Below are 103,914 nucleotides of genomic sequence, written 5' to 3'. Positions count from 1 at the left end.
GTACACAAGCAAGGCTTACAAGAAGGTTCTTGGACAGCTGCATATTGTCCAGAGCATGAGCGATGTCGGAAAGTGCTACGACAACTGCAGAATGGAAAGTTTTTTCGCTACCCTTAAAAAGGAAAAAATCTATCAGATGGACACGACAAAAATGACAGCCGAAGAAGTAAAAAAAGAAGTCTGGAGATACATTTTTGCTTACTACAACACTGTAAGAATCAGCACTGTAAACGGAGGTTTTCCTCCAACTAAATACAGGCTGTCAAAAACAGCTATGTTAATAGCAGCTTAATTTAAGGGGTATTTGGGACTGCACTTTTCTTGACTATTTCAGCAAGTATTTTTCAAACAAATCATCGTAAGTGTACTTTGTGCCATTTAAGGAATTTACAGCATCTGTTATTGAATCGTTATCTACAAGAGAATTTTTACTGATTTTTTGAACAAGTTCCGCTCCGCCAAAATTTCTGGCAATAAACGAACCAAACGAAAATGCAGTTGCATACGAACAAATTTGATTTTTTGAATTGTATTCGCTAATTCCAGAATAGTAGTAATATTCGTTAAAAACTTTTGTCCTTGCTTTAGGAGAATCTTCGTCTTTAATTCCCAAATGCTCCTGCATCATATCTTCACAGAGCATGCTGAGCATTTCGTTGTACCATTGACCGCTGGTCAGATCGTGCGAGACCTTTTTCTGGTTATAATTTACCATGTGCTGAAATTCGTGCGCCAAAGTAGAAATCGTAGTGTCAAAATTCGAATTTGCATATCCGGAATCTATATAAAAATATTTTCCGTTATTTGAAGTTACGCCCTTTTCTGAATAATTATAAATATAGTCTTTTGCATAAAAATATCCGACAATTCCGCATTGTTGATTTTCGGAAAGGGAATAATCGTTTCCAATGTCGTAAACAACAATATTTATTTTTGTACCAGTGCTGCTGTAATCTTCCATATTGCGCCACCCATAATAATAAAAAATTACATCAGATTCCTTTCCAAAAACATTTGTTATCATAGGATACATCTTGTCAAAGGCGTCCGCATATTCTTGGGCAATTGCAGAATCAACTTTGTTTTCGCCGGCAGTTGAAGAATAAAAATCGTCTACAACCCAGACATAGCAGTAAGTTCCAACTGCGCGGAGAGTTGCGGATTTTTGGACGAAAGTTGAAATATTGGTGTTATTGTCCACGTAAATTTCTTTTGTTTCACCTGTTTTTCCGCTGATTGCAGTTCCGGACGGGACAGAAACAGAGCGTGCAGAAGAAGCATAATTTTTTAAATCAATTTGCTCAGGAATAAAGCAGCCGGCAAAACCTTTTTGAAGATTTGGAATTTCTTCATCGAATTCTAAAAAATCTTCTGAAACATCAGAATCGGCCTGTCTCTGGCTTGCAGCTGTAAGAGTTCTTATATTTTTTGAACTGATAGTTTCTGAACCGGTGTTTCTCCTTACAAAGTAAAGTGTTTTTCCGGAAGTTGCATTTGAAATATTTACGGTTGTTACATCTGCCGAAAGCTCAAAAATATCGCTCTGAGAAGCATCCCAGGAAACAGTTGAAGCCGTTGTGGAAGAAGTTGTAGAAGAATCTGCTTCCGTAGTTAAACTTAAATCAAGATCGCAAGAAGCGAGAAAGAGCGTTGCAAAAACTGCAAAGAACAAATTCTTTTTATAAAGCATTACTACCTCCCGCTCGATTTTTTGATAGTTTTTAAGAAAAAAAACAACTTGTTTTATTATAAATTTCTTTTCGTTGTAAAATCTATAAAAAAAATCTAAAATTAGGTCATTCTAAGAGATTTCTTAGACAACAGGAATTTTTATGAATATTTGTCTTTTTACGAGTGAAGAAATTTTAAAACCGTTAAATAAAAACGATGAACGGGCACAGCATATTATAAAAGTTTTGCACAAAACGCCTGGCGACACTTTTGATGCAGGAATTATTGGCGGTGCGGCAGGAATTGCCCAAATTACAGAAATTTCCGGCGAAGGACAAATCAGTTTTTCTTTTGTGCCAAAAACACGCGGCAAACCTCTTTATCCTCTCACTTTGATTATTGGTTTTCCGCGTCCAATTCAGCTGCGAAGGCTTTTGCGCGATGTTGCAGGTCTTGGCTGCTGCAAGGTTATTCTGACTGGAACTAAATTAACCGAAAAATCTTATCTTGACTCAAATGTTGTTTCTGACGGTTCTGCATACAAAATGCTCCTGGACGGAACGGCACAGGCCGCAAGCACACATGTTCCGGAACTGGTTGTTGCAAAATCGCTTTCGGAAGCAATAAATCTTGTAAAAAACGACAGCGAATTTGAAACCTCGCTAATTGCCCTGGACAACCGCCGCCCAAAAGAAAGTTTGCGCAGTTTTTTGGAAAAAGAAGGTTCGGCAAAAATTGTTGCGGCGATTGGAAGCGAACGAGGATGGACAGACGACGAGCGCGACCTTTTGGAAAAAAACAATTTTACGCTCTGCTCGATGGGCTGCAGAATTTTAAGAACCGAAACAGCGGCGACAGTTGCGGCAAGCATTATTTTAAACTCGATGGGATTTTTGGAATAAATACAAAATTTGGACAAGGGATTGGAGCACCGCCGAAGGCGTTGTTTTGCAGGGCAAAACAATGGAGCGCAAAGACGCGGAAGTGCGGAAAGCCCGGTTTTTGCGCAGCAAAAATGGCCCGGAATTCAAAAATTAAAAATTGATTTTTTTTAATGACCAATTAAAATTTTTTGACTATAATTCGACTTATGGATAACGAAACTATTAAACAAAAACTTTTGGAAATTCAGCCGACGGAACTGGATTTTCAGGTAATTTTGACTGGAAAAGAATCGACAAGGGTAAACGGACTTTACAACCCGGAAACCAGAGAAATTTTACTGCACAATAAAAATTTTAAGGAAGACAATCAGCTTATTTATACGGCGATTCACGAATATACCCACCATCTTGTAAACGAAGAAAAACTTGCCGAAAGCGGCGGAAAAATTATGGCTGGCGGAAAAGCGCACAATGCGGCGTTTTGGGCTAAATTCCATGCCTTGTTGCAAAAAGCGGAAAGCCTTGGAATTTATAAGATTTCGATTGAAGAATCTCCTGAATTAAAGGAATTGACTGAGAAAATTCGCCGCGATTATATAGAAGTAAACGGAAAATTGATGCAGGAATTTGGAAGGCTTTTGAGCCAGGCTCATGCTCTCTGCGAAAAGTCAAATATTCGGTACGAGGATTATCTTGACCGCGTTTTGTGTCTGCCGCGCACAACTGCAAAAGAAATTACAAAAGTTGGAATGGTGGAAGTAAATCCGGCAATCGGTTTTGACAATATGAAAAAAGTTGCGTCAATAAAAAAATCGGAAGACCGTCAGGCTGCAGAACAGCAGATTCTTGAAGGAAAACCTGCCGACACTGTTGCCCAGCTTATGAAACAGCACAAAAACGACGATCCAAGACAAAAACTCGAAAAAGAAAAAAATCGTCTGGAAAAAACTATCACTGCCCTCCAGCAGCGATTGCAATATGTGGAAGAAAGCCTTGAAAATCTGTAAAAAAACTGTTTTTTTGTCTGCCGTATTTATTTTGACTCTCAGCGCAAAAACTGAAAATCCAATTTTTGCTCAGGAGAATTCTGCTCAAAAAAATCTGGAAATTCCGGCTCAACCGAAGATGCCTTCGACTTCTATGCCGACAATTTCTTCGCCTTCGCTCGGAAAAGGTTTTTATATTCCGGGAAATGCGGAATTTTACAGCGGACGAAGAAACGCTCTTTCCAGCGCAAAAAACACAGTTTCTTCAAAAAATGAAGATTCAGGTTCAAAAAAACTGGAAACCGAAAAAAACTCTACAGCGACGGCATTTTCCGACAAAAACGCCCAGTTTTCCGAATTAAAAAATTATCTTACCGCAGGCGACCTCTCAAATTTGAGCAGTCTTGGGATTTTGGGAGGGCTTTCCGGTCTTTCCAGCGAAAATTCTGGACTTTCGATCCTCGGTTCTTCGCTAAATCAGGCAAATCCGTTAAATTCTCTGAATTCTTCAAAAAATTTGACCTTGGACGCACAAAATTCGATTTATTTGAGGCAAATTCTTTCGGAACTTGAAAGCTTAAAAAATTCAACTCTCAAAACCGGCAATTTTGGAGCTTCTGCGCAAAACGCGTCAATTTTTGCTCAAAACGAAGCCTTAAAAACTCCTCAAAAAAATCAGTCGATTTTGAGATTTTTGGTAAACGGTCAAAACCTGAAACCTGCCTGCAAGACAGTTTTTTTCTCTGAGCCGCAGGTTGACGGAACTTTTTTGTTGACCGGCGACTGCAAATATCAGTTAAACGGAAAAAATCTTTCGGAAACTTTTTATATTTTGTTTAAGGCGGATGGAGCAACCAACGGAAGCAACAAATTTACCGCAACGACGGCGCTTTCTCAGACAGAAAAAAACAATTCGTCTTATCTGTACAAAATATCTCAGCTTGGTGAACTTTACGCCTACAAGACAGGAAATCTTGTAACTTTAAAAGCGGAAAAAGACGGAACAAATCTGGATTTGCTTTTGAGCATGTAAAAACTGAATCTGGAATTTCGGTTTCGATTTTTATTTTTTTTATAAATTTTAATAAAATAAAATTTTTATTAAAAAGAGGCATTTTATGAATTATCTTCACGAAGGACTTGTCCAGCTTGGTTTTGAAAAAGGCGACTTTTGCGGAATAAAAACGCTTCCGTTGCCGGAACTTGAAGAAAAAATGGACATTTACATAAAAACGCTTCTGGAATTTAACGAAAAATTCGACCTTATAAATACAGAAGACTACGACGAAACTGTAATCCGCCACATTTTGGACAGTTTGAGCGGCGCAGAAAAAGTCGCCGCCCTGTGCGCCGGTCTTGTCGAAAAATCAGGAACTGAACTTTCTTTCGGTTGCAATAACCTTATGCTTGCGGACATTGGTTCTGGAGCAGGACTTCCGGGAATTCCGCTGGCAACCGCTTTTCCGTCATTAAATTTTACGCTTGTAGAAAGAATGTCAAAACGATGCAATTTTCTTTTGACCTGTGCACAAAAACTGAATCTTGAAAATGTTACGGTCGAAGAAAATCAGGCGGAAAGACTTGCTCAAAAACGCTTTGACCTTTGCGTTTTTAGGGCGTTTAGACCACTTGACAAAAAAATGCTCAAAGTTTTGCGAAGAATTTTAAAGGACAACGGAAAACTTGCGGCTTACAAGGCAAAAGCCGAAAAAATAAGCGAAGAAATGGAAGCTCTGGAATCTTCTTCTCCAAAATACGTAATTGAAAAACTGACTGTTCCTTTTTTGACGGAAAACACAAAGGAAGGCGAAGAACGCGAACGAAACCTTGTCGTTATTGAAAAATAATTTTGTAATTTTTTGAAGTGAATTGAAGTGAATTTTCTGTAAAATAAAAAAAACCGGTTCAAAAAATGAGCCGGTCTTTTGCCAAATTTTCAGTTCCTTACGGATTTTTAGTAAAAATTAGAAAATCAACTGTACGAGTTTTCCGATTGGGTCAAAATCCAAGAGGAGAATGTCAAATGCGAAGAATACAAAAAATCCTACAACTGTAATCAATGCGAGAGAAGCAAGTCCAAGAACGCCTTCTACAAACGGATTAAGTTTTTTTTCTTCTTTATTGTTTGCTGCCATAAAAAGCTCCTATAGTTTCCAAGGGTATGAGTAATAATATACTTTTGAAGGCATTACAGTCAAGTGTGAAAAAACGACATTTATTTGAACAACAATGTGTTTTAAGATAAAATTGATTTGCGTTAAGGATTGGAATGGCGCGTAGCGTTCTTCAAAAAGCGGCGGTTGAGCCTGCCGAAATCGCTGGTTTTTGAAGAATGAAACCATGAAAAGCCTGGCGGCGCAAAGCGACGCAACGCCCTAAATGTTGGAGGAATTATGCTCTTTACACCGGTTGAAATTCAGGAAACTGTAAATATGTTCATGCAGCAGAAGCTCGACGTGCGCTGTATTACGATGGGAATCTCGCTTTTAGACTGTGCGGATTCGGACGCAAAAAAAGCGAATCAGAAGATTTACGACAAGATTATGAAAAAAGCCGGAAATCTTGTAAAAACCGGTCAGGACATTGAAAAAGAATTTGGAATTCCAATCATAAACAAACGTGTTTCTGTTACGCCGATTTCGCTTGTGGCTGGAGCGAGCAATGCGACTTCTTACGTTGAATATTGCCGCACTCTCGACAAATGCGCAAAAGAACTTGGAGTAAACTTTATCGGCGGTTTTAGCGCGCTTGTTCAAAAGGGAATTACTCCTGCTGACAGAATTTTAATTGAATCTATTCCGGAAGCGCTCGCTACGACGGATTTTGTTTGTTCGTCGGTGAATGTAGGTTCGACAAAATCCGGCATAAATATGGATGCAGTTAAACTGATGGGAGAAATTATCAAAAAAACTGCCGAAGAAAGCAAAGATTGCGCGGTTAACGGCTGTTCTAAACTCGTTGTTTTCTGCAATGCGCCGGAAGATAATCCGTTTATGGCTGGTGCTTTCCACGGTCCTGGCGAAGGAGATGCGGTTATAAACGTTGGAGTTTCTGGTCCTGGCGTTATTTTGGCTGCGGCCAAGGACTACAAAGGACGTCCAATTAACGAACTTGCCGAAGGAATTAAAAAAATGGCCTTTAAGATTACGCGTCTTGGCCAGCTTGTTGGAACTGAGGCGGCAAAACGTCTTGGCGTTGATTTTGGTATTCTCGACCTTTCGCTTGCTCCTACTCCGGAAGTTGGAGACTCGGTTGCGCGGATTCTTGAAGAAATTGGTCTTGAAGGCACCGGCTGTCCGGGAACGACGGCTGCTCTTGCAATGCTCACCGACATGGTAAAAAAAGGCGGAGTTATGGCTTCGACAAGCGTTGGCGGACTTTCTGGAGCATTTATTCCTGTTTCGGAAGATGAAGGCATGATTAACGCTGTAAAACAGAATTCTATCTGTCTTGAAAAACTCGAAGCTATGACGACAGTTTGTTCTGTCGGCCTTGATATGATTGCAATTCCAGGCGACACTCCTGCAACGACAATCAGCAGAATTATGGCGGACGAATTTGCAATTGGAATGGTAAACTCAAAGACTACGGCTGTACGTTTGATTCCGGCTCCTGGCAAAAAAGCAGGAGAATGGATTGAATTTGGCGGTCTTTTGGGTGGCTGCCCTGTAATGCCGGTAAGCAAATTTGGTTGCGCCGACTTTATAAACCGCGGAGGAAGAATTCCAGCTCCAATCCACAGTTTTAGAAACTAGGCAAAATATGCATAAAAAACCCTGCCTGATTTGGAAAATCTGGCAGGGTTTTTTGTTTGTTTTTTAGTAGTTTACTGCTTCTACCTGAAAGAAACTCTGAGGATGAGCACAAACAGGACAAACTGCCGGCGCTTTTTTGCCTACTACGATATGACCGCAGTTTGCGCACTGCCAGATTGCATCTCCGTCTTTACTGAACACAAGTTCTTTTTCAACATTGTTCAAAAGTTTGAGATAGCGCTCTTCGTGGTGTTTTTCGATTGCGCCAACCATTTCGAAAAGTTTTGCAATTCTTTCAAAACCTTCTTCTTTTGCTGTTTTTGCAAAATCAGCGTACATGTCTGTCCATTCATAATTTTCGCCTTCTGCAGCTGCCTTTAAGTTTTCTGCAGTTGTGCCGATTTCGCCACCATTGAGAAGTTTGAACCAGATTTTTGCATGTTCTTTTTCGTTGTGTGCAGTTTCTTCAAAAATATCTGCAATCTGTTCAAAACCTTCTTTACGTGCCTTGCTTGCAAAATAAGTGTACTTGTTTCTTGCCTGTGATTCTCCAGCAAACGCTGCCTGAAGATTTTTTTCTGTCTGTGTTCCTTTAATGTTTTCCATTTGACTGTTTCTCCTTTGTTTATGGATTTTTTTTGAAAAGTTTTAGCGCCCAAAAAGCACATCCGTCAATTCTGCCCGTTTTTTCTACATTCAGGACAAATTCCTGTAAAAATCAAATTGTGTCCTTCGATAGAAAAACCCTGCTTTTGCATCTCTTCAACCGCATTATGAATTTCTAAAGTAACATTGCGCGGAACATCGAACATTTTTCCGCAAACGCTGCAATTAAAATGATAATGAGTTTCAAGAGTGCTGTCGAAATGATCAGCGCCGTTTGGCACAACAATTTTTTGAATTGCTCCGCTCTCTGCCAGAAAATTTAAATTTCTGTAAACCGTACCTCGACTGATATGCGGATTCTCTAACCTCGCATTTTCGTAAATTTCGTCGGCAGTCGGATGAGAAAAATTATTCTGCATGAGTTTTGCAACCAAATCCCTTTGTTTTGTGTTTCGAGCTGTCATTATGAATTTATTATAACTCAAAAAAAGCGGTTTGTAAATAGTAATAAGTCTTAATAGCAACAATTTATTATTTTTAAGAAATTTTCGCTAAAATCAATGTTCGGCTTTATAATATTTATGGAATATTTAAGTTTTTTCTTAGCCCGGATCGCACGGAAAGACCAGACAGAGCGAAGCGAAGGAGGACTTGCAGTAAGAGCCGGTTTGAGAGCAAATTGCGCTCCAAAACCGCAAAAAAATTTTAAATCTCTATTGGTTTTTGATTTTTTTGCCGAAACTTTAATTGAATAGCCTTTTTTGGCCGCTTTTTTTTCGAGGTAATTTATGAAGACAATCGGTATTAAACTTGCAGACGGTTCTTTTTATCCAATTCTTGAAGAAGGAACTGCAAAAACTTACCAGCTCGATTTAACAACTGTAAAAGACGGACAGACCAAAGTTCAGATTGACTTGTACCGTTCTGAAAGTGGTTCAATGGAAGATGCTCAATACGTTGATACTCTGGAAGTTTCTAATCTTGTTCCGCATCCAAATGGCGAAGCTGACCTGCACCTTTCTGTTGCCTTGAATGAAAAAAATGAACTCGATGCAAAAGTGATTGATGAAGAAACCGGCCGTAAAAGCGAAACAAGCGTTACTCTCGTAAGCAGAACGCTCGCTGAACGCGCAAATCCTGCCAATTTTGAACTTTCAGAAGAACAAAAAGACAGCGCCGGACAAGACAAAATTGATGAAATTCCGGAAATTGCTGCCGGCCTTGACGAACCGACTTTTGCCGAAGACGATTTTGCGGCAGAAACTGTCGAAGATTCAGATTTTTCGGAGCCTGAAGAAGGCGCACAGGCAGAAAAACCGGAAGAACTTGAATTTGAAACCGTTCCGTTCAGTTTTGACAGCGAACTTGAAAACGACGTTGCAGAAGTCGATCCGGATTCTAAAAACGATGAACCTCAGGCGGAAGGTTTTAAGGCTGAAGACGAGCCTGCTTTTGACACAAAAACTGACGCTCCAGCCGAAGAAAAAGCGGAAAGTGAGGAAAAATCAGACGACAGCAATCCTGTTTCTGAAGATTTTGAAATTCCTGATTTTGACAAGACTTCTGAAAAAACTAAAGATGGAAAAACTAAAGAAGCTGATAATTTTGACGCTGCGGACAATTTTGAACTGCCGGAATTTCCAGAAGACAGCTTGGATTCCAAAACTGACGACGATTTTTCCGGTTTGAAGGACAACGATTTTGCAGATTTGAAAAATGACGATTTTTCTGACTTAAAATCAGAAGACTTTGAGCTTCCAGATTTTGACAAAACCGTTACCGAAAATTCGGCAAAACCTGAGGGTTTGAGCGGTTATTTTGATGATCCGGCTTTTAAGAACGATCCTGTTTTTAACGAAACAAACCTCGATTCAACTAACAACGAGATCGATTTTGACACTTCGGCTCTTGATTCTCCGGTTGCTTCTGCCAGTCCGGCAATGGATTTTTCTGACCTTTACGACAAGGAAACTTTGGACGGAAAAAATAATTCTTATGACGAGGAAGAAGAAACAGAAAAGAAAACCCGCGTTCCGGTAATAATCTGCGTTGTATGCGCAATAATTTGTGTAATCGCAACCTTGCTTATTCTTTTTGTAGTTCCTTCAAAATACAACCTGCTCAAAAATCACAAAGAAAAAGAGCCAACTGAAATTTTATCGGAAAATAATTCTCAAACAGAGGATTCCGATATTCAACAGGACATTCAGAACGAAGAAGTTGCAGCTGAGCCTGAACCTGCTCCAGAAGCGGTCGAAGACACTGTCGTAGTTGCTCCTGAACCGGAAGTTGTTGTTCCTGTTCCGCCGGCTCCAAAACCTGTCGAAAAAGCAAAAGACATAAAATACAGGATTCGCTGGGGCGACACTTTGTGGGATATTTCTGACGCCTATTACAAAAATCCATGGCGGTATAAAAAAATCGCGAGATATAATAAAATCAAGAATCCTGACTTGATTATTTCTGGCACAGATATTTTAATTCCGGTTGAATAAGTCGAGCACAAACTTGAATAAATCGAAATTTTCAAGCCATCGGTCTATGCTGGTGGCTTTTTTATGTTTCACACTTTTTTCCTCTTGCAAGGACTCCCGCGCTTCGTCCTTAAAAAAGCAGTTTGGCGGCAACGACGCCTATTTTATGGCTTTAAAAGCGCTTGAGCAAAATGACGAAAAAAACGCCATCCGCCTTTTTAAGGAAAGCACAAAAAAATCAAACCCAAAAATTGCCCGTCTTTCCGCAGAAAATTTAACCTTGCTCGGAAACGTGACAGAACGAAACCGTGCGGCAAAAATTCTCGAGACAAAATACGGCGACGACCAGGCTCTTCTTACAAGCGCAAAAATTTTCTTTGGACAGAATGAATTTTCCCACATAATTTCATCAACTTCAAAAATAAACCTTAAGACCGCCCCGGAAAAACTCGTTGAACTCAGGCTCAAAAGTCTGCTCAAAAAAAAAGACGCCCGCCTAAAAAATGAGCTTTTTGAATGGTTTACCTCGCGTCCGCTCACTCAGACGCATATAACTTTTTATGACGAATACTTAAAAGCTCTCAGCAATTCTTCAAAAACCGAAAATATTTTAAATTCCGCAAAAACCCAGGATTTGCCGGAAGATATTCAGATTATGAATTTCAGAATTTTGGTTTTTAACAGAAATTATGCGACTGCATTCAACGAAATTCAAAATATTCTAAATCTCTATAAAAATCAAAATTCCCAGCCGCATTATCAGATTTTGAGCGATATTGGAAAAGCATCCCTTTACGGCACGGGCGACTTTAAGACAAGCGCGCAGTATTTTGAATCGCTTGCATCAGATTTTGTTCTGCAAGCAAGAAAACTTTTATCTCAAGCCGAAACGCAAGATTCTGCGCAAAACCTTTACGAACTTGCATACTGCGCATATTTTTACGCGGCCAGACTTTACGACAGGGCCGGACGTTTTCAGGAAAAAGCAGTACAGCGCTTTAAATCCGCACTCGACTGCACAACCGACAGCGAACGCTTCGACAACGCGCTCTGGTATCTTTTGAATATGCAGCTCAGGATGTCGACTGACGAAATAATATCAACCTTAAAAAAATATTGCGACCGGATTTACAACAGAGCCTGGTTTGACGATTTTTTTGACAATTTTTCAGTCCTGCTTTTAAGACACGAGAAATGGCAGGATTTTTACAACGTCTGGAAACTTATTGACAGCCGCGCTTCCGAAGAAACAGCCTGCAAATACGCATACATTTCCGGCAGAATTTTAGAAGAAGGCTACGGCGAGACAGACGGCACTCCAAAAACAAAAGAAGCCGTTGCCGCCTACACCCGCGTTTTGAGCGGAAATTCAAGTCTTTACTACAAAGTCTGCGCAATCGAGAGAATGAACATTGTCGACAAAACCTATGTGACAGACATTTTGTGTTCCGGCGGAACAGAAAAAACTTTTACAGAAGACAAGAATTCTCAAGTTTTGCTCGCAGGCTACGCCGCCTACGGCTTTCCTCAAAAAATTTATCCGCAGTGGCTCAAAGACAGAACCGTTTTGAGCATGGACGCAAACATTCAGGCAAGCCGTTTTTTAAACGAATGTGGAAAATTTGACAGCAGTTATTCCGTTCAAAGCCTGAGAGTCGCCGCCAGAACAAAAACTTCCTGGTCAGGAAAAATTCCTTACGAACTTTTAGAATTAAATTTCCCAAGATTTTATTCTAATTTTGTCGAAGCCGCCTGTGCCGAAAACAAAATTTCAGAACCTGTTTTGTACGCTTTAATCCGAAGCGAAAGTTTTTTTGACGCAAAAGCAGGAAGTTCAGCAGGAGCACGCGGTTTAACCCAGCTTATGCCTTCGACCGCCGCAGACGAAGCCCGAAAACTAAAATTGCCGGCGGATTACAATATTCTTGACCCTCAGACAAATATCCGCCTCGGAAGCCATTATTTTGCAAACCTTATTGAACGCTCAGAAAATAAATCAATTCTCTCCGCGCTTTTTGCATACAACGCAGGACTCACAAATGTCCGCCGCTGGAAACGCCCTCCAAAAATGAGCATGGATTTGTTTTTAGAAACGCTTCCATTCCAGGAAACACGCGAATACGGCCGAAAACTCGTCGGAGCCGCCGCAATGTACGGATTTTTGTACTACGAAATCACTCCGGCACAAACCGTAAGAGAACTTTTTAAGTAAGGGGCCATTTTTGCTTCGCAAAAACCGGGTCTTGCGCACTTCCGCGTCTTGGCGCTCCATCATTTTGCTGCGCAAAACGACGCCTTTGGCGGTGCTCCAGCCCCTTGTCCGTTATTTTTTTGCACAACCTTCATCAATTCACTATAATAAAAAGCCGAGGTAAATTATGCAAAATCCATTGGCTGGCGTTCTTCCTGCACAAATGCACTTTTTAAATTTGCAGGGCGGTCAAATCGTATTCCTTTTAGGATTGATGATTTTTTTTGGTTCCTTTGGTGGAAGACTTTTTCAAAAACTTAAAATTCCGCAGGTTGTCGGTTACATCGTAATCGGAATCATAATCGGTTCTTCTGGATTTAAAATTCTCGGAGACAAACTTATAAATTCTCTCGATCCAATCAACACAATCGCACTTTCGCTTATCGGTTTTTTGGTCGGCGCAGAGCTCAAGGTTGACGTTATAAAAAAATATGGCAAACAGTTTGTCGGAATTCTCCTCGGAGAAACAACTGTTCCATTTTTTGTCGTTGCAGTTCTCGTAGGAGGAGCAACTTTTATAATTACGAAAAATGCGACCTATTCTCTTAGCCTCGGCCTTTTGCTCGGCGCAATCTGTACGGCAACAGCTCCTGCAGCAACAACCGACGTTCTTAAAGAATACAGAACAAAAGGTCCTGTAACAACGACAACGCTCGGCATTGTTGCAATGGACGACGGTTTTGCCCTTATTGCATACACAATTGCAACCGCAATCGCCTCTCCTCTACTCGAAGGCCGTTCAGTTCCAGTTCTTGCACAGCTGGCTTCAATTGCTTTTGAAATTTTCGGTTCAATCGCACTGGGACTTGTAATCGGATTTATCCTTACAAAAATCATTACAGGAATGATGAGCGACGACGCCAGGGTTTTGGGTTTTAGTCTTGGACTTTTGTTTCTTTCGACAGGAATCTGTTCCCTCGCCCACTTTACCGCTGGTCCTGTTTTATTAAAATTTGACCACATTATGGCGGCCATGACAATCGGCTTTTACGTTACGAACTTTTCGCTTCCAAAAGTCAAAAACATGTTCAAACTCGTAGACAAATACACTCCGCCGATTTACGTTCTTTTTTTTGTAAACGTAGGCGCAAAACTCAACGTCTGGCAGTTAAAACCGCTTTTTATCCTGATTGCGATTCTCTACATTGGAGGACGAACCTTAGGAAAAACAATCGGTTCAAGGCTCGGAGCGCGCATTACAAAGGCGCCAGACACAGTCCGCAAGTATCTTCCGTACTGTCTTTTGAGCCAGGCTGGAGTTGCAATCGGTTTAAGCACATCGGCAGGCCGTGATTTTGCAGACACAATCGGTGGCGAAATCATGCTGATTATTACGGCAACAACATTTATCGTTCAGATAATCGGACCAATCTGTGTCCGCTACGGAATCACAAAAGCCGGAGAAGCCGGCCTAGACGTGACGGCCGAAGATTTAATAAAGACAACTTTTGTAAAAGACGTAGAAGTTGACGGCGAAAAAATCTGCTCGCCAGACAATTATGCGATTGTAAACGAAACTGACATGGTCGGACAAATCATCAATTCATTTAGTCAGCATTCAAATATGAATTATGCAGTCCGCGGTTCAGACGGAAAAATTGCCGGCCAGATAAGCCTTGAACACATAAAAGAAGCCATGCAAATCGGCGAAATGGGAAGTTATATGCTTTCGATGGATATTATGGACAAGCCGGCTCTAACCTGCACTCCAGACACTCCGCTTCCAGAAACATACAAACTTTTTGACGACTACGACACTGACGCAATCAGCATTGTGGACAAAGACGGAAAACCACTCGGAATTCTGGAAAAATATGCCGTAGACCATTATTTGCACCAGAGAATTGTTGCCCTTGAGCACAAACTCGCAGCAATGGCATAGAAAATTGTCTTTTTTATAACAACATGTTAAACTAGAGTTCGGGCAAAAAAATGAGTAGTAAAATAGACATAAAATGCGTATATCTTAACGAGAATTTTGAAATTCTCGATGCAAACCGTGAATTTTATGTCTATTTTGATGCCGTAGGTCACGATGTAAATACACTCGAAGACTTTACCGGAACAGGCAGTTTAAGTCCGCTAAAAAAATTCCTTCTCTCAGAAAATAAACAGAACAAATACAAGCTTCTAAAATTCAAAAAGAATCGCCACACTTTAAAAACAAATTTTGTTACGGCATACGACAGTATTTTTAAAGGACAAAAATCTGTCTGCCTCAAAATGATTGATATTGAACAGTGCATAAAATTCATAAAAAAACAAAACAACGACACTGACGAACTTATTTACGCGCTGAGCATTCCAAACGACAGCATTTTTTCTTATCACGAAAATGACAATTTTATAAAAATCACGCAATTCTACAACAACAAAAAAAATGTCCTTTATGAATGTGATATTGATGAATGGAAAAAATACTGTCTTGAACAAAAATTTATTCCAGAAAATCAGGAATCTGCCTTTTTGAATTTTATTGAAAAAATAAAAACCTGTCCAAAAGAAATAAATGCAAGTTTTTACACTTCTCTCCGCACAAATAACCCGGAAATTCTCGAAAACCTTTATTTTTTGGGAATCCGTTTTGTTTCTAACGGCGAATTGACGGTCGTAGGAAGAATTGTCCTTAAAGAAAATGCCGAACAGTTCCGCCAGCAAAAATACATAATCGAGCAGCTACATACGGATTCTCTCACAAAACTTTTTAACAAAGAAACGATTACAACGTACGCAAAAAGAGTTTTTGAAGAGCACAAAAAAGAAAATTCTGCGCTTGTGATTATGGATCTCGACCACTTTAAGCCTGTAAACGACACTTTTGGACATCTGGCAGGTGACAAGGTTCTTTCGAGAACTGGAGAAATTCTAAAAGAAATAATCGGTGAACGAGGTCTTGTAGGCCGTTACGGCGGCGATGAATTTTTAATTGTTTCTTACGGAATGAAAAATGAAACGATTTTGCGCGGTTTTTTACATTCAATTCTATTAAAAATAAAAAATGAATTTGCCGGAAAATTCGACGATATTTCAATTTCCTGTTCGATTGGCTGCGCAGTTTTTCCTAAAAACGGAACCTCCTACGACGAACTTTTTAAAAAGGCGGATTTTGGACTTTATCGGGCAAAAGACAAGGGACGGAACAGATATGTATTTTTCCGCGACGACTTGCACGCGGAACTTTTCCGAAAATCTGTTCAGGCAAACGATATTGTAAAATATGCTGACCGCGAAGTTCAGGAATTAAAATACATGGCAGAATTTATGCAGGACATTGCGGTTGCTCCAAAAGAAGCTGTTGAACGGATTTTAACTCACTTAAAAGAAACATTTAATCTGGATAACATAACAGTTTTTGCCGGCGATGATTTAAAGGCCGAATTTTCTCTCGGAAAAAAACTTGTTAATCATCAAAACGCAAACTACGCAAAAAGCAACGAATTTAAAAAGCTCCTCAGCGGAAAAAATTATTTTACAAACAGTTTTATTGAAAGCACTCTCGAAACCAAATCAAGTTTCAGGCAGGAAATGGAACTTTCCGGCATAAAATCTACAGCGCAATGCATTTTAGGAACAGCCGAAAACATAAAAGCTCTTATAACTTTTAATCACACAAAAATTTCGCAGCTGTGGGCGGAGTACGAAATAAACTGCATTGCAATGTTTGCCAGCGCATTAAATCTTTTGTATAATAAGAATCCACAAAAAATAATCTTTTAAGGAAAAATCATGAAAATCGAAAAGAATAAAATGGTAAAAATCCATTACACTCTCAAAGACGACGATGGAAACGTAATCGATTCTTCTGAAGGAAAAGAAGCTCTTGAATATTTGCACGGCGTAGGAATGCTTATTCCTGGAATGGAACGTGAACTTGAAAACCGCGAAAAAGGCGACAAATTTTCCGCAGTAATTGAACCAAAAGACGGTTATGGCGAATACAGACCGGAATATGTCGTAGAAGTTCCACGCGACCGTTTTGACACAAGCGTAGAAATCGAAGTTGGTCAGAAATTTCAGGCAGACACTCCAACTGGAGCCATGCTCGTTACAGTAACAAAAGTTACTCCAGAAAATATCACAATCGATTCAAACCACGAACTTGCCGGCAAAAACTTGCATTTTGATGTTGAAGTTGTTGACGTTCGCGACGCAACCGAAGAAGAAATTGCTCCATACACAGCAGAAGGTTGTGGCGGCTGCGGCGGAAGTTGCGGTGGTTGTGGAGGCGGATGCAGCGACGGTGGTTGCGGAAGTTGCGGCGGCTGCGAAGAATAATTGCTAAGCCTTTATTCTGTTTTTGAAAGCGACTCGATTATCGAGTCGCGGTTTTCGCTTTTTGGCGCATTTTTCATATCAACACAGATATTGCAGATTGAACGGTAGATTTTCTGCCGTTCAACATAAAATTTATGAAAACTTTCCCGTACATCGCTTATTGTGCGCGGATTTTCTTTTGCAATGTACGCCGGAAGATTAAAAAGTTTTCCGTCTACATCGATTTTTACTTCCTTTACAATGCGGTTTGCAGCCGTACGCTCATCGGCGTTCAAAAAAACAAGAATTCCAATTTCGCTTAAAAGTTTTATTGCTTCGGCATTATTGCAAATTCCTCCGCCTGTTGCTGCTACAGCAATGTATTTTTTTGAATTTTCAGTCTGCTGAATTTTTTCAAGACGGCTCTTTAATTCAATACACGCGCTTTTTTCTGCATTTTTAAAACCTTCTTCTCCAAGCTCTGTGTAAATTTGGCGTGGAGTTTTTCCGGTTAATTCAAAAATCAAATCATCTGTATCAAAAGAAGGAATTTTAAAATATTCTGATAAAAAATTTGCCTGCGTTGACTTTCCGCAATGCTTTATTCCCATTAAAACTATACATTTTTTCATAGATTTATTACCTTGCATTTAAAAAATTGCAATTTTTAAGGTTTATTATTATATTTTTATTATATTACAGAAAATATTCTGTTGATATAGAAACGTTGAATAAAATCTCTGTCCAAAAGGCTAGTTTTTTTATCCAAAAGTTTTCGTTGCAAATTTGTATCAAATTTTGTTTCACGCATTGCCGGGAAACATCTTAAACAGGAGCGTTTATGTCTGAAGCAAACAAGAAATCGTCTTTTAAAATTTTCGCGGTTATTGCAGTTGTCGTTATTGTTTTGGGAATTATTTATAAATTTACCATCGGAACTTACAATACAATTGTCGATTTGGACGAAAATGTTTCCAGCGCCTGGAGCCAGGTCGAAAACCAGTATCAGCGAAGGCTCGATCTTATTCCAAACCTTGTAAATTCTGTAAAAGCCTATGCAAAACACGAAGACTCTCTTTTTACACAACTTGCAGAAGCCCGTTCAAAGCTCGGAGGAGTTGTAAATATCGACGCTTCGATTACAAGCAATCCTCAAAAATTTGCAGAATATCAAAAAATTCAAGGTGAATTGAGTTCCGGGTTGCAGAGATTGATGGCAATTTCCGAAAATTATCCTGAATTAAAAGCGAACCAGAATTTTCTTGCCTTGCAGGATGAACTTGCCGGAACAGAAAACAGAATTTCTACCGAAAGAAAACGATTTAACGATTCTGCAAAAACTTACAATTCTTATATCCGCAAATTTCCGCAAAGTATTATTGCCGAAAGAAAAGGTTTTGAGAAAAAAGCATATTTTGAAGCCGATTCAACTGCTTCAAAAGCGCCTGTCGTTCAGTTTTAAAAGCAAATAAAATTCGAGAATCTGGAAAATGAATAGAAAAAACTTAAAGTCCTTTTTGTTTATTTTTGCGTTTTTTTTGCCTGCTTCGCTTTTTGCAAAAGTCTATATTCCTGAACAAACTGCCTGGGTTATGGACAGCGCAAATATCATCGACAAAAATACAAAATCCGAACTCAATTCTTATCTCGAAAGCGTAAACCGGCAGACTGGCGTTCAAATTGCGGTTTTTACAGTAAAATCGCTGGAAAAAGTTGCCGGAACAGACGCAACAATAGAAGAGTATGCCACCGATGTTTTTGAAAAATGGGGCTTGGGTCAAAAAAAAGAAGACAACGGCGTTTTGCTTTTGGTCTGCCTTGACGAGAAAAAAGTAAGGATCGAAGTTGGATACGGACTTGAAGGAGTTTTAACGGACACAAAATGCGGACTTATAATCCGGAATTTTATTGCGCCAGACTTTAAAAACGCCAGCTATTCTGAAGGAATAAAAACAGGCGTAAACCTTATCGCAGGCTATGCAACCGGAAACGAAGAAATTAAAAATAAAGTCGATTCTTCCGAAGAAGACGATGATGATATTTTTCCGGCATTGATTCCTTTTGCAATCTGGGTTTTGTTTTTGATTTTTGTAATTTCCAGAAGCGTAATTGATTCTAAAAACGGAAGAAACCGACGCCCTCCAACCGGCGGATTTTTTATCGGAGGAGGAGGCGGTTTTGGCGGACACGGAGGCTTTGGTGGCGGAGGCGGATTCGGCGGCGGTGGCGGCGGCCGGTCTGGCGGTGGCGGAGCCAGTGGCGGATGGTAAAAACACCTGATTTTTTCTTTTTAAGATGAATTTTCCTTCGATATTGAGAATTTACGGTTTTTAAGGTATTCTTTTTTTATGTCTTATGAAGTAACAGCTACCCGGCGACGACCTCAGCGTTTTGAAGATCTTGTCGGTCAGGAATTTGTTGCGGAAACTTTCCGTAATGCCATTCAATCTAAAAAAATTGCGCATGCCTACCTTTTTTCGGGCCCGAGAGGTTGCGGTAAAACTTCAACCGCCCGCATTCTGGCAAAAGCCCTAAACTGCGCTGAAGGTCCGACTGCTTCTCCTTGTGGACATTGTCAGCAGTGTCTTGAAATTACAAAAGGCACTTGTACCGACGTTATCGAGATTGACGGTGCTTCCAACACTTCTGTAAACGATGTAAGACAAATCAAGGACGAGGTTCTTTTTCCGCCTCAAAGTTGCCGTTATAAAATTTATATTATTGACGAAGTTCATATGCTTTCGACTTCGGCATTTAACGCGCTTTTAAAAACAATTGAAGAGCCGCCTCCGTATGTTATTTTTATTTTTGCAACGACAGAACTTCAAAAAGTTCCAGCGACAATAAAAAGCCGGTGCCAGCAGTTTAATTTCCGTTTGGTTCCTGTTGAAAAAGTAAAAGAACAGCTTGCTCTTGCTGCTTCGGAGATTGGAATTCAAGCGGAAGATGAAGCTCTTTATTGGATTGCGCGGGAATCCACAGGTTCAATGCGCGACGCCTACACTCTTTTTGATCAGGTTGCGGCTTTTAGCGGAGATAAAATCACCTATGACAAAATCCGCGACAAACTCGGACTCGTCGGTGTTGACCGTCTGAATGAGATTTTTGAGGATTGCGCCGAAAATAAAACTCAATCTGCGCTCGAAAAACTTGATTCGTTTTTGCAGGCAGGAATTTCGATTGAACAGTTGATTTCAAATGCGACGGATTATTTGCGTTCGCTTTTGCTTATAAAAAATGGAATTACAAAAGAGTCGCTTTTGGGACAGAGCGCTGAGCGTTTTAGCGCAAAGGTTTTGTCTGCCTGGAATTCGATTCAAATTGAACGAGCTGTAAGCATTTTTCTGCAGCTTTACCGCGACATAAGATATTCGCTCAGTCCACGCTATGAACTTGAACTTGCGTTCAGCCGTCTGAGCTGGCTCAGTCAGTATGTTTCGCCTGCCGAAGTAAAAGTTGCAATCGACAAAACAAAGGCTGTTTTACTGCAAAATGCACAACCGCAAATGCAATCTCAACCTCAAAAACCAAGAATTTTCATTTCTCCAGAACCAGAAGTGGCTCCACAGGCGGAAAACCGGTCTTTTAGCAATGGCGGAGCTGAACCGCCTGATCAAGCAGCGGCTCACTCAGTTGAAAATTTTAGCGGTTTTGAAAATTACGCTCCAGAAGGCTCTTACGCTCCTGACGACATGGGCTTTTCTCAGCAGGAAAATTCTGTTCCAGAGCAAAATCCACAGCCGGCAGAATTTATCCGAGACATGCAAACTTTAAAAAAGACGATTCTCGCGGAACTTTCTAAAAGCGAAAAAACTGCAATTCTCGCAACAACGCTTATTCAGACCGCGGAATGGGTTTTGGACGGAAACACTGTAAAAACAACGGTTGCTTCGAATTTTACGCAGTCGCAGCTGCAAAAACAGGCCGCTCAAATTTCTGCAATAATTTCGCAATATTACGGCGAAAATCTGCAATTCAGCGTAAGCATAAAGCAGACAGAAAAAGAAAACAATTTGGAAAATGCGCCTTACGAAGTGCAGCTTTTGTGTTCAATTTTTAGAGGGCAGATTGTTTCTAAAGGTGAACGCACTGAGTCGCCTAAACCTGAAAAAACCGAAAAAACTGATGATGAATCAGACGAAAATATTGAAAATTCTAACTTTAACAACGAAATAATAGAGGAAGATGATGAATCCATTTGATTTGATGAAAAATCTCAAAGATTTACAGGGAACCATGAACCAGATGCGCGAAGACTTGAAAAATTTGAGCGTAACAGGTTCTTCTGGCGGAAATATGGTTCAAGTTACAATGAACGGTCAGCTTGAAATGACAGCGATTAAAATCGACCCGATTGCAGTTGATCCGCGCGACGTAAATATGCTTCAGGATTTGATTGTTTCTGCAAACCATGACGCGCTCGAAAAGGTTCAGGAACTTATAAAACAAAAAGCCGGTCCACTTATGGGCGGAATGGGTCTGTAATCTTGAACGCAATTGATGAATTAACAGACAGCTTTTCCCGGCTGCCAGGAATAGGCAAAAAAAGCGCTGCCAGACTTGTAAATTATATTTTAAAAGCAGACAATCTGTGGGTAAAAAGGTTTGCAAGCCAAATTGACCATCTTCAAGAAATTATAAAACCGTGCTCAATCTGCGGAAGCTGGACAGAAAATGATCCATGCCCGATTTGTTCCGATCCATTGCGCGACAGAAGCGTTATCTGCGTTGTCGAACAGCCTCAGGACGTAAACACAATCGACTCTTCCCGCGAATTTAACGGTCTTTTTCATGTTTTGGGCGGAGTTATTGCACCGCTTGAAGGAATCGGTCCTTCTCAACTGCGTATTGCGGGCCTGGTTGAACGGGTAAAATCAGGAACAATAAAAGAAGTTATACTTGCAACAAACCCGACTGTCGAAGGCGACACAACAGCAATGTACATTCAGAGAGTTCTTGCTCCAACCGGCGTAAAAGTGACAAGACTTGCAAGCGGTCTTCCAGTCGGTGGCGACCTCGAATACATAGACAAATTAACCTTAGCCCGTTCATTCCGCGGAAGAAGCAGTTTTTAAATTTTCTTGGCAAATTTTCAATATTTTTTCTTTTTTTTCTAAAGTCAATTTTTCAAACTCCGATATGTTATATATAGGGTGGTAAACCCGGGGACTACAAGACATTGCCTACAAAAAACAAGTCTGTAGTATTTTAACCAGATCTTACAAGGAGGTGTGATAAAAATACATCCGTGCATTTTTATCGCACAAAGCACAAAGTGCTTTGTATCTAGCCGTCCTTGACGATTTTAAGGAGATAAATTATGGTTATTAATCACAACATGAGTGCTCAGTTTGCAAATCGTTCTACAGGGCTCACAGAACTCAGCACAACAAAAAACATGGAAAAGCTTTCATCAGGCATGAAAATCAACCGCGCAGGTGATGATGCTTCTGGCCTCGCAGTTTCTGAAAAAATGCGTGCACAGATTCGCGGTATGAACCAGGCTTCTACAAACGCTCAGAACGGTATTTCTTTTATTCAGACTACTGAAGGATATTTGCAGGAAACAACTGACATTGTTCAGAGAATTCGTGAACTTGCAGTACAGTCTTCAAACGGTATTTACTCAGACGAAGACCGCATGCAGATTCAGGTTGAAGTAAGCCAGCTCGTTGCAGAAGTTGACCGCATCGCTTCTCAGGCACAGTTCAATGGTATGAACATGCTCACAGGCCGCTTTGCAAAACCAACAGGCGAAAATACAGTTACAGGTTCAATGTGGTTCCATATTGGTGCAAACATGGATCAGAGAACTCAGGTTTTTATTGGAACAATGTCAGCAGCAGCTCTCGGACTCCGCAACATTGGTTCAGAAGAAATTCTTACTCTTGCAGGTCCAGATGATGCTAACCGCGCAATCGGAACTCTCGACGAAGCACTCAAAAAGATTAACAAACAGCGCGCTGACCTCGGTGCTTACCAGAACCGCCTCGAAAAGACAGTTGTTGGTTTGGACATTGGCGCTGAAAACCTCCAGGCTTCTGAATCTCGCATCCGCGATACAGACATGGCAAAAGAAATGGTTGACTTTACAAAGAACCAGGTTCTTACACAGGCTGGAACAGCTATGCTGGCTCAGGCAAACCAGAGTTCACAGAACGTACTCAGCTTGCTCCGCTAGGCTTAAAGTTAAAATATAAGGACAGTCCAAAAAAGTTTTTGCTTAACCTTGGATTGTCCACAGAAAAAACTGTCCTGAAAAGTTTGAAGTTTTACACTAGACTTTTCGTAAAGGGCAGTTTTTTTTTATTTAGGGCAATATTTATCAATTTTTTTTAGGACCGCAGCAGGATGGACAGCCGGTTATAATTACGTGTTTTTTGTGGTCGCTGGTTTTATTAAAAAGTCTTGCAATCAAATAGCTTTCTACAGGAACATTTTTCCGGCAAACCGGGCAAATTCTCTGGACGTCGTTTTTTTTGTCTGGATAGCAATGAGGACAACCTAAAACGTACATCCGCTGGTCAGAAACCGTCATGGGTCTAAAAATCCGGCTAAATAAATCTTCGCCAACGGCAAGCGGAGTATTGCACAAGGGACAGCGGACAAACCCCAAGCCGCCATTCGCAGTTTTTTGTTTTTTTAAATTTTTGCCGGCATTTTTTTTATTTTGAATTGACAAATTTTTTAAGTAAAGTCCGCGAAGCAAAAAAACAAGAATTGTTGCCACAGAAAAAAGAGCAAGATAAGTAAAAAAATCTTTCATAAAATTATTCTAACATAAAAACAAATCTTTTATCTCCCGAAAAACTTACGCCGGGGTGTAGGCGCGCCGAAGGCGTTCAAAATAAAATCAAACGGATTTTATTTTGAATGACAACGCCGAAACACCGGTTAGACGATAAAATTTCGTCCAAAGTCTGACAAAAATCGTTTTTTTCGCTATAGTATAAGGACATTCCGAAAAATCTTGTAGCGATTTTTTGAATTTTTTGATTTTATCGAGGATTTTTTATGAAAGCACTTGTTATTGGAAGTGGCGGACGTGAACACACAATCGCCTGGAAATTAGCACAGAGTTCAAAAATTGAAGAGGTTATCTGTGTTCCTGGAAACGGCGGAACTGCCGACGAAGCAAAATGCAAAAATATGAATGGCGATGCTGTTGAAATTGCAAAAAACGAAAAAGTTGATTTTGCCGTTGTTGGTCCGGAAGATCCTCTTTCAGAAGGAATCGCTGATAAACTTTGGGCTGCAGGAATTCCGACAGTTGGTCCTAAAAAACAAGGTGCCGCACTCGAAGCTTCAAAAGATCTTTCTAAGGTTTTTATGGAAAAATATGGCGTTGCATGCGCCGCTTCAAAAACTTTTACGGATAAAAAAGGCGCTCTCGAATATGTTAAAAATCATGGCGCTCCAATCGTTGTAAAAGCTGACGGTCTGGCTGCTGGAAAAGGCGTTGTTGTTGCAAAAACCGTTGATGAAGCCCTCAAAGCGGTAAATGACATGATGGACGGCGAATTTGGCGATGCCGGAAAAAAACTCGTTATCGAAGATTATTTGCAGGGAGTTGAAATTTCGGTTCTTGCGGCTGTAAGCGTTACGGAAAATTCTGCAAAGACAAACAAGGCCTGCATAAAGGCATTTTTGCCAGCCCGCGACCACAAACGCCTGCTCGACGGTGCAAAAGGTCCAAATACTGGAGGAATGGGCGCAATCTGTCCTCCACAGGATGTTACTGAACAGACAATGGACGCTTTCCAGAAAAATATTCTTGAGCCAACTTTGCGCGGTTTAATCGAAGAAAAAATGGACTACCGCGGATTTATTTTCTTTGGACTTATGCTTACAAAAGATGGTCCAAAAGCTCTTGAATACAATGTCCGCTTAGGAGATCCGGAAACTCAGGCTGTTTTGCCGATGATGGATTTTGATTTTGCCGACCTTTGTCTTGCAATTACAGGAGAAACTCTTTCTGACTTTAACCTTCAATGGAAAAAAGGATTTCAGGTTGCGCCTGTTGCTGTTAGCGGTGGTTATCCGCTCAAATATCCAAAAGGAAAAGAAATTTCTGTTGATTCGGCAAAAATCAACGAAAACGGCGCAAAAGTTTTTGTTGCCGGCGCTGTAAAAAATGAAAGCAATGCCCTAGTTACAAGCGGCGGACGCGTTCTTGCCTGCTCGGCCCACGGATCAAGCTTTGACGAAGCCTGGAAAAAAGCATATTCTGCGCTCGAAGGCATAAAATTTGAAGGAATGTTCTACAGAAAAGACATTGGTCTTCCGGGAGCGGCAGAATCAAATTAAAAAGCAAATTTTTGTAACAAAATAATACAAAAAAAGGCTGTCCTGATAAAACGCGAGATTTTATCTGACAGTCTTTTTTTTGTGTTAGCGATGGGAATGACGCGCCGAAGGCGCGTTCCGGAGCAAGGCGCAGGAATGAGCGCAGCGAACCATGGACGTAGCGACCGAAGGCGAAGCCTTCGGGAACACCTGTTTTTTACTGAACGCTAAAAAGCAAATCTTCGTAACTTGGATAAGGTTTGTATTCCTGGCCCAAAAGTTCTTCGAGCAAGTCGCCGCTTGAGCGCAAATCTTCCATTGCAGGAAGGATTTTTTTTGCATAATCCTGGGCTTTTTCCATAAGCTCAGTTTTTTCCTGTGCCTGAATGTGCAGTTCATCGAGCTTTTGCTTTTTTTGCTCAAGTTCGTTCAAGAGAGCAGACACTTTTTTTATCTGATTTTTGCCGTATTCAAACGGAAGGTCTGCCGGCATTTTTGAATATGTATCCGTAAGTTTGTTCAGGAAATTAAGGGCAGAAGGTTCAATGTCTTTGTTTACCATTTCAATCATTGTTCCAACTTCAATGTTCAAAATCTGACAGTATTTTTCAAGTTTTACGTCGTAGTGGCTTTTCATTTCAACTTCGGAATAAATTCCTGTCTGTTTAAAAAGTTCTATGTTTTTTTTGTCCAGATAATGGGCCATGGCGTCAGGAGTTGTGCGGAAATTTTTAAGTCCGCGTTTTTCGGCTTCTTTTATCCATTCTTCGCCGTAACCGTTTCCGTTGAACAAAATTCTCCAGTGGGCGGTGATTTCGCGTTTAATGAGATTTTGCAGTTCTTTGTCAAAATTTTCGGCTTTTTCGAGTTCGTCTGCAAATTTTGAGAGGGAATCAGCAAGAATTGCGTTTAATATTGTGTTTGGACCGGAAATTGACAGGTTTGAACCTACCGAGCGGAATTCAAAGCGGTTTCCTGTAAAGGCAAATGGCGAAGTTCTGTTGCGGTCTGTCGAATCCTTTGGAATTGCAGGCAAAACGTCTACGCCAATCGACATTTTTTTGCTTCCGTTTCCGGTGTAAGGCTTGCCGTCCTTAATTGCTTTTAAAATTGCTTCAAGTTCGTCGCCGACATAAATCGACATGATTGCCGGAGGAGCTTCGTTTGCTCCAAGACGGTGATCGTTTCCGGCACTTGCAACAATCGCACGCAGCAAATCCTGATGGTCATCTACAGCCTTTATAACCGCCGTCAAAAAGAGCAAAAACTGCGCATTTTCCATTGGCGTTGTTCCTGGAGAAAAAAGGTTTTCGCCGGAATCGGTGGCAATCGACCAGTTGTTGTGCTTTCCGCTGCCATTTACGCCTTCAAAAGGTTTTTCGTGCAAAAGACAGATTAAACCGTGACGACGCGCAACTTTTTTCATAACTTCCATTGTAAGCTGGTTTTGGTCTGCGGCGAGATTGGAGGTTGTAAATATCGGAGCCATTTCGTGCTGAGCTGGAGCGGCTTCGTTGTGTTCGGTTTTTGCGTAAATTCCGAGTTTCCACAATTCTTCGTTCAAATCTTCCATATATTCGATTACGCGTGGCTTAATTGCGGCAAAATACTGGTCGTCCATTTCCTGTCCTTTTACAGGATGAGCGCCAAAAAGAGTCCTGCCTGTCATCTTCAAATCGCGTCTTTTGGCATAAAGTTTTTCGTCAACCAGAAAATATTCCTGCTCAGGTCCCATTGTCGTCGTCACGTGCTTAGCAGAATTTCCGAAAAGCTTTAAAATCCTGAGTGACTGGCGGTTTAAACTTTCCATAGAACGCAAAAGCGGAGTTTTTTTGTCGAGGGCTTCGCCGTTGTAAGAGCAAAAAGCGGTTGGAATACAAAGAGTGTGGTCTTTTACAAATGGGAATGAAGTCGGGTCCCAAACTGTGTAACCGCGGGCTTCAAAAGTTGAACGATAACCGCCACTCGGAAAAGACGAGGCATCTGGTTCACCTTTTATAAGTTCTTTTCCACTAAAACTCATGATAATTTTGCCTTCAGCAGCAGGCGTCAAAAAGCTGTCGTGTTTTTCGGCAGTAATTCCCGTCAAAGGCTGAAACCAGTGCGAATAATGAGTTGCGCCTTTTTCAATCGCCCAGTCTTTCATAGCGTTGGCAACTTCGTTTGCAACACCGAGTTCAAGCGGGCAGCCTTCCACCATGGTTTTTTTTAAAGAAGCATAAATATTCGCAGAAAGCCTTTTTTTCATTTCGCTTTCATTAAAAACCATGCACGCAAACATTTCAGGAACGTTAATCATACCACCCTCACTGCCCGCAACCGCGGAACATTTGTAATTTTGCACAAAAGTATATCAATTTTTTGTTTTTATTTAAACTGTACGCAAAAAAAAGCCCGGACTAATTTGAATTTTCTTTCAAAAAGTCCGGGCTTTCCAATAATTTAATATTTTTTGTGCTCAGTTTTTTACTAGCGCAAGTCTGTTGTACGAATCCAGTCCTGATCTGTGTATGTGCGGTTTTCTCCACCCATTGACCAAATGAATGTGTAATTGCTTGTTCCACAACCTGAATGGATTGACCATGAAGGGTTGATTACAGCTTCGTCGTTGTGCATTACAATGTGGCGAGTTTGCTGTGGTTCGCCCATAAAATGGAACAAAACCTGATCTTCTGGCAAATCAAAATAGAAATAAACTTCCATACGGCGTTCGTGTGTATGAGCCGGCATTGTGTTCCAAACAGAACCTGTTTCCAGATGAGTCATTCCCATCGAAAGCTGGCATGTTTCCAAAATATCCGGGTGAATGTACTGGTTGATTGTGCGGTCGTTTGATTCTGCGGCAGAACCTGCATGCACGTGGTTTGCCTGTTCATAAGTAATTACGCGGCTTGGGTAAGAAACGTGAGCAGGAACTGAGTTCATATAGAATTTTGCAGGATTTTTCTTGTCTACGCTTTCGAGAACAACGTCTTTTGTTCCGGCTCCAAGATAAAGAGCGTCGTAATGATTTACTTTGTATTCAACACCGTCAGCAACAACAATTCCGTCACCGCCAATGTTAATCATTCCAAGCTCACGGCGCTGGAGGAAAAAGTCAACTCCAAAATCTTTCATTGGATCAATATTTTTGTCCAATTTAACTTTCTTATCTACAGGCATTGCTCCAAGAGTTACAATGCGGTCAATGTGGCTGTAAACTGCGCTTACATCATTTTTTACAAAAATATTAGAAATCAAAAACTCTTTGCGGAGCTCTTCGGTTGTCATTGTTTTAAAAGGTTCTTTTCCAGTTGAATAGCGAATATCCATCTTTTTCTCCATTTAATAAAATTTTATAAAATTAAAATCGCACTTTGTGCACTTTAATAAGTTTATTCTTCCATTGTAAAAAGTCAATCACAAGTTTGCGCGGTAAGATAATTGTGACTAAAACCGTCGGGAGTTTCTGTGAGCGTGTATTTTCCGATTACAGTAATTTCCTGATCTACAACCGGCTCTTTTCCGGCAAAATCGTACTTGAACTCAAGACCTTGCTGACAGCAGGCAAGGGCATCTTTTATGATTACCGCATAAGAAGGCTGACCGTCCGGACCGTTTACTTTTATAAAGTTTCCTTTTATTTTAAAAGTTTTTCCGTCGAAATTTTGCGGTTCAAGCATAAGATTAAAAACCTGGGCATAAACCATATTTGCGTTCATTTTTGTAAGGTCAAAATCTACTGAAAAACCGGCATTTTTTTCTGATTGCTCCTGATTTTTTTGCTGAATTGAATTTTTTGTGCACGAAGCAAAGGTTAAGGCCAACGCGAGAAGGACAGCAGCAGCGCCGAAGGCGTTCAAAAATGGCAAAAAGGCCATTTTTGAATGAAACTGCGAATGGCCTGACGGCAGATTTTCTGCCGGCTCGCCCAATTTTTTTTCCAACTTTAACAAAGAATAATTTTTCATTTTAGAAATTTCCCCGCAACCGAAAATACGACAAAAACAAAAAGATTGACCGCAACAATTGTTGAGCCAACCGGAGTTCCCGCCAGAATTGAAATTAACAGTCCGGAAACTGAACATACGACAGAAACCGCCGCGCTGCAAATTATTACGCTTTTAAAGCTTCGCAAGACGCGCATTGCTGAAAGCGCCGGGAAAATTACCAGAGCGCTGATTAAAAGCGAGCCGACAAGATTCATTGCAAGAACGATTATTATGGCGATTATAACGGCAATTACCAGATTGTAAAGGCTTGCGTGAGTTCCGACCGCTTGAGCGAAATTTTCGTCAAAGGTTACGGCGAAAATTTTGTTGTAAAAGACTATAAATGCGGCAATTACGGCAATCGACAGAATTACGCACAGATAAACTTCTGCTTTTGTAAGCGTCAAAATCGAAGTTGAACCAAAAAGCGTAGAACAGACGTCGCCAGCAAGGTTTGCGGATGAACTAAAAACATTCATTAAAAGGTAGCCAAGAGCAAGAGATGAAACGCTTATGACGGCAATTGCGGCATCGCCCTGAATTTTTGTGTTTTTTCCGGTTCGCAGAAGAAGAATTGCGGCTATGACGGTAAATGGCAGGACAAGATACATATTGTTCGACAAATTAAGAACCGCTGCAATCGCCATGGCTCCAAACGCAACATGGCTCAATCCGTCGCCAATAAAACTGAACCGTTTTAAAACCAAAGTCACGCCGAGCAGACTTGAACAAAGCGAAATCAAAACACCGACGATAAACGCATACTGTACAAACGAAAAACTAAAATAATGGATTAAAGTGGACATAAAATTGTCTCCAAAATTAAAAAATCAATTTATAAAAATTAAAACTCTGCTTTTTTACAAACCTTACAAAACTACAAAATCTACAAAAGTTTTACTCCCATAATTCGCTTTATCTGTCCATTGCAATCCGGGCAGGTCGATTTATGCACAAATTCGGCCTTTGTTCCAAAAAAAATTTCTTTTCCAATGTGCAGAACGTGGGTTGCGAAGCGAAGCGAAGCGTCTATGTCGTGGCTTATCATAATGACCGTAATTCCGCTTTTATGCAGGTTTTCGATAAGATTGTACATTTCTTCCTGCGCTCCAGGGTCAAGCGCGCTTACAGGCTCGTCGAGCAAAAGCATTTTTTGAGTGGCGCACAATGCTCTGGCAAGAAGAACTCTCTGCTGCTGTCCACCGGAAAGTTCACGGTAACACCGGCGCGCAAGATGAGCAACTCCCATTTTTTCCATATTTTTCATGGCGAGTTTTTTTTCTTCTTTTTTGTAAAAAGGACGGCAACCGCAACGGCTCTGACAGCCAGAAAGAACTATTTCCCAGACACTGGCCGGAAAATCTCTCTGAACAAAAGTCTGCTGCGGTAAATATCCAATTTCGTCCGCCAAAAGTCCGTCTCCGGTTTCGATTGTGCCAGAAATCGGTTTTAAAAGTCCAAGAATTGCCTTCATCAAGGTCGATTTTCCGGAACCATTTTCGCCGACAATGCAAAGATAGTCGCCGGAATTTACCTTGAACGACAAATTTTTTATTATGATTTTTGACTCATACCCTAAAACAAGGTTTTTGCAAATTAACTGTGCCATAATTTTGGGCGTTTCCCTCCACTTCGCCTCGCTCCGTTTCGGGCCGCTATGTCCGCCCTTCGCCGCAAACGCGGCTCATTGCGCGGCTTATCGCCGCGCAACTTCGGGGCTACCAGCGCTAACGCATTCACTCCTTTCCCAAAAAATTTAATTTTTCGTAATTTTCCTTCATAACGTCGATATAATTTTTTCCGGCTTTTATCTGCTCAAAGGTCGTAGACTGCATTGAATCGATTACAAAAATTTCGCATTTTCCGTCAAAACCAGCATTTTTTATTACGGTTTTTGCAATTTTTTTGTCAGAATTTTCAGTCACAAAAACCTTCGGCTCTTCAAATTCCTGAACTTTTTTTGAAAGAAAGGCGACCGTTTCAAAACTTGCTTCCGTTTCTGCCGAACATCCGGAAAAAGCGGCAAAATATTTTGCTCCAAGCTCGTCTGTCATGTAACGGAACGGAAAACGGTCGCAAAAAATCAAAGGCTTTGAAGAAAAGTCATTTTTTTGAGAAAGTTCAACTGCAATTTCCGAAAGAGAATCAAGTTTTTCAAGGTAATTCTGCAAATTTTTTGCATAAACAGAAGAATTTGCAAGATCCAAAACTTCAAGATATTCTGCAATTTTTGTAACAGCGGTTTTTGCATTTTTTACAGAAAGCCAGACATGCTCATCATATTCGATTTCGTCTTCGTGCCCGTCATTTTCTTCGTGGCTTTGCATGCCTTCTACGGTTTCTTCTTCCTTAACATTTTGCGCAAGAATTTCCATTAAATTTACGGTAAATTGATTTTTGTTGTTTGAATTTTTTATAACCTGCGAAACCCAAGAATCGCTTTCGCCGCCAACATAGATAAAAAGGTCTGAGCTTGCAATTTTTACAATGTCGGCCGTGCTCGGCTGGTAAGAATGAAGGTCTGTCCCGTTTTTAACAAGAAGCTCAAGCTCAAAACTATCGCTGCCTTCAATCAAATTTTTAACCCAATCGTATTCTGGAAAAATCGTTGCGACAACCTTTATTTTTTGTTTTTCTGCTTCAGATTCTGTTTTTGAATTTTGATTTTTTTTGCAGCCTGCAAAACTCAGAGCAAGAACTGCCGCAAAAAAAACTGTGACAAATTTATTCATTTTCATTTTTTTTCTCCACAACTTTTACAAATTCCAACCAAGGTGCTTTCGCCACGACTCACTTCAAATCCTGTATTTTTTTCAAGAGCAGTAACAAGATTTTCCGCGGCCGCTTCATCGAGATGAAAAATTTTTCCGCATTTTTGGCACGAAAGGTGAATATGTGTCCGGCAGGAATTGCAATCAAAAAACTGATAGAAAGATTCTCTTGAACCCGGTTTTGAACATCTTTTGATTTTTCCTTCAGATTCCAGCTCCGCCAAATTTCTGTAAATGGCGCTTTTGCTGATTTCTTTTCCGCTCAAGGCAAGTTCAACCTGTTTTGCAGAAAACATCTTGTCGGGATTTTCGCTCAAAAACGAAAGAAGAGAATTTCGCTGTTCAGTAGAATAATTGATTTTAGACATATTTCAATTTGCGAATTAGTCGCAAATTGATTTAAGCATAATGCAAAATTTTATTCAAGATTTTTCAAAAATTTATGCCAATTATTTATCAAAAAAAAGAATATAAATTGTGAGAAAATTAAAATTTTAAAACCTGAACTGTAATTAAATCCGCACCTGAGCCGTGTAGAGATTAAAATATTCGCCTTTTTTGCTCAAAAGTTGTTCGTGAGTTCCACTTTCTACAATTTTGTGGTTTTCCAGAACGGCAATTTTGTCCGCATTTTTGATTGTACTCAGGCGGTGCGCAATCACAAAAGCAGTGCGTCCGCTGCACAACCTGTCAAAAGCGCTCTGGATTTTTTGCTCGGTAATGCTGTCGAGGGCGCTTGTTGCTTCGTCCAAAACCAGAACAGGAGGATTTTTTAAGAAAACGCGCGCAATGCTTATCCGCTGTTTTTGTCCGCCGGAAAGTTTAATTCCTCGTTCACCGATTACGCTGTCAAAACCGTTCTGCATATTCATTATGTCGTCGTAAATTTCCGCTTCTTTTGCAGCTTCGATAATTTCTGCCTCAGTCGCATCCGGCCGTCCATAAGCAATATTTTCTCTTATTGTTCCAGCAAACATAAAAACATCCTGCTGAACAAAACCAATTTGCGAACGAAGCGATTTTAACTTGTAATCGCGAATATCAATTCCGTTTATTTTTATTGAACCGTCCTTAACTTCATAAAAACGCGCAAGAAGGTTGCAGAGAGTAGTTTTTCCGCCGCCACTCGGGCCGACAAAAGCGACAGTCTGGCCTTTTTTTACTTCGAGAGAAATGTTTTTTAAGACAGGAAAATTTTCCGAATAGTCAAAACTTACGTTTTCAAAATCCACACTTTCAATTTTTTCGGAAAGTTCCACTGCGTCAGTTTTTTCTGGCATTTCCTCGTGAATCTGCATCATTTCCGAAAAACGCATAAATCCTGCCATTCCAGTGCTAAACTGCTCAACAAAATTTGCAAGACGACGGATTGGCTGCAAAAAAGCGGCAACAAACATATTTGCGGCAACCAAATCACCGAGAGTCATTTTTCCTTTCATTATATAAAATCCGCCGACAGCCAGAATAATTACACTCAAAATGTGAGTAACAAATTCCATTTTTGAGTGCATTCCTGCCATTGCCTTGTAATAAAGACGTTTTGCGTCAAAAAAATTCTGATTGCTTTTTTCAAATTTTGAAAATTCGTAATCTTCGTTTGTAAAAATTTTTGTAGTTCTTGCACCGCTGATTGAACTTTCTACAGCCGAGTTGATTTCCGCAGTTTTTCCTTTCACAAGGCTAGAAGAACCCATCAGGCTTTTTCGGCTCGAATAAACCGCAAAAATAAGAAGTGGCAAGGTTACAAAAACAATTACCGCAAGTTGCCAGCGAATTGAAAACATTACAAAAAATGCGCCAAAAAGCGTTAAAAGCGAAATCAGTAAATCTTCCGGTCCATGATGCGCCAGTTCAGAAATTTCAAAAAGATCGGTTGTAGTGCGGCTCATAAGCTGACCAGTACGATTTTTGTCAAAAAAAGAAAATGACTGTTTTTCAATATGTTCAAAAATGTCGCGACGCATATCTTTTTCGACGGCAACACCAAAAACATGTCCAAAAAACGTAATAAACCATTGCGCAACAGTCCGCAAAACGCACATTAAAAAACAGAGCGCGATTATCGAAAAAAATGTAAAAATTACAGTCCGCTGAACTGAATTATCGGCAGAATTTAAATATTGCGGCAAAACTTTATTCAATGTGAATCTTGAAATTACTGGAAAAATAACATCAACAGCGGCAACAAAAACTGCGCAGAACAAATCCGCAAAAAAGAGCCATTTGTGTGGCTTAAAATACGAAAAAAACAGTTTGTATTCGCTTTTTTTTACATCTCTAAAACTTAACGGCAAGACAGCAGATTTTCTATTTTTAGGCATTTTAATTTTCTTCAACCCATTTTTTTATGCCGTTTACAACATCAACATCAATCTGATGTTCAACACGGCAAGCATTTTCTTCGCACTGCTCTTCCGAAAGCCCCGTAATTTTCTGCAAAAAAACCGTCAAAAGTTTGTGGCGTCCGTAAACATCTTCCGCCTTAAGCTGACCTTTTTCGGTCAATTTAATCGTATTGCCGAGCGTAAATTCTATATAGCCGTCTTTTTCCAAAAGTCCCATTGCCCGGCTTACGCTTGGACGAGAAACAGCAAGTTTATTAGCAACATCAACAGAGCGGACAAAACCATTTTCAAGCTGCAAGCGCAAAATTGCCTCAAGATAATCTTCTCCAGATTCGTACATCGCACTTCCCCCTGCGTCAATTTTCCTCAATATATACAGACCATTTTAACAAAAAAAACATTTCCGTGCCATAATAAAAGGCCATTATAAACAACAGCGGCAAAAACCATTTTTAAGCGCAAAAATTCCATTCATTATAAAATCATTCTCAAATCCGTGTGACATTCTGCAAAAATTAAAATAGAATAACCTTATTGAATTTGATTTCGGGCTTATTTTTGTCCGTAAATCCGCGGCATTTAACACGATATTCAAGCATTAAAAAAAACTGGAGATTTCTCTTTTTATGGAAAATTCTTTTTCAATCCGGCCGGTTACGCCAAATGATATGGCCACTTTAAAATCACTTATTCTTGGACTTGCAGAACATGAACGCCGGCCTCAAGATGTGACAGGAACCGAAGACGAAATGCGCCACTGGCTTTTTGACCGTAAAATTGCCACCGCGCTTTTTGCAGAGCTTGACGGTCAGCCAATCGGCTATGCGATTTATTATCCGGTTTACGGTTCTTATTCTGCCCGTGGACGTGTTTATATTGAAGACATTTATTTTAAGCCAGAAGTCCGCGGAAAAGGCTACGGAACAAAACTTTTGGCCCATATTTGCAAAAAAGCTCTCGAAGAAGGCTATATTGGACTGGAATGGAGCGCTCTCGATTTTAACACAGGTTCAATCGACTATTATTTAAAGCTCGGTGCAGAAAAAGAAAAAGGCCGTACATATTTTGATTTTTCAAAAGAATGCATGGAAAAACTTATAGCCCGAGTTTCAAAATAATTTTTTTCTGACATTTTCTACTGTTTTATGACCGGCAGCTCGATTACAAAACATGCGCCGTTTTTCTTGTCCAGGCGGTCGGTCACATACAGTTTGCCATCGTGAGCCTTTATGATATGGGCTGCAATTGAAAGTCCAAGACCTGTTCCGCCCATATCCCGGCTGCGACCTTTGTCAATTCTGTAAAAGCGTTCAAAAATCCGCTCTCTAAATTCATTTGGAATTCCCTGACCGTTGTCTTCCACCGAAATTTGAACAAGATTCCGCTCCGCAAAAAGTTTTATTTTACAGTCGACTTCTGTATTTTCCGGACAGTATTTTATTGCGTTGTCGATTAAATTTCCCAGCGCTTCGTCAAAAAGTCCTTCGTTGAGCATACAGCAGACTTTGTCGTTTTTTCCAACATCTACCGAGCACAAAAGTTTTATTTTTTTTAGTTCCGCCTTGCTCATAAAACGTTCGCAAACCTGTTTTGTGGCAGCAACAACATCGTGCTTCATGGTTTCTGGTTTTTTGTTGTCTTTTTCGAGCCTTGAAAGTGTAAGCAAATCTTCAATAATCGCCATCAGCCTTATGCTTTGAGCGTTTATGATTTGCAAAAAATGAATTGCCGTAGGCCTGTCGTCGATTGCGCCGTCAAGCAAGGTTTCTGTAAAACCCGTAATCGAGGTAACAGGAGTTTTTAATTCGTGCGAGACGTTTGAAACAAAGTCCTTGCGAACCTGTTCAAGACGCTGCACTTCTGTCGCCATAATTTCCATCCGGTTGCCGAGTTTTCTAAGTTCAGCAGGAGAACGGACAGTGCTTTTTGCATCAAAATTTCCTTTTTTATATTCTCCTGAAAGAATTTCAAGTTTTTTAATTTGATGAACGATATAAGCAGAAACAATAAACGTAAGAAGCAGAATTATGACAAAAACCGTGCACATGGTTTCGATTATCTGTTTTTTTGAACTCGTTGAAAAATAAACTGCCATCGAAAGCGGAACCGAAAGCCTTAATGCGTAAATTCCGTTTTTTGTCTGAATCGGCAAGGCATAGTACATTACGTTGTCGTTTGAAACCGTACTTTTGCGAATCGCCTTTCCTTCTTTTCCAGAAAGCGCCGCCAAAATTTCTTTGCGTTCTTTGTGATTTTCGAGAACAGAAATTTCATCAGCTTCAGAGTCTCCAATTACTTTTCCATCTGAAGCAACAAGCGTTATGCGAAAATCTTTTGCCAAAGAATTTGAAGAGTACAATCCAGTAGAATCCGTAAAATTAAATTTCTTCAAAAATCCGTCAATATTTTTTTCTTCGTTTTTTTCGTCTAAATGCTCAGACACAATCTGAACAAGAGAATTTCCAAAAACACGCAGATTTTCTTCAGTTTGATTTTCTGCAACCGTCCGAACCGACAAAATATTCTGTTTTAAGAGATAAAAAAATCCACAGGTCAAAATAAGTCCGTTCAGAACAAAAAGCAAAACTGTAATCGAAACCGTTTTTTTCTTAATCATTTATTCAGCTGCCTCTTCTCCGTACATTCTATAACCAACACCGCGAATTGTTTCAATCATTTCTTTGCAACCTGCGTCAGAAAGCTTGTGTCGGATGCTCAAAATTTGAACGTCGATTGCCCGTTCTGTAACAGGATAATCCGAACCTTTGATTGCATTTATAATCTGCTGACGGGAAAAAACCTGTCCTGCATGGCGCACAAGATGTTCAAGGATTGCAAATTCGGTCGCGGTAAATTCAACCTTTTTGCCTTCAACCAAAATTTCGTGGCGCGGAATATCGACAGAAACAGGGCCGGCAGTCAACACATCCCCGGAAACAGCAGGAGAATTTTGATTTTGAGCACGACGCAACACAGATTGAATTCGGGCAAGCAAAACTTTTGTAGAAAATGGCTTTGTAATATAGTCGTCCGCACCAAGTTCAAGTCCAGTAACAATGTCGCTTTCTTCGGTTTTTGCAGTAACCATGATGATTGGAATTGAGCGCGTAGAATCATCGCCTTTTAAAATCCGGCAGACGTCAAGACCGCTCATGTCAGGCAGCATAAGGTCAAGAAGAATTAGCCCTGGTTTTTCCAACCGCGAAAACTGAACCGCCTGAAGCGCATTTTCCGCACAAACCGTTTCAAACCCGCTTTTTTCAACATTGTATTTTATAAGTTCACGAATCGACTCTTCGTCGTCAGTAATTAAAATTTTCATACCAATTCTCCCACATTTTGATTTTGTCGCTTTTTGACCGCAAATTGCCAGGTCTGACAACAAATCGCCGCCTAAACCGCAAATTGTCCGGTCTGACCGCTCAGTTTCCGCAATTCACAAATTACGCAGTTTTTCCGTCGTTCAGCATTGTTTTTACCGAATGCGCAATGTTTACGGTATGATCGCCGATTCTTTCAAAATATTTTGCAATCATCAGAACTTCCAGAGTCTGTTCCGCAGTTTTTCTGTCAGTTTTTTCGCCACTTCCCATCATATCGACAAGGATATTTTTTTCTTTTAAGAAAAGCTCATCAACCTCATCATCCATTTTTTCAACAGTTGCCGCAAGTTCTGTATCCCGCCTTACAAACGACGAAACCGCAGTGTTCAACATTTTTATTGTAATATCTGCCATTTGCGTAATCAACTTATTGTATTCATTTTTTGTAAAGTCTATGTGATTTGAAATTTCCGCAATATCGCTTCCCTGGTCGCCAATCCGTTCCATATCAATTATCATACGCAGAGCCGCACTTATAACACGCAAATCTCCTGCAACCGGTTGCTGCTGCTGTAAAAGCCTCATGCACATTGCCTGAATTTCGCGTTTTTTTACGTCAGTATTTTTTTCACATTCCATTGCACGTTCAATCATTTCTTTTTGACCAGTCACAAGCGCCTGCATTGCGTAAGTCAAACAATCTTCACATTCCGAGCCAAGAAAAACCAGCGCATCGTTAAGTTCCTTGAGCTGATTATCAAATTTACTTCTCATGATTTCCTCCCATAAAAAGTCGTTTTTTTTTTGAATAAATTGAATAAATCAACCGAAACGGCCGGTAATATATTCTTCCGTTTTTTTGTTTTTTGGAGTAGAAAAAATCTGTTCGGTTTCGCCGTATTCCACAACCTTTCCAAGCAGGAAAAATGCCGTTCTGTCGCTGATTCTCGCCGCCTGCTGCATGTTGTGAGTTACAATTACAATCGTCAGGTCATTTCTAAGCTGGTCGCAAAGCTCTTCAATTTTTCCGGTCGAAATCGGGTCGAGCGCAGAAGTCGGTTCGTCCATAAGCAAAACTTCCGGATTTACGGCAAGAGCGCGCGCAATACAAAGTCTTTGCTGCTGACCTCCGCTCATTCCCAGCGCACTTTTATTAAGCCGGTCTTTAACTTCGTCCCAAATTGCCGCTTCGCGCAAAGATTTTTCAACAATTTCGTCCAAGTCCGTTTTTTTTGTAATTCCATGAGTTTTCGGACCATAAGCAATATTATTGTAAATGCTCATTGGAAAAGGATTCGGCTTTTGAAAAACCATTCCGACGCGTTTTCTCAGCAAATTTACATCGCAACCATCATAAATGCTAGTTCCGTCAAGCAAAACATCTCCAGAAATTTTGCAATTTTCGACCAAATCGTTCATCCTGTTCAAAGATTTTAGTAAAGTCGACTTGCCACAACCGCTCGGGCCAATAAAAGCCGTAATTTTATTTTCAGGAATATCCATATCAATCGAATGCAGGGCCTGAAAATTTCCATAAAACAAATCAAAATTGCGTATTGAAATCTTCGCTTTCGGAAAATTATTATTTTCTCCCATATTGCATCTGCTCCTCTAATTTTTATTTTTTAAGGCGGCTTTTTGTCGGTTTTGACCGCCAAAAACCAGGCTATCCGTGGTTCCGTGCTAACCGCACTTCATTGCTCCGCAACGGCTTCGCCGCCACTCCTATCCTTGCCGCTTTGTCATTGTTTTTTCTATTTTTCCAGAAATAAAGTTCAGCACAACTACAAACAGAACGAGCACAACCGCAGTCGCATACGCCTGCTCAGTCCGCAAACCTTCGCACCACAACGAATACAAATGCACCGCAAGAGTCCGGCCGCTTCCCATCAAGTTGTTAGGAATATGGGCTACAGTTCCTGCCGTATACAAAAGCGCCGCAGTTTCTCCAATTATTCTTCCTACGCTCAAAACAATTCCATTGACAATTCCAGGAATTGCAACCGGCAAAACAGTCTTAAATACAGTGCGCAGTTTTCCAGCGCCAAGACCAAAACTTGCTTCTCTGTACGTCATTGGAACAGAAAGCAAGGCTTCTTCAGAAGTTCTCATTATTACCGGCAAAATCATAATTGCCAAAGTGCAGCAGCCTGCCAAAAGCGAAAACTGCCATTTTAACGCGGTTACAAAAAGCAAAAGTCCAAACAAACCGTACACAATCGACGGAATGCCTGTAAGGGTTTCCGCCGTAATTCTAATCACACGGACAAAACGGTTTCCGGATTTTGCATATTCTGCCAGATAAATCGCCGCTCCAACACCAACAGGAACTGCCATAACAAGCGAAACAACCAGCACAATCGCCGTGTTTACCAATGCCGGAAAGAGAGAGGCATTTTCGCTCGTGTAATGCAAAGAAAAAAGCGACGGATTTATATACATCGCGCCTTTTGCAAAAATATAAATCACAAGACCTGCAATAATCGCAAAAGTAACAAACGCGCAAGTTCTTAAAATAAACCGAAAAATTGCAGATTGTTTTGTCTGATTCATATCAATTCCTCCAAAAACTGCTATTTTTACGCCTTTTTCTTTGTCATCATAAATACAAAATTGATAATCAAAATAAAAAAGAATAAAACAACCGAAGTTGCAATCAATGCCTCACGGTGGAGTCCGGCGGCATATCCCATTTCAAGAACAATATTTGCCGTTAAAGTGCGGATTCCTTTTACAAGTCCGCGTGGCATAACCGCCTGATTTCCGGCAACCATAATTACAGCCATAGTTTCGCCGACAGCACGGCCAACTCCAAGAATAATTCCTGCAATAATTCCAGATTTTGCCGCAGGAAGCTCAGCAAAAAATACGCTTCGCTCCTTACATGCGCCCAAAGCAAGAGAGCCTTCGTAAAAAAGTTCAGGAACAGCTCTCAAAGAGGTTTCGCTAACGCTTATAATCGTCGGAAGAATCATTATTGCAAGCACAATCGAAGCCGCAAGAATACTAGTTCCGCTTCCTCCAAAAACCGAACGGATAATCGGCACAATAGCCGTCAAACCAAAAAATCCGTATACGACAGAAGGAATTCCAGCCAAAAGATTTACACCGTGCTTCATAACGGGATAAAACTTTGCAGGACAAAAACGGGCCATATAAATCGCCGTCATAATTCCAAATGGAACACCAAGAATAATTGCACCGACTGTCACAACAAGGCTTCCAACAATCATTGGAAAAATTCCGTACAAATCAATCTCAGGCTTCCATTTCATTCCAAGCAAAAAGTTTCCAAAACCAATTTTCTGCATTGCCGGCACGCCGTTTGCAAACATAAAAAAACAGATCAATGCAACCGCCGCAACACTCACACTTGCCGCAAGCAAAAAAATCAATTTCATTGTCGATTCTAATTTTGTTTTCAAAATATTTCCTTCAACAATTCAAGAACTAAAAAACTGGACTGCCTCAAAAATCACGCATGCTCCATTTTTAAGCATTCACATCACTTTTTTGACAGCCCGCCTTTTTTACCAGCCAAAAACTACTTTACTTCGCTCCACTTTGTAATTTCGCCTACAAAGATTTTGCGAACCTTTTCTTTTGTAAGACCGTTTGCAGGATTTTTCTTGTTTACCACAACTGCAATACCGTCGATTGCGATTTTGTCAGCATTTACGCCAGTTTCGCTTGCTTTAAGGTCTCGGCTTGCCATACCAATGTCGCAAACACCCTGAATTGCGCTGTTTACACCAGTTGTAGAATCACTCTGAGAAACTTCAACAACGATTCCAGGGTTTACTTCTTTAAATGCTTCAGCAAGTTTTTCCATAACAGGAAAAACCGAAGAAGAACCGGCAACTGTAACTTTTCCAGATTTTACATTTGCAAGATATGGCTGATTTTTAGTAACAGCAATGTAGCCTTTCTTTTCTACAATTGCCTGACCATCAGCAGAAAGAATAAATCTCTTAAATTCACTCGCAGCAGGAGAAAGACCGTCTTTTGTTACAATGTTAAAAGGACGGCTAACTTTGTATGAACCGTTTTTGATATTTGCAACAGAAGCAACTGCACCGTCAATTTCCAAAGCCTTTACAGTGCTGTTCAAAGAACCGAGGGAAATATATCCGATTGAAGAAGGATTTCCAGAAACAGAAGTGATTACAACCTCTGTGCTGTTTGTAATATCAGCAGAATCAACTGTCATATCAACTTTTTTGCCCTGGGCATTTTTAGCTTCAACACCAAAAAGTTCAACAAAAGCTCCGCGAGTTCCAGAACCAGCCTCGCGAGAAATTACAGTAATAGAATCCTTAATTTTTCCATCTTTCTTTCCCCATGGCCAAGCCCACAAATCCGAACCAAAAAGAGCCAAACCAGCAATTGCCAAAACTGCAACCTTATTAATTTTCATAGTAAAAACCTCCTGTATGAAAATCTAGTTTACAATAAGCAATTTAAGTCTGTGCTGTAAAAATTGTGCTATAAAATTGTTAAAATTCGGTTAAATTTTTTGGAGCGCATTTTTCTCTCAATCCGGCCAACCGCCACTTGCTCACGCGCGGTGCTTCGCACAGCCTGCGGCTTGGCTAATGTCCGGGCTACAAAACCGCATAAAAAGTCAAGTGCATCCGTATTTTTTTAGATTTTTTTTAGAATATTGTTTTTTAGTGTTTTATCTATTATATTTAAAGTCAGAACTGCAGATGTAATATAACGGTAGTACACGACCTTCCCAAGGTTGGCGCGCGGGTTCGACTCCCGTCATCTGCTCATTTTGGAGAAAGAGTTCGTGACTCCTTATTTTTCGACAATCACCTGCATAAATATTTTTTCCCTTGTAATTCTTTTTGTTTTGGTTTCCGGGAATTCTATAATCAGCACTCATCAAAAAAATAAATTTCAGACAACAGGCGCAATCGTTTTTTTAATCTGCATCATGGAAGTGCTCACAATGATTTTTGACAACACTCCGCCAAAATTCAAATTTTTCCATATCACTTCAAATTATATCGGTTTTAGCCTTACGCCGGCCGTCTACGTTTCTTTGAGCAAAGCTCTTTTTCCGCACATTGGCGAAAAGCGTTTTAAAATAAATCCAATGGCTTTTCTGTGCGTAATTTATTCGCTTTGGCTCCTTATTTCGCTGATTGCAACTCCCAAATACAGCGTTTTTTACGTTGATAAAGAAAATCATTATTCAAGGGCAAAAGGCTTTTTTATTTACGTGGCTTTTTACATGCTCAGCCTTTTTTATTTTTTGCTTACAAACATCCGGCTTTCTGTTCGTTTCTGGAAAAATAACGGAATCGTACTTCTTCTTAATTTTTTGCTTGTTTTTTTTGGATCCGCAGTTCAAATTCTACATCCCGAAATTCAAATCACCTGGCTTACAATAATCTTTTCCATTCTTATTTATTACATCTATCACACAACCCTTTACCAGCAGCTAGACGTTCAAACCTGTCTTTTAAATTACGGAAGCTTTCAAAAATGGCTCTGCCGCCAAAAGAAAGAGCACTGCATTGTTGTTGCAGAAATCGACAATTTTGCAAAACTCAAACTAAATTATTCACGCAAAGAAATCGACCGGATTATTGTGACTGTTTCAAAAATTTTCAATAAATTTTTCAAAAAATACGGTCAGTGCTACAGAATCGGAAGCGAGGAATTTTTGGTAACAATAAGCGACATGGCCCTCAATTTTGACGAACTCAACCGCAAATTTTTTATCGAATTTATAAAAGAAAGTTTCGATTTTAAGGAAATGCCTCTTGTTACTCTCGGTTACGCAAAAGTCTCGGCAAATTCCGACTTAGACAAAATTTTATCGCTGACAGACCTTAAAAAACGCGAATTTATAAAAAAACGCCCGGAATATTTGAGTTAAAAGCCAGTTTTCCTTTATTCCGGCACAAAAATATAACCGCATTTGCTCACAGAAACTATGTGGCGCGGATTTTTTTTATCGTCTTCGATAAGATTGCGCAATGTGCGGATATTTACGTAAATGTTGCTTTCGAGAGTTTTTTCGTCCGGAATCGGCTCATTCCAAACATTTTGATAAATCGCCTCGAACGGCAGGATTTTATTTGAATTTCGGATAAAATAAAGCATCATATCAAACTGCTTTTTGCGCATTGGAATTTTCTTTCCGTTTTTGCAAACCGTAAGCGAATCCAGATCAAGTTCAAAAATTCCATTGGTATAAAGCGTTTCGACTGTATTTTTATTAAAACCAATTAACGAGGATTTTTCCAGCATTCTTTTTATTCGCAAAATCAATTCTTCAATATAAAAAGGCTTTGTAATATAATCGTCGCAACCTTCCCTAAAACCTTCAACCTTGCTTTTGTCGGTATTTATCGAAGAAACAATCATAACCGGAAGGATTTTGTCCTGGAGCCGGATTGAATGTAAAACCCTCATTCCGCCAATGTCGTCGCCAAGATTTAAATCCAGGATTACAAGGCTTATAAAATTTTTTGAAAGTTTTCTGTAGGCATCTTTTGCGTTAAAACACTGAATTACCTCAAATCCCTGCTCAATAAGATTTTTGGCAATAAAATTATTCAGCGACTCAGAATCTTCAACGACCATTATAATTTCTTTTTCGTCCATTTAACCAAGCCTCTTAAAAATCACAGTAAAAATACTGCCGCTCACAGCTTCGGAATTCTCCGCGTATTCAAGTTCAAGCCCATTCAATTTGCAGATTTCGTTTACGACATAAAGTCCAAGTCCGACAGAATGTTCATTTTTTCCGTGTTTTGAACCAATTCCTGCAAAACGATTAAATAGAACAGGTCTTTTTTCTTCAGGAATTCCAACTCCATCATCAATTACGCGCAAAAAAATATTTTCTTCGCTTGCATCAATTCTAACTTTTATATTTCCTTCTGGCAAAGTATATTTTATCGCATTGTCTACGAGATTTACATAAATTCCTTTTAAGCTGTTTTCGTCACAAAAAATGCGCGGATTTTGAAAGTTACATTCAAATGCAAAAGTTTGATTTTTCCGCTTAGCTTTTTGAATCAAAAATTTGTTTTCTTCTAAAAGAAATTCTTCAAGATTTATAATTTTTGGATTTACAAGATACCGTCCATCTGAAATTCTGTAAGAGTTCAAGACATTCTGAATAATAATGTTTATCTGACTGGTGCAATCGCAAATGCTTTGAATTTCTGACAGGAGTTTCTCGTTTTTTTCGTTTTTTGCCGTTTTCTGCAATTTTTGAATTTCATTCAATAAAACTGTCAGCGGCGTATTTACGTTGTGCGTTACAAAATACAAAAAAGTGCTTTTTTCTTTTTCGCTTTTTAAGAGCTCCTGTTTTTCGAGCCAAAGATTTCTGTAATTTTCGAGAATCCGAATCCGTCCAAGAAGAGCAGAAATATCAAAGGGCCGCACAAGAAAATCATTTATCTGACCTTCAAAATTTTTTTCCATAAGATAAGAATTGTATTTGTTTACAAGCATCAAAATTGGAAATTCAAGAACCGCATATTTTTTCCGAATCGCCTTGCAAAGATAAAAACTCTCGTCATTTTCCGATTCCGGCGAAATTATCAGCATTTGAATAAGACCGTCTTCAATTGCAAAAAGTGCTTTTTGGGAATGCTCTAAAATTCGTACAAAAAAACCATAGGACTGCAAAACAAGCCTTAAAGTCAGGTTGTAAGAATTCACCTCGCCGTAAATTCCAATGGAAATTCCATGCTCGACATCTTTTTTTACAGGAACCTTTTGCACAAGCTGAAGCAAAATATCTTTTTCCGGAATTTTTTGATCATCGCTATAAGTTTTTTGACCAATTATGTCTTTTATAAGATGAATATTTTTTGTAATAAGCCTGGCAGCAGAAATTTGAGAATTTTCATCAAGCGGTTCAGAAAGGATTCCAGCCATTGCCTGAATTGACTGCAAAGGATTTCCAATTTCGGTCAAAACAGTTTCGTAAGATTCGTTTTTTTCTTTTTCAGTTTTTTTAACTGCAGATTTTTCGCCTTCGAGGGTGTCAGAAAAAAAATCCTGCAAAGAATCAGTCTTGTTTTCTTTTTCTTCAAAAATTGAATTGAGCATAAAACCCAAAACTGTAATCAAAATTTCTATGCAAACTACGCTGTAAAAGACAATTTCAAAATATTCGCTTTCAAATTCATGCCAAAAAAAAAGAAAAATAAGAAGAATTACAGAAAATACGCTGACTAGTATCGAAAGATTTTTTTTCATTCGCTTTCCTCCGTAAAATATACATTTCTTTTTCAAAAAATACCCTTAAGCCTTAAAAATACAGATTGAACGAAATATTCCACTCGTGCCAGTTTTTTTTGTAATTGCGCAAAAAAGAATAACCGCCCTTCAAAGCCGCATTTTTGGAAACTGACAGACAGGATTCAATTCCAAATCTTGAGCGCAAATATTCGGTATCAAAAACATTCAGCATAAAATCCGCATAAATTTTGGTTCTAAAAATATCATTTCCGGCAATTAAACCTGTTTCGCCGCCGGCAAAAAGTTCCGTTCCGTAACTGTAGGCTGGAGAAAAATAACAGTCGATTCCAGCCAAAGCATAAAGCTGCAGCCTGGAAACTGGGCGAATGCTAAAACCGTACAAAGTTTTTAAGCGCCAGGCAAAATTTTCAGAACCGTCTTTGTCGAGATTTTTTTCAAGTCCGGTCAAAAGTTGCGAAGCACCGTTAAAGAAAAACAAATCGCTTGCCGGAAGGGAAATTATCGAAAGCAAATCCGCTTTTTGAAGATAAAATTCGTTTTTAGAAAAATTATATCTCAAATCGACCATTGCAAACGCAAGTTCCGAGTTTTCAGAATAACCTGCCGAACGCTCAAGCTGCTCGTGCGCGGTCAGACGGAAATTTGTCCCGATAAAACCACCTTTTTTGTCATAACCGCCGGCAAAAGCAATTTTTTTAGAACCGTGGGCTTCTTCCGGATGTGCAGGAACCGAAAATTCCGGCGGATTGAGTTTTCCAAGTTTGCGTCTGGCAGACAAAACAGAAAGATAGCGTGGCCTGTATTCATCCGAAGAAATTTTATTTGAATGCAAAAGAACGTTCAGATAATCTGCGCAAAGTTCCCAGAGCGCAGCCTGTTTTTCCGGCGAAATATCCTCAAAAGGAAAATCTTCCACAGTTGTCTTGCCAAGGCAAAGTTTTTTTGCAAATTTTTGTTCTTTTTTTGTTAAAAGTGTCTTTTCATTTTCGATTTTTGAATAAATCGACGGTCTGTATTCAACTTTATCCGTAAGACCAGATTCGTAAATCAATTTGACAGTTTCGACTGGTTCTACAACGCCACCAATCAATTCGGTCACTTTTGTGGAAGGACGAGCCGCTTCTATCAAAAAAAGCAGGTTGTAAGAGCAGTTTTCGCCAGTAAAATAATATCTTGAATAAATTCCTGCCAAGTCAAAAACGTGGCGAAGCATTCTGTCTTTTTCGTCATCTGTCAGATTGATCCGGTATTCCCACATATCGCGCATATCCATATCAGAATACTGCTTGATTTTTTCGTAATAGGCTTCAAAACCATAATATCCCTTAAAACCGCCCACCAGTCCTAAAAGTGCATAAAGCGGTCCTCCGGTTAAAGTTGTAACCGCTCCGTAATTTATTGAATTTGCAGTAAGGCGGGGACGGCCTTTTGTTTCGACCAAAAGAAAAGTGTGTCCAAAAACCGAAGCAGGCCTTTTTAAGTATCCTGCCGGAAAAACCAGATAAATATCGCCCGGATTTAATTTTGTCAAAAGCGCCTGGTAAGCGGCATCTCCGTCATAAGAAAAATCGCTGTTTTTAAGACCAAGTTTTTCGCAAATCCATCTGTAACGTCCCGGAAAACGTTCAATTGCATGTTTTTTGATTTTTGTATTTTTTTCTGAGCCGTCAGATTCTTTTTGACTTTCAGAATTTATTTCTTCTTTAGTTTCTTCAGGAATTTCAATTTTTTCTTCAAAAAAAGCACGGACTGTCGCTATAAGTTCAGCGCGCGGATTAGTTTTTCCATTTTTTGCGCAAAAAAATTCTGGATCATCAACAAGACTTTTATAATGTCCAAAAAATGTAGGTTTATAATGAACCAAAGTACGCCAATAAGGGTCTTCCCAAAGTTTTAAGTCTTGCGTCTTTTGAATTACTTCTTCAACATCAATCGATTTTTTTTGTCCGATTAGATTCTCTACAGAAAAAATCCCTTCAATGCCAGTTCTCTGTCCAAAATTTTTAAAAAAACTTTCTCCAATGCCATTCTCTATCTTAACTTCTGAAAATGCAGGAAAAATAAAAAAAAGAGAAAAAACGACTATAAACAAATAAGGTACGGTTCTAAAACCGTACCTTACCTTGCTGATTGAAAAAATCAACTTAGCTTACAAAAGAATAAATCTTGCTGGCAACTTCTTCAGCAGAAACGTCTGCAGAAGTAAAGATTTCATCAAAGTTGTCCTGAAGAGTAGCCTTAAAAGCAACAGAATCAGAAACGTTGAGCATAGTTGAAAGAGTGTCGATGTATTCACCTTCACCCTTAGCAATGTCTGCTGCAAGAGCGTCCATGTTGTCAGCAACAAACTGATTAGTTTCTGTCATGCTAAGAAGACCGTTTTTGTATCCAGAAGTTCCGAAAGTGATTGCGAAATACTGGTTAAACATAATTCCGTTAAGGAATGTAGCAACGATATCCCAACCTGCTCCAGATTTTTCTCCAAAGAGAAGGCAACCAAGACCAGGACCAACGCTCGTTGCAAATACTGAAGAAGAAGAGAATGTCAGCATTACGGCAGCAACCAAAACAGCAATCTTTTTTCTCAACATAATAAAACCTCCTACTTGTTTTTTACTGAAAACAAACTCCGAAAAAAAGCATACAGGCACCAGCCTAACCTTAAGTTTACCAGAAACCTGAATTTCCTTCAAAAAAATTTATTGTAAAAACGATTCTTTTTGAAGTACTTTTTTTTAACTTTTTATTAAATATTTATTTAGATTTTAGTTCAAAAAACTAAAAAAAAACTGAAACCTGAATTTTTCTTTCCTGATTTCTCAATATCAGAGGAAAAAAATCCCACAAATATCAGGAAACAAAAAAAGGCGATCTTCCAAAACCGAAAAACCGCCCCTTTGACAGAAAACAAGACCACAAAATCAAGCAGCCCTGCAACCACCTTTTTAGAAAAAACTAGCGCTGGATACGACCAGATCCGTCACCGCCTGCGAGTTTGTTAACTTCGTCTTCAGAAACCATGTTGTAGTCTCCGATGATTGAGTGTTTAAGACAAGAAGCTGCAACTGCCCAGTTGATAGAATCCTGAGTGTTCATTCCTTTGAGCTGTGAGTGGATAAGACCGCCACCGAATGAGTCACCGCCACCAACACGGTCAACGATGTTCATGTCGTACTGCTTAGAGAAAGCGTAGTCTTTGTCATCAACATAGAGAAGAGCCTGCCACAAGTTGCGGTTAGCGTTGATAGAAGTGCGGAGAGTGATTGCAACTTTTTTGAAGTTGAATTTTTCTTTGAGCTGACGAGCAACTGAGAGATAACCTTCGTTGTTCAATTCGCCCTTAGTTGTATCTGTACCTTCAGATTTGATTCCGAATACATCGTTTGCATCGTCTTCGTTAGAAATACAAACATCAACGTACTTACAGATTTCTGTCATAGCAGCACGAGCTTCGTCTTTTGTCCAAAGCTTGCCGCGGTAGTTAAGGTCACAAGAAGTTGTGATTCCTTTTTCGTGAGCTACTTTGCAGCCTTCGATACAAGCCTTAACCATGTTTGGTCCGAGAGCTGGAGTAATACCTGTAATATGGAACCATGAAGCGCCTTCGAGGATTTTGTTCCAGTCGAATTCTTCTGGTTTAGCAAGCTGAATTGAAGAGCCTGCACGGTCGTAAACACATTTTGAACCGCGCTGAGAAGCACCTTTTTCGTTGTAGTAGATACCAACACGTGGACCACCGCGAACGATATATTCTGTGTGAACTCCGTATTTGCGAAGTGAGTTTACAGCAGCCTGTCCAATTTCGTGTGTAGGAAGTTTTGTTACAAAGTAAGCGTCATCACCGTAGTTTGCCAAAGAAACTGCTACGTTAGCTTCTCCACCGCCGAAAGTTGTTGTCATTGAGTCAACCTGAACGAAACGATAATAGTCAGCAGGCTGGATGCGAAGCATCAATTCACCAAAAGTTACTACTTTTGCCATCTGTGTGTCTCCTAAAAAATATTTTTACGGATTAAAACCGCTAATTTTAGATATAAAATATATCAAATATAATCAAAACTATCAATTGGAAGAAATACAGGAAAATTTGCATTTTAAACAAAGCCTTAAATGCAATATTATTTGTTTTTGCTGACACTTTTTTCAAAATCTGCTAAATTCTCTCTGCAAAATACAGGGGAACTGTGTGCAATTCACAGGCTCGACGCGGAACGGTAAGACTGGCATTTAATATAGTTATTTTTAACTGTATTTGCCTTTTAAGTCCGAATACCTGTTTTTTACCGTCTTTTTTTAAGGCGATTTTACAAATCCGACTCTACGCAACACTCTGGAGTCAAGGAGAATTTTTTATGAAAAGCACACGCTTTGTTTTTGGCCGTGCACTTGCCGTTTTGTGCGCACTTCTTTTTGTTTCTTTTGGTTTTATGTCTTGTCAGCAGGAAGACGAAACTGAATATGTAAACTATTCACTAACAGGAACTTGGCAAAGTTCTTACGGTGAAATTTTCAAAATCACATCGACTAGTTTGTCTAACGGTGGAAGCTGGGGCGACGCATACGCAGGAAATAATCTCGTAGTATCTTACACAAATGACGAAGAAACTGCAGGTTATATCTATATAAAATACACTCGTGCTTACTGCTCTACTCATTCAGACCCTACTACTTATACTTATATTTATGACGAAGATGCAGCAGATGTCGGCAAATGGTACGCAATTGCATTTAAAGAATTAACAGCTTCTTCAGTTTCGCTTTCTGGCGCTTATGGAACTGTAAGCTCAACTTCTACTCTCGAAGAAGCAATTTCAACTTTTACTATTGATAACGGATATTTTACTACTTACAGCGAATGCGTAAAACAGTAGGTTTTCTGTTTTTATTTCTTGCAACCGGGGTTTTAGGGGCGGAGCCCCTAGGAGATGGGGTAGCGGCCAACGAAGTGGACGCGCAGGGGAAGGCTTTCCCCTCCTCTGTTTCTGATTCAGAACCGGAAATTTCGCTTCCAGAAATCGTTACTTATGTTTCGGCACCAGTTGTTGAGCAGCGGATTGTTTTTTCTAAGGAAGACATTGAAAAGCTTCATGCCGAGGACCTTTCTGCTGTTGTGCGCCAGGCTGGAATTCAGAGCCTTGATTACGGTGCTTACGGCCTGGAAAGCAAGCCTTCGATCCGCGGTTTTACGGACGAAACAGTTCGTGTTGTGATTGACGGGCTGTGCATGAACAACGCTCAAACCGGCACTTTTGATTTTTCTTCGATAAATGTTGCTGACGTCGAAAAAATCGAAATTGTGCGCGGCGGTTTTACGGAAGGCACGGAAGATGAAGGTTCTGTTGGCGGCGCAATTTACATTACCACAAAAAAACACGCTTTTGGACGGCAATTTTCGTCGGATACTGCACTAAAATCCTTTTTAAACCAGAATTTTCCGCTCGACACGGTAATTCAAAAAATCGCATATTCTGCGGTCTTGTCGGAAAATTCTTTTCTTTCGGTAAGCGCAAAAGGCGGTTTTGCAAAAAATTCTTACATTTACAAAACTTCTCAAAATTCTTTTAAGGAACGCGAAAATTCTTCTGTCAAAGACGGCAATGGCGACATTCGCTTTACGCACTGGCACAACGGAAGCAGGATTACTGCGGCTTCTTCCGTTTACTACGGCGACAAAGAAACTCCAGGCGTTGAATATTCGACAAATCAAGGAAAACAAAAAGACTTTAACGTAAATTTTACGCTTTCTTCGTTTACTCCAGGCCTTTTTGGAAAAATGAACTTGACTTCAAACCTCGCATACTTGCGCAACGACAGAAAATACGAGGACGACTATGGTCCAAGCAGACACAAAATCAACGATTTTAAGGGTTCTGTCGCAGTTGATTTTTACAGATGCGGAATTTTTGCTCAGAGCGCGGCTGTTTCGTTTGACCTTACGCATTTAAATTCGACAAATTCTGGAATTCATTTTCAGCCGTCTGGAGTTTTAAAAGAAACTTCAAAATTCTATTTTAACGGTTTTTTTTCAATGACCGTTCCGATTGCGATAAAATTCTGCGGAAAAAACCTTGCTTTTATTCCAAAAATTGGATTTGCGGCTAAATTTTCAGAAATCGAAATCTTGCTCGACGGCTACAGAATGGTTCAGTTTCCGAATATGGACGATCTTTATTGGGAAGGTTCGGGTTACCACGGAAATCCAGATTTAAAACCAGAACAAGGCTGGGGAGCGGATTTGACGTTCAACCTTAAAAATAAAATTTTGCCTTCGTCGGTTCAGTTTTTCTCAAATTTTTACGAAAAAAAAATCACGTGGAGCGGCGGAACTACTCAAAATGTAAACAGCGCATTCTATTTTGGAATTGATTTTAACGCGCAAAAAACTTTTTTTGACGGAATTTTGACTTTAAAAGCCGGCGGCGAATATCTTTACAACGAACTTTTGGACAAATCCAACGAACTCACCTACAAAAAAAGAATAATGTGGACTCCGGATTTTACAGGAACTGCGCAGGCAATTGTCGATTTAAAAAAATTTGACTTTTCGGTCTCGGCGCAATACACAGGAAAACGCTACAAATCGAATATGAATATAACTTTTCTTGAACCGTACACTCTGCTCAACCTTAACCTGAATTTAAAATTCTGGGAAAAAATTCTTCTCTATTTTAAGGCGGATAATATTTTGAATGAACGCTATCAGTCGGTCGAAAATTATCCAATGCCAGGAACTTCGCTAACGATTGGCTGCAAAATCAAAATTGAGAATGAAAAAGCGAATTTACATTGAGCCGAAAAATTACGCGGTTTAAGGCGGACAAAAATGGCTTAGAAAAAAACAAAATCGTAACGACAGTGCTCAAAGCCAAGGCAAGGTTAAAAACAAAACCGCCTGCAAGCATAACAAAAAGTGACTTTACATTGTCGATTCCAAACATAAAAACGCTGCTCAAATCCACAATCGGTCCTGTTATAAAAATAATTACCAAAAATGACGAAATACAAAAAACGCAATAATCCAAAATTCCAAAATTTACGGCCTTGTTTTTTTGAAAAGTTTTGTTGTGCCCAAACCGAAAGTGCCGAACCAAGCCAAAAATTGCGCCGAAAATTCCCCATGAAGTCATCTGATACAAAGTCCACGGCCCTTGCCCAAAAATAAAATTCGACAAAAGCGCGGAAAGCGAACCAATCAAAAAACCGCGCAAACTGCCAAGAGCAATTCCGCTCAGACAGATTATTGCCATGACTGGATTAAAATATGGAACAAAACTAAAAATTGAACGGAGCGCAATGCAAAAAGCGCATAAATCCGCAACGAGAATAAGTTCTCCGCTGGAAGGACGGGTGCGTTCGTAAGCAAAATAAAAACCGAGATTTATCAAAACTAAAAAGGCGAGCACAACGCCCTGACCGCTTTGCCAAAAATTCATTTTTCCGCCTCCGTCTCAGGATTTTTGCCGGTTGAATTTTCAAATCCGCGCAAAAGACGGTTGCGTGCCGTTGTATAAAAAATATTTTTTTCAAAAAAGTCCGAAGTTTTTTCTAAGCCGCAAACCCGGCCTTCAAACATAAGTCCGGTAAAATCCGCGGTATACGCACAAAATTCCAGATCGTGGCAAACAAGAACTATTGAAATTCCAGACCGCGCCAAATTTTTTAAGAGCAGGCTGAATTCTTTTTTGAACGCGTTGTCCAAACCTTTTGTCGGCTCATCCAAGAGAAGAATTTTTGGTTTTTGAAGAAGAATTTTTGCAAGCGCAAGTTTTTGCATTTCTCCGCCAGACAAATCATAAGGATGATGCAAAAAATTTTCTTTAAGCGAAAAAATTGCGTTTTGAAGAATTGAATCTTCCGTCAAAGACGCATTTTTTTTCGATTCCTTTTCCGCGCTCAAAAAAACATTTTCGTTCAAAGCAGAATTTTCGTCTTTTTTCCAGCCACATTCTTCAAGTTCTTCCAGAACAGTTTGCTTTGTAAAAACATTGCGCACGTTTTGAGGAAGCATAAAAATTTTATTGCGCGCAGTTTTTTCAATTTTTACGGTTCCGCGGAAACTTTTTAAAAGCGAGCACAAAATTTTGAGCAGGGTTGATTTTCCACTGCCATTTGCTCCTGCAATCGCGTAAATTTTTCCTTCTTCGATACAAAAATCAAGTTCCTGCAAAATCCATGGCAAAGTTTTTTCGTATCTAAAACTCAAATTTTTTATTTTGACGAGATTTTTTGATTTTTGAGGGCAGTTTTTTTCGTCAAATTGATGATTTTTTTCATTTTTTAAATTTTCATCGCCCTCCAAAAGGCTAAAAATTTCCGGTTCAAGTTTTCCGCCTTTTTCTAAAAATTCCAAAATCCAGGAGCGTCCCTGGGCAACACTCAGCGGAAGTTTTTCGGGCTTTTTTTCAAAACGAGAAATGATTTTCGAAGCCGTCGGTAAAAATTCAATCAAATCTTTTTTTTGACAGGCAAGAATTTTCTGACAAAAGTTTTGCGGTTTTTCGTCAAAAAAAATCCGCATTTTGTCCAAAAATAAAATTCTGCCGGCTTTTTCAAAAAGTTCTTCCAACCGATGTTCACAAATTACAACTGTCGTTCCAAACTCGCTATTGATTTTTTTTACGGTGCTTAAGAAATTTGAAGCCGCAATCGGGTCAAGCTGGCTCGTTGGCTCATCAAGCAAAAGAAAATCCGGGTTTAACGCCATTGTGCTCGCAAGATTTAAAAGTTGTTTTTGTCCGCCAGAAAGATTTTCGGTTTTTGAGCAAAGCCAGTCAGAAATTCCAAAATATGCCGCCATTTCCGCAACACGGCGTTCCATAATTTTTCTTGGAACCGCTGTATTTTCGAGAGCGAATGAAAGTTCGTGCCAAACTTTGTCCGTTACAATCTGAGAATCAAAATTCTGAAAAACAAATCCGGTTTTTTGACCAAGTTTTTTAAGCTCATTTTCGAGTTGAAGAAGAAAAGTTGTCTTTCCTGAGCCGGATTTTCCGCAAACTACGACAAATTCACCTTTTTTTACAAAAAAATCCGTTCCGTTAAAATTGATTTTATAATTCATTTTTTAATCCTCAGAAAAAATTTTAATAATCATTGGCAAAAACAAAAATCCTGCAAAGGCAAAAAAAGTTTCCGCCGACTGGAGGGTTGCAAAAATTTTTGAAAAATTTATTACAGGATAAAAATTGACTGCGCAGTTTCCGTTTTTTATTCCGCAAACAACAAAAAAAGCGCAAAAACTCAAAAAAAACAGTTCAAAAAAATCTGAAATTCTCCAGCGATAATTCAAAAAACTAGTGCGCCTTGCTGTTCCATAACCGCGTTTTTCCATGCTCAAAGCCGTCATTACGCCGTCTTCCAAAATTGAACTCATAACCGCGTTCAAAACCGAAAATTTTTGTTTAAAAGTCGATTTTTTTAATCCGATTGCACAACGACCGTCAGAAATTTCGCGTCCCCGTCTTATGCAAAAAGGAACGAGCCGCAAAATCATCACCATCATCAAACTTACAGAAGGAAAAACCGGCGCAAAAAGGTAAGTGAATTTGTCCACGGTCATTACGCAGCCGAAGCACAAAAACCATTCAAACATTACTAAAAAAACAAGCCCCATATTGAGGCCGTAAAAAAAAGCTTCTTTTGTAAAAGGTTTGCCAAAAATCAAAAAAAGGACAGTTTCTCCCCAATGGCTTACGAGCGGATTTAGCGCAGAAAGAAAAATAAAAATTGGAACACAAAAAATTATCAGTTTTAAGCCGTGCCAGTTTTTTTGAAAGATATTGAATAAAATGCCTGCAAAAAGCGAAAGTCCCAAATAAAAAGGATGGCGGATTGCAACACAAAAACAGATTATCCCCAAAAACCACAAAAAATCGACAAGCGGATGCGTGCATTTTTTAAAAACTAAATCTTTTTTTTTAATCGAATTTTTTGTTTTTTTTGAATTGAATAAATCTTCCATTAAAAATTGAGCCTCATCAAAAAACCGTTCGGCAAAATTCCAACCTGAATATTTTCGTTTGTTTCTGCTTTTTTAGACTGATGCAAAAAAGGAACTAAAAATCCTGTGCAAGAGCCAATCAAAGCTCCGACAGCAACATCGCTTACAAAGTGATTTCCGGACAAAACGCGGCTTACGGCTGTTGCGGCTGCAAAAGAAAAACTTCCGGCGCAAACAACATAACGCAACGGGCTTTCAGGAAAATATTTCCAAAAAACATAGCTCGAAAAAGCGGCTCCGGCAAAAGCCATTGTTGAGTGTCCTGACGGAAAAGAATTTGCAAAATCGCCGTCATCTTTGTACGAATCGTAAGAATCGCCGCTTTCAAAATAGCACATTGGCCGGTAACGGTTTATTGAGAGTTTTGCAAGTTCCTTAATTCCATTCGCAATTAAAAGAGTTTCAGCATACATTAAGCCGACGGTTTTCCATTCGCTTTTTTGAGATTTTCCCAAAATAAAAATCGGAGATGCCATTGCAGAGCACAAAAAAATGTTTCCGCCAACTTTGTCGAGCAGAAAATTGTAATCGTTCATAAAAAGTCTGTCAAAACCGTTTACAGATTTTTTTTCAAAACTGCGGTTTTCGTCAAACGTCTGCTGATTGATTTTTAAAACGTTGTCCAAAAACAAATCCGCTCCAGACAAAAAAATTCCGGCGCCAAGCAATGCTCCGTCTGTTTTTTTAGAAAGACAAAATGGACTTCCCAAAGCGCAAACGCTCTTTACAGAATTTGCAACGTCCGCAAAGAAATGTGAGCACAAACAGAAAATCAGGATTTTTAAGGTGAATGTTTTTTTCATTGGCTTTTCCGATTTTAAGATTTTAAATTTTACAGAACCGCTTTTAAAAACTGCTTTAAGCGGTCAGACTTAGGACTGTCAAAAATCTGAGATGGATTTCCCTGTTCAGCAATTTTTCCACCGTCCATAAAGAAAATTCTCTGGGCAACTTCGCGTGCAAAACCCATTTCGTGAGTAACGCAAACCATCGTCATTCCGTCATCCGCAAGATTACGCATAAGTGCCAAAACTTCGCCGACCATTTCCGGGTCGAGGGCGCTTGTCGGTTCATCAAAAAGAATAACTTCCGGATTCATCATAATCGAACGGATAATTGCAATTCGCTGCTGCTGACCTCCAGAAAGGCTTGCTGGATAAGCACGGGCTTTTTCGGCAAGTCCAATTCTCTTTAAGAGCGAATATGCTTTTTCTTCCGCTTCTTCAATTTTCATAATTTTGAGCATAACTGGAGCGAGAGTCAAATTTTGCAAGACAGTTTTGTGCGGAAAAAGGTTAAAATGCTGAAAAACCATTCCCATTTTCTGACGGATTTTGTTGATGTCAGTTTTTTTGTCGGTAATATCAGTTCCTTCAAAAACAATGCTTCCGCTGGTCGGAGTTTCCAGTAAATTCAAGCAACGCAAAAAAGTCGACTTACCACCGCCGCTCGGTCCGATAATTACAATTTTTTCGCCTTTATTTATAGTTTCCGAAATTCCGTCAAGAACAGTCAATTGTCCAAATTTTTTAGTAAGGTTTTTTATTTCAATCATCAATTTTCTCCAGTAAAAAATTCAAGGAATTTTATTTTTTTTCAGATTTGGCAACTTTTGTTTCGATTGCAGAAAAAATCTTTGTAAGACCAACTGTAAGAATAAGATAAACCAGGGCGCACGAAAGAAGTGGAACCCAGGCATTGTAAGTTGCATTGCGAATATTGTCGCACGCTTTCTGAAGGTCAACTACGGCAATAAAACTTGCAACCGAAGTTTCTTTTATAAGAGTAATGAATTCCGATGCAAAAGTCGGCAAAATCGTTTTAAAAGCCTGAGGAATAATGATTGCAAACATAGTCTGTGCCCAGTTCAAACCAAGCGAACGTCCGGCTTCCATTTGCCCCTTGTCTACACCGTTAATTCCGGCTCTGAAAATTTCTGTACAATAAGCCCCGGAATTTACGCCAAACGAAATTATTGCAACCAGAACAGTATTTCTTACTCCCAATGGCGAAAAAATAACAAAATAACAAATCATCAACTGAGTTGCCATTGGAATTCCGCGAATCAAAGTCGTATAAACGTTAGAAATCGCATTTAAAATTTTTGAATTAGAAAGCTTAAAAATTGCAAAAATGCAGCCAAGGATTGTTCCCATCAAAACCGCACACAAGGCGATTAAAAGAGTTGTTCCCAAGCCCTGCAAAATCATCATCCACCTGCCGTGAGAGAACATAATTTCTAAAATTTTTTGAAGCATTTTTTTCTCCTATAAAACTTCGTGTTAGCAACGAGCCACGGATGGCGGGAATCACAGCTTGAAAAAGCAACGCTTGAGCAAACTGTAATGATAAAACAGGTGGCTGAACGTTTAACTGTCCAGACCACCATAAAAAACAGTATGGTCATTTCGACAAGAATCGCAACGACCATACATAAAATTCAATCAAAAGTAAAAATTCAGTTTTTGAAAATTTTTATTTTCTTACGATTACAACCTGTTTAGATTCGTAATATGGTTCAGAAAAATCAACATTCTGTCTTCTTTCTTCTGTTGCAGTCATTCCAGCGGCAACAAAGTCAATTGAACCAGACTGAAGAGCGGCAATCAAACCGTCAAAAGCCATATCGCTGATTTCGAGAGTTTTGCCGCAATCATTTGCAATGTACTGAGCCATAGAAGCGTCAAAACCAACAACCTTAGAACCTTCAACATATTCAAATGGAGGGAAAGCTGCGTTTGTGCCCATTACAATTTTACCATTGCCAGATTTTGCTTCGATAGCAGGAATTTTAATTTTTCCGTCAGTAGGCATAAAATCAGCAACGAGAGCTTCGTATCTTCCGTCAGTTTTCATATCAGAGATTGTCTTGTTGATAGAATTAAGAAGTTCTGTGTTTCCTTTCTGAACGGCAATTGCGTAAACATCAGTAGCAAGGTCAAAATCAAGAATAGTAAGGTCAGAATTGTTTTTGCAAACTTCTTTAGCAGGCAATTCGTCGATAATAATAGCATCGATTGCACCATTTTTGAGTGAAAGCGAAGCGTCAATTACATTTTTAAAAGAATTGCATTTTGCGTTTGGCAAATCTTCCTGAATATAAATTTCGCCAGTTGTACCAGCCTGACATCCAATCGAAAGATTTTCCAAGTCAGCCTTAGAATTGATTACAACATTTTTCTTTTCTTTACAGCCAGCCAAAGCAAAAACAGCCGAAGCCGCGAAAACCGCAAATAAAACTTTTTTCATAAAAAGTCCTCCATAATTTCCGCCATTATAGCATATTGCACATTTTGATAAAACATATAAAAACAACCAGCCAAAATAAATTTTCTTCGATTTAACACTTTCTTAACTTAAATTTTACAAGAATATTTTAAAATGCGTGTAAATAAAAAAAAATGGAAAATAAAGTTACAAACCTCTTTGCACATAAAAAAATGGGCGTTGCCCCGGCCGGAAGTTCCGTCCGGAGCCGCGCTTTCCAGTGTTCCGTGGCATACGTGCCACTTCATTCAAAAGCGGGATTTCGCAGGCTCACCCGCCGCTTTTGAACGGCTGCGCCGCACTTCCAATCGCTAACGCAAAAAATGCCACTCCCAAAATCAGCCGCTATTTCTCTCCACGCAGGAAGTCCACGGCGAACATATCGGAGTTGAATCCGACGGCGAGTTTATTTGATTTATTATTTTTATCAAGAACATCCACAACAAGACTCATCTTATACTGACTGCCAGCCTGTTTTTCGGAAGGTGCTGTCATGGATTCCCATGTCTCATCTTCAACAAATGCAACCTTAACCGCTTGAGTTGTATCAAGTTTTGTGGCATCCATATAAGTTACAACCGGTTTTGCATCAAGTCCTTTTTTTGAAGAATCTTCAAGTTTTATGTCTGTCCATCTTCCAACTGATGAAGTTGCGTCTATCTTTTTCCAACCGCCAGTAGGATTTTCCGCAATTCCATCTGCAAAATATCCATAATAAAGCACTCCAGCAATTGCATCCTGACAAACAATATGAAGTCCCCCAGAAGAATCGATTTCCATACTTACATAACGACCAAAGTCTCTCACTCCAGAAGGACTATTTACATCTTTATAAGTCCAATTAGTGTCATTATTAAGAAGCGGTGCAGTTGACGTTCCTTTTGCCAGTCTCAAAATGCCAGAAGTTGAACTCTTAGTTACATAATAGGCAACAACAGGAACAGGAGTTCCGCCCTTTTCAAGTAGAACTTTTATGTCAGACCATTTTCCAACATCTCCACCAGAATCTTTATCATCCTTACCATCGACAACAAACTTATTTGCAACAGAAGAATCCGCCGCAAAAGTGTGTTGTGCCACCAAGTCAGTAGAATTATCTTTATCAAGATTCGGCTTCAATTCAATTTTTCCATACTTGAGACAGTGGGAATAAGCATCATAATAGCTTATATAGACATGGAAATTATCAGTTCCATCAGCTTTAGAAGAGGACGCATAAGTTCCTGCAATCTTTATATTTTGGAACTGGTTCTTCATTTTATCACCACCGATATATTCAACAGAATACTTATATTTTGAAGTATCCTGAGCCTTCATTTTTTGTCCGTCACGCATAAGAACAAGACCAGGGCCGTAAGTTCCAGAATTCAAAAGTTTGTTGTCAAGGAATGCAACAAACACCTGCCCATTATCCTTACTAGTAGAAGGAACTGAAATAACACAAGTATCAAGTTGGCTCGCAGAATTTTCCATTGCGGCATTTGCAGATCCAAAAAGTGAATATGCCCTTTGCTTTCCAAGTATATTATCCCAGACCATATTGTCATCTGCAGCCCAATATCCATACAAGGTATTATCAGGAAGAGCAGTATTTGCATTTTTACCATACTTCTCATCATTTAAATATTTGCTATCGCTATTCGCCAATTTTTCCATCGTACCCATTATCGGATTGTAACTGTCAGCAAACGTCGTTCCTACATTCCAGACGCTGATGTATCTGTCGTCGGTCCAGAAGTTTGTTCCGGCGGTGTTTGCGGCGGCAAGACCGAGAGTTTCTTTGTCGCCTGCGACATAGCCTTCTTCTATATTGCAGCCGCTGTTCTCGTTCGTGTTGTTTCTTGTTGCAACTCCGCCAACTACGACTTCAACCCAGCGTGAATATTCAGGTGCTTTTACGGTGATTTGTCCGGCTGTTGAAATTTTTCCAGTTTCCGTTTCGGCGGTAACGGCGTCACCGACAACAGTTTTTCCGGCCGCGGTTGTCTTTGACTTGTAGAACTTGACCGTGTAGCTTTCGCCTTCCGCAAAGTTCATTCCCTCAATTACCATGCCTTCGCCTGCGCGTACAGGGAATTTTCCAAGTCTTGAGCGGTTTGCACTTCCAGAAACTGCCGGATAAATGCTCTTTATGTACGGAACAAAGTCCATACCGTAGTGCGGTGTATGCGTCTCCTTCGTTGTCTGCACTGTTGACCCGGCGGACTTGTTCGCTGCGGCATCCTCGGCGGTAACGTCGACAGTCTGTCCTGTCTTAACTCCGTAAGGCGTCATATCAATCTCAACGCGGAAATTCACCCTGTGCCCCTTCTGGCTTGGTTCGGTCACGGTCTCCACGCTGACGGACTTTATGTTTTTCCATGACGTAGAGAATTCCGTAATCCATCCGCCTTTCTCGTACTCGGCAATCTGATATTTCTTTCCGTCCGGCTCGGTCAGATAGAGTTTTCCGAGCCTTGTCTCGTCGTATGCGGTTCCGTCAATGTAGACACGTCCTGAGACACCCGGTTTTGTCTCCGTCCCGCCCGGCAGATCTATGTGTCCGAGCGGCTGTCCGTCCTCGTCGTATACAAAGCTTGCGTCATCCTTGCTGTTCCACCAGAACGGCCTGATTGAAGCCTCCGGGATTATGTCGTCCTCGACGTTCACGACAACAGGAATTTTCAGGAGCGCGTAGAGCGAGCTCTCGCCCTGAACCGTCTCCTCCGTAGAATCCCAATACGTGACTCCGAACCAGCGGTAGTTCTTGGCGTCACCCTTCCAGCTCTCGTAGTTTCCAAGCGTCTCCTTTCCGATTATGAATCCGTGGTATGCGCCGGAAATTCCGCCTGCGTCCGCGGTGAGCGTGTGTGTTCCGTCAACAAGAATTTTCTCGTTCAGAAGCTCCGCGATTGTTCCGGCAGTTCCTTTCTTGTCGGCAATCTCCAGATCGGCCGCCGTTGACTTCAGTTCAAGAAGATTCGATCCGTCAGCATTTTTCGTCGTGACTCCGACTGCGGAGGATTCCGCATTGTCACCGGAAACCGTGTAGGCATATTTGAGCTCTCCGTTTCCGCCGACAATCTCCGTAAGCACAAGCATCTTGTCAGAGGCGACAAAGCCGCATCTGTTCGGAGAGAGCGCTGCGTTTCCCTGAACCTTTCCGTCCGCCGCAAGCAGCGAATAGAAGCTCAGCTCGCCGTATTCAGTTCCGTTAGCGGTCGCCTTCTCGCTGTCGGTGCTGAGAACCGGTCCCGCGGAATTCTCGTTGTAATAGTCGAATTTTCCGTTTCCGTTCAGGTCGGTGGCAAGATAAAGCCTTGCCAGCCGCGGTCTGTTGTTCTGAACGCTCGTCTTTACATAGCCTGAATTTATGTTTCCGGCCTCGTCAAACGCCACGACATGAATTTCCGCCGGTCCGTCAGGAATGTTGTCCGAATACAGGCTTGCCGTCCACCTGTACTTTGAGCCTGTCTGCTTGACCATCTCCACAAGTCCGTCGCCGTCGTCGTTCGAGACAGTTCCGTCAGAATTAAATCCCTCCGTAATCTGGTGGTCAACAAGCATCGCATATATGAATTCCGCGGACGTATATTTTGAGTCCACCTCGTCGGCAAGAACCGCCACATCGCCTGTAATCGATGCTATCTTGTGGTACGCCCCGCCGATTTTTACAAGTCCGAGTGTCCTTATGTTCCGGTTTCCGCCCAGCCCGCTGAACGTCACGGTTGATTTTCCGTCACCGTCAGTGGCGACTGTCACGGTCTTTACAAGAGCCGGAAGTCCGTCATCATTTATATAGACGGAATTCTCCGCACGTGAACCCGAAAGCTCCACCCTGTTGTCATGTCCGGAATCGCGGCCGTACATCGGGCTGTAGACGCGCGCCGACGACGTGCCGGCCGCCGCCTTCTTGAAGTAGAACGCGACATAGGCAAGTCCGGAACCGCTCTCGTCAAGCTCGTCGCCGAACGTGTAGTATCCGTCGGAATTCTCCACGACGTTCTCCGTGCCCACAGGCTTTCCGAGGCTCATCAGCCGCAGACTGTCGGCATGTTCCATAGTTTCCGTTGAACTTCCGTCCGTGCCGTAGAGAGTTGGCGCTGTGTTGTCAATCTTGAACGCATAATTCGTTTCAACTTCAGAATGCTGTCCGTCGTTCAGCGAAAGCGTTGCATAAACATTTCCTTCTTTTGTCACATTGATTGGAATAAAAACCGTATATTCTGCTGTTTTTGCACCAAAAGTGATTGTTCCGTTTGAACTTGCAACTTCGCTTTCAGAACTCTCAAATCCATTCATTGCTGAAATATAACCGTTTCCGCTTTGCATTCTCAAACCAACATCAATTACGCTCGAATCATCGGTTACAACAGTTTTTAAATACCAGAATTTTGCTTTTTTGCCGCTAAAGCACATTCCTGCAGAATATGATTTTTCCCAGACAGGAACAGAATCACGGTCCGTTGGCTGTGAAGCAAATCCCACAATATACGCTTTTTCAACACACGGAACTCCAGAATCAACATAAATTCTAATTTGACAAATTTTTGCAGAATCTGCATCTGGATAAGCCAGTGAACTTGAAGTGCCGTTTTCGTCATAAGATTCGACTGTAAACCGAAGAGCTTTAATTGCTTCTTTTTTTTCGGCTTCTTCAATTTTGATTTTTGAAACGTCGATTCCTGCTTTCCAGTTTCTTGTGCCTTCTGCAATAATTTGAGCTGGATTTTCCAAAATATTGCCTTTTACGACAATTCCAGTTCCAGACAAATCATCAATCGGCTTCCAATCTGTAGAATCCGTAATTTCGCCGTCAATCGAGTACTCAACTTTTGTAATTCTCACAGAAGAAATTTTTTCGTCATCGTCGGCGCTTCCCTGTAAAATCACAGTGCTTCCAGTTTTTGCAAAATCTTCGTGAGATGTAACTTCCACAGTCGGAATTCCGCCACGGACATTTACAGGAATTTTTTCTTTTACGACTTCAGCATTTCCGGTTGCATCTTCAACATAAAAATAAACCGGAACATTTACTTTGTTTTTGTCACCAGAAATTTCTTCTGCGTATTTTAGACTTCCGTCAGCATTTTTAGCAGTCGCATAATAAATTAAACTTTCCAAATTTTCTGGTTTTTCAAACGAAGATGAATTGAATTCAATTTTCCACTGAGGTTCTTTTAACGGCTCTGAATAGTCATTGATTGTTTCGCCGGTGCTCGTTCTTAAAGGAATCCAGCCGTCAGAATTTTTGGTTACTCCAGTCTTTACCTGTTCTTTTGTCGGAATCAAGTAATTGAATGTCGAAATTCCGCTCGGATCGCTTCCTTTGCCGGTAATTGCGCATTTTCCAGTTATATTTTCAATTGAGTTTTCATCTATCGAAACAGTCGGCGCAGCATTATCTATCGTGGCATTAAAATCTTTTGAACTTGTTCTTCCCGATTTATCAGTTGCCGTAACCGTAATTGTATTTTTGCCTTCAACATTAAAATTTCTTGAATCAAGCGCTCTTACTGTGTAAGACAATTTTCCGTCAGAAGATAAATCGCCAGTCCGTTCAAGTTTTCCTGTCAAATCCAAAACTTTATTACCAAGACTAAGCTTTACATCGTCAAAAGCAGAATCGTTCATCGAAACGTTTTCTTCAATTTCAAATTGAACAAAAAGATAAGGACTGTTATTTCCAAGATTTATGCCAAAATTGTATGGATCTTTCCAAACCGATTCTTCAATAGAAAGTTCAGTTCCAGACGAAACCGCACATTTTATGTTCTTTAAAGATGGGGCGGTTTTATCGAGAGAAATTCTTACAGGATTTTGGTTATCCGATTTTTCACTCGAATTAAACTGAATGAACGGTCTTTCCAATTTGCCGGCATTTTTTGTATAAAATATTCCGCCCTCAAGATCCTTTGCGTAGAAATAAATATCGTAATTTCCTTCGTCCGAAAGTTCAAAACTCCAGGTTTTGTCCGAAGAAAGCTCAAGTTTTTTCCAACCGCTGCTTTGTTCAGGAGTTTTTTCTAAATCCGCAGAATCAGTTGAATAATACAAGCCGTCAATTCCGTCGTCGTCGCTTACGCTTCCAGATATCTTGCTGTTGCTTACAATCTGACCAGAAGTTTCCAAAGAAATAATTTTGATTGTCGGGCGGTCACTATTTTGGTCAATTTCAAGCTCGAAAGGTTCTGAGTAACCGACGTTTCCAACTTTATCGACAGCCTCCGCCTTAAAGAAATATTTTCCGTCAGAAAGTTTTGCCGTGTTGAATTCTGCGCTCCAGTTAGAATCTCCATTTATTTCAAGTTTTAAATCATTCCAGTTTTCAATTGCAGAATTTTTGTCAGTTGAATAGAAAATTCTTGTCACTTTATCAAATCTGCCGTCGCCAAAATCATCTTTGTCGTCTGCGCTTCCTTTTAGCGTAATCGTTTTGTTTACTTGAATTCCTTTAGCATCTGAATCAGCATCTTTTGGAGAAATAAATGTTACCGTCGGAGATTTTTTGTCGATTACCAGGTCAAAAAGTTTTATTTCTGGTGAATTTCCTGCATTATCGAAAATTTTTGCATAAACTGTTTTATTTCCGGCAGATAATTCTGCGCTCAAAACCGTAAATTCAAAATTCTTTTCGTTAATTTCTTCAGATTCGCTCAAAACTGCATCTTTTTCAAATTTTCCATTATCAAGAGAAAGCTGAACTTTTGAAATTCCACTCAACTCGTCAAAAACAGAACCTTTTATTACAACGTCGTTTTTGCCGTTGCTAAGTTTTTTGTCCGCATCTTCAATTATGCCATCTACAAACAGAGAATTTTCCTTTAATTCTGGATTTTTTGAATCCACTTTTATAATCCATTCTGCCGTCTGCTCATTTCCAGCCTTGTCACTTGCATAAAGTTTTAAGTGATTTTCTGTGCTGTTTTCAAAATCAGATACAGTAATATTGAAGAATTTGAAATTTCCTTTTTCTGAACCGTTAAGGCTCGTTCCTTGAGAGAGAATTGTTCCGTCTTTGTTTTTAAGTTCGTAACGAATACTTTTTATTCCGCTGGTTGCCTCTTCAAAACAACCGTCAAGCATTAGCGAAGTAGAATTGAACCAAATTTCCGCAAAATCGCGCGCATTCATTTTTACCTGGGCACCGCTTTTTCCAAACAGAGAGTACTTTTGATTTCCGTCAATCTCGTATTCAGCCTTAAATTCCGGTTTTGTAACGTCAAAAATATATTTTACTTCTGCCTCAGAACTAAGTCCGTAAACATTTGTCGCCGTAAAAATTCTTGTCGTTTCTCCACAATCAGTTGCCGGAGCAGGAATTGTAATTTTCAATTCCTGTTTTTTATTATTTTTTTCAATTGCAACATTTCCAGAAATTTTTTCTCCCTCTCTCCAGACAAGAGACGCAATCTGGTTTTCATCTTTTACGCTCGCAGTTACAATTATGTCCTTATTTGAATAAAGGAATTTATTTTTCTGCTCATTTGAATCCGCATCTGTAACAAGAGAAAGACTTGGAGCAAAATTTTTTATTTCTATGTCGTCTGACGATTTTGTATTTCCTGCTTTATCCGTTACTTCGACCCTAAAGCGGCTTGTTCCTTCTGGAACGTCTTCTTTTTCGAGAATAAACGTATAAACTTCAAATTCCTTTGTTGTGCCGTCAGCTTCTGTGACTGTTTCTGTCGTTTTTTCCGGTGTTTTTTCAACAGTTGTTCCGTTACGCAAAAATTTTACATCTTTAATTCCGCTTCCAGAATCTCTTGCTTTTAAAACAAGCTTTGTCGGCTCAAATTTTTCAAAAGTCTTAATTTCCGGAGATTCCGAGTCCAAGGTGATTATTATTTTTGCGCTCGGATTTTCAGAAATTTTAGAAACATTTCCGGCATTATCGATTGCAGCAAGATAAACCGTATAAGGAACATTTTCCTTATACGAACTTAAATCAATCGGAGCCGACCACTCAAAACCAGCATTCGTTGCAGAAATTGCGCACTTTTTCCAGATTGAAGCAACGTTTTTGTAAAACCCTTTTTCGTCTTTTTCGGGTTCGTTTTCAGAAAGAATATAAAAGAAACTTTCGCCCAAACCAGAACAGTCTGTTTTGTCAGCTTTTTCGGAAGGATCTGTTACAGTTCCGCGCAGAGTAAAATAATTTTTATTATTGCCGTATTTTCTTACAAATCCAGCCTCATCTTTTTCTGCATCATTAAAAGATTCGCCGTTTACGCTTTCAATTGTAAATTTTGGAGGCAAAGTATCGACAATGTATGAGAATTTTTGTTTTGAACTTTGACCAAAGCAGTCCTCTGCCTTAAACCAAAGAGTTTTTCCTTCGCTTCCAGTTTTTTCTTCAAAATTCCAAGAAAATCTTCCGTCACTTCCTGCATTTTTCGATATAGCAATTAAACTTCCTTTGCCAGAACAATCTGCGTCAGAATAACATCGGATTTCCGCAGAAGAATCGTCTATCGAACCTGTAATCGTAAACTGAGAATTTGCAGCCTGAAAAGCGCCGCTCACGTTTGAAACCGCAAGTTGAGGCGCGCCATTGTCTACTGCAATAAGGAACGGTCCGGAACTTCCTGTACTGTAAGATGTCTGAGAAAGCTTATCTTCTGCAAAAACTTTTACAAGGTAAGCGCCTTCATCCTTTGGGAGTTTGTCAAATTTTAAGGTAAAACTTGTTGAACCACCAGCATCTATTTTGATAACGGTTGCTGAGTTTTCATTCCATTCAATTTCATTGCCAGATACAACTTGTTCAACATCAACTTTCTGATAGAAAATTTTGATTGTTTTTATGCCATCATCGTCTTCAACAGAACCAATTAAAGTGTGATTATTGTCTGTTCCGAGAATATTTTTCTGTCCGTTTTTTATTTCTGCGACTGTTTTTATCTTATCATCAATATTTGAGAATTTGATTTTTGGGCTGTCGCTGCTTTGATTTATTTTTACAGTTTTTGTCTTGATTCCTTCGTTGCCAGAAGTATCATTTGCGTAAATTCTTATTGTAAGTTTTTTGTTGTCCTCAAATTTTGTAGTATCAACTGTAAATCCAGAAGAACTTATATTTGAAACCGGGATGCGTTCGCTTTCTTCGCCATTTTCCAGCATCAGTGAATATTCGGTTCTGTTTATAATTCCGTTGTCAGTAATATTTGCTTTTACGGTGATTATTCCGTTTACGACTTCTTCATTATCTTCTTCAAGAATCGGAGTTACAGAAATTTCTGAAATAACCGGAGCTTCATCGTCAAAATTTACCTGAACCTGATCTGTTCCGCGGTTACCGTCAACACTTTTAATTCCAGCCTGAACAAAAACTGTAAATGCCGATTTTCCTTCAAAAACAGATTTTGGAACATTAAGAGAGAATTTTCCTGTATTTTTGTCAAAATTTATTCTTCCGTCCGCAGACGAAGCAAAAAATTCATCTTCTGTCGAATCAATGTATGCAAAAAGCTCGATTTCAAGGTCGTCCTGACTTACAGTTGCAGTTCCAGAAAGTTCAAATTCTTTATTTGCATAAAAACTTTTTTCGCCGTCAATTTTTACAACTGGAGCGGCAGCTGTTGCGCTTAATTTAAATGCATATTCATTTCCGGCGTTGTTTGCTTCGTTGTCGTTCTGATCATAACAATCAACTCCCAAAACATAATATTTTCCGGCTTTTAATTCTGGATGAATAACGCTGTTTACTTCGACAATCACCTTATAAGCATAAGAACCAACCGGAGTGATTTTTGATTCGCGTTCGGAACGCTGCTCTTCTGAAAGTTCATTTAGAATTTTTCTGTTTCCGTCGGAATCTTTTTGACCTTTCCATGGAGCAAGCAATGTTATTTTTTCGGCATTTTCTATGATATTTCCATTTTTGTCACATTCTTGCAGAAAAATTCCAATCGTGTCTTTGTCGAGAGGAATTTGGTCAAGTCCGGCAGAAATATTTACCGTTTGCTTGGTTTTATTCATCAGTTCGCACGAAGAATCGTTCAAATAGCCTTTTTCCTGATTTGAGCCAGACGCATTTTTCAAGTCATCAAGTCCAGTATAACCAGAGAGCTCGTAAGAAGGGTTGTTCAGCGGATTGAGAGAAAAAACTGCTTTTTGAAGCTGTTTTTGAGAAAGCGCGGACTTTACTTTTTCGACAATTTCGCGATTTTCGTCCGTAACGTCATAAGTTCCATTTAAAATATAGTAAGCATTTGTAAGTTTTACTGTTTGAATTACATCGGAAGAAATTTCATTATTCAAATAAAAATAAGCGGCACCGTTTCCTTTGTCGCCATCTTCTTCTGGAATTTTACGTGCAGAATCATAAACTGAAATTTTGCACCAGTATTTTTTTGTTCCAGCATTTTTGTCTGTTCCATAAATGCTTTCGTAGGCTTCGCTTCCCCATTTTGCAACAGACAAATCGATTGTGGGAGGAACATTTTTTAAGGTAACTGTTTTTTTGAGCTGGTCTTTATCATCACCTTCCGCGCTGTAAATTTCCACTTCGATAGAATCCACATTGCTTGAATCCATTACACTTCCGGTAATCGAAAAATCCTGTCCGTAAGAATCGGCGCTGCTTCCGTCATCGCTAAATTTGGTTGAAGGTCTTGTAAGAGAAAGAAGAGGCGGAGTGTTGTCGATTACAAAACCTCTAGTTGCGCCACTTTTGTTTCCAGCAGTATCAATCGCCGTAACCGAAACTTCATAAGAACCGTCCGGAATTTTAGATTCTGAGAGCGGATTTATTTTGCAAGTCCAATTTCCGCCGTCTTTTCCACCTTCTTTTATAATTGTCGCCTTAAAAGAATCGTTTTCCGGATATTTCTTTTTAGTCGAAGTATTTGTAAGAACAACGTCTATGTCCTTTAATTCGCCGTCATCGCTCCAAGTTCCGCTAATTGTAAATTCGTCGCGGACAATATAATCTGCTGACGGTGAATTTATTTCAACTGTCGGAACTTTTGTATCAATCGAATCTCCAAGTCCTACTTCGCAAGACAAAAAAATTCCACAAAAAACGGTCAAAACAACCGCAAAAACAGAAAGTAAGTTTTTTTTCATACTCTCTCTCCCATAATAAAACTTTTTATCTAACAAAATATTATACAGCTTATAAACTTTTTGTCGAGTTATTCAATATGAATGAGAAACAAAAGCCTGTTTCAAACCTCTTTGCACATAAAAAAAGCCGGAAAACTTGTCGTCTTCCGGCCTTTTCGTTCAATTTTGAACTTTATAATTTGCAAAAAGAAAAATTATTCGTAAATAAAGGTTTCTTTTGGACCTTCGATTGTTACATTTTCGAATTTTGCGCCTGGAGCGTTTCTTACGCGGAAACTTTTTACGCTGACTTCTGGCAATCCGTAGAACATGTCGCTTTCCATTGGTGAGCGGTCAGAACTTTCATCTGTCGTAAAATGGCAGTCACGGATTTCGAGGTTATCAATCGGCATTTCTGGCAATCCAACGATAAATCCGGCACTTGCCTTACAGCCAGTTCCCTTGCAGCCAATAATTTTTACATTGTGGATTCTAGGAGTTTCGCTTGTTACAGGCATTTTTTCGAGGCTAAAGAGCGGAGATTTTGTGTCTGTAATTCCACATTTGTAGTACATATTCATTGCAATCGGACAAAGAGTGTCGTTCATTACAAGATTTTTTAATTCAATATCGTTAATATCGCCACCGCGTCCACGGCGAGATTTAATGCGGATTCCACGGTCTGTACCCGACAAATCGCAGTCGCTTGCGTGAATTCCGCTCATTCCTGCGGCAGTTTCCGAACCAACAACAATTCCACCGTGTGCGTTTCTTACTGTGCAACCTTTTACTTCAACATTTACAGTTGGACGGTTTACGCGGATTCCGTCAGGACCAGAGCCAGATTTAATACAAATTCCGTCATCGCCAACGGCAACAAAGCAGTCAATGATTTTTACATTTTCGCACGAATCAACATCGATTCCGTCTGTGTTTGGCGCAGTATATGGATTTTCGATGTGAATTTTTTCGAGAGTTAGATTTTTTACATAAACCGGATGAACTGTCCAGAAAGGAGAATCTACAATTTTAATTCCTTCGAGAACAACATTTTCGCAGTTAATAAATTCAATAAGAGCCGGGCGCAAGAACTGAGTTTCGCGTCCACCGCCACCGCCAGCCTGATTTTCGTAGCCAGGATTCAATTTTGCAAGCGCGATTTCGTACGGTTCTTCTGGTTTTGACTGCTTACGTGCTTTTTTATCTTTTACGGTTTTCCACCATTTTTCGCCATTGCCGTCAATTGTGCCTTTTCCAGTGATTTTTACGTTTTTTGAGTCGGCAGAACGAACAAGGGCATGCATTCCGTAACATTCTACGCCTTCCCAACGGGTAAATGCAGGAGGATACAAAGCTGGATCATCAACAAAAACTATTCTTGCACCTTCAGAAAGCTCAAGTGTTGTGTCCGACGGAATATCGATTGGACCTGTAAGCCAGTTTCCAGCATCAACAGTAAGTTTTCCACCTCCGTTTTTTGCAATTTCTTCAAACGCAGTTTTAAAAGCTTCTCCGTTGTTAAAAACACCGTCTGGTTTTGCACCGAAATCTTTTAGGTTCAAATTTTTCATTTTGTCTGAAAATCCTCCATTTTAATAATCACTTTTTATTTTGACAGCTTTTTATTCAATTTAAATTTTCCACGCTGCTTAAATAAGGTTTCTTTTTATTATTACTGACCGCAAAACTTACGGCAAGACTTTAAAAAGAAGTAATTTTGAATAAATACGCGGTTTTATTAAATAAATTGTTCAATAAACCACAGTTCAAACCGACGGCGCAAATTCGCTACGAAGAGAATCCGCTTCCTCTTTTTTCATAAAATATCCGTGCGGATTTCTAACTGCCGTATTGTCTGCTATTTCGTCGCCATTTGAATTTATGCGCTTTGTGCCAAATTCCCGCCAACCAAAATCTTTGCAGCCTTTTTCAGGATAAACCGTTTTTTTGCCGTCTTCGTCCGTCCAAATTCTATCATCGTAATTTTCGTCAATCTTGCAGTCAATCAAGGCAATGCTGTCCCAGCGGTCAACACTGTCTTTTGTTCCTGTTCCCTGACTTCTTCCAATCCAAAGTTCGCTTCCTTCCGGTCTTTTGTCTGCCGTAAAAGTGCAGTCCACAAAAATAAATCCCGGTCTTGAATTTAGCGCACGGCTCTGAACAACATAAGCAGGTCTAACTCCAGGACGGTTGTCTTCCCTTGTGTGAATTTTACAATTTACCCAAACCGAAGTGTCACAATATCCCCAGATAAAATCAATGTCGCCTGTAATGTAGCAATCTTCAAAACGGCTAAAACCTTTTACGTGAACTGTGTCCTGACGGCTTATAAACCGCATGTTCTGGCACAAAAGGCTTCCGTTCTGGTTATGAAAACACAATGCTTCCGCCTGATTTCCCAAAGAAGCGTCATCGCAAGTTTTTAAGTGAGTATTTTCAATCGTAAAACCGCGCAACGTAACTTCAGACGCATTCGGTCCAATCACAAAAACAGCACGATTTTCTGTATCTTTATGAAAAGCCTCGCAATTTTCTGCAAGCAAGACAATATCTTCCGGTTTTGTTCCAGGCATACCTTCAAGAATCAGCGGATTTGGAAGGTTATACGAAAGAATTCCAGGATATTTTCCGGCAGCAAGCAAAATGCGCACTGGGGTATCAATATCAATCGAACCGCTGGCCGTTATTTCCTTAATTTTCTTAAAAGTCTGGGCAATTATTCCCGTATTCGACGGAGCAATTTTAAATTCAACCATATAAACATCCTTACTTTTATAATTGTTGATTATATTATGCGCAAAAAGCACACACTTGTCTTTATTTTCAAAAATTGCAAAACTTCATTCCCGCACAAAAAGAATAAAGCAAAAATGCAACTTCAAAAATCCATCCTATTTTTTAATTATATTTTTCGACAAATTTTGTCAGTTCTTTTTCGTATCTGTCCCAATCCTCAATATAAGAAATTGCATGAGGGACGTTTTCAAAAAGAACCAGTTTTGTCTTTTCTGGAAAACGCTGCTTGTAAAGCATAAAATTCGTTACGGTCATTTCGTAAGGAACAGTATGGTCGTCGGTTCCAGTCATAAACAAAAACGGCAACTGAGTTTTTTCGAGGGCCTTTAAGGTTGAATATTCTTTTAATCCAAAGCCGCCGATTTTTTTGCAGTACCAGCCGGCAGAATCAAGAAGAATTTTTGCAACTCCCGGCCAAATGTGCATTTCGTCCGTCATTGTCCAGCGCACGATTTCGTAAGGTTCGGTAAATCCGCAGTCGGCAATGATTCCACGCACATTGTACGGCAAATCCAGCCCGGAAGCCATTGTGACAGTTGCACAGCCCATGCTAATTCCGCCGACAAAAAGCGGCAAGTCGTTCCCGTAAATTTCATTGATTTTTAACATCCAGTCGCGGCAGTCGTAACGTTCCTTTATTCCAAAAGTAATAAATTTTCCTTCGCTCAAACCATGCGACCTTTGATAAGGCATAACAACGTTAAAATTCATCTTATGAAAAAATCTGGCAATCGTCGCAAATTCCCGCACAGGTCCAGACTGAAAACCGTGCATTAAAAGAACAGTTCCACGGCAAGAAGAAGAATTTTCAGAATTCCAGACAAGGGCTTTTAATTTTAAGGAATCAAAACTCGTAATTTCAATTAAAGGAAGATTTAAAGAATCAATATATTCGCTGTCGGCAAGATGACGCTTGTAATTTTCTTCGCCAGCATAAAATTTAATCTCGTGCTCGACAGTGCGCTCTTTTGTAGCCCGGCTAAAATTCGGCAGAAAAACAAAGTTGTAAATGCAAATGTTAAAAACAGCGACAAGCGCAGCTACAATTCCACAAATAATTCCAGCAATTTTTGCATATTTAGAAACATTTTTTTTCATATAAACATTATGTAACAAATTTGCGTTTTATGGAAACCTCAAAAGAAGTTTTTTTTGCCGGCCAATTAAAAATTTTTAAGAGGTTTTTGGAGCACAATCAGCCTTCTAACCCGTCTTGCGCCCTTCCGCTTTCGCTGCATTTTCAGGGCGGTTAAAAACCACCCTGAAAACTTCGGGGCTACAGCCGGGGCTAAGTTTTACCTGAAAAGTTCGTTTTATTTTTTTACCAGGACTTTTCCGTTTCCGGCACCGGCTTTTACAATCTGCTCAACGCTTTCTGCGTTGTCCGCCTTGTAAGAATAATAATCAGCAGGAATCCATTCCGGTTTTTGCGAAAGTCCGGCGGTTTTTATATTTTTGCTCGCAACATCGTACATTGAGCCAAAAGTGTTTGAAGTGACAGACTTTTCTTTGTCTGCAAAAGAATTTGCCTCGCTGTAAATGCGGCATTCTGCACGGCGGTCAATTCCGCGGCTTTCTGTGTTTGTATAAAGATTGTTGTAAATATGTACCGTCGCAAAACGAACCATTGGAAGACGCTGAGTACATTTGTCGTACCAGTTGTGGTGAAGCGTAATTGTCTGATGAAGCCTGTCGACAAATTTTTTGTCGCTGTTTCCAATCAACATAGTTTTGTCATGGTTGTAGAATTTGCACCAGCTTACCGTAACAAAATCATTTGTATTCGTAATATCGCAAAGTCCGTCGTAAACCTGCCATTTTACGCTTTTTCCGTCTTTTGTAAGGTATTTGTCAGATTCAACTTCTTTGTGGCTAAATTTCGGACTCAAAGAACAATGGTCTATCCAAACGTATTTTGAATTTTGAATTGCGACACAGTCAAAATCTGCGTTTAAGCCGTCAGATTCTTCAATTTTTGGAAAAGGATTGTAACAGTTTGTAAAACTCAAATTTCTTACGATTACGTTCTGCACCTTTTTAATGCTCACGCTTCCGCCTCTAATTCCAGAATTTTCGTCAAGACCGATTAAAGTCGTATTGTCCTGCAAACGCAAAAATACAAGCTCGCGCCAGTAATTGTTGAGTTCAGTGCGAAGTTCTGCAATTTTTCCGCTCTGATCCTCATCGTAATTAAAACTTGCAGTGTATTTTTCTTTCCATTCTTTGTAAGAATTTACAGGAAGAACAGTTCCGGCTGTTTTTTCTTTTAAGAGTTTGTCCATCTGGGCAGTTGAACCGTTTACTGTTTCTGGCAAAAGAGAACCGCTGCCAGTGTCGGTCATGTCGATTATACCTTTTACATAGATAATCCGGCGATCGCCTTGTTTTAAGGCAGAAAGCAGTTCTTCGCGGTTAGTAACAGTCAAGACGACAGAAGCGCCTTCTCCTCCATTTGTGCCGTAAGCCGACGGCGGAACAACGGCATTTCCGGAAAGATCTTTTGTACCGGCAAAAGAAGCCCAGCCGTCAGATTTGTCATTGGCAGAAATTTGAGTGGCAAAAAGCCCCGCAACAGAAAAAAGCGCAACACAAACAGCGCTAATAAAATTTTTTTTCATAAAAAACTCCAGAAACTCTCCAAATACAGATATTGTAGCAAGCAGACAAAATCTAAAACACAACAAATCTATAAAAAACAAGTTATTATAAAAAATTATGAGGTAAAAATCAAAAATCCGGCTTAAGGATTGGAGTACCGCCAAAGGCGTTCGTAAGCAGCCTGCTGCGTCGAATGGAGCGATAGCGGAAGTACGGAAAGCCTGACGGCGGCGAACCGCCGGAAGCCCCTTTTTATTTTCTTAAGATTCGCATTGCATTTAAGACAGCAAAAAATGTTACTCCTACGTCGCCAAATACGGCCAGCCACATTCCTGTCACGCCGAGTGTGCCCAAAACCATTATCGCAACTTTTATTCCGAGGCTTAAAACTACGTTCTGCCAGACTACCGCCATTGTACTGCGGCTGATTTTAATAGCGTCGATTAAACGTTCCGGCTTGTCGTCCATTATGACTACATCTGCCGCTTCGATTGCAGCATCGCTTCCAAGCGCGCCCATTGCTACTCCAACGTCTGCACAGGCAAGAACCGGACTGTCGTTGATTCCGTCGCCAACGTACACAAGACTGCCTTTTTTTTGAGTTTTTTGTTCAATGAGTTCTTTTACGCGGTTTACCTTGTCTTCCGGCAAAAGCCCTGCAAAAAGACGGTCGATTCCAAGTTCGCCTGCAACAATTTGGGCTGTTTTCTGGTTGTCGCCGGTCAACATTGCTGTCTGCCGTACGCCGCATTTTTTTAGGGCGCCGATTGTTTTTTTTGCATCTTTTTTTAATTCGTCGCTTATGACTATGCAGCCTTTGTAAACGCCATTTTCCGCAACATGAACTGTTGTTCCGGCAAGTTTTTTTTCTTCCAGTTGAATTTTGATTTTTGGGTCAATCTGAATATTTTCTTTTTCCAGAAGTTTTTCGTTTCCTGCAAGAACTGTTTTCTGGTCGAGTTCGATTTTTATTCCGTGGCCGCTGATTTCCCGGGCATTTTTGCGAATACAAAGCTCGCAGCAACTGTTGCCGAGTCCGTTTTTTAAATTCATTTTCTGGTGTGCGCTGCAAAGCGATTTTGAAATCGGGTGAACCGAATAGTATTCTGCATGGGCCGCAAGCGCCAAAAGCTCATCTTCGCCGACGCCTTCAACCGCAAACACCTTTGAAACCGCAAATGTGCCTTTTGTGAGCGTGCCTGTCTTATCAAAAACAGCTGTATCAACTTTGCTCAAGGCTTCTATATAATTGCTTCCTTTTATGAGAATTCCATGACGGCTTGCGGCTCCAATTCCGCTAAAAAACGAAAGCGGAACCGAAATTACAAGAGCGCAAGGACAACTTACAACCAAGAACATAAGCGCACGGTAAATCCAGGTGTGCCAGCCGTACTGAGCAAAAATTTCCGGCGCAAAGACACTGAGTGCGAGCGGCGGAAGAACTGCAACGCAAAGAGCGAGAATGCAAACGATTGGAGTGTAGTATTTTGCAAAACGGGTAATAAATTTTTCGCTTTTTGCCTTTGCTTCGGCAGCTTTTTCCGTCAATTCCAAAATTCTTGTGACTGCGCTTTCGCCATAAGTTTTTGTAACGCGAATTCTTACAACGCCCTCGCTGTTTACAAATCCAGCCAAAATTGCACTTCCCTTCTCAACTTTTCGAGGAACGCTTTCTCCGGTCAACGCGCTCGTGTCCATAAATGACGAACCTTCTTCAATTTCGCCGTCGAGCGCAACTCTTTCGCCAGGTTTTACCTCGATTATTTCGCCGATTTTTACATTTTCCGGTTTTTCTTCCTCAACTTTTCCATTGCGGACAACAAAAGCCTTATCCGGCCGAATATCCATCAACGCGCTGATTGAATTTCGGCTTTTATCAACGGCATAATCCTGAAAAAATTCCCCAAGATTGTAAAAAATCATTACGGCAACGGCTTCGCCAATTTCACCTACAAAAATCGCTCCAACAGAAGCAATGCTCATCAAAAATTTTTCATCGAAAATTTCACCGTGCAAAATATTTTTTACGGCAGATTTTATAACATTTTTTCCGCAAATTATGTACGCCACAAAATACAAAACAAGAAAAACAAGCCTTTGAATTCCAATCGAGCCAAATTGAATTGAACCCAGAATCTGTCTAAAAACCGAAAGGTGCTCAACCGCAAGTGCAGCGCCAAAAAGCACAATCGCGCAAATTATCTGTCTGAGCGAAAGTTCGCCTTCTTCTTCGTGTTCGTCCTCTTCGTCGCCGCAATCGTGGCTGTGGCAGCAAGGGCATGAATATTTGTGACGGTGATGCTCGTGCTCATTTTTACATTCTTCTGTTTTACATCCGTCAGTTCTGTTTTTTTCTTCTATATTGCTTTTTTCAAAATCTTCCATCCATTTTTCCATAAAATCCTCCAATAAAACTCCGCGTTAGCGGCAAACCACAAATGACAAGAATCACAATTTGTAAAAGCAACGCATGAACAAACTGCTATGATAAAAATCAAAAATCACTCGCAAACGTGCTCTATTCCTTGGTTCAAAATCGAAAGAACGTGGTCGTCGTCCAAAGAATAATAAATCTGCTTTCCGTCACGTCGTCCGCGCACAAGCTTGCTGTCTTTTAAAATTTTAAGCTGATGGCTGATTGCGCTGTCCGTCATTCCAAGCAAGGAGGCAACTTCGCCAACAGATTTTTCTCCGTCATGCAATCCAAAAAGGATTTTTACACGCGTCGAATCCCCAAAAATCTTAAAAAGTTCGGCAAGGTCAATCAAAACATCTTCGTCTGGCATTTTAATTTCGTCTTTCATAAACCTCCTATTCTTGAACATTTGAATAATTGTTCAAATGTTCATAATTTATTTATACTTTTCTTTTTCTCTCCTGTCAACAAAATTCCAAAAATTTGATATATTTTTTTTGCACAGTTTCCTTACTCTTCGTGCAAATTTTTCCGTGCGTCAGGAGCGTTTTATGAATATCTTATCTATCAGCAACCTTGCAAAATTCGGACGCGAAAGTCCTTTATTTACCGGAGTAACATTCGGCTTAAACGAAGGCGAAAAAGCCGCAATCATCGGCCGCAACGGAACTGGAAAATCAACACTCCTCTCTACAATCGCCGGAGTTCTCGAACCAGACGAAGGAACTGTCGTTATAAACAAAGAAAGCGGAGTAAGTTTTTTAAGCCAAAATCCGCATTTTGACGCAAACGACACAATTCAACAGCACATTTTTAAGTCAAACAGCCCAAAACTTTCCAAAATCCGCGAATACGAAGAACTTTGCCTCTTAATGGAAAAAGGCTTTAACCAGGAACAGCAAAACCGCTTCGACAATCTTACTCTCGAAATGGACAAAGGCTCTCTCTGGAACTACGAATCTCAAGTCCGCTCGATTTTGAGCACTCTCGGAATCAAAGATATGACGCGCAAAATGGGAACTCTTTCCGGCGGCATGCTCAAAAAAGTCGCTCTCGCTCAGGTTCTCGTCGAAGACACAAAACTTCTTCTCCTCGATGAACCAACAAACCACCTCGACATCGAAACAATCTACTTTCTGCAAAATTATCTGCACGAAACAAAACGCACAGTTCTTATGGTAACCCACGACCGCTATTTTTTGGACGCAGTCTGCAGCAGCATTTACGAGCTTGACCGCAAACGCCTCAAACTTTACGAAGGCAACTATTCAACTTATCTCGAAAAAAAGCAAATTGAACTCGAAATCGAACAAAATACAGAACGCCGCATAGAATCAGTTCTCCGAATTGAACGCGACTGGCTCATGCGCGGTCCATGCGCCCGCGGAACAAAGGCAAAAGCCAGAATCCAGCGCGACAACGCCCTCATAAACCGCGAAAAATTCTCGCAAGACAAGGGATTTTCGTTTGAAGTGGCAGGACGCCGCCTCGGAGGCAAAATCCTCGAACTGCACAATATTTCCAAAAATTTTCCAAAAGGCTACGTCGGCGAAAAAGAAGCCGGAGATTCAACCGCACAAAACTTTACGCCAGTGCTCAAAAATTTTTCCTACAAATTTAACAAAGGCGAAAAAATCGGCATCTTCGGAAACAACGGCTCAGGAAAATCCACACTCCTAAACATCATCACTGGAACAATTCAGCCAGACACCGGTACAATCGAAAAAGGCGAAAACACATTCATCGGCTACTATCAGCAAAATCCGGTTTTTCCAAACCTCAACCTGACAGTCCTCGAATACATAAAAGAAGCGGCCGAAATCGTACACCGCAACAACGGAAAAGACCTGAGCGCTTCCCAATTTTTAAACGAATTCGGTTTTGAAGGCAAAATTCAACATTCAATGCTCTCCACACTTTCCGGAGGCGAGCGAAAACGCGTTTTTCTGGTACGGCTCCTAATCACAAACCCAAATTTTCTCGTCCTCGACGAACCGACCAACGACTTTGACATTTTTACAATGAACATTCTCGAGCAGTTCCTCACCGACTACCAGGGCTGTCTTTTAATCGTAAGCCACGACCGCTATTTTATGGACAAAATCGCCGACACACTTTTCATAATGGAAGAAGACGGCAGCATAAGCGGTTTTGTCGGCAAATGTTCCGAATACCTGCAAACCCTGGAAGAAAAAAAGAAAGAACTGTCCAAGAATACAAAGGGGAAGGACTTCCCCTCGCTCCCAAGCCAATCCGCTCCACGAACCGGCTTGTCCGCTACCCCTTCTGCGGGCTCAGACGCCGCCCGCAACGCCTGCTCGCCAGAAAAACCGCGCCGCCGCACTTATAAAGAACAAAAAGAATTCGAGGCTCTCGAAAATGAAATTCTCGAACTCGAAGAAAAAAAATCCGTTCTCGAAGCGCAAATGGCCGATTCAGACTTTACAAAAGCGCGCAAAGCCGGCGAAGAATACACAAAAGCCGAAGAACGACTAAACCAGGCTTATGAACGCTGGAGCGAACTGGCAGAACTGTCAGAAAATTAAAACCGCGCTTTAATGCGTTTTATATTTTTTTTACTTTGTGCTACACTTTTCTCATTATGAAAATTACAACAGTATTAAAAGTTCGTCCCTACGAATGCGACTCTTATAACCACGTAAACAATGCAGTTTACTTAAACTATCTGGAAACCGCCAGAATGGACTTCCTGGAAAAAATCGGTTTTAACTACGACGGAATCTTCAATGCAGGCTACTATCTTTTTGTAACCCACGTAGACATTCACTACAAAGTTTCTGCAAAAATGCACGAAGAACTTTCAATCGAAACCTGGCCAATCAAAATGGGCGCAGTTTCTGGAACAATGCACCAGATTATCAAAAAACCGGACGGTCAAATCAGCGCCGAAGCCGACGTAACCTGGGCCTGCGTAAACCACGAAGCTCATCCGTCAAGAATTCCGCCGGAATTTATGGTAGACGGCCTTAAACCAGAATCAAACTAAACAAAAAAATGACCGTTGGCAAAAGCTTCACATTGCTTAAAACCAACGGTCATTTTTATTTATCTTTTTCATTGTTTTTTTGTTTGCTATATAAATAAAAAAGGCCGCCCATTTGAGCAGCCCGTTCACTTTAAGAACTAGTAATCTTTTTTTTCTGACTTGCGTCTTTTGTTAAAAAGTTTGCGTTCCAAAGCAGTTTTCTTCTGATGATTCTCTGCAGAAGGCTTTACATAGTATTCGCGGCGTTTACATTCACGAACAATGCCCTCTTTTTCAACCATGCGCTTAAAGCGTTTAATTGCTTTTTCGAGGTTCTCTGACTCGTCTACAACGATTGTTGCCATGTAATTTCACCTCCTTTCCTCGGTGTTCCGATAAGTTCGATTAGTATATGAAAAATTCAAAATGAATTCAACATATCAACCGCTCAAATTTCAAAAAAACTAGTTTAAAAGCGCCTTTGCATCTTCAAGAGCCTGAGAATCTGGAGCAAGCTGAGCTTTTGCAATTCCCTTAAGGTTTGCTCCAGCAGCTTTTACACGTTCGCCCCAGTCGCTGAGCATTTGACCGTCGCCCCAGTCGTACGAGCCAAAAAGGCCTATGGTTTTTCCAGAAATCTGGCCTTCAATTCCCGAAAAAAATTCTTCCATTGAGTCTTCAAGCTGTTCGGCGCCCATTGCAGGACTTCCCAAAAGAATCAGCTCCGCAGAAAGAACTTCTGAAGGGTCGGCTACATCGGCAGTGCTAAAATATGCATCCGGCGCCGCCTCCTTAATTGCATTTGCAAGCTGTTCCGTATTTCCTGTTGTTGAAGAATAAACAATTGCTGTTTTCATAAAATTTCCTCCATTTTTTTATATTTTTGTGCGGCAAGAGGAACGCTAAGTCCCTGCCTGAACCACGACATACAAATTTCAGTGCAGAGCCTGTACTTTTTCATTAAATCAAGCGCAGCCTGCTTATCTCCATAAACTTTCCAAAATCCGCTAAAAACACAGTTTTTGGCATTTTGAGTCTCAAAACCTATGACATCTTCGAGCGGATAACCCAAAAAAAGTCCAGTTTCGTGCGGAAAAGAGCTTTCGTGGGCAAGCCGAAACAAAAGCTCGCTCAAAATTGAATTAAAACCCTTTTCAACTTCATAATCTTTCGTTTTTAAGTATTCCTGGTTTTTCTTTTTGGAACAAACTTTTTCTAGCAAGCTTTTATCGTAAACAAAAATCAAAACCCGTCCGTCTTCTTTTTTAATGATAACAAAAAAACGCCTGTCTTTTGAAAAATTTTTACGCCAGGAAAAAAGCCGGCTTCTATTAATTGAATAGAATTCATTTTTAAGGCTAAAAAGGCTCGCAGGTTTTATTCCGCAGAGCGCAGGAGCGCTGCAATGAATTACAGTTTCTTCCATTAAAAATTCCCAAAAATATGGCAGTACAACACTCCAGAGAAACAGTCAGAACTTAAGAATCGTACTGCCACGAGGTACACTCAGGTTAGCACAAGCTAACTACATTTGTTAGTATACACTAACAGTATTTTTATGTCAATTGAATTTTCTTTTTTTTAGAATTTTACTTTTTTGAAGAATTTAAACCAGAAAATTTGATTTTTAGAAAAAACATACCCCGGATTGTAACGGCGCGAATGCGTCCGCCCCGGCGGATGAAGCAAAGCGGAACCGTGAAAAGCCGCTCGACCGCAAAATATGGTCCGGTTCTATATTACATAGAACTATTTATCATCATAATGATTTTTACATTGAATTACTTTTATTAAACCGTCTTCTATTTTGTATACAAGCCTATTTTTTTCGTCTATCGTTCGAGACCAATATCCGCTTAAATTATTTTTTAATGGCTCCGGATGCCCTATTCCGTCATTACCGTTTCGTTCAATATCACTTAGAAGTTGATTTATTTTCTTAAGCGTTTTTTTATCTTGCGTTATCCAATAGGTATAATCAGCCCAGGCATCATCAGAAAAATCTTTGTGCATTTTTACACCTCGACAAGTTCATGTATTGAATGCTGGCCATTTTCCATCTGAGTTTTAGAATGTTCCAATGCTTTCATGTTTTTTTCAGAATAAAAAGAACTGTCTTGAACAATTTCAAATGGAATTTTTCGCTGAATTAATGTCTGCTTTAGAAAAATCCGTATTGCCGTTGTTGTATCCATTCCAATAGATTCAAAAAAAGCATCTGCATCATGTTTTAAATCCACATCAACTCTTGTTTGAAGAACTGCTGTTTTCATATGCGCCTCCATACAAAATGTAATACAAAAGTAATGAAAAAGCAACGCAAAATCAATATCGGGTTAATAAAATATATTCTTTTTATTCAATCTTGAACACGGCGCCGTCAGGAGATGGCTGAACTTTTACTTTGCATGGATGGAATTCGGCGTTTGCGCAAAAAAATGGTAAATCCATTGCGTATTCTGAGAGCACGTCTTCTGGCCAATAGTGCAATTTTATGGTTGATGTCTGGCAGTCGCCGTCTGCATCGCTCAAAGCGCCGTAAAGTTCTATCATATCGCTGACTATATTTATGTATTTTGCAAGATGATTTTGTTCAAATTGTCTTTTTATAAAATCTTTCTGCAATTTTCTAATCTGCGGCATTTTTGGTTCGGGCGGAAGCATAATTTTTTCTTCGCGAAGATATTTTTCAAATTCTCCGAGAAAAACGCTCGGCTTTTTGTGCAGATGATAAATTATGCAGTTAAACCAGCTTACTGCGCGTCCCTGCGTATAAAAAAGATTTACCGCCCGTGCAAGCGAAGCGGCTTTTTGCAAGTCTGACTCTGGGAATTGCGGTGTTTTTAAAACATTGTAAGGCGGTTTTTGTTCCCATATCATTCCAAATTTTTTTGCGGAATCGTGCAAATCTGTTCCCGGAAGAACCGAAAGGCAAAAAAGCTCGAGATTGTTCGGATAAAGGCTGAGAGCATAATCAATACTGTTTTTAAAACCTTTTAACGTGTCGCCCGGCAATCCGTAAATCAGGTCAAAGCCAAAAGTTACGCCGGCTTCGTTCAGATAGCCAATATTTTTGCTGAACTTTTTTTTGTCGAGCGTACGATGTACATTTTTTAAGACTTCCGGATCTGCGCTCTGCATTCCAATTTGCAAGGCACAACGCACACGGCTGAACGCTTTTGCAAGTTCGCGGTCAATAAATTCGGCCCGCGCTTCAAAATAATAAAAAGTGTCCGGCGTCTTTTTTTCAATCAGCCTGAGCATCTGAATGGCGCGCTCTTTGCTCGCATTGTAGGTTGGATCAAGGACAAAAACCTGAGGAACTTTTTTTTGGGCAAAAAGATCGATTTCTTTTTCGATTCGTTCCATCGGAAAATATGCGACTTTTTTTTCGCCTTTTGATTCGTAGCAATATGAACACTTAAAAGGGCAGCCCCGGGCAAGTTCCCATAAAACTCCGCCGTATTTTGCAACGTCGAGTGTACCGTCAAGATATGGAGAAGAAAGTTTTTCTAAGGCGCAGGGTGAAGTTCTCGCAAACTGGAAGACCTGAGGTTTTCCGTTTAAAAAGAAAAGCCCCGGAATTTCTGGCAGTTTTTCTGCACCGCCATTTTTAAAAATCGCCTCCAAAAGCAAAACTGCGGCTTCTTCGCCAGCTCCTGCAATCGTGTAATCAAATCCCTCAAAAACAAACGGATCTGCTGTAACTTCCGGACCGCCAGCAATTGTTATGATTTTCGGATTTATTTTTTTGAGGCAGCGGGCGGCATTTTCCAGGGCAACATGATTCCACACGTAAATGCTAAAAAGCACAATTTGCGGACTTTTTTTTGCCAGTTGCTCAGCAATATAAGAGCCAGTCTGCATTTCGCCGGCATTTTTTTCTGCTCCGATTTCTGCTCCGGACAAAATCTTTTTTATTTCGGGAGATTCCTTGCAAAAATCGCACAATTCGACATTGTAAAAATTTTTTGTGCGGTCATCATTTTTTATGGCAGAAGCAATACAAGCCACCCCCAGAGGCAGAGCCTGAGGGGACTTTTCTATTAAGAGCGTTGTGCAAAGAACTTTTTGCATTATTTGTTTTTGTTGATGATTTTTTCTTCAAATTTTCCAGTCTGAATGTCAATAAAGCGGACAAAAAGACTTACTTTGTTTTCTTCGTTGAGGCTTGACCAGATTTTGTCTGTAAATTCCTCGATATTGCCTTTGATTTCTACAACTTCCGGTTCACCTTCAAACGACGGAAGAGGATTTCCGTTGCCCATGTAAGTATGAATAAATCTTCCCTGGCCTTTTACAGGATTGTCGTAAGTAAATGTGAATCTCAAAGTGTTATCTGGATTTCCAGAATCGCTTTTTAAAATTGAAATTGCGTAATCGAATTTTCCATTTTCGACATTTAAAAGTGAAGAAATTCTCGGAGTGTAATTTGGAGCGTCGTGTTCATATTTGCGTGAACGCAATGACTGCTCAAAAGTTTTGCCTTCTTTAAGACCTTCAAAAATCGTGTCTGTCTGATCGCCGTTTGTTACGATTGTACTGTTTTTAAACTGGCGGACTGCCGCATAAATTATAAGGCTTGGATCACCTGCGATTAAGCTTGGATCAAATGCTTTCGTGCGAACAACTTCGCTTCCGTCTTCTGTTTCGACTGTAAAAATGCGGTTACGGCTTCCGGCACTGCGTCCCATTGTCCAGTATGCGCTGACAGCATATTTTCCGTCTTCTGAAAGACCTGCAACAATTCCGCGTCCTGGATATTCATTCTGCGACAAAAGTTTTTCGAGCTGATTGATTTTCATAAGTAAATTCCTTTCGGGCAAGGGATTGGAAGGGCGCGTAGCGTTGTTTTGTGCTGGTTGAGTTTATCGAAACCAAACAAAACAATGAAACCCTGCAAAGCCCGGTGCGGCTGTCCAAATTATTTTTGCCGCGGTTGAGCCTGCCGAAACCGCAAAATACAGAAATTTTGCCTTTTTGACAAGCCATTACAACTGCAAGCAAGTTTTCTGGATAGCCGCATGACCCAAATTTAATAATTTTATTTTTTCAGGTTGAATGTCGAAGTTCAAAAAATCCAAACTATGCTTTGTCTTACCGGATTTCCTGAGAAATTGTTTTGGTTTGACTGGAAAATTTAAACTCAAAATAGAACCGCTTGTCCTTATATTATCTACAGTTTATGTGTTTTTTTCAACACTGACAGTTTAAGGAATTTTTGGTTATATTTTGATAAAAAGTGTTTATTTTCCTTTATTGATATGTTTTTTTGAACGATAATAGAGATATTAGACAATTTAAAAAATGGCGGGTGAGTGTTTGAGTGTTTGCTCTTTATTTGGAGGATTGTATGAACGAACCTTTTAATCCAGAACTTGAAAACGACAAAATTATTTCTACCGGAAATCCTGCTTTTAATGAACAAAATTCTTCTGACGAAAACATCGAAGTTTTGGAGACTTTGGAAAGTGCGCCGTCAGAAAAAAAATCTAAGCACAAAATTTCTGTAAAAACGATAACGCGCTCGATTGCCTTTAAATTTGCAGTCGTTCTTTTTATTTTTCTGGCGCTTTCATTTACAACGCTTTCGTTTTTCCTGGTTCATTCGATTGCAGAAGACAACACCGAAACTTACACAAATTTTTCTACGACAATTGCAGAACGGACAGCCGACGGTTTAACTTACTGGCTGGATTCTTTCTCTAAAAGTTTTGGAATTTTTACAAACAGCGAGGCATTTACTTCCGGCGATTATGAACTTGCCTGCAATTATCTGACCGAAAACAAAGATTTAATCGATCCAAGTTTTGATTTTATCGGAATTGCAGACCAAGACGGAAGAATGTACGATTCTAACGGAAATTACACCGATATTTCGCACGAAGACTTTTTTACGGCAATCTACACAAACGGAAAACAGCAATATATTTCTGACCCTGTGCCTTCTCCAGACGGAATTGGCTACATTTTTTATGTTTCTGCTCCAGTCACAAACAAGAACAAGTCGTTTTGGGGTGTCATCGTCGGCGCTCTCTCTTTGAGCAAGGTGAATTATCAGATTACACAGTCGAATTTTAATGACAACAGTTTTACCTACGCAATCGATTCAAAAGGAAACATTATCGCTCATCCAGATTCTGAAAAAATCATGAAAAATTTTTACGTAATGAGTGATGAAGAATCCGGCTACAAAGGTTACAAGGAAATGACTCAAAAAATGATTTTGAGCCAAAAAGGAACCGGAATTATCAAAGACAGTGAACGAAATGCAACAAATTACGTCTTCTACTGCCCGATTAACCACACAAACTGGTCGCTCGCAATTGCAATAAACCAAACAGAAATTGTTTCGACGGCAAAAAAGAGCGCTTTCCAGATTTGTTTTATAAGTATTATGATTGCAATCATCCTTTTGGTTGTAACTTCTATTTATCTGACGCTGCTAGTTCACCCTCTCATTCGCCTTAAAAATTCAATTATCGAAATCGCTTCCGGCGCTGCGGATTTAACAAAGCGAATCGAAGTAAAAACAAAGGACGAAGTTGGCGAAGTTGTCCTTGGATTCAACACTTTTACAGAAAATTTGCATCATATTATTATGCGGATAAAAGAATCGAAGGACGAACTTTCGAAGGTTGACGGCGAAATGGCTGGCACAACGAACGAAACAAGTTCTTCTATCAACAAAATCATTTCCAATATAAGCACAGTAAGCAGCCAGATTGAAGTGCAGGGAAAATCTGTCGAAGAAACCGCAGACAAGGTAAACCAGATTGCGAAAAATATCGAAGCCTTAAATGCAATGATTGAAAACCAGTCGTCGGGAGTTACTCAGGCCAGTGCAGCAGTTGAAGAAATGCTCGGAAACATTACTTCTGTCACAAGAAGCACTGAACATATGGTCGATTCGTTTGTTGCTCTCGAAACCGACACAACTACAGGAATTGAAAAACAAAACAGCGTAGACGAACAGATTCAGAAGATTCAGGAACAGAGCCAGATGCTCATGGAAGCAAACAAGGTTATTTCTAAAATTGCGAGCGAAACAAACCTTTTGGCAATGAATGCGTCAATCGAAGCCGCACATGCAGGCGATGCAGGACGCGGTTTTAGCGTTGTTGCAGATGAAATTCACAACCTTTCTGAAAGTTCCAGCCGCCAGTCAAAACAAATCCGCGATGAGCTTCAGAAAATTCAAAATTCGATTGAAAATGTCGTTGTATCTTCGGCAGAAGCTAAAAATTCGTTCCAGTCAGTAACCAAGAAAATCCATGAGACAGACCAGCTTGTCCAGCAGATTAAAGGCGCAATGGAAGAAAGCGAAATCGGCAGCCATCAGATTACAGATGCACTCAAAATGATGAACGATTCAACTTCGGACGTCCGTGTTTCTTCCGGAAATATGTCGGCAGGAAACCAGATAATCTTGGATCAAGTAAAAAAATTGCAACTGGCAACAGAAGAAATCAAATCAAGCATGATAGAAATGACAACTTCTGCAAACCAGATTAGTGGCAACGGAACAACTTTGAGCGATATTTCCAAGGCAATGCAGGATTCAATCTTAAAAATCGGTTCTCAGATTGATTTGTTCCATGTTTAACTAATGTTTAAACTCTAAAAATTGCATTTTTTGGAGATGACCAATATAATATCGGCATGACTTGTGAACTTTCAATCACCCTCATGCCAGAGGACGAAAAAAATCAGACCGAAATCGATTCTAAAATTCGGCAGGCTCTTAAAGAAAAAAAAGTTTCTGTAAACGGACAGAAAATCACCCCGGTTTTTATAAAAAAATCAATTGACGCACGACATTCCCAGATTAAGTTCGTTATGCGTTACAAAATTTACATTGGCGAAGAACCAGAAGATTTAGAAAATATTGCTCTCAACTGGAAACACGCTGACGGAAAACGCTCTGTGGTTATAATCGGCTGCGGACCGGCAGGACTCTACGCGGCTTTTAAGCTTTTCGAAGCAGGAATTAAACCGATTATTATTGAACGCGGAAATCCGACAAAAGTTCGGGCAGACGATATTGAAAACCTTACAAAAGATGGAATTTTGGACGAAAATTCAAACTTTTGCTTTGGTTCTGGAGGAGCAGGAACTTTTTCTGACGGAAAACTCTACACCCGCTCAAACAAACGTGGCGACATCTATAAAATTTACAGAATTTTTGTTGAATTTGGAGCAAATCCAAATATTCTTACCGATGCGCATCCCCACATAGGAACAGATAAACTTCCTGGAATTATTGACCGCATGGAAAAAAAGATTGTAGAACTTGGCGGCGAAATTCATTTTAATTCACTTTGCACAGATTTAATCGTAGAAAAAAATTCACAGAACAATGAATTAAAGGCAACCGGCGTAAAAATCAAAAATCTTACCGACGGAAACAAAAAAGAAATTCTTGCAGATTCAATAATTCTTGCAACTGGACATTCTGCGGCAAATATTTACCAGATGGTTTCTAAAATTGCACCAGACGCGCTCGAAGCAAAAACATTTGCGGTCGGAGTACGGGTTGAACACCCACGGGCAATTATAGACTCGATTCAATTCCACGGAAAACAAATGCCTGCCGCCGCCGAATACCGCCTTACAACTCAGGTCGACGGTCGCGGAGTTTACAGTTTTTGCATGTGCCCCGGCGGCTTTGTCGTTCCATGCGCAACAGCAAAAGATCAAATTGTCGTAAACGGAATGAGTTCTTCCGGACGAAACAGCCAGTGGTCAAACGCGGCGATTGTCGTTGAACGCAGGCCGGAAGACATTCCCCCTGAATTTAAAAAACAGGCAGAAGAAGAAGGCTGCCCCGCGCTTGCCGGACTTTACTGGCGAACCTGGCTCGAAAAATTAACTTTCGAAAACGGTTCAGGTCAGTTTGCGCCAGCTCAAAGACTGACGGACTTTCTTGAAGAAAAAGAATCAAAATCGCTTCCAGTTACAAGTTATAAACCGGGAGTTGTTTCGAGCAGACTGGACAAATGGCTTCCAAAAGATATCTGCAAAAAATTGCAGGCAGGATTTAAGGATTTTAATAAAAGCATGAAAGGCTTTGTCTGCCCTGACGCAATTTTAATCGCTTCGGAGACAAGAACCAGTACTCCTGTAAGAATTTTACGCAATAAAGACACTTTGGAGTGTACCGCAATTAAAAATCTTTATCCTTGCGGAGAAGGAAGCGGATATTCTGGAGGAATTGGAAGTTCGGCAATGGACGGAGAACGCGTTGCCGGAGCAATAATAAATTCTCTCAAACTGCAGTAAAAACGGAGGAAACCAAAAATGAAACACTGTATTCTTGTAAAATTTGTTCCGGAAATTTCAAAAAAAATCGAAAATTCGTTTATTGAGCAGATTCAGGAACTGTTTAATACTGCAACAACAGAAATTAACGGAGTACATTACGTAAAAATTTACAAATGCTGCATAAAACGCGAAAATCGTGCCGACATTATGATTGAAATGGACATGGACAAAGAAGCGCTAGAAGCCTACGATTCAAGCGATGCCCATTTAATCTGGAAACGTGAATATTCAAGATTTATTGAAGAAAAAACGATTTTTGACTTTGACGACACGAAACCTTTCAAAAAACAATAGATTGACAATAGATCAATAAAAATTGAAAAAAACATTTTTCGTGTTAAAATTATTTTAACTGAGTTTGCATTGCAGGCTTTGTAGACAACATATCAGAGGAGTCGTTATGGCAAAAAAAAGTAGTTTTAACCTTTTTTATTTGATTGGAATGATTGCAGTTGTAGTCGGAAGTTTTTTACCGATTATAAGAATTTCGCTTGGTATTCTTGGAAAGATTGATTTTACAATAGTTGATGCTTTTAAGGATTTGAGCAATTTAGATTCTTGGCTTGCACTTTTAATGTTTGTTGCGGCAGCCATTGGAATTATCCTGTGCTTTGTAAAAGTTTCTAATGCAAGCATGTTAAAAACAGTTTGTCTGCTTGCTTCTATTGTGCTTGGACTTATCTTTTTTGCACGCGGAAACTTTTTTAAGGACTGGTTTAAGATTACAGGCTTTGGCTTTTATATAATTCTCGCGGGCTGGGTTATCGGTCTGATTGGTACTTTTGTAAAAAAATAAAACGGCTTAGGGGGTGTAGCCACGCGTAGCGTTATAAGCGGACTTGTCCGCTTATAATGAAATGGCGAAACACCCGACACCGCGCAAGCGGTGGAAGCCCCGGCTTATAAAACTTTTATAAAATATTCATTTCAATTTTTATTTCGTTATTTTTTACAGAAATTTTTGAATCCGCTCCGATTATCAACGGCATTGCCGGATCTATATGACCAATGTCGGCGTCCAGAACAATCGGAACTCCAAGGTCGCCCAAAATTCCTGTAACCGCATTGTATTGATTTACGCCCATTATTTCCTGCCGAAAAGCCGCAAGTGGCCGTCCAAAAACAAAACCAGCCGCATTTTTAAACCAGCCACTTTCTTTTAAATGCCACAGCGCCCTGCGAATATCCATTGGATTGTAATCGCAACTTTCCAAAACCCAAATGATTTTTTTGTGCTCTTCGTTAAACCGGCAAACGTTTTCCAGCCTGGTGCCACTCAAACCGACAATGCAGTCAAGACAGCCGCCCAAAATAGTTCCATCAAATTCAAGTTTTTCGTCTGGCGGCAAAAGTTTTAAGGTGTTTCCGTTTTTAGAAGGAATATAAGAGACAAGTTCTTTTTTGTCTGTCAAAATATAAGGAGAAAGAGGGTCTTCGCTGTCTACATCTGGATTTTGAAATTTCGGATAACCGCTGACCGTAAAACTCTTTCCTTCAAGAAGGTTCCATGCATCAAGTTCGCTCTGTTCCCAGGGTTTTCCAAATCCAGGAGCGTTTTGACCGTAGATTGCCGGAATTGAGCAGAGGGTTACAAGCGGAAAAATAAAATTTGTATTGTCGCTGTAACCAATAAACCACTTTGGTTCGGCAGTTTTAAGTTTTTCAAAATCAACGTAACTCACTGTTTCACACATGAGCTCACCGCCGCCACAACTAAAAACAGCGTTTATTTTTGGGTCTAAATAATATTTTTGGAGTTCAGCGGCGGCGGTTTTTGGGTCTGTCGAAATTCCAAGACCGTCAGACTTGTAGCAACACTCACCGATTTTAACATTATAGCCACGTTCCTTAAAACGGCGGACTGCCTCGTTAAAGCGAAAATTGTAAGGTTCTGTCGTTGCGCCAAAACTCGGAGCAACAATGGCAATCGTATCGCCTTTTTTTAGCGGTTTTGGAAAACGCATATTTTTAAGTCCTTTTTAGCGGCTTAGCTCGACGATGAGTTTTGCACACTCATCAAGTCCAAATTTTCCAGAATTCAAGCACAAATCGTAGTATCTGGAATCGCCAAATTCGGTATTTGTGTAGTAAGTGCAATACTTGCAACGTTTGCGGTCAACTCTTACAAGATCCCGCATGATTTTTTCTTCCGAAACATCCTGCATTCTGTTGTTTTTTAAGTATTCAACTCTCCACCATGGATCTGCGTGAATAAAAACATGCAAACTGTCGTCAAATTCCTGAAGAATTTGATTCGCGTTTCTACCGACAATAACGCAATGACCGTGTTCTCCAAATTTGCGGATAACTTCTTTCTGAGCTTCAAAAATCTGATCGTTTATCGGTTTATTGTAAAAATCAAAAAGCGACTGTGTAAATCCTGTCAAAAACGGCGCTTCTTCGTCGCTTTTGAGAACTTTAGAAATGTCGATATTTTTTTCACTTGCCGCCTGCAAAATTATGCTTTTGTCATAATATTCATAACCAAGAATTTCTGCGACTTTTTTGCCGATTGTTGAACCGCCTGCACCAAATTCGCGGCTGATTGTAATTATTTTTTTCATTTTTATGCTCCTAAGTTGTTTCGCAACGTTTTTTAGCAAAATCTGCTACAAAACTTTTTCCAAAAAACTCTTAGTTCGTTTTTCTTTCGGATTTTTTAAGACTTCTTCCGGAGTTCCCTGTTCAATTATAAAGCCGCAGTCCATAAAAACAACGCGGTCTGCAACTTCGCGCGCAAATCCCATTTCGTGGGTTACGACAACCATTGTCATTCCTCCGCGGGCAAGTTCCTTCATAACTTCCAAAACTTCGCCAACCATTTCCGGGTCAAGCGCGCTCGTTGGTTCATCAAAAAGCAAAATTTGCGGATTCATTGCAAGCGAACGCGCAATTGCAACACGCTGCTTTTGACCGCCCGAAAGCTGCTGAGGATGGGCAAGAGCCTTTGATTCAAGTCCAACGCGCTTAAGAAGTTTCATTCCTTCAATCTTTGCCTTTTCCTTTGACATTTTTTTAAGTTCAACCGGAGCAAGCATAAGGTTGCTGATTATATTCATATTTGAAAAAAGATTAAAATGCTGAAAAACCATTCCGATATTTTCGCGCACCTTATTCAAATTCACTTTTTTGTCGGTAATATCCGTATCGTTTACAATAATTTTTCCGCTTGTCGGCTCTTCAAGATGGTTCAGACAGCGCAAAAAAGTCGATTTTCCAGAACCAGACGGCCCGATTATGCAGACAACCTCGCCTTCGTGAACATCCAGCGAAATATCTTTTAAAACTTCCAGATTACCAAAATTTTTCCGAAGATTTTCAACGTGAATTTTTACTTTATCGCTCAACATTTCGCTTTAATCTCCTTTCAATAATTTTTGCAATTTTGCTCAGGGAAACAATTACGATCATGTACATAATTCCAACGATTGCCCAAGTCTGAAGCGATTTAAAAGTGTTGCCGCTGATTGTCTTTCCCATGTTCGTAAGTTCAGGATAACCAATTACGGACAAAATCGATGTATCTTTTAAGGTGATTATAAACTGGTTTATGATTGAAGGAATCATTACCCTAAAAGCCTGCGGCAAAATTACACGGCGCATTGTTGTTGCGTAAGAAAGTCCAAGACTTCGCCCCGCTTCCATCTGTCCGACATCAATTGATTCAATTCCTGCGCGAAAAATCTCCGCCATATAAGCACCACAGTTCATCGCAAGCGCAATCGTACCAGCCTGCAACGCTGGAAGCCTAAAATTGTTCACCCCGGCCAGCCTAAAAGCCTGAGGCACGCCAAAATAAATAAAATACGCCAGAACAATCAACGGAACGCCACGCACCGCATCGACATAAACCGAACCAATAACGTTCAAAATTTTGCTGTTACTTACATTGCACAAAGCAAAAATAAGACCAATAACCATTGCAAAAAGCAACGCCCACAGACAAAGAACAAGCGTATAGCCAAGTGAGCGCAAAAGCATCAGCGAATAAACCTGAAGAATCGAAATCAAAATGCAACCTCAAAAAACTAAGTGTCGGGCAAAAACCCATATTTTTTCTACTATATTATAACCGAAAATCCGCCATTCCTCAATCTAAAAGATGCACGATTTTGGGGCCATTTTTGCTAACGCAAAAACCGCGCTTTCCGTACTTCCGCGTCTTTGCGCTCCATCGTTTTGCGCCGCAAAACGACGCTTTCGGCGGTACTCCAATCGCTTGTCCATTAAACAAATTTTTATAAAGACATAAAAAAAAGGACTGTAAAAACAATATCCGAGCTAAAAGAACAATTTTAGAATTGCTCTTTAACCGCTTCAAATAAGTTTTAAACAGTCCTTTTTGCAGTAAATGCAAAAACTATTTCAAGTATTTATCAAGAATTGCCTGATAAGTGCCGTTTTCTTTAATATTTTTAAGTCCGGCATTAAACATATCAAGCAACGGCTGGTTTGCTTTGTTCATAATTGCAAAACCGTATGGAGCGCCAGCACTTTCCATTCCAGCAGGAATTTTAAGGGCAAGTCCGCCAGTTTTAATGTTGTCTGCCATAATCGGAGTATCTTCAACACAGGCAGCGCTGTTTCCGAGGATTACATCCTGATACATTGTCGGAGAATCTTCAAAAACTGTCACCTTAAAGCCATATTTGTCTTTGAGAGAATTTGCAAAGTCCGCACCGGCAGTTCCGTTTTTAACAGCAACATTTTTTCCAGCAAGGTCAGCAAAAGATGCAATTGAACTGTCTTTTGTAACTACAAAAGTCTGAGTTGCATCATAATATCCGTCAGAAAAAATCCATCCACTGTCGATTCTTTCCTGTTTGATTGTAGCACCAGCAATAAGAGCGTCAGCCTGTCCAACCTGAACAGCAGCTACACCAGCATCCCAACCGAGCGACTGAAGTTCGTAGTCAAAACCCTGATCTTTTGCAATTGCAGCAAGAACATCAACGTCAATACCAACAAATTCGTTTTTTTCGTTAGTGTATTCAAACGGACGGAATACTGTATCTGTAGCAACAATCCAAACTTTTTTGCCGGCAGCCTTGTCTTTTTTAGAACAGCCAGTAAAAAGCGAAGCGGCAGCAACCACTGCCAGAACAACACTTAAAACTTTTTTCATAAAAGTCCTCCACAAAAAAAAGTCAAGATTAAAACTTCAGTTTTAGGATTGACTTTTTTAGTTGTTTCGCAACGAAGTGAGAAACATCAGATTATAAGAAAGTTTGCAACGCAAACTTTTTAAAATTATAAAGAAATTTTATATGTGATTCAACAAAAAGTATTTGCAATTTTTTTGCAAATACTTTTTTGCAAGCGCTTATTTTACATCGCTGTCAGCAACTTCAACCTTGTTTAGATGCCAAATATCGCGGACATAATCTTCAATTGTGCGATCTGAAGAGAATTTTCCGCTATTGGCTATGTTGATTAAAGTTTTGCGCGCCCAAGCTTTTTTATCAGTATAAGCTTTTGCAATTTCTTCCTGGGCTTTGCAGTAAAGTTCAAAATCTGCAAGAACGTAATAAACGTCTGGACGCTGGCCTTCAACTCCGTAAACAAGCGAATCGTGAATTTCCTTAAAAATCTGATGGCTCGGATCGTAAGTGCCGTCAATCAACTGACCGACAACTTTTGCAAGGGCCGGATTTCGTTCAAGATACTGCTGAGGACTGTAAGAGTGCTCTTTTTCCATTTTTTGAATTTCTTCGGTTGTTAAACCAAACGGGAAGCCGTTTTCTTTTCCTGCTTCTTCAAAAATTTCAATATTTGCACCATCCAAAGTTCCGAGCGTAAGCGCACCGTTTACCATAAACTTCATATTTGAAGTTCCAGAAGCTTCTTTTCCTGCTGTTGAAATCTGTTCAGAAACATCTGCCGCCGGGAAAATCTTTTCTGCAACACTTACACGGTAGTTTTCAATAAATACAACGCGAAGTTTGCCGCCTACACGGCGATCGTTGTTTACGCGCTCTGCAACAGTGTTAATCAATTTGATTATTGCCTTTGCACGGCGATAGCCAGAAGCGGCCTTTGCTCCAAAAATAAACGTACGGTTTGGAGGATTGAATGTCGGGTCTTCGATAATTCTGTTGTACAAATACATAATATGAAGAACATTCAAAAGCTGACGTTTGTATTCGTGCAGACGCTTAACCTGGACATCAAAAATCGAATCCGGATCAAGGAATTCATTTTGATGGTGCTTTAAATAATCAACGAGAATTTCTTTGTTATGACGCTTAATCGAAATCAATTCGTCGAGAGATTTTTCATCATCTGCAAATTTTTCAAGTTCCTTGAGTTTTGAAAGATTTTTTTCCCAACCGTGGCCAATTCTGTCTGTAATAAATTTCGCAAGTTCAGGATTTGCACTGCACAACCAACGGCGCTGAGTAATTCCGTTTGTTTTGTTGTTAAATTTCTGAGGATAAAGTCCGTACCAGTCCTTTAATTCAACATTTTTAAGAAGTTCGGTATGAAGCGCGGCAACTCCGTTTACGCTAAAGCCAGCGTGAATTGCAAGCCAAGCCATGTAAACTTTTCCGTCGTGAATAATCGACATTCTGTTCTGCTTTTGATAATCGTCTGGAAATTTTGCGCGCAACTCGATAAGGAAGCGGCGGTTAATTTCTTCAACAATCTGATAGATTCGCGGCAAAAGGCTTTGGAAAATTGAAATGTCCCATTTTTCAAGCGCTTCGGCCAAAATCGTGTGGTTTGTATAGGCAAAAGTTTTTGTAACAATGTCCCATGCTTCATTCCAGCCCATTGAATATTCGTCCATAAGAATGCGCATCAACTCAGGAATTGCAACAACAGGATGAGTGTCATTCAACTGAATCACATGCAGTTCCGGGAATTTTGCAAAATCCGTTCCATAATCAGCAACAAAGTGATGAACCAAATCCTGAAGCGACGCTGAACAGAAAAAATACTGCTGCTTTAAGCGGAGAGTTTTTCCTTGAGGACCGTTGTCGTTCGGATAAAGAACGCGTGTAATATTTTCTGCATCGTTCTGCTTAAAAACAGCCTCGTTGTAACGCATGTCGTTAAAGAGCTGTAAATCAAAACCGTTTGGACTCGAAGCCTGCCACAGACGCAAAGTATTGACAGTATTTGTGTCAAAACCGACAACCGGCATATCGTAAGGAGTTGCAATCACTTCTTCGGCATTTTCCAGATAAAATCTGTCCTGTCCGTCAGGAGTTTTTCCGTATTTGATTTCTCCGCCAAATTTTACAGTCACTGCCAAATCCGAGCGTTTTACTTCCCAAGGATCGCGGTGTTTGAGCCAGTTGTCCGGATATTCAACCTGATAGCCGTTTTCGATGTGCTGTTCAAACATTCCATATTCGTAGCGAATTCCATAACCGTGTCCAGGATAGTCGAGCGTTGCAAGTGAATCCAAAAAACAAGCGGCAAGACGGCCAAGACCGCCGTTTCCAAGTCCAGCATCCGGCTCTTCATCTTCAATCACGTTAAAATTTATGTTCATTTCGTCGAGAACTTTTTTAACTTCATCTTTTATTCCAAGATTTATCAAATTGTTGCTCAAGGCGCGGCCCATCAAAAATTCTGCCGAAAGATAATAAAGCTGCTTTACCGGTTTTTTCTCGTATTCGCGGCGAGTTGCCATCCATGAAGGCAAAATCAATTCCTGAACCGAGGCACTCACTGCATCAAAAAGATCATGTTCATTTGCCTGAGAAATATCTTTTCCGTACTGACGGCGCAAACGGGCCGCAAGATTTTCGCGAAACTTTTCCGCATTAAACTTCATTTTTTATTCTCCATCCTTTTTGTAAAATCAAATTTATGTTTTGACTGTTTTTTCTACAATTTGTGCACGCGTTTTGTCAAAAAATTCATGCATTATTATTTTATCACAATTTTTTGCTATTTGCTGATTAAAACAACGGCAGAACCTGACAAAATAACATATTTTTCCTGATTTCTTAAAAGTTCTTCTTTTCCTTCCGGCAGAATACATTCTTCATTTTCTATCGAAGTATCAAGAACCCTGTACCATTTTTTTCCGGCAGATGGCGGTGGCACAGTCACAGTGCCGTCGTGAATGTCGGTATTAAAAGCAACATAAAAATCGTTGTCCGGTTTAGAATTCTGTTCTGTAATTCCGCCTCCAAGCCTGAACGCCAAAAACCTGTCTAGTTTTGCCCAATCTGGCGTAAAACCTTCAATATTGAACCAGTTTATATCGGCAGGACTTGTCTGTGTTGCAGTTTTTTGACCTTTAAAAAAATCATCACGCATAAACACGCGGTGATTTCGGCGCAATGCAATCAAATTTTTTACAAAATTCAACAAATCGCCGTGCTTTTTTATGTCGTTCCAGTCAAACCAGGAGATTTCGTTGTCCTGACAGTACGGATTGTTGTTTCCGTCTTGAGAGCGCTGAACTTCGTCTCCGCAAACGAACATTGGAGTTCCCTGGCTCAAAAACAGCGCAACAAAAAAATTTTTTATCTGGCGAATTCTGTTTTTTTCGATTTTTGGATTTAACGTCGGGCCTTCAAAGCCGTTGTTGTAACTTAAATTGTTGTCGGTGCCGTCGCGGTTTTCTTCGCCGTTCTGCTCGTTGTGACGGTAATTGTACGAAACCAGATCGTTCATTGTAAAACCGTCGTGACTTGCAATGTAATTTATAGAATGATACGGTCTTCTTCCGCTTGAAGAATACAAATCGCTCGAACCTGAAATTCGCGTTGCAGCTTCTGTCGAAAGTTTTTCGTCTCCACGGATAAAACGCCTTATGCCGTCACGGAATTTGTCGTTCCATTCGCACCATCTTCCGCCAGGAAAAGAACCAACCTGATAAGCGCCGCCGCAATCCCAAGGCTCTGCAATTATTTTTACATCGCGCAAAAGAGGGTCTTCGCTTATCCGTCTTGTAAGAGGCGCTTCCAAGGTCAAAAAACCATTTTCGTCACGGGAAAGAACGCTTGCAAGGTCAAAACGGAAGCCGTCTACGTGCATTACCCGAACCCAATAGCGCAAACAGCTGATTATATATTCTTGAACGACAGGATGATTGCAATTGAGGGCATTTCCGCAGCCAGAAAAATTTACATAATACTCTTTATTTGTGCTTACAAGCTGATAATAAATTGAATTGTCGAATCCTCTAAAACCAAATGTAATTCCGTGCTCGTTGCCTTCGGCAGTATGGTTGAACACAATATCCAAAATGACTTCGATTCCAGCTTTATGAAAAGCCTTTACCATATCTTTAAATTCATCAACGCAGGCTCCGGGTCTTTTGTCCGAAGAATATGCTGCTTTTGGCGCAAAAAAAGCCGTCGTGCTGTAGCCCCAATAATTTACAAGGCGTTTGCCGGTCTTTGGGTTTATGTTCATATTTTCAAATGCGTCAAATTCCTGAACAGGCAGGAGTTCAACCGCGGTAATTCCAAGTTTTTTTAAATACGGAATTTTCTCGATTGCCCCGCGATAAGTTCCTGGAAATTTTACTTCAGAAGAAGGAGAAGCCGTAAAGCCTCTTAAGTGCATTTCGTAAATAATGCTTTCGTTTAAAGGCGTTTTTAGAGGCTTGTCTTCTTCCCAATTATAAGTAAGCTCATCGACAACTACGCATTTTGGCATTTTTTCGAGAGGACAGACTTTTTGAGAATTTAAATTTTTAAAAAGTGAACCGTCGGTCAGAGCCTTTGCGCGAGGGTCGTAAAGAAAAATGTCTTTGTTGAATCTGTGACCATTTTTTGGCTCAAAAGGGCCGTCAACTCTAAAAAGATAAAGAGCTCCCGGTTTTAAACCTTCAATAAATATATGCCACAAATCGCCGGTGCGATTTATTTTAGGGTCTAATTTTATAGTACAGGCAGGAACACTGTCGTCCGATTTTTTAAAAAGTTCCAGATAAACAGCCTTTGCATTACGACTGAAAACACAAAAATTTACACCACTGCCAATATAAACCGCTCCCAAATCCCAAGGGTTGCCTGGCAGGACTTTTAACCGATCCATAAGTATTGAATATTTTAACACAGTAAGGACAGTCAAACCAATAATTTTTCATAAATGTTTTATTAAACAGTTTATTTTTGGTTTTAGATTTTTTTCTTACGCCGGGGTGGAGGCGCGCGAAGCGTTGCAAAATGCACGGCATTTTGTAATGAAGCGAAAAGCGGAACGCCGGAACACCGGTTTGAGCGTGAATGCCGTCCTGCAAAAACTTACAATTTTTTTTAAAAATGTTATACTTGAAAAATGGAAAATATGAATCTTGAATCAGAACAGAAAGAGAGCACAGTCGGCGACAAAACGGCTCTTGTTACGATTATCGGGCGGCCTTCTGCCGGAAAATCGACATTTTTGAACACGGCTTCCGGAGAAATGGTAAGCATTGTAAGCTCGATTCCTCAGACAACCAGAAACGCAATCCGTGGAATTGTAAATACTTCGCTCGGTCAGCTGGTTTTTGTGGACACTCCGGGCTATCACGAATCAAACAAAAAAATGAATCTTAAAATGCGCAATATTGTTGCAGACCAGCTTGCAAATGCGGATTCAATTCTTTATGTCGTGGATTCGACGCGTCCTTGTGGCGATGAAGAAAAACTGATTACAGAACTTTTAAAAGGACACGAAAAAAAGACCGTTACCGCCTTGAACAAGATTGACGAAAAAGATTCTAATCCGTCGGCTGCCAGAGTTTTTCTGTCAAAACAGCTTCCTGAACTTTCCGAAAAAAATATTTTCGATGTTTCGGCAAAAAACGATGAAGGAATCAACGACGTCTTGCGCGCGCTTTATGAACTTGCACCGGTTGCGCCTCATCTTTATCCGGAAGAATTTTACACTGATCAGGAAGTTGACTTTAGAATTGCGGAAGTTATCCGTGAACAGGCAATTAACCGTCTTGATCAGGAAATTCCGCACTGCGTCTATGTTCAGATTGCGGATATGGAAATGCGCTCGCCTACAAAAATGTGGTGCCGTGCGTTTTTGTGCGTCGAAAAAGAAAGCCAGAAAGGCATTGTAATCGGAAAAGGCGCTCAAATGATTAAGACAATCCGCGTTGAATCAATTAAACAACTGCGCAAAATTTTTGACTACAAAATTGATCTGGATTTGCAGGTAAAAGTAGACAAAAATTGGCGGCAAAACGATTTAAGGCTGAATAAATTATTAAAATAGACAAAAAAAGGCTTCACGATTTTGTGAAGCCTTTTTTTGTTTATACAAGCTGTTTGTACAATTCAAACTGTGCAATTCCCTGATAGAGCAGCATTCCGGCGCCATTGCAAACTTTGCAGCCAGAAGCATCTGCACGGGCCATAACTGGAGTTACTTCCGGAGAATAGATTACATCGTAAACGTATTCTTCTCCGTTAAAGTCGTAGAACCAAATCGGGTCGTTTTCCGGGTTTGAAGGGTCGTTGCTACCCATGCCTTTTGAAGTTGTCTGAACAATTACGTCAGAATATTTGTTTAATTTTTCAAGGCTTTCCGGACCGAGCGTTGCATAGTCAAAACCGTATTTTTCGGCAATTAAACGGGCTTTTGCCAGAGTGCGGTTGAATACGCAGGCCTTTGCTCCAAGTTCCTTAATAACATAAGCAATTGCCCTGCTTGCTCCGCCAGCACCGATTATTGCAACTTTTTTGCCTTTTAAATCTTTTGTACCGGTAAATTCCAAAAGCGCTTTTTCAAAACCAAGCGCATCGGTGTTATAACCTTTCCAATCATCGCCATAGCGGACAACTGTATTGCAGGCGCCGATTGACTCCGCTTTTTCGTCGATATTTCTTATTAAAGGGATAACTGTTTCTTTGTGAGGAATTGTCACAGAAAATCCCTGGATATCAAGAGTTTTTGCAAAATCCAGCGAGTCTTCGATTGTTTCCGACTTGAACGGAATAAATACTGCATCTAAATTTGCCTTTTCAAACATTCCATTTTGCAATTCCGGGCTGGAAGTGATTTTTAGAGGATAACCTGTAATTCCAAAAATCTTTGTTTTTTCGCTAATCGAATGAAAATGATATGTTTTTTCGAGGGTAATTGGATCTGTGTGTCCGATTTCAAGCAAATTGCCCAAAAGTTCAGACGGGCTTGTGTATGTAAGATATGAATGCAATCTTTCTGAAAGAATTCTTGTCGGAAGTCCAAGAGGTCCCATTGCGCATATAATCTGCTCTGTATTCTTCCATTTGTCTGCTTCGCTAAAAACTTTTGTAACGTCAGAAAGGCGATGTGGCATAAAAGCAATTTTTGGAATTTCATAAGAGTTCTGACGAAGTTCATCAAATTTCTCAACAATATTTTTAATCGGAGAACTCATATTGTGGTAAGAGCGGATAATTCTCGTTCCAAAAGCCTGAGCCGCATCTTCCAGACTTGGAATATGAAAATCTTCTTCAAAATCAACATAAGCAAAATTTTTCTTCGGATCTTCCTGAGCAAAAGCAAGACCGCGCGCAAAAAGCATTGTGCGTGTTGACTCGCCTTCAATGTACTGTCCACCGTCAATTTTGCGACGAATTGTAAGGATTGCCGGAACGTCTATCATTGACGGAAATTCGCGGATTTTGAGACGTTCGTTCTCTTCAAGAAAATCTACACGAAGTTCAACAACATCGATAAATTCTTTGTATTTTTCAACAATTGCAACATCTTCCGCCAAAGTTTTTCCAGTTACGCACAGACAAACCAAAGATTTTGCCATTTTTTCCTCCAATCACAATCAAAAAACTATTCGTTTATTGTTATTCGTTTTGCAACTTTTCCAGCAACACGCAAAATCAACTCGCTTCCTTCTGTCACAGCGTAAGGAACAGAGAAGTGTCCGCCTGTGTGATTGAGAGCCACAAGCTGGCTGCGCTGACCGTTGCTTTCGATACATTCAACCGTCATTGCTACCGGATAAGGGAATTGAGCAAGTTCAGTTTCAAAAATTCCATAAATCAAATCGTCTTTTGGTTTTACAGGGAATGCCATTTCGACAGACATTCTTGTGTAATTTTCAATATATTGGCTGTCAAATTCCTGCTGGCTTACAACTGAATTTTCTTTTTCGTCTTTTGTAGCCTTGTGGGCAGAAAAATCAAGAACAACGCGCAAATTTGGCAAGAGAGCGAGCATTTCTTCTACAGATTTTCCAACAAGTCTAGGAACGGCGGTGTTGTCAAAACTTGGACCGCGACTGACAATCAAATTGACCGTAACAGGATCAGAAATTTTTGTTCCTGCAGGAGGTTCCTGTTCAAGAATTGTGCCTGCTTCTTCGAGAGAAGCCTTGTAAACAGGTTCTGCAAGCAAAATAAGAGGCCGGGAAGAACCTGTAAACATAGTTGTCAGGTCAATTTTTAAGTCATCATATTTCTGACCAATATAATTGCCAACTTCAGAAACGATTGCTCCGCGGCTGACAGTAAGATTTACGCGGGTTCCGGCTTTTACAATTGCTCCGGAAGACGGCGACTGAGAGATAATTGTTCCCGACGGCTGCTCATCATAACGAAGCTGAATTTTCGGATACAATTCCTTTACCTGCATTTCCAAAAGGGCCTGAGTCAATTCCTTTCCTTCAACTTCTGGAACCAAAACCTTTTCCGGACCTTTTACAGTTGCGAAAAAAACTGCAAGACAAGTCAAAAGCATTACGACAACTGCAAGAATTATCGTAACAAAAAGC

Annotated in this window: 86 protein-coding genes and 1 tRNA gene (1 of these 87 cut by a window edge); 30 read left to right on the top strand and 57 right to left on the bottom strand. The window is 40.1% G+C overall.

What is annotated here, in order from left to right:
- Positions 1–292, top strand: a 292-nt coding sequence (locus tag B5D47_RS06560; protein ID WP_234969940.1) for an IS3 family transposase, incomplete at its 5' end; no start/stop codon positions are given.
- A 33-nt stretch (positions 293–325) separates the two neighbouring features.
- On the opposite strand, the gene B5D47_RS06555 is transcribed toward B5D47_RS06560, so the two are convergent.
- Positions 326–1,690: a M30 family zinc metallopeptidase gene (locus B5D47_RS06555; protein WP_078931036.1), complete on the bottom strand. Its 1,365-nt coding sequence runs from the start codon at positions 1,688–1,690 to the stop codon at positions 326–328.
- A 142-nt stretch (positions 1,691–1,832) separates the two neighbouring features.
- On the opposite strand from B5D47_RS06555, the gene B5D47_RS06550 reads away from it, so the two are divergent.
- The 4 genes from B5D47_RS06550 to rsmG all read left to right on the top strand — a co-directional run bounded on the left by B5D47_RS06550 (position 1,833) and on the right by rsmG (position 5,388).
- Positions 1,833–2,573 (top strand): RsmE family RNA methyltransferase, encoded by a 741-nt coding sequence (locus tag B5D47_RS06550; protein ID WP_078931035.1) that lies wholly within the window; start codon positions 1,833–1,835, stop codon positions 2,571–2,573.
- Between the two features lie 188 nt (positions 2,574–2,761).
- Positions 2,762–3,562: a hypothetical protein gene (locus B5D47_RS06545; protein ID WP_078931034.1), complete on the top strand. Its 801-nt coding sequence runs from the start codon at positions 2,762–2,764 to the stop codon at positions 3,560–3,562.
- Positions 3,549–4,574: a hypothetical protein gene (locus B5D47_RS06540; RefSeq protein WP_078931033.1), complete on the top strand. Its 1,026-nt coding sequence runs from the start codon at positions 3,549–3,551 to the stop codon at positions 4,572–4,574. The genes B5D47_RS06545 and B5D47_RS06540 overlap by 14 nt, the downstream gene beginning before the upstream one ends.
- An 85-nt stretch (positions 4,575–4,659) precedes the next feature.
- Positions 4,660–5,388, top strand: a complete 729-nt coding sequence (rsmG, locus tag B5D47_RS06535; RefSeq protein WP_078931032.1) for a 16S rRNA (guanine(527)-N(7))-methyltransferase RsmG — start codon at positions 4,660–4,662, stop codon at positions 5,386–5,388.
- A 117-nt stretch (positions 5,389–5,505) separates the two neighbouring features.
- On the opposite strand, the gene B5D47_RS11445 is transcribed toward rsmG, so the two are convergent.
- The gene (locus B5D47_RS11445) at positions 5,506–5,676 is read right to left on the bottom strand and encodes a hypothetical protein (RefSeq protein ID WP_159443503.1); all 171 of its coding nucleotides are present in this window, start codon (positions 5,674–5,676) and stop codon (positions 5,506–5,508) included.
- Positions 5,677–5,934: 258 nt separating this feature from the next.
- On the opposite strand from B5D47_RS11445, the gene B5D47_RS06530 reads away from it, so the two are divergent.
- Positions 5,935–7,296 carry a PFL family protein gene (locus tag B5D47_RS06530; protein ID WP_078931031.1) on the top strand — a complete coding sequence of 454 codons (1,362 nt, stop codon included), beginning with the start codon at positions 5,935–5,937 and terminating at the stop codon, positions 7,294–7,296.
- Between the two features lie 63 nt (positions 7,297–7,359).
- On the opposite strand, the gene rbr is transcribed toward B5D47_RS06530, so the two are convergent.
- Together rbr and B5D47_RS06520 are read right to left on the bottom strand one after the other, a co-directional pair.
- The gene (rbr, locus tag B5D47_RS06525) at positions 7,360–7,902 is read right to left on the bottom strand and encodes a rubrerythrin (protein ID WP_078931030.1); all 543 of its coding nucleotides are present in this window, start codon (positions 7,900–7,902) and stop codon (positions 7,360–7,362) included.
- 65 nt (positions 7,903–7,967) lie between these two features.
- Positions 7,968–8,366, bottom strand: coding sequence for a Fur family transcriptional regulator (locus B5D47_RS06520; protein ID WP_078931029.1), 399 nt, complete (start codon positions 8,364–8,366; stop codon positions 7,968–7,970).
- Between the two features lie 324 nt (positions 8,367–8,690).
- On the opposite strand from B5D47_RS06520, the gene B5D47_RS11670 reads away from it, so the two are divergent.
- The 5 genes from B5D47_RS11670 (at position 8,691) to B5D47_RS06490 (ending at position 16,902) form a co-directional block, all read left to right on the top strand.
- Positions 8,691–10,397 carry a LysM peptidoglycan-binding domain-containing protein gene (locus B5D47_RS11670; protein ID WP_234969938.1) on the top strand — a complete coding sequence of 569 codons (1,707 nt, stop codon included), beginning with the start codon at positions 8,691–8,693 and terminating at the stop codon, positions 10,395–10,397.
- A 46-nt stretch (positions 10,398–10,443) separates the two neighbouring features.
- Positions 10,444–12,588 (top strand): flagellar assembly lytic transglycosylase, encoded by a 2,145-nt coding sequence (locus B5D47_RS06505; protein WP_078931027.1) that lies wholly within the window; start codon positions 10,444–10,446, stop codon positions 12,586–12,588.
- A gap of 166 nt (positions 12,589–12,754) precedes the next feature.
- The gene (locus B5D47_RS06500; RefSeq protein ID WP_078931026.1) at positions 12,755–14,509 is read left to right on the top strand and encodes a cation:proton antiporter domain-containing protein; all 1,755 of its coding nucleotides are present in this window, start codon (positions 12,755–12,757) and stop codon (positions 14,507–14,509) included.
- Between the two features lie 50 nt (positions 14,510–14,559).
- Positions 14,560–16,344 (top strand): GGDEF domain-containing protein, encoded by a 1,785-nt coding sequence (locus B5D47_RS06495; protein ID WP_078931025.1) that lies wholly within the window; start codon positions 14,560–14,562, stop codon positions 16,342–16,344.
- Positions 16,345–16,353: 9 nt separating this feature from the next.
- Entirely contained in the window at positions 16,354–16,902 is a 549-nt protein-coding gene (locus B5D47_RS06490; RefSeq protein WP_078931024.1) for an FKBP-type peptidyl-prolyl cis-trans isomerase, read from the top strand.
- Between the two features lie 11 nt (positions 16,903–16,913).
- Here B5D47_RS06490 and B5D47_RS06485 read toward each other — a convergent pair whose 3' ends face one another.
- On the bottom strand, positions 16,914–17,513 hold the full coding sequence (locus B5D47_RS06485) for a shikimate kinase (protein ID WP_159443501.1): 600 nt from the start codon (positions 17,511–17,513) through the stop codon (positions 16,914–16,916).
- 209 nt (positions 17,514–17,722) lie between these two features.
- Between B5D47_RS06485 and B5D47_RS06480 the strand changes: the two genes are divergently transcribed.
- From B5D47_RS06480 to B5D47_RS06455, 6 genes are all read left to right on the top strand, one after another.
- Positions 17,723–18,343: a LemA family protein gene (locus B5D47_RS06480; RefSeq protein WP_078931022.1), complete on the top strand. Its 621-nt coding sequence runs from the start codon at positions 17,723–17,725 to the stop codon at positions 18,341–18,343.
- A 28-nt stretch (positions 18,344–18,371) separates the two neighbouring features.
- Positions 18,372–19,151 (top strand): TPM domain-containing protein, encoded by a 780-nt coding sequence (locus tag B5D47_RS11525; RefSeq protein WP_078931021.1) that lies wholly within the window; start codon positions 18,372–18,374, stop codon positions 19,149–19,151.
- 78 nt (positions 19,152–19,229) lie between these two features.
- Positions 19,230–21,083 carry a DNA polymerase III subunit gamma/tau gene (gene dnaX / locus B5D47_RS06470; RefSeq protein ID WP_078931020.1) on the top strand — a complete coding sequence of 618 codons (1,854 nt, stop codon included), beginning with the start codon at positions 19,230–19,232 and terminating at the stop codon, positions 21,081–21,083.
- On the top strand, positions 21,067–21,366 hold the full coding sequence (locus B5D47_RS06465; RefSeq protein WP_308690185.1) for a YbaB/EbfC family nucleoid-associated protein: 300 nt from the start codon (positions 21,067–21,069) through the stop codon (positions 21,364–21,366). The genes dnaX and B5D47_RS06465 overlap by 17 nt, the downstream gene beginning before the upstream one ends.
- A gap of 2 nt (positions 21,367–21,368) precedes the next feature.
- Positions 21,369–21,956: a recombination mediator RecR gene (gene recR, locus B5D47_RS06460; RefSeq protein WP_078931018.1), complete on the top strand. Its 588-nt coding sequence runs from the start codon at positions 21,369–21,371 to the stop codon at positions 21,954–21,956.
- A gap of 245 nt (positions 21,957–22,201) precedes the next feature.
- A complete protein-coding gene (locus tag B5D47_RS06455; protein WP_078931017.1) occupies positions 22,202–23,062 on the top strand; it encodes a flagellin N-terminal helical domain-containing protein in 861 nt (286 codons plus the stop codon).
- 144 nt (positions 23,063–23,206) lie between these two features.
- On the opposite strand, the gene B5D47_RS06450 is transcribed toward B5D47_RS06455, so the two are convergent.
- A complete protein-coding gene (locus B5D47_RS06450) occupies positions 23,207–23,647 on the bottom strand; it encodes a hypothetical protein (protein ID WP_078931016.1) in 441 nt (146 codons plus the stop codon).
- Between the two features lie 248 nt (positions 23,648–23,895).
- Here B5D47_RS06450 and purD point away from each other — a divergent pair, with 248 nt between their 5' ends.
- Positions 23,896–25,188, top strand: a complete 1,293-nt coding sequence (purD, locus tag B5D47_RS06445; RefSeq protein ID WP_078931015.1) for a phosphoribosylamine--glycine ligase — start codon at positions 23,896–23,898, stop codon at positions 25,186–25,188.
- A 196-nt stretch (positions 25,189–25,384) separates the two neighbouring features.
- On the opposite strand, the gene B5D47_RS06440 is transcribed toward purD, so the two are convergent.
- From B5D47_RS06440 to B5D47_RS06400, 9 genes are all read right to left on the bottom strand, one after another.
- The gene (locus B5D47_RS06440) at positions 25,385–27,466 is read right to left on the bottom strand and encodes a glutamine synthetase III family protein (RefSeq protein WP_078931014.1); all 2,082 of its coding nucleotides are present in this window, start codon (positions 27,464–27,466) and stop codon (positions 25,385–25,387) included.
- A 170-nt stretch (positions 27,467–27,636) separates the two neighbouring features.
- Positions 27,637–28,479: a 5-dehydro-4-deoxy-D-glucuronate isomerase gene (gene kduI / locus B5D47_RS06435; protein WP_078931013.1), complete on the bottom strand. Its 843-nt coding sequence runs from the start codon at positions 28,477–28,479 to the stop codon at positions 27,637–27,639.
- A gap of 83 nt (positions 28,480–28,562) precedes the next feature.
- On the bottom strand, positions 28,563–29,117 hold the full coding sequence (locus B5D47_RS06430) for a hypothetical protein (RefSeq protein WP_078931012.1): 555 nt from the start codon (positions 29,115–29,117) through the stop codon (positions 28,563–28,565).
- Positions 29,114–29,944, bottom strand: coding sequence for a metal ABC transporter permease (locus B5D47_RS06425; protein WP_078931011.1), 831 nt, complete (start codon positions 29,942–29,944; stop codon positions 29,114–29,116). The genes B5D47_RS06430 and B5D47_RS06425 overlap by 4 nt, the downstream gene beginning before the upstream one ends.
- Positions 29,945–30,024: 80 nt before the next feature.
- Positions 30,025–30,747 (bottom strand): metal ABC transporter ATP-binding protein, encoded by a 723-nt coding sequence (locus B5D47_RS06420; protein WP_078931010.1) that lies wholly within the window; start codon positions 30,745–30,747, stop codon positions 30,025–30,027.
- Between the two features lie 127 nt (positions 30,748–30,874).
- Entirely contained in the window at positions 30,875–31,876 is a 1,002-nt protein-coding gene (locus tag B5D47_RS06415) for a metal ABC transporter substrate-binding protein (protein WP_200806556.1), read from the bottom strand.
- Entirely contained in the window at positions 31,873–32,277 is a 405-nt protein-coding gene (locus B5D47_RS06410; RefSeq protein WP_078931009.1) for a Fur family transcriptional regulator, read from the bottom strand. Before B5D47_RS06410 ends, B5D47_RS06415 begins: the two co-directional genes overlap by 4 nt.
- A gap of 144 nt (positions 32,278–32,421) precedes the next feature.
- Entirely contained in the window at positions 32,422–34,230 is a 1,809-nt protein-coding gene (locus B5D47_RS06405; RefSeq protein WP_078931008.1) for an ABC transporter ATP-binding protein, read from the bottom strand.
- 1 nt (position 34,231) lies between these two features.
- The gene (locus tag B5D47_RS06400) at positions 34,232–34,594 is read right to left on the bottom strand and encodes a metal-dependent transcriptional regulator (RefSeq protein ID WP_078931007.1); all 363 of its coding nucleotides are present in this window, start codon (positions 34,592–34,594) and stop codon (positions 34,232–34,234) included.
- Positions 34,595–34,880: 286 nt separating this feature from the next.
- Here B5D47_RS06400 and B5D47_RS06395 point away from each other — a divergent pair, with 286 nt between their 5' ends.
- Positions 34,881–35,372 (top strand): GNAT family N-acetyltransferase, encoded by a 492-nt coding sequence (locus tag B5D47_RS06395; RefSeq protein WP_078931006.1) that lies wholly within the window; start codon positions 34,881–34,883, stop codon positions 35,370–35,372.
- Positions 35,373–35,389: 17 nt separating this feature from the next.
- Here B5D47_RS06395 and B5D47_RS06390 read toward each other — a convergent pair whose 3' ends face one another.
- The 7 genes from B5D47_RS06390 to B5D47_RS06360 form a co-directional block, all read right to left on the bottom strand.
- Positions 35,390–36,871, bottom strand: coding sequence for a sensor histidine kinase (locus B5D47_RS06390; RefSeq protein WP_078931005.1), 1,482 nt, complete (start codon positions 36,869–36,871; stop codon positions 35,390–35,392).
- Positions 36,872–37,576, bottom strand: coding sequence for a response regulator (locus B5D47_RS06385; protein WP_078931004.1), 705 nt, complete (start codon positions 37,574–37,576; stop codon positions 36,872–36,874).
- A 121-nt stretch (positions 37,577–37,697) separates the two neighbouring features.
- The gene (gene phoU / locus B5D47_RS06380) at positions 37,698–38,351 is read right to left on the bottom strand and encodes a phosphate signaling complex protein PhoU (protein WP_078931003.1); all 654 of its coding nucleotides are present in this window, start codon (positions 38,349–38,351) and stop codon (positions 37,698–37,700) included.
- A 48-nt stretch (positions 38,352–38,399) separates the two neighbouring features.
- Entirely contained in the window at positions 38,400–39,173 is a 774-nt protein-coding gene (gene pstB, locus B5D47_RS06375) for a phosphate ABC transporter ATP-binding protein PstB (RefSeq protein ID WP_078931002.1), read from the bottom strand.
- Positions 39,174–39,302: 129 nt separating this feature from the next.
- Positions 39,303–40,130 (bottom strand): phosphate ABC transporter permease PstA, encoded by an 828-nt coding sequence (gene pstA, locus B5D47_RS06370; RefSeq protein WP_078931001.1) that lies wholly within the window; start codon positions 40,128–40,130, stop codon positions 39,303–39,305.
- 26 nt (positions 40,131–40,156) lie between these two features.
- Positions 40,157–41,002 (bottom strand): phosphate ABC transporter permease subunit PstC, encoded by an 846-nt coding sequence (gene pstC, locus B5D47_RS06365; protein WP_234969936.1) that lies wholly within the window; start codon positions 41,000–41,002, stop codon positions 40,157–40,159.
- A 119-nt stretch (positions 41,003–41,121) separates the two neighbouring features.
- On the bottom strand, positions 41,122–41,994 hold the full coding sequence (locus B5D47_RS06360) for a substrate-binding domain-containing protein (RefSeq protein ID WP_078931000.1): 873 nt from the start codon (positions 41,992–41,994) through the stop codon (positions 41,122–41,124).
- A 288-nt stretch (positions 41,995–42,282) separates the two neighbouring features.
- Here B5D47_RS06360 and B5D47_RS06355 point away from each other — a divergent pair.
- Together B5D47_RS06355 and B5D47_RS06350 are read left to right on the top strand one after the other, a co-directional pair.
- Positions 42,283–42,353: transfer RNA gene (locus B5D47_RS06355), tRNA-Gly, on the top strand.
- Positions 42,354–42,372: 19 nt separating this feature from the next.
- Entirely contained in the window at positions 42,373–43,470 is a 1,098-nt protein-coding gene (locus B5D47_RS06350) for a diguanylate cyclase domain-containing protein (protein WP_078930999.1), read from the top strand.
- A gap of 14 nt (positions 43,471–43,484) precedes the next feature.
- Here the strand turns inward: B5D47_RS06350 and B5D47_RS06345 are convergent, their stop codons facing one another.
- From B5D47_RS06345 to B5D47_RS06325, 5 genes are all read right to left on the bottom strand, one after another.
- Positions 43,485–44,201, bottom strand: coding sequence for a response regulator transcription factor (locus B5D47_RS06345; protein ID WP_078930998.1), 717 nt, complete (start codon positions 44,199–44,201; stop codon positions 43,485–43,487).
- Complete coding sequence (locus B5D47_RS06340) at positions 44,202–45,815, bottom strand: sensor histidine kinase (RefSeq protein WP_078930997.1); 1,614 nt, start codon at positions 45,813–45,815, stop codon at positions 44,202–44,204.
- A 52-nt stretch (positions 45,816–45,867) separates the two neighbouring features.
- Positions 45,868–47,961, bottom strand: coding sequence for an Lnb N-terminal periplasmic domain-containing protein (locus tag B5D47_RS06335; RefSeq protein WP_078930996.1), 2,094 nt, complete (start codon positions 47,959–47,961; stop codon positions 45,868–45,870).
- Position 47,962: 1 nt separating this feature from the next.
- Positions 47,963–48,409 carry a DUF3015 family protein gene (locus tag B5D47_RS06330; RefSeq protein WP_078930995.1) on the bottom strand — a complete coding sequence of 149 codons (447 nt, stop codon included), beginning with the start codon at positions 48,407–48,409 and terminating at the stop codon, positions 47,963–47,965.
- 364 nt (positions 48,410–48,773) lie between these two features.
- Positions 48,774–49,799: a sugar kinase gene (locus B5D47_RS06325; RefSeq protein ID WP_078930994.1), complete on the bottom strand. Its 1,026-nt coding sequence runs from the start codon at positions 49,797–49,799 to the stop codon at positions 48,774–48,776.
- Positions 49,800–50,170: 371 nt separating this feature from the next.
- Between B5D47_RS06325 and B5D47_RS06320 the strand changes: the two genes are divergently transcribed.
- Entirely contained in the window at positions 50,171–50,689 is a 519-nt protein-coding gene (locus tag B5D47_RS06320; RefSeq protein ID WP_078930993.1) for a hypothetical protein, read from the top strand.
- The gene (locus B5D47_RS06315; RefSeq protein WP_078930992.1) at positions 50,674–52,608 is read left to right on the top strand and encodes a TonB-dependent receptor domain-containing protein; all 1,935 of its coding nucleotides are present in this window, start codon (positions 50,674–50,676) and stop codon (positions 52,606–52,608) included. The genes B5D47_RS06320 and B5D47_RS06315 overlap by 16 nt, the downstream gene beginning before the upstream one ends.
- On the opposite strand, the gene B5D47_RS06310 is transcribed toward B5D47_RS06315, so the two are convergent.
- From B5D47_RS06310 to B5D47_RS06245, 14 genes are all read right to left on the bottom strand, one after another.
- Entirely contained in the window at positions 52,574–53,251 is a 678-nt protein-coding gene (locus B5D47_RS06310; RefSeq protein WP_078930991.1) for an ECF transporter S component, read from the bottom strand. The genes B5D47_RS06315 and B5D47_RS06310 overlap by 35 nt on opposite strands.
- Positions 53,248–54,879 carry an ATP-binding cassette domain-containing protein gene (locus B5D47_RS06305; protein ID WP_078930990.1) on the bottom strand — a complete coding sequence of 544 codons (1,632 nt, stop codon included), beginning with the start codon at positions 54,877–54,879 and terminating at the stop codon, positions 53,248–53,250. The genes B5D47_RS06310 and B5D47_RS06305 overlap by 4 nt, the downstream gene beginning before the upstream one ends.
- A 3-nt stretch (positions 54,880–54,882) precedes the next feature.
- Positions 54,883–55,779 carry an energy-coupling factor transporter transmembrane component T family protein gene (locus B5D47_RS06300; protein WP_078930989.1) on the bottom strand — a complete coding sequence of 299 codons (897 nt, stop codon included), beginning with the start codon at positions 55,777–55,779 and terminating at the stop codon, positions 54,883–54,885.
- Positions 55,779–56,621 (bottom strand): phosphatase PAP2 family protein, encoded by an 843-nt coding sequence (locus B5D47_RS06295; protein ID WP_078930988.1) that lies wholly within the window; start codon positions 56,619–56,621, stop codon positions 55,779–55,781. Before B5D47_RS06295 ends, B5D47_RS06300 begins: the two co-directional genes overlap by 1 nt.
- A gap of 29 nt (positions 56,622–56,650) precedes the next feature.
- The gene (locus tag B5D47_RS06290; protein WP_078930987.1) at positions 56,651–57,373 is read right to left on the bottom strand and encodes an amino acid ABC transporter ATP-binding protein; all 723 of its coding nucleotides are present in this window, start codon (positions 57,371–57,373) and stop codon (positions 56,651–56,653) included.
- 31 nt (positions 57,374–57,404) lie between these two features.
- Entirely contained in the window at positions 57,405–58,076 is a 672-nt protein-coding gene (locus B5D47_RS06285; RefSeq protein WP_234969934.1) for an amino acid ABC transporter permease, read from the bottom strand.
- A 217-nt stretch (positions 58,077–58,293) separates the two neighbouring features.
- Positions 58,294–59,067 (bottom strand): transporter substrate-binding domain-containing protein, encoded by a 774-nt coding sequence (locus B5D47_RS06280; RefSeq protein WP_078930986.1) that lies wholly within the window; start codon positions 59,065–59,067, stop codon positions 58,294–58,296.
- A gap of 363 nt (positions 59,068–59,430) precedes the next feature.
- The gene (locus tag B5D47_RS06275; protein ID WP_078930985.1) at positions 59,431–70,134 is read right to left on the bottom strand and encodes an Ig-like domain repeat protein; all 10,704 of its coding nucleotides are present in this window, start codon (positions 70,132–70,134) and stop codon (positions 59,431–59,433) included.
- 194 nt (positions 70,135–70,328) lie between these two features.
- A complete protein-coding gene (locus B5D47_RS06270) occupies positions 70,329–71,684 on the bottom strand; it encodes a glycoside hydrolase family 28 protein (protein WP_078930984.1) in 1,356 nt (451 codons plus the stop codon).
- 195 nt (positions 71,685–71,879) lie between these two features.
- Positions 71,880–72,869 carry a pectinesterase family protein gene (locus B5D47_RS06265; RefSeq protein ID WP_078930983.1) on the bottom strand — a complete coding sequence of 330 codons (990 nt, stop codon included), beginning with the start codon at positions 72,867–72,869 and terminating at the stop codon, positions 71,880–71,882.
- Positions 72,870–73,011: 142 nt separating this feature from the next.
- Complete coding sequence (locus B5D47_RS06260) at positions 73,012–74,007, bottom strand: alpha/beta hydrolase (protein ID WP_078930982.1); 996 nt, start codon at positions 74,005–74,007, stop codon at positions 73,012–73,014.
- A gap of 215 nt (positions 74,008–74,222) precedes the next feature.
- Positions 74,223–75,527: a pectate lyase family protein gene (locus tag B5D47_RS06255; RefSeq protein ID WP_078930981.1), complete on the bottom strand. Its 1,305-nt coding sequence runs from the start codon at positions 75,525–75,527 to the stop codon at positions 74,223–74,225.
- 232 nt (positions 75,528–75,759) lie between these two features.
- Entirely contained in the window at positions 75,760–77,904 is a 2,145-nt protein-coding gene (locus B5D47_RS06250; protein WP_234969932.1) for a heavy metal translocating P-type ATPase, read from the bottom strand.
- Between the two features lie 104 nt (positions 77,905–78,008).
- Positions 78,009–78,311 (bottom strand): ArsR/SmtB family transcription factor, encoded by a 303-nt coding sequence (locus B5D47_RS06245; RefSeq protein WP_078930980.1) that lies wholly within the window; start codon positions 78,309–78,311, stop codon positions 78,009–78,011.
- A gap of 163 nt (positions 78,312–78,474) precedes the next feature.
- Between B5D47_RS06245 and B5D47_RS06240 the strand changes: the two genes are divergently transcribed.
- Both B5D47_RS06240 and B5D47_RS06235 read left to right on the top strand, forming a co-directional pair.
- The gene (locus B5D47_RS06240) at positions 78,475–80,469 is read left to right on the top strand and encodes an ABC-F family ATP-binding cassette domain-containing protein (RefSeq protein ID WP_078931038.1); all 1,995 of its coding nucleotides are present in this window, start codon (positions 78,475–78,477) and stop codon (positions 80,467–80,469) included.
- Between the two features lie 56 nt (positions 80,470–80,525).
- Positions 80,526–80,930, top strand: coding sequence for an acyl-CoA thioesterase (locus tag B5D47_RS06235; RefSeq protein ID WP_078930979.1), 405 nt, complete (start codon positions 80,526–80,528; stop codon positions 80,928–80,930).
- A gap of 137 nt (positions 80,931–81,067) precedes the next feature.
- Here the strand turns inward: B5D47_RS06235 and rpsU are convergent, their stop codons facing one another.
- The 7 genes from rpsU to B5D47_RS06200 all read right to left on the bottom strand — a co-directional run bounded on the left by rpsU (position 81,068) and on the right by B5D47_RS06200 (position 85,714).
- The gene (rpsU, locus tag B5D47_RS06230; protein WP_078930978.1) at positions 81,068–81,274 is read right to left on the bottom strand and encodes a 30S ribosomal protein S21; all 207 of its coding nucleotides are present in this window, start codon (positions 81,272–81,274) and stop codon (positions 81,068–81,070) included.
- Positions 81,275–81,373: 99 nt separating this feature from the next.
- Positions 81,374–81,766 carry a flavodoxin domain-containing protein gene (locus tag B5D47_RS06225; RefSeq protein ID WP_078930977.1) on the bottom strand — a complete coding sequence of 131 codons (393 nt, stop codon included), beginning with the start codon at positions 81,764–81,766 and terminating at the stop codon, positions 81,374–81,376.
- On the bottom strand, positions 81,763–82,335 hold the full coding sequence (locus B5D47_RS06220; RefSeq protein ID WP_078930976.1) for a DUF3793 family protein: 573 nt from the start codon (positions 82,333–82,335) through the stop codon (positions 81,763–81,765). Before B5D47_RS06220 ends, B5D47_RS06225 begins: the two co-directional genes overlap by 4 nt.
- 323 nt (positions 82,336–82,658) lie before the next feature.
- Complete coding sequence (locus tag B5D47_RS06215) at positions 82,659–82,922, bottom strand: Txe/YoeB family addiction module toxin (RefSeq protein ID WP_078930975.1); 264 nt, start codon at positions 82,920–82,922, stop codon at positions 82,659–82,661.
- Positions 82,923–82,924: 2 nt separating this feature from the next.
- Positions 82,925–83,182, bottom strand: a complete 258-nt coding sequence (locus tag B5D47_RS06210; protein ID WP_078930974.1) for a type II toxin-antitoxin system RelB/DinJ family antitoxin — start codon at positions 83,180–83,182, stop codon at positions 82,925–82,927.
- Positions 83,183–83,264: 82 nt separating this feature from the next.
- Positions 83,265–84,986: a B12-binding domain-containing radical SAM protein gene (locus B5D47_RS06205; protein WP_078930973.1), complete on the bottom strand. Its 1,722-nt coding sequence runs from the start codon at positions 84,984–84,986 to the stop codon at positions 83,265–83,267.
- Positions 84,986–85,714: an IMP cyclohydrolase gene (locus tag B5D47_RS06200; protein ID WP_078930972.1), complete on the bottom strand. Its 729-nt coding sequence runs from the start codon at positions 85,712–85,714 to the stop codon at positions 84,986–84,988. Before B5D47_RS06200 ends, B5D47_RS06205 begins: the two co-directional genes overlap by 1 nt.
- A gap of 548 nt (positions 85,715–86,262) precedes the next feature.
- Here B5D47_RS06200 and B5D47_RS06190 point away from each other — a divergent pair.
- The 4 genes from B5D47_RS06190 (at position 86,263) to B5D47_RS06175 (ending at position 91,029) form a co-directional block, all read left to right on the top strand.
- Positions 86,263–88,515, top strand: a complete 2,253-nt coding sequence (locus B5D47_RS06190) for a methyl-accepting chemotaxis protein (RefSeq protein WP_078930970.1) — start codon at positions 86,263–86,265, stop codon at positions 88,513–88,515.
- Positions 88,516–88,571: 56 nt separating this feature from the next.
- The gene (locus tag B5D47_RS06185; protein WP_078930969.1) at positions 88,572–90,191 is read left to right on the top strand and encodes an NAD(P)/FAD-dependent oxidoreductase; all 1,620 of its coding nucleotides are present in this window, start codon (positions 88,572–88,574) and stop codon (positions 90,189–90,191) included.
- An 18-nt stretch (positions 90,192–90,209) separates the two neighbouring features.
- A complete protein-coding gene (locus B5D47_RS06180; protein WP_078930968.1) occupies positions 90,210–90,527 on the top strand; it encodes a Dabb family protein in 318 nt (105 codons plus the stop codon).
- 106 nt (positions 90,528–90,633) lie between these two features.
- A complete protein-coding gene (locus B5D47_RS06175) occupies positions 90,634–91,029 on the top strand; it encodes a hypothetical protein (protein WP_078930967.1) in 396 nt (131 codons plus the stop codon).
- A 115-nt stretch (positions 91,030–91,144) separates the two neighbouring features.
- Here the strand turns inward: B5D47_RS06175 and B5D47_RS06170 are convergent, their stop codons facing one another.
- The 7 genes from B5D47_RS06170 to glgX form a co-directional block, all read right to left on the bottom strand.
- Positions 91,145–92,197: a S66 family peptidase gene (locus B5D47_RS06170; protein ID WP_078930966.1), complete on the bottom strand. Its 1,053-nt coding sequence runs from the start codon at positions 92,195–92,197 to the stop codon at positions 91,145–91,147.
- Positions 92,198–92,212: 15 nt separating this feature from the next.
- The gene (locus B5D47_RS06165; RefSeq protein ID WP_078930965.1) at positions 92,213–92,797 is read right to left on the bottom strand and encodes a cytidylate kinase-like family protein; all 585 of its coding nucleotides are present in this window, start codon (positions 92,795–92,797) and stop codon (positions 92,213–92,215) included.
- Positions 92,798–92,842: 45 nt separating this feature from the next.
- Positions 92,843–93,583 (bottom strand): amino acid ABC transporter ATP-binding protein, encoded by a 741-nt coding sequence (locus tag B5D47_RS06160; RefSeq protein ID WP_078930964.1) that lies wholly within the window; start codon positions 93,581–93,583, stop codon positions 92,843–92,845.
- On the bottom strand, positions 93,570–94,244 hold the full coding sequence (locus B5D47_RS06155) for an amino acid ABC transporter permease (protein ID WP_078930963.1): 675 nt from the start codon (positions 94,242–94,244) through the stop codon (positions 93,570–93,572). Before B5D47_RS06155 ends, B5D47_RS06160 begins: the two co-directional genes overlap by 14 nt.
- Before the next feature lie 349 nt (positions 94,245–94,593).
- The gene (locus B5D47_RS06150; RefSeq protein ID WP_078930962.1) at positions 94,594–95,358 is read right to left on the bottom strand and encodes a transporter substrate-binding domain-containing protein; all 765 of its coding nucleotides are present in this window, start codon (positions 95,356–95,358) and stop codon (positions 94,594–94,596) included.
- Between the two features lie 198 nt (positions 95,359–95,556).
- Entirely contained in the window at positions 95,557–98,019 is a 2,463-nt protein-coding gene (locus B5D47_RS06145; RefSeq protein WP_078930961.1) for a glycogen/starch/alpha-glucan phosphorylase, read from the bottom strand.
- A gap of 116 nt (positions 98,020–98,135) precedes the next feature.
- Positions 98,136–100,241, bottom strand: coding sequence for a glycogen debranching protein GlgX (gene glgX, locus B5D47_RS06140; RefSeq protein ID WP_078930960.1), 2,106 nt, complete (start codon positions 100,239–100,241; stop codon positions 98,136–98,138).
- A 252-nt stretch (positions 100,242–100,493) separates the two neighbouring features.
- On the opposite strand from glgX, the gene era reads away from it, so the two are divergent.
- A complete protein-coding gene (gene era, locus B5D47_RS06135; RefSeq protein WP_407701151.1) occupies positions 100,494–101,414 on the top strand; it encodes a GTPase Era in 921 nt (306 codons plus the stop codon).
- Between the two features lie 40 nt (positions 101,415–101,454).
- On the opposite strand, the gene B5D47_RS06130 is transcribed toward era, so the two are convergent.
- Positions 101,455–102,945 (bottom strand): type I 3-dehydroquinate dehydratase, encoded by a 1,491-nt coding sequence (locus B5D47_RS06130; RefSeq protein ID WP_078930958.1) that lies wholly within the window; start codon positions 102,943–102,945, stop codon positions 101,455–101,457.
- 26 nt (positions 102,946–102,971) lie between these two features.
- Positions 102,972–103,914 carry the 3' portion of a PASTA domain-containing protein gene (locus B5D47_RS06125; protein WP_078930957.1) on the bottom strand. 122 nt of this gene lie beyond the right edge of the window, so 943 of the gene's 1,065 nt are visible here — the last part of the coding sequence; its start codon lies beyond the right edge, outside the window; its stop codon occupies positions 102,972–102,974.

The organism is Treponema berlinense, from assembly GCF_900167025.1.
Taxonomy (GTDB): Bacteria; Spirochaetota; Spirochaetia; order Treponematales; family Treponemataceae; genus Treponema_D; species Treponema_D berlinense.
This window is presented reverse-complemented; position numbering and strand designations above follow the sequence as displayed.

What these genes read in the sequence shown, in the direction of transcription:
- B5D47_RS06555 (WP_078931036.1), bottom strand. Translation starts at nt 1,690, where the DNA reads ATGCTTTATAAAAAGAATTTGTTCTTTGCAGTTTTTGCAACGCTCTTT.
- B5D47_RS06550 (WP_078931035.1), top strand. Translation starts at nt 1,833, where the DNA reads ATGAATATTTGTCTTTTTACGAGTGAAGAAATTTTAAAACCGTTAAAT.
- B5D47_RS06545 (WP_078931034.1), top strand. Translation starts at nt 2,762, where the DNA reads ATGGATAACGAAACTATTAAACAAAAACTTTTGGAAATTCAGCCGACG.
- rsmG (WP_078931032.1), top strand. Translation starts at nt 4,660, where the DNA reads ATGAATTATCTTCACGAAGGACTTGTCCAGCTTGGTTTTGAAAAAGGC.
- B5D47_RS11445 (WP_159443503.1), bottom strand. Translation starts at nt 5,676, where the DNA reads ATGGCAGCAAACAATAAAGAAGAAAAAAAACTTAATCCGTTTGTAGAA.
- B5D47_RS06530 (WP_078931031.1), top strand. Translation starts at nt 5,935, where the DNA reads ATGCTCTTTACACCGGTTGAAATTCAGGAAACTGTAAATATGTTCATG.
- rbr (WP_078931030.1), bottom strand. Translation starts at nt 7,902, where the DNA reads ATGGAAAACATTAAAGGAACACAGACAGAAAAAAATCTTCAGGCAGCG.
- B5D47_RS06520 (WP_078931029.1), bottom strand. Translation starts at nt 8,366, where the DNA reads ATGACAGCTCGAAACACAAAACAAAGGGATTTGGTTGCAAAACTCATG.
- B5D47_RS11670 (WP_234969938.1), top strand. Translation starts at nt 8,691, where the DNA reads ATGAAGACAATCGGTATTAAACTTGCAGACGGTTCTTTTTATCCAATT.
- B5D47_RS06505 (WP_078931027.1), top strand. Translation starts at nt 10,444, where the DNA reads ATGCTGGTGGCTTTTTTATGTTTCACACTTTTTTCCTCTTGCAAGGAC.
- B5D47_RS06500 (WP_078931026.1), top strand. Translation starts at nt 12,755, where the DNA reads ATGCAAAATCCATTGGCTGGCGTTCTTCCTGCACAAATGCACTTTTTA.
- B5D47_RS06495 (WP_078931025.1), top strand. Translation starts at nt 14,560, where the DNA reads ATGAGTAGTAAAATAGACATAAAATGCGTATATCTTAACGAGAATTTT.
- B5D47_RS06490 (WP_078931024.1), top strand. Translation starts at nt 16,354, where the DNA reads ATGAAAATCGAAAAGAATAAAATGGTAAAAATCCATTACACTCTCAAA.
- B5D47_RS06485 (WP_159443501.1), bottom strand. Translation starts at nt 17,513, where the DNA reads ATGAAAAAATGTATAGTTTTAATGGGAATAAAGCATTGCGGAAAGTCA.
- B5D47_RS06480 (WP_078931022.1), top strand. Translation starts at nt 17,723, where the DNA reads ATGTCTGAAGCAAACAAGAAATCGTCTTTTAAAATTTTCGCGGTTATT.
- B5D47_RS11525 (WP_078931021.1), top strand. Translation starts at nt 18,372, where the DNA reads ATGAATAGAAAAAACTTAAAGTCCTTTTTGTTTATTTTTGCGTTTTTT.
- dnaX (WP_078931020.1), top strand. Translation starts at nt 19,230, where the DNA reads ATGTCTTATGAAGTAACAGCTACCCGGCGACGACCTCAGCGTTTTGAA.
- B5D47_RS06465 (WP_308690185.1), top strand. Translation starts at nt 21,067, where the DNA reads ATGATGAATCCATTTGATTTGATGAAAAATCTCAAAGATTTACAGGGA.
- B5D47_RS06455 (WP_078931017.1), top strand. Translation starts at nt 22,202, where the DNA reads ATGGTTATTAATCACAACATGAGTGCTCAGTTTGCAAATCGTTCTACA.
- B5D47_RS06450 (WP_078931016.1), bottom strand. Translation starts at nt 23,647, where the DNA reads ATGAAAGATTTTTTTACTTATCTTGCTCTTTTTTCTGTGGCAACAATT.
- purD (WP_078931015.1), top strand. Translation starts at nt 23,896, where the DNA reads ATGAAAGCACTTGTTATTGGAAGTGGCGGACGTGAACACACAATCGCC.
- B5D47_RS06440 (WP_078931014.1), bottom strand. Translation starts at nt 27,466, where the DNA reads ATGATTAACGTTCCTGAAATGTTTGCGTGCATGGTTTTTAATGAAAGC.
- kduI (WP_078931013.1), bottom strand. Translation starts at nt 28,479, where the DNA reads ATGGATATTCGCTATTCAACTGGAAAAGAACCTTTTAAAACAATGACA.
- B5D47_RS06430 (WP_078931012.1), bottom strand. Translation starts at nt 29,117, where the DNA reads ATGAAAAATTATTCTTTGTTAAAGTTGGAAAAAAAATTGGGCGAGCCG.
- B5D47_RS06425 (WP_078931011.1), bottom strand. Translation starts at nt 29,944, where the DNA reads ATGTCCACTTTAATCCATTATTTTAGTTTTTCGTTTGTACAGTATGCG.
- B5D47_RS06420 (WP_078931010.1), bottom strand. Translation starts at nt 30,747, where the DNA reads ATGGCACAGTTAATTTGCAAAAACCTTGTTTTAGGGTATGAGTCAAAA.
- B5D47_RS06415 (WP_200806556.1), bottom strand. Translation starts at nt 31,876, where the DNA reads ATGAAAATGAATAAATTTGTCACAGTTTTTTTTGCGGCAGTTCTTGCT.
- B5D47_RS06410 (WP_078931009.1), bottom strand. Translation starts at nt 32,277, where the DNA reads ATGTCTAAAATCAATTATTCTACTGAACAGCGAAATTCTCTTCTTTCG.
- B5D47_RS06405 (WP_078931008.1), bottom strand. Translation starts at nt 34,230, where the DNA reads ATGCCTAAAAATAGAAAATCTGCTGTCTTGCCGTTAAGTTTTAGAGAT.
- B5D47_RS06400 (WP_078931007.1), bottom strand. Translation starts at nt 34,594, where the DNA reads ATGTACGAATCTGGAGAAGATTATCTTGAGGCAATTTTGCGCTTGCAG.
- B5D47_RS06395 (WP_078931006.1), top strand. Translation starts at nt 34,881, where the DNA reads ATGGAAAATTCTTTTTCAATCCGGCCGGTTACGCCAAATGATATGGCC.
- B5D47_RS06390 (WP_078931005.1), bottom strand. Translation starts at nt 36,871, where the DNA reads ATGATTAAGAAAAAAACGGTTTCGATTACAGTTTTGCTTTTTGTTCTG.
- B5D47_RS06385 (WP_078931004.1), bottom strand. Translation starts at nt 37,576, where the DNA reads ATGAAAATTTTAATTACTGACGACGAAGAGTCGATTCGTGAACTTATA.
- phoU (WP_078931003.1), bottom strand. Translation starts at nt 38,351, where the DNA reads ATGAGAAGTAAATTTGATAATCAGCTCAAGGAACTTAACGATGCGCTG.
- pstB (WP_078931002.1), bottom strand. Translation starts at nt 39,173, where the DNA reads ATGGGAGAAAATAATAATTTTCCGAAAGCGAAGATTTCAATACGCAAT.
- pstA (WP_078931001.1), bottom strand. Translation starts at nt 40,130, where the DNA reads ATGAATCAGACAAAACAATCTGCAATTTTTCGGTTTATTTTAAGAACT.
- B5D47_RS06360 (WP_078931000.1), bottom strand. Translation starts at nt 41,994, where the DNA reads ATGAAAATTAATAAGGTTGCAGTTTTGGCAATTGCTGGTTTGGCTCTT.
- B5D47_RS06345 (WP_078930998.1), bottom strand. Translation starts at nt 44,201, where the DNA reads ATGGACGAAAAAGAAATTATAATGGTCGTTGAAGATTCTGAGTCGCTG.
- B5D47_RS06340 (WP_078930997.1), bottom strand. Translation starts at nt 45,815, where the DNA reads ATGAAAAAAAATCTTTCGATACTAGTCAGCGTATTTTCTGTAATTCTT.
- B5D47_RS06330 (WP_078930995.1), bottom strand. Translation starts at nt 48,409, where the DNA reads ATGTTGAGAAAAAAGATTGCTGTTTTGGTTGCTGCCGTAATGCTGACA.
- B5D47_RS06325 (WP_078930994.1), bottom strand. Translation starts at nt 49,799, where the DNA reads ATGGCAAAAGTAGTAACTTTTGGTGAATTGATGCTTCGCATCCAGCCT.
- B5D47_RS06320 (WP_078930993.1), top strand. Translation starts at nt 50,171, where the DNA reads ATGAAAAGCACACGCTTTGTTTTTGGCCGTGCACTTGCCGTTTTGTGC.
- B5D47_RS06315 (WP_078930992.1), top strand. Translation starts at nt 50,674, where the DNA reads ATGCGTAAAACAGTAGGTTTTCTGTTTTTATTTCTTGCAACCGGGGTT.
- B5D47_RS06310 (WP_078930991.1), bottom strand. Translation starts at nt 53,251, where the DNA reads ATGAATTTTTGGCAAAGCGGTCAGGGCGTTGTGCTCGCCTTTTTAGTT.
- B5D47_RS06305 (WP_078930990.1), bottom strand. Translation starts at nt 54,879, where the DNA reads ATGAATTATAAAATCAATTTTAACGGAACGGATTTTTTTGTAAAAAAA.
- B5D47_RS06300 (WP_078930989.1), bottom strand. Translation starts at nt 55,779, where the DNA reads ATGGAAGATTTATTCAATTCAAAAAAAACAAAAAATTCGATTAAAAAA.
- B5D47_RS06295 (WP_078930988.1), bottom strand. Translation starts at nt 56,621, where the DNA reads ATGAAAAAAACATTCACCTTAAAAATCCTGATTTTCTGTTTGTGCTCA.
- B5D47_RS06290 (WP_078930987.1), bottom strand. Translation starts at nt 57,373, where the DNA reads ATGATTGAAATAAAAAACCTTACTAAAAAATTTGGACAATTGACTGTT.
- B5D47_RS06285 (WP_234969934.1), bottom strand. Translation starts at nt 58,076, where the DNA reads ATGCTTCAAAAAATTTTAGAAATTATGTTCTCTCACGGCAGGTGGATG.
- B5D47_RS06280 (WP_078930986.1), bottom strand. Translation starts at nt 59,067, where the DNA reads ATGAAAAAAGTTTTATTTGCGGTTTTCGCGGCTTCGGCTGTTTTTGCT.
- B5D47_RS06275 (WP_078930985.1), bottom strand. Translation starts at nt 70,134, where the DNA reads ATGAAAAAAAACTTACTTTCTGTTTTTGCGGTTGTTTTGACCGTTTTT.
- B5D47_RS06270 (WP_078930984.1), bottom strand. Translation starts at nt 71,684, where the DNA reads ATGAAAAATTTGAACCTAAAAGATTTCGGTGCAAAACCAGACGGTGTT.
- B5D47_RS06265 (WP_078930983.1), bottom strand. Translation starts at nt 72,869, where the DNA reads ATGGTTGAATTTAAAATTGCTCCGTCGAATACGGGAATAATTGCCCAG.
- B5D47_RS06260 (WP_078930982.1), bottom strand. Translation starts at nt 74,007, where the DNA reads ATGAAAAAAAATGTTTCTAAATATGCAAAAATTGCTGGAATTATTTGT.
- B5D47_RS06255 (WP_078930981.1), bottom strand. Translation starts at nt 75,527, where the DNA reads ATGAAAAAAAATTTTATTAGCGCTGTTTGTGTTGCGCTTTTTTCTGTT.
- B5D47_RS06250 (WP_234969932.1), bottom strand. Translation starts at nt 77,904, where the DNA reads ATGGAAAAATGGATGGAAGATTTTGAAAAAAGCAATATAGAAGAAAAA.
- B5D47_RS06245 (WP_078930980.1), bottom strand. Translation starts at nt 78,311, where the DNA reads ATGAAAGACGAAATTAAAATGCCAGACGAAGATGTTTTGATTGACCTT.
- B5D47_RS06240 (WP_078931038.1), top strand. Translation starts at nt 78,475, where the DNA reads ATGAATATCTTATCTATCAGCAACCTTGCAAAATTCGGACGCGAAAGT.
- B5D47_RS06235 (WP_078930979.1), top strand. Translation starts at nt 80,526, where the DNA reads ATGAAAATTACAACAGTATTAAAAGTTCGTCCCTACGAATGCGACTCT.
- rpsU (WP_078930978.1), bottom strand. Translation starts at nt 81,274, where the DNA reads ATGGCAACAATCGTTGTAGACGAGTCAGAGAACCTCGAAAAAGCAATT.
- B5D47_RS06225 (WP_078930977.1), bottom strand. Translation starts at nt 81,766, where the DNA reads ATGAAAACAGCAATTGTTTATTCTTCAACAACAGGAAATACGGAACAG.
- B5D47_RS06220 (WP_078930976.1), bottom strand. Translation starts at nt 82,335, where the DNA reads ATGGAAGAAACTGTAATTCATTGCAGCGCTCCTGCGCTCTGCGGAATA.
- B5D47_RS06215 (WP_078930975.1), bottom strand. Translation starts at nt 82,922, where the DNA reads ATGCACAAAGATTTTTCTGATGATGCCTGGGCTGATTATACCTATTGG.
- B5D47_RS06210 (WP_078930974.1), bottom strand. Translation starts at nt 83,182, where the DNA reads ATGAAAACAGCAGTTCTTCAAACAAGAGTTGATGTGGATTTAAAACAT.
- B5D47_RS06205 (WP_078930973.1), bottom strand. Translation starts at nt 84,986, where the DNA reads ATGCAAAAAGTTCTTTGCACAACGCTCTTAATAGAAAAGTCCCCTCAG.
- B5D47_RS06200 (WP_078930972.1), bottom strand. Translation starts at nt 85,714, where the DNA reads ATGAAAATCAATCAGCTCGAAAAACTTTTGTCGCAGAATGAATATCCA.
- B5D47_RS06190 (WP_078930970.1), top strand. Translation starts at nt 86,263, where the DNA reads ATGAACGAACCTTTTAATCCAGAACTTGAAAACGACAAAATTATTTCT.
- B5D47_RS06185 (WP_078930969.1), top strand. Translation starts at nt 88,572, where the DNA reads ATGACTTGTGAACTTTCAATCACCCTCATGCCAGAGGACGAAAAAAAT.
- B5D47_RS06180 (WP_078930968.1), top strand. Translation starts at nt 90,210, where the DNA reads ATGAAACACTGTATTCTTGTAAAATTTGTTCCGGAAATTTCAAAAAAA.
- B5D47_RS06175 (WP_078930967.1), top strand. Translation starts at nt 90,634, where the DNA reads ATGGCAAAAAAAAGTAGTTTTAACCTTTTTTATTTGATTGGAATGATT.
- B5D47_RS06170 (WP_078930966.1), bottom strand. Translation starts at nt 92,197, where the DNA reads ATGCGTTTTCCAAAACCGCTAAAAAAAGGCGATACGATTGCCATTGTT.
- B5D47_RS06165 (WP_078930965.1), bottom strand. Translation starts at nt 92,797, where the DNA reads ATGAAAAAAATAATTACAATCAGCCGCGAATTTGGTGCAGGCGGTTCA.
- B5D47_RS06160 (WP_078930964.1), bottom strand. Translation starts at nt 93,583, where the DNA reads ATGTTGAGCGATAAAGTAAAAATTCACGTTGAAAATCTTCGGAAAAAT.
- B5D47_RS06150 (WP_078930962.1), bottom strand. Translation starts at nt 95,358, where the DNA reads ATGAAAAAAGTTTTAAGTGTTGTTCTGGCAGTGGTTGCTGCCGCTTCG.
- B5D47_RS06145 (WP_078930961.1), bottom strand. Translation starts at nt 98,019, where the DNA reads ATGAAGTTTAATGCGGAAAAGTTTCGCGAAAATCTTGCGGCCCGTTTG.
- glgX (WP_078930960.1), bottom strand. Translation starts at nt 100,241, where the DNA reads ATGGATCGGTTAAAAGTCCTGCCAGGCAACCCTTGGGATTTGGGAGCG.
- era (WP_407701151.1), top strand. Translation starts at nt 100,494, where the DNA reads ATGAATCTTGAATCAGAACAGAAAGAGAGCACAGTCGGCGACAAAACG.
- B5D47_RS06130 (WP_078930958.1), bottom strand. Translation starts at nt 102,945, where the DNA reads ATGGCAAAATCTTTGGTTTGTCTGTGCGTAACTGGAAAAACTTTGGCG.